Genomic DNA, 111873 nt, shown 5'->3' on the forward strand with positions numbered 1-111873 from the left:
CATCCTTTTTCACGTTTGTGTACCTTCCGCATCGACTTGGTGGCGTATGTCTTGTGCTGGTCTGTCGCTACAGGCACTGACCTGCCGTGTGTCTCGTTGCTCATCCAGGGTCCAATGGGAGGAGGGACGCCGGAACTTCATAGAAGGACGCCTTAGGGACGTCCATGAGGGCGTATAAACGTCCTCATGGACGTCAACGAGCGTCTGCGCGCCGCACTCCTGCGCGCTGGAATCAGCTGCGCCCAATTAGCCGACGCCGCTGGTGTGGACGCCAAGACCGTCGAACGATGGATCAGCACGGGACGAACGCCGCATCGCACCACTGCCCACAAGGCCGCTCGCTCGCTTGGCGAAGACATGGCGTATCTATGGCCCTCGCTGGGGGAGGGGAAGCGAGGGCGCGGACTACACCCCGAGTTGATCGCTCTTCACGCGACTCGCGCAGACGCCCCCTTGGACATGTGGCGGGCGCTTTTCACCCAAGCCAGGGAACGGATCGAGATACTTGTCTATGCCGGGATCTTTCTTCACGAACAGTGGCCAGGCTTCGCTGAAACGCTGGGGCACAAAGCGGGCGCTGGGTGCCGTGTGCGCATCCTCCTGGGAGATCCCGACGCACCCCCGGTCACCGAGCGCGGCGTTGAAGAGAAGTACGGGCATGGCATCGAGACCCGGTGCCGCGTGGCTCTCATGCACTACGGTCCACTGATCGGCATGCCGGGTGTCGAGGTGCGTCAGCACGCGACGACGCTTTGCAACTCGATCTATCGTGGCGATGACCAGATGCTCGTCAACGCCCACGTGTTCGGGATGAACGCGTTCGGCGCGCCGGTCTGGCATCTCCGCAGGGAGTCGGATGGCGGTGTGTTCGACCGCTACGCCGAGAGCTTCGAAGCAGTGTGGGCACTTTCCCACCGAGCCGTGAAGGAGTGAGTGGTGGCGCGGTTTGAGTACTACGACGATCCGGCGGCGCCGGTTCCGAACTCGATGGTCGTGGCGGCCTCGGCTGTCGTTGTCAATGAGCGCGGCGATGTGTTGATGCAGCGGCGGGCCGATTCGAGGCTCTGGGCGTTGCCGGGTGGGGGGATGAACCTGGACGAGTCTCTACCGGGGACGGCCGTCCGGGAGGTCAGGGAAGAGACCGGGTACGACATTGAGGTCATCGGGCTCGTCGGTACTTACACCGATCCGCGCCACATCATCGTGTACTCGGACGGTGAGGTTCGCCGCCAGTTCAACGTGTGCTTCAGGGCCCGTCTGCTCGGAGGCGAACTCCAGGTCAGCGATGAGTCTCTGGAGGTGCGTTGGGTGCCGGTCGCGGAGCTGGACGATCTGCCCATGCACCACACGCAACGTCTGAGGCTGGGGCATTATCGGGAAGACCGAGGCGCTCCCTATCTCGGCTGAGCATTTCGTTCGATGGGGGGCCGGTTTGGTGGGTGAGGGCTCGGGGCGTTGGCTGGTTGGGTTGGGGGAGTGCTGGTCGGGGTGTGGTTAGGGTGGGTTGGTGGGGGTTGATCCTGACGTTGTTAGGCGTGCGCAGCGCGGTGATCTGATGGCGTTGCATGAGGTTCTTGAGGTGCTTGCGCCTTATGTGCGGCGGCTTTGTGGGCCTATCGCCTTGCAGGACGCTCCTGACGCTGCTCAGGAGACGTTGATCGTGGTCATGCGCAACCTGAAGGGGTTGCGTGAACCTGAGGCCCTGTTCGGGTGGGTGCGGGTCATCGCGGTGCGTGAGGCGGTGCGGGTGGCGAAGCAATCGGCTCGTGCTGTTCCCGAGATGTTGGGCGAGGTGCCTGCGCCCGGTGATCCGGTGCTCGCCGCGGATGTTCGTGATGTTCTGGGGCGGTTGTCGCCGGAGCATCGCGCCGTTCTCATGTTGCGTGATCTGGAGCGGCTGGACGAGGAGACGGCGGCGCGGATGTTGCGGGTGCCGACCGGGACCGTTCGGTCGCGGTTGTTTCGGGCGCGGGCGAGTTTTCGGCGGGACTGGCGAGGCGAGGGGGCTGGCGATGACCTGGCCGGTCGGTGAACTGGACGATGTGGGACGGCTCCGTGCCGTTGCGGCGTCCTTTCCCGGCGTCCTGCTGGAGGAGGCTGTTCTGCCGTCTCCCTTTGAGGACGTGTGGGCGGTGTTGGGCGACCCGGAGCGGGGTTTCGCCGGGTTGCTGCCGGACGTTCGGTCCGTGCGCGTCACCGAGCGTCGTGGTGAACGGATGCGCGTGATGGTGCGTGGCCGTTCTGGCCTGCGGGCGCCGTTTGACATGGTCCTTCGCCCTGGCTGGTGCCTGATGCAGAGCCGTTTCCTGGTGTTCGGGATGGGTGTTGTTCCGGAAGGGGACGTCACTCGTTTTGCGTACATGGCGGCGCTTCGGGTGCCGGGTGCGCGTGTCTTGGGGCCGCCGGTTCGGCGTGTGTTGGGGCCGTTGTTCCTGCGTCGGTTTGTCCGGCGCTTCACTCCGGGGGAGTGACGAGGGTCACTGGAGTGGTTTGGGGCGTTCGCGGCCTCTTCCTAGCATGCGAATCCATGAAATCGCGGCCCTTGTGGTTGCCGCCGTTCTCGTTCTCGACGCGCTTCTGCACGTGTACTGGATGACTGGGCGCACCTGGCCCGCGCGTGACGTGTCGACCCTGTCCCGGGGATTGTTGAACGCGGATGTCCCCTTCACTCCGCGTGTCCTGGCCCCGCTCGTTCTGGCCTTGGCGGGTGCTGGTGCGACTGTTCTGGCTCAGGCCGATGTGATCCTTTCGGGGCTTCCGGGCTGGCTTCCCCTGGCCGGGACGTTCGTCGTCGCTGCCGGTGTGGGGGTGCGGGCTCTGGCCGGTGTCGCCTGGGCTCTCGGCATGGGGGCTGAGAGGGGCTCGACGTTCTACCGGCTTAATCTCGTCCTCTATACGCCGCTCTGCCTGGTCTTGGTCGCCGCGACGGCGGTTGTGGCCGTGAACTGAGCCGGCGGGGGCCTCAGTACGATCGGACGGCCGACCTGTGCGGCCGTCCGAACTGAGTCTCGGCAGGGAGTTCTTGTGACCGGTCAGCGCCTCACCGAGGAGCAGCGGGCTGATGCTCTGTCGATCTGGGGTTATCACCAGTTGGGGCATGAGGTGCGGAGTTGTTCGGTGGGCGTTGGCCTTGGTAGCCATGACCTCGGGGTTGCCGCGTATGCCAGCGAGCTTTATCTGGCGGGATTGTTTCCCGTGCTGGTATTCACTGGGGGTAATAGCCCGAGTACTGTGAGCCGGTTTCCGCGTGGGGAGGCCGTGGAGTATGCCGAGCATGCGGTTCGGCTTGGGGTTCCGGAGTCGGCGATTCTCGTTGAGCCACTGGCTGGAAATACTGGTCAGAACATCGAGTTTTCGCGGGGCGTGCTTGCTGAGGTCGGGGTTGAGGTCGACTCGTTGTTGCTGATCTCCAAGCCTTATATGGAGCGTCGGGCCTTCGCTACTGCTCGGAAGGTTTGGCCTGAGGTTGAGCTGGTGTGCGCTTCTGAGCCCTTGTCGTTTGACGAGTACGTGCGGTCGATCGGGGACGAGAAGCTCGTCATTGACATGCTTGTCGGTGATTTGCAGCGAGTTGTTGAGTATCCGGCGCTCGGGTTTTCCGTTGCCCAGGACGTCCCGGATGAGGTTCGGGCCGCGTGTCGGCGGTTGGTAACTGGTGGGTTCGACGGGCATCTCGTGCCGTCGTCAGAGCGTGGGTAGTGGGCTGCTCGATCAGCGGCGAACTCGACCCCAATGGTTACAGCGGCCCCTGCCAGGGCGTCGGCACCAACACCGCTCTCACCGCCCGCTTCGGCGGCTGATCGGTACGGCCGAGAATGTCGGTGCCGTCGCCTAGCCTCGGCGCGAGCCGGAGGGTAGGGGATGGGTGTGGCGACGTTTGTTCTGATCCACGGCGCCGGTGACGTCGGCTGGTACTGGCATCTGGTGGAGGCCGAGCTGCGGGCCCGAGGCCACGTGACCGTCGCGCCCGACCTGCCCTGCGATGACGACTCGGCGGGTCTGCCCGAATACACGGACACCGTGGTCGATGCGATCGGCGACCGGACGGACGTGGTGGTCGTCGCGCAGTCGTTCGGCGGTTTCGTCGCTCCGCTCGTCTGTGAACGGGTGGCTGTGGAGCTGCTCGTCCTGGTCGCGCCCATGATCCCTACGCCGGGCGAGGCGCCCAACGACTACTGGGACCGGACGGGATATGCCGAGGAGGAGCGGGAGGAGTACGACGACACGATCGCGCTCTTCCTCCAGGACGTGCCACCGGAACTGGCCGCCGAGGCGCTGGCCAGGGGACGCGACCAGTCCGACGCCCGGATGGGGGAGCCGTGCCCGCTGCGGGCCTGGCCCGACGTCCCCACGCGTGTCCTGGGCTGCCGGGACGATCGCCTTTTCACCCCCGGTTTCCTGCGTCGCGTCGCCCGGGAGCGCCTGGGGCTCGTCCCGGACGAGATCGACGGTGGGCACACCCCCGCACTGAGCCGCCCGCACGAACTGGCCGACCGCCTTGAGGCCTACGCCGCCGAGATCGGGCCCCGATGATGGGAAACACCGGATACGACGCCGAACTCCAGGGCCACAACGAGATGTTGCGCCGGGCGGCCGACGTCCAGCCTCATGACCACGTCCTCGACATCGGCTGTGGCGCCGGGCAGACGACCCGGCAGGCAGGGCAGGCGGCCCATGCGGGCAGCGCGCTCGGGCTCGACGTCTCCGCGCCCGCGATCGAACGGGCCCGTGAGTTGACCCGGACGGACGGGCCGCGCAACGTCACCTTCGAGCGCGCGGACGCGCAGACCTACTCCTTCCCGCCGGAATGTTTCGACCTGGCGATCAGCAGGTTCGGGACGATGTTCTTCGCCGACCCCGCCGCCGCGTTCACCGAACATCCGCCGGGCGCTGCGCCCGTCAGGACGGCTGGTGATGGTGGTCTGGCAGTTCGCCGAGCGCAACGAATGGGAGGTCGCCATCCGCCGGGCCCTTGAAACGCCGATCACCGACATCTCGGCAGGGCCGGACGCCTTTTCCCTCGCGGACCCGCCCACGGTGCGGAACATCCTGGAGGGCGCGGGGTTCGTGGACGTCGCGTTCACCGACGTCCACGAACCGGTCTACTACGGCCCGGATGTGACCGCCGCCCTCGACTGGGTTCGCGGCTTCACCTGCGCGAACGAAGCCCTGAACGGGATGGATTCCGACGCTGCGGCGCGCGTCCTCGACCGGCTGCGTGCGGTTTTCGCCTCGCACCTGGGCGACGACGGCGTCCGCTTCGACTCCCGCGCCTGGACCGTTTCCGCTCGCCGCTAACTGGTATGTAAACATACGCATCATTCCCTTCATGGGGTAACTTAGGGAGTGATGACGGAAAGAATGTATTCGGTTGAGGAGGTCGCGGACCTCCTCGGGCTGCATGTGCGGACCGTGCGCGGCTACATCCGCACCGGCCGGTTGACGGCGGTGCGGATCGGCAAGCAGTACCGGATCGCGGCCACCGACCTGGAGGCGCTGACCGGGCGTCCGCCCGTGGAGCCCGCGGGCGGCGCGTCGGTCGAGGTGTCGAGCATCGTGCAGATCGACGGCGTCGACCGGCGTGCGGCCGACCGGCTCGGCACGCTCGTGCTGGCCGGAGTGAACACCGGTGAGTCCGGCCGCCAGCTGCGGGTTCAGGTCGTCCACGACGAGGAGCGGAGCCGGATGAAGATCGTGATCCTGGGCGGGGCCGCCGCCACCGCCGACGTGCTGCGCCTGCTCGACTCCGTCATCGACGGAGACCTACTCGCGAGGAAGGACGACGATGGCTGACGCGGTGCGGGAGCTGGGCGGCCTCCAGGTCCTGGTGTGCGACCCGGACGGGCCGCCCGTGGCCACCATGCAGGACGCCCTCGACCTGATCGGCGCGGTGTTCCTCGGCGCCGAGATGGTGGCCGTCCCCGCGAGCCGCTTGGACCCACGGTTCTTCGAGCTGGGCACCCGCTTCGCCGGTGAGGTCATGCAGAAGTTCGTCACCTACCGCCTGCGTCTCGCGATCGTCGGCGACATCTCGGCCCAGATGGAGGCCAGCTCGGCGCTGCGCGCGCTCGTCCAGGAGTCGAACGGCCGCGACCACGTCTGGTTCGTGCCCGACCTCAACGACCTCGACGCCCGCCTGCGCGCGTAACCGAAGCCCGCTGCGGATTCCACCCCGAACCGACCACCAAGGGACCTGCCGGTTTCATCCCGTCCCCACGGGTGAAACCGGCGTGAAGGCGGTTTGAAGCCCACGTCCCGCACGCTTCGGGGCATGAACAGAGAAGCGGTGCAGACGGCCATTCGGGCCATCGGTCTGCGGAAGTCGTTCGGGGACAAGGTCGTCCTCGACGGGATCGACCTCGACGTCCAGCGTGGGACGATCTTCTCCCTGCTGGGGCCGAATGGGGCGGGGAAGACGACGGCCGTCAGGATTCTGTCGACCCTGCTCCCGGCGGACGGTGGCCACGTTCGCGTCGGCGGGTGCGATCTGGCGGAGGATCCCGACGGGGTGCGGCGGGCGATCGGGGTCACGGGGCAGTACTCGGCGGTGGACGGCCTGCTGACCGGTCGCGAGAACCTGATCCTGATGGCCGACCTGCACCATCTCGGCAGGGCCGCCGGGCGGCACGCGGCGGACGAGTTGCTGGAGCGGTTCGACCTGGTGGACGCCGCGAAGAAGACGGCCGCGACCTACTCGGGCGGCATGCGGCGGCGGCTCGACATCGCGATGACGCTGATCGGAAGCCCCCGGATCATCTTCCTGGACGAGCCGACCACCGGCCTGGACCCCCGCAGCCGCCGCACCATGTGGGAGATCATCCGCGGCCTGGCCAGGGACGGCGTGACGATTCTCCTGACGACGCAGTACCTGGAGGAGGCCGACCACCTCGCCGACCGGATCGCGGTGCTGGACGGCGGCCGCCTGGTCGCCGAGGGCACGTCCGAGGAGCTCAAGCGGCTCGTCCCCGGCGGGCATGTCCGGCTCCGGTTCGGTGATCTGGCGCTGCTCGACGCGGCCGCGCGGACGCTCGGCGCGGTGACCCGCGACGACGACGCGCTTTCCCTCCAGGTGCCGAGCGACGGCGGCGTTCGGTCGCTGCGGGCCCTGCTCGGCCGCCTGGCGGACGAGTCGATCGAGGTCGACGAGTTGTCCGTGCACACCCCCGACCTGGACGACGTCTTCCTGGCGCTCACCGGCACCACCGAGAAGGACGAGGTGACCTCGAAATGACCACGCTGACCCACGCGGCGGCCGACTCCGCGACGATGCTGCGCCGCAATCTGCGGCACGCGCTGCGCTACCCGTCCCTGACGATCGCCGGGATGATGACCCCGATCCTGATCATGCTGCTGTTCGTCGGGGTGTTCGGGAACGCCCTCGGCGACGGCGTCGGCGGCGCCGCGTCGGGCGACTACATCAACTACGTGGCGCCCGGGATCATCCTGATGGCGGTGGCGTCCGGCTGCATGACGACGTCGGTGTCGGTGTCGATGGACCTGACCGAGGGCATCGTCGACAGGTTCCGGACGATGCCGATCGCGCGGGCGTCGCTGCTGACCGGGCATGTCGTCGGCAGCATGATCCAGACGATGGTGAGCACGGCCGCGGTCATCGGGGTCGCGGTCGCGATGGGCTTCCGCACGGACGGCGGCCTGCTCGACTGGCTCGCCGCGATCGGCCTGCTGGCGCTGCTCATGTTCGGGCTGACCTGGGTGGCGGTCGCGCTGGGGCTGCTGGCGAAGAACCCGGAGGGCGCGAGCAACACGCCGCTGATCATCCAGTTTCTGCCGTTCCTCGGCAGCGCGATCGTCCCGCCGGAGTCCATGCCCGCCGGGGTGCGGTGGTTCGCCGAGTACCAGCCGTTCACCCCGATCATCGAGACGCTGCGCGGGCTGCTGGTGGGCTCGCCGAGCGGGTCGGACGCGGCGGCCTCCGTGGCGTGGTGCGTCGGGCTCGCGGTCGTCGGCTACGTGTGCTCGAAGGTGCTGTTCAACCGGAAGGCACCCCGCTAGCCGAGACGATCTTCCGCGCGGCGTCCCGCAGAGCGGCGCCCCTCAGGTCGGCGTATTCCGACACCGCGTCGGAGTACGCCGACCTGTCGGCGTCTTCGGCGGTGCGCCGCGCGAACGCCGGGGACATCGTCTGCTGGAACGACCGGACGAAGTGCATGCGCTCCGCCAGCGCGATCATGCGGGCGGCCCGCGTCCGGACGTCCGGCGGGACGTCGCCGCGAGCGAGGTCGGCGACGGCCATGGCGAGGAGCAGGCCGCCGCAGAGAGGCAGGTCCATGAAGAAGGACGGCATCGTCTCCTGCGGCATGGACAGTAGCCCGGACAGCTGGGCGGGCAGCCGGGCCACGATGTCCTCCACGAGGTCGAGCCGGTCGTACCGCGCGTGCGCGACGACGGTGACGCTGTGGGCCTCCAGCGTGAACGGGTAGAGGTCGGGCGCCGACATGGGCTCCTCGCCGTCGGTCAGCCGTCGCACCGCCTCCCGCCAGAGCCGCAGGCCGGTGCCCGGGTCGCCGCGTCCGAACGCGATCTCCGCGCGGGCGCCGAGGTTGAACGCGGCGGTGCCGAACGTCTCGTCCGGGGTGGAGACGACCGCCCGGTCGAGCCGCTGTTCGGCCAGGTCGAACTCGCCGAGACCGGCCTCGGTGGCGGCGAGCGCCCAGTCGAGCCCGAAACTGTCGGGCCAGCCGTAGCGGGTCAGCAGGTCCGCGGACGCCCGCAGATGGTGCGCGGTCCGCTCGCCCTGCCCGAGCTGCATCAGCAGTTCGCTGAGCCGTGAATGGGCGAGCATCGTCAGCCACGGGGTGTGCGGTTCGCCGGACGCCGCCAGCATCGCCTCGGTGGCGGCCAGCGCGCCGGTCACGTCCGCGTCCCGTTCCAGCAGGTAGCCCGCCAGGCAGTTCGCGAGGACGGCGAGGGCCGGTTCGTCGCTCGCGCGCAACCTGTCGAGGAGGGCGGGGCCGCCGTCCGGATCGAGGATCTCCGGCCCGGACGCCGCCAGGATCGCCATGGCCCGGACGGGACCGGTCGGCACCGGCGGCGGCAGGCGGCGCAGCGCCACAAGAACACGCGTCGCCCGCGGACCCTTCAACATGAGGGACGTCAGGACGCCGACCGTGAGCGCCGCCCGGGCCGTCACGACGTCGTCCGGCCCGGGACGGAAGCGCGTCAGCGTCCCGGCGGTCTCCTCCACCAGGGCGAGGATCCGGCTGTACGAGGACTCCAGCGTCCACATGCCGCCGAGGACGGCGACCACCGCCGCGACGGACGGGCCGTCGTCCCGGGCGATCCCGTGGCGGAGCGCCTGAAGCAGGTTGTCCTGCTCGGCCTGGACGCGTGCCAGCGGCGCGGCCGGTTCGGCGCAGAACAGCGCCTCGTGGTGGGCGGCGCCGAACTCCCGGGCCCAGGAGAGCAGCCCGGTAACCGCACGGTCGGTCCCGCCGTCCGCGTCGCGGTGGGCGGCGCTGAACTCGCGGACGCTCTCCAGCATCCGGAACCGGGTGCCGGAGACTCCCTCGGTCGTCTCGAGGAGCGACTGGCCGACGAGGTCGTCCAGGACCTCCAGGACGTCGCCGTCCACGAGATGGCGGGCGGCGTCGGCCGTGAAACCGGCGGAGAAGACCGACAGCGACCGCATCGCGGCCCGTCCGGACGGGCCGAGCAGGTTCCAGCTCCAGTCGACGACGGCGTGCATCGTCCGGTGCCTGGACGGTGCGTCGCGGGCGTTGCCGCGCAGCAGCGCGAACCGGTCGTCCAGGTTGCGGACGATCTCGGGCACCGACATGACGCGGACGCGCGCCGCCGCCAGCTCCACGGCGAGCGGCAGGCCGTCCAACCGCCCGCACAGCTCCTCGACGGCGTCGGCGGGGACGTCGGCGTTCGGCCGCGCCGCGTGCGCGCGCTGCCGGAACAGCTCGACCGCCGCCGACGGGTCGAGCGCGGGCAGCGGATACACCGACTCCGACGACAGGCCGAGCGGCGCGCGGCTCGTGGTGAGGACGCGCAGGTCGCGCGTGCGGGCCACCAGGCCGCCGACCAGGTCGGCGACGCCGTCGACGACATGCTCGCAGTTGTCCAGGACGAGCAGCACCGGGCCGGGCCCGAGCGCCTCCACGATCCCGCCGAGCCGGTCGACGGCGCCGAGGCGGCCGGGCGCGGTGGCCCGGCCAGGTTCGCCGACGCCGAGGACGGACGCCGTCTCGGCCGCCACGTCCTCGTTCCGCGCGACACCGGCGAGCGCGACGACGTGCACGGCGCGCTGCGGCGCCTCGCGCGCCACGGCGTTGGCGAGCCGGGTCTTGCCGAGCCCGCCCGGCCCGACGATCGAGGTGACGCGGGACGAGCGCAGCAGGTCGAGCACGGCGGCGAGGTCGTCGGCGCGTCCGAGCAGCGGGTTCGGCTCGTGTGCGACGCCGCGCCGGACGGCCGGGGCCTCGTCCCGCAACAACTCCCGCTGGACGCCCTGGAGCGCGGCCCCCGGATCGGTGCCGAGTTCGTCGCGCAGCGAACGCCGGTACGACTCGAACCGGGCCAGCGCGGCGGACGGGCCCGCCGTCGCCGCCTCGCAGCGCAGCAGCTCGGCCAGCACCTCCTCGTCGCGCGGGTACTCGCGGGCCGCGCCGGTGAGGGCCTCGAACGCCTCCGCGCGCAGGCCGAGCCGTGCCAGGGCCAGCGCGCGGGCGCGTTTCAGCGTCCAGTACGTCGCGGACCGTTCCGCGCGCAGCACCGACAACGGGTCGTCCGCGTCGTCGAGTTCGGGAGGACCGTCCCACAGGGCGAGGCCCTCTTCCGCGCGGGCCAGCGCGGCGGCGTGGTCTCCGTCTCGGGAGGCGCGGGCGCTCGCCGACGCGGCGAGCAGGACTACGGACGCGTCCACCGCCGACTCCGCCAGCCCCAGCCGGTATCCGGTCGGTGTGCTCGTGACGACGTCCGCGCCGAGCTGTGATCTGGTCCGCGAGACGACGACCTGGAGCGCCTTCGCGGGGTTCTCGGGGCGCTCGTCCGGCCACAGCCCCTCGACCAGGCGGGCGACGGACGCGCCCGCCCTCGGCTCGGCGGCGAGGAGCGCGAGGAGGCCGCGGGTTCGGGGGCTCGTGACGTCCCGTCCACGGCAGCGGACCCGCGCCAGCAACGTCAGCTCGACGGTCACGGGGACAGGCTAGCCCGGCGCGCGACGGCCCCCGCCCTCGTTCGCGACGGCGCCCGCCCATCCCCGCGGCGACGCTCGCTCGTGTTCGCGGCGACGCTCGCTCCTGTTCGCGGCGACGCTCAGCGCAGGTAGTGGTGGCTGCGGTCGAGCAGCCCGCGCGACTTCAGCTCCGAGCGCAGCGGGATCGCGTCGTCCCACACGCCCGACTCCAGCGTGAAGCCGAAATGGCTGGCGGCCTCGTCGCCGTCGCCCAGCAGTTGGCGGCGCAGCGGCGACAGGCCCCGCCACCAGTCGCCGTGCCGGTTGATCGACACGTCGTCCCGCCAGCGGATCCAGCGGTAGGTGTAGCAGAGGAACACCATCTTGCGGGTGACGTCCGACAGGTTCGCCGAGCGGGAGTGCCACAGCCGCCGGTCGAACACGAACGCGTCGCCCGGCTGAGCGGTGATCTCGACGGTGCCCGGCGGGCGGGGGTAGCGGCCGTCCGGTCGCGGCTCGGTGCGCTCCAGGGTGTTTCGGCGCTGGCTGCCCGGCACGACCAGCGTGCCGCCGCGTCCCGGCTCGGACAGGTCGCTGAGGACGTAGGCGACCTTGAGGGAGAACATCGGCCGCGGCTCCATGTCCAGGTCGGCGTTCTGCCGGTAGCCGTCCTGGTGCCACTGCCAGGCGGGCGGTTCGTCCGCCGCGACCGGCGGGTTCACGTCGAGATGGCTGTGGTGGACGTAGATGTTCCACCCCAGTTGCCCCCACACGAACGGGAACGTGGTGGGCAGGTCCAGCAGTTCCGTGAACGCCTCGTCGCGGAACACCCCGCCGAGGACGTGCATCGCGCCGCTCGCACCGAGCCGTCCGGCCCGCTCCTCGCCCGCGTACACCCGGTCCACCGCCTGCTCGACGCGCCGCCGGAGCGGCTCGTCCAACGCGCCCCGGACGAGCAGGTAACCCCGCTCGGCGAAGGTGCGACGATCCTCGACGGTGAGGCTCGCGTACCGGTCGGGGTACGGCCGGGACGCCGGCCCGGCGTCGGGCGCGGCCGCGGTTCGCTGCGACATGGCGTTGGTCCTTCCGGATGAGTGATCAAGCAGGAGATCACTGAAGCCGAGGACCATGAAGAACCCGTGAAGAACTCTCGGAGAAACGATCATGTCGCGGCCGGGGGCGGAACGGGCCAGGTGGCGGGCGCTACGGTCGGGACATGCGCACCGGATCACGCATTCTGGTCGCCGAGGACGATCCCAAGCAAGCACGGCTAATCCAGGTGTATCTAGAACAAGCCGGGCACAGCGTGATCGTCGTCGGCGACGGCAGGCGCGCGCTGGACCAGACCCGCGCCCGGCGGCCCGACCTGCTGGTGCTCGACGTCATGATGCCGAACGTGGACGGCCTGGACGTGTGCCGGATCCTGCGCGCCGAGTCGCGCGTCCCGATCCTGCTGCTGACCGCCCGCTCCCGCGAGGACGATCTGCTGCTCGGCCTGGACCTCGGCGCCGACGACTACATCACCAAGCCGTACAGCCCGCGTGAGCTGACGGCGCGGGTCCGGGCCCTGCTGCGCCGCGCCGGTGCGCTGCCTGGGTCCGGCGGCGGCCAGGCCGACGGCGAGACGGTGCTGCGCGTCGGCGAGCTGGAGATCGACCCGAGCCGGTTCGAGGTGCGGGTCGCGGGACGCCGCGTCGAGCTGACCGCCAAGGAGTTCGGGATCGTCCAGATCCTGGCCGCCGAACCCACCCGCGTCTTCACCCGCGCGCAGATCCTCACCCTGGCCTTCGGGTTCGACCACCACGTCCTGGAACGCACCGTGGACGCGCACGTCCGGAACCTGCGCCGCAAGATCGAGCCCGATCCGGCCGAGCCCGTCTACGTGCAGACGGTGTACGGGCGCGGCTACCGGATCGGCCCCGGTGCGGCGGACTAGCCGCGGCCTGGTCGCCGGGCTGCGCCGCTTCCGGGTCAGGGTGTTCGCCCTCATCGTGCTCGTCGCGCTGGTCGCGACCGGCGCGACGGCCTGGCTGACGGTGCGGGCCACCACCGCGCAGATCACCGAGTCGGTCGGGGTGGAGGAGCGCACGGCCGACATGATCCACCAGAACCTGGTCGACTACGGCACGCTGCACGGCACGTGGGAGGGCGTGGACCACGCGGTCCGGGGCCTCAACGAGCGCACCGGGCAGCGGATCCGGCTCAGCACCATCGACGGGGTCGTCGTCGCCGACACCGACACCCTGAACGGGCGCACGTCGCGGCCACCGTCCAGCCGTCCGGCGACGATCCTGGACACCCGGGAACTGCCGCCGCCCTACAAGACTCCCCTTGACGTCATCGCCCTGACCGACCAGCGCCGGCAGGTCCTGCGCCTGGCCGCCTGCCTGACCCGCAACAGCGTGCCGATCGTCCGGCGGGATCTCGGCGGCGGGCGCTGGACGGTCGTGCCGTCCGGCAGCGGTGACCGGGACGCGTTCGCCCCGTGCATGGAGTCGTCCGGCAGCAGTGCGAGCGAGCGGAGCGCCGACACCGAGGCGCTCAAGAGGTGCATGCGCGGCCCCGCGACACCGCCGCCCGCCACGCCGGACCCCGGCGGCCGGATCAAGGGCCAGGACAGCTGCGGCCAGCGCGCCTACGCGGAGCGGCTGGCGTCGGTCGCGCCCGTCGCGCTCCAGCTCAAGCTCGGATTCAGCGACGAGGGGCGGCGCAAGGTCGACATCGAGCCGCAGCGGGCGCTGGCCGCCGCCGGGCTGGTGGCCGTGTTGATGGACCCTGCACACCGCGCACCTCGCGACCGCCGAGACGGCCGGGGTCACGCTGGAGGTCAGTGCGCCGGATCCCGGGCCGCCGCTGCCACCGGTCGACGCCGACCCCGACCGGCTGCGCCAGGCGATCGGCAACCTGGTGACCAACGCGGTGCGGGCCACGGCGCCGGGCGGCACGGTCACGCTCGGCGCGCACCGTCCGGACGAGCCGGGCCGTGCGGGCGCTCCAGGCCGTGCGGGCGGCCCAGGCAGGGGCGGCACCTCGATCACCGTGACCGACACCGGGCACGGCATCGCCGCCGACGACCTGCCCAAGGTGTTCGACAGGTTCTGGCGCGCCGACAGCGCCAGGGGCCGCGACACCGGCGGCCGGGGGCTCGGGCTGGCCATCGCCCGGGAGATCGTCCTCGCGCACGGCGGGACGCTCACCGCCGAGAGCACTCCCGGCACGGGTTCGACGTTCACCATCTGGTTGCCCGCCTCGGACTGGGCCGCCGAATGAGCCCGCCGGACGGGTCGTCAGCTCGTGCGGTTGTGGCGGCGCAACGCGATCCCGGCGGCGACACCGCCCGCGATGGCGCCCGCGCCCGCCGCCGCGGGCAGGGCGATCATCGTCACCCGGCGGCCGGTACGGAAGTCGTGGACGGGCCAGCCGTTCTCCCTGGCGTGCTCGCGGAGCCCGCCGTCGGGGTTCACCGCGTGCGGATGCCCGACGGCCGTCAGCATCGGCAGGTCGTTCATCGAGTCGCTGTAGGCGGCGCAGCGCGACAGGTCGAGGCCCTCCCGCGCCGCGAGGGCCCGCACGGCCTCCGCCTTCGCGGGTCCGTGCAGCAGGTTCCCGACGAGCCGTCCGGTGTAGACGCCGTCGCTCGTCTCGGCGACGGTGCCGAGCGCGCCGGTGAGGCCGAGACGGTGCGCGATCGTCCGGGCGACCTCGACGGGCGTCGCGGTGACGAGCCAGACCTGCTGGCCCGCGTCGAGATGCTGGAGGGCGAGGGTCCGCGTGCCGTGCCAGATCCGGTCGGCCATCACCTCGTCGTAGATCTCCTCGCTCAGCTTGACGATCCCGGCGACCTTCTGCCCGGCGACGAACGAGAGCGCCGCCTCCTTGGCGCTGCCGATGTGCTCGGAGTTCTCGGTGCCGCGCAGCCGGAACGCGGCCTGACCCCACGCGAACATGGCGAGGTCGCGCATGGTGAACAGGCGGCGCGCCGCGAGCCCGCGCGCGAAGTAGTAGATGGACGCGCCGCGCATCATCGTGTTGTCGACGTCGAAGAACGCCGCGGCGGCGGGGTCGGGCTCGGGCAGCGGCGCGGGATCGGCCGCGGCCTCCGCGGCGGCCTTCCCGGCGCTCACCGGGTCCTCGTCCCTGCCTCGCTGCCAGAACGGACGCTGCCAAAACGAGATCTGCCGCATGGGACGAGACTAGTCAACCGCCTCCCCTCGGCCGTCGCTCCGCCCGTGGTTGCGACGGTCCTCGGCACGGTCGCCCGCCGCCGCGACGAGCCGCTCGCGCAGCACGGCGCGGAACCGCGGGTCGGGCCCCGCGTCGCTCGCCCGCAGCCGGGCGAGCGCGTTCCCCTGTTCGACGATCTTCCCTCGCCTGGTCATCACCGGTCGCTCCCTTGCGGGGTCCAGGCGTCAACGCGCTCTCTTGCCCGCACAAACGAGCGGACGGCACACAGGGTTACGGCCACGATGGGATTCGGCCCTGTTTCCGGACCGGCATATCTCGGCTCGGCGATGTTTCTGGCTTCGGCCGTATTCCGGGCGAGTCGGAATTCCGGGCGAGTCGGGGGTCAGTGGCGCAGGTCGTCCGGCAGCAGGCGCGCCAGCGTCCGGACGGCCCGGTACTGCAACGCCTTGATGGCGCCCGCCTTCTTGCCCATGATCAGCGCGGTCTCGGCGACCGACAGGCCGTGCAGGAACCGCAGGACGACGCATTCCTGCTGCTCCGACCCCAACCGGCGGACGGCCTGAAGGAGGGTCCTGTTGGTCATCGAGTCCAAGACGGCCAGTTCGGGCCCCTCCTGATGGGTGCTCGGCTCGACCAACTCGGCCGTGCAGATCTCCAGCCGGTAGCGACTCGACTTGAAATGGTCGGCGACCAGGTTCCGGGCGATCGTGACCAACCAGGCGCCGAAGTCCTTGCCCTGCCAGTGGAAGTCGCGGATACGGCGCAGGGCCCGCAGGAACGTCTCGCTGGTCAGGTCCTCGGTGAGCGGGTGCGTCCCGACCCGGTAGTAGACGTAGCGGTAGACCAGCTCGACATAGTGGTCGTAGAGGGACCCGAAGGCGTCGGCGTCACCGTCGCGCGCCCGCAGCACGAGCGCCTTGAGCATCTCGGCGCGGTCGGCGTCCTGCGCGGTGGGGCGCTCGGCGGCGCGACGATCCGTGTCACGGCGTTCGGCGGCACGGCGTCCGGCGACGGAACCGGGGGAGCCCCGGGAGGGCCGGGGGAGCGGGAAGGCCCCGGCATCGAGGGACAAGCTGCTCATGCAGTTCTCCTCGGGGCGTACGCGACCTCCGGCGTGATTTGCCACTCTAGATACCGAGGGGTACGCGGGGCAATGGCGCGGGCGGTGCAATGCCCCCGCCTGGCCGTCCATGGCCGTCCGGACGGGCGCGGAGGGCACCCGCGGGCGCCGCCCGGGACACCTTCACATGGAGGCGGGTTACCTTTTCGACCCCGTGATCGGGCACCATGGGGGCGCGATGGTCGATGCTCTGCTCGCGCTCCTTGCGACCCTGGGTGCCTTAACAGCCACCGGGTTGCTGATCTCGCGCGCCAAAAAGGACCGGCTGCTCTACCTGATCGCGTGGTCGTTCACCCAGGTCGGGTTGTCGCTGGCCCTGCTGTCCATGGGAGTCGGCTTCCTGGCCGGGTTCAACGGGCTGCTGTTCCGCGCGTTGGAACTCGGCGCCGCGATGATCGGGCCGGTCTGGCTCATGCTCGGCATGATCGAGCTGATCGCGCGGTACGTGCAGGTGCGGTTCGCGGCCTGGCTGTTCGCGATCTCGTACACGCTCGTCGCGACCGTCATCCTCGTCCTCGACCCGCTCAAGGGGACGCTGTCCAAGAGCCTGCCGAAGCCGGGCTCCACCTACGACGCGCTGCCGCTGCTGCTGATCGACGGCGCGCACGTCGTCGCGGTGATCGCGCTCGTCGGGTGCACCGGGTTCACCGCGTGGCTGGCGAGCAAGCGCGACCAGGAGGCGGCCGAGCTGCTCATCCCGGTCGCGCTGGTGGCGCTGGCCGGTGTCCTGGTCGTCAGCGGCACCCGCGGGTTCCTGCCCGCGCCGCTCGCGGTGATCGCGCTCGGCGGCGCCGCCGGGCTCGTCTGGTACGGCGCGGTGCGCACGATCCCGGTGTACGAAGACGAGGAAGGTTACGAGGAATATGACGACTACGACGGCGGCGACGACTATCGGGAGGAACCCGTGACCGGTTACGAGGAGCAGGGCTACCCGCCGCCCCGACACGACCGGAGCGCGCCGCCGCCGCCTCCCGACCCGAGACGCGGGGAGCTGCGGTTCCCCGACCCCGTCCCGCCGCCCCCGGCCGCCGTCCCCGCACCGGCCGAGGAACTGCGCTTCCCCGCCGACCCCGCCGGGCACCCGGCCGGGCCGACCGCCGTCGACAGCTTCGGCGTCCCCGGCGGTACCGGGGCGTCTCCACTGCCCGAGCAGGGGCGCCGCGCCGCCAGCCCGCGCGGCGAACTGGGGAACGCGTGCGGCCAGATCACCGTCTACACACTTCTCGACGGCCGCGAAGAGGCCTTCGACCGCCTCGCCACCGACCTGGTGAAGGCCGCCCTGGCCGCCGAGCCCGAGACGATGATCTTCGCCTGCCACGAGGTGGTGGGCAGCCCCACGCAGCGGATCTTCTACCAGCTGTTCCGGGACGACGCGGCCTTCGCCTGGCACCGGGAGCAGGCGCATCTGCGGCGGTTCCTGGCCGAGTCCCGCACCCATGTGCTCGCCACCAACGTGATCGAGCTGCGCCTCGGCCCGGCCAAGGTGCCGCTGCCCGCGCCGGAGTTCCCCGGGAGGTGACGCCGATGGGCGCGGTGACGATCACGCTGCTCGGCAAGCCGGGCTGCCATCTGTGCGACGACGCCCGCGCGGTGATCGACCGCGTCGCCCGCGAGCTGGACGTCCCGTGGGAGGAACGCGACATCACGCGCTCCGAGGCGGACACGGAACAGTACTGGGAGCAGATCCCGGTCACGCTGGTCAACGGCGTCCAGCACGATTTCTGGCGCGTCGACGAAGCACGCCTGCGCGCGGCCGTAGCGGAGGCGCGCGACTCCGCCCCGTGACCTGGGTGTCTGGTCGGTCACATCATCGGGGGCCGACTTTGTGCGCGTATTCACAAAGGCTTAACCTGGGAGAAAGCCCCTCCTCACAACGTCGAGCCGAAGAGCAGGCCGTGACATCTCGACAGAACCACAGGGACCGCGCGGGCCGCGGCATTCCCGAAGCCACCGTGGCGCGGCTGCCGGTGTACCTGCGCGCCCTCACGGGGTTGCAGGAACGCGGCGTCGCGACCGTGTCATCGGAGGAGCTGGCCGCCGCCGCCGGGGTCAACTCGGCCAAACTCCGCAAGGACCTCTCCCACCTGGGGTCCTACGGGACGCGCGGCGTCGGGTACGAGGTGGAGTACCTCGTCTACCAGATATCCCGTGAGCTCGGCCTCACCCAGGACTGGGTCGTCGCGATCATCGGGGTGGGTAACCTGGGCCGTGCGTTGGCGGGCTACGGGGGTTTCGCGTCCCGCGGCTTCCGGGTGGCGGGCCTGCTCGACGCGGACGACTCCATCGTCGGCCAGGAGATCGCCGGGATGACGGTGGAGCACACCGACCGGTTGGAGGACATCATCGCGCGCCACGGCGTGTCCATCGCCGTGATCGCGACGCCCGCGGGCGCCGCCCAGGGGGTGTGCGATCGCGTCGTCGCGGCCGGGGTGACGAGCGTCCTGAACTTCGCGCCGGTCGTGCTGTCGGTGCCGGACGGCGTCGACGTCCGCAAGGTCGACCTGTCCATCGAGTTGCAGATCCTCGCGTTCCACGAGCAGCGCAAGGCCGGAGGGCCGGACGGCCTCGCCTCCACGACCGGCGGGGAAGCTCCGCCGGGCACGAAGCATTATGTGGAGACGGTCATCGACGCATGAGCAGAGCGAACCGGGGGGTGTGGGGGGGACGTATCCCCCAGGGAGCAGGCATGATGCGAGTGGACGTGGGGCGAGTGAGCGTTGGGCGCGGCACGGGTGGACACTCGGGACACGAGAGAAACCTGGGAGACGCGGGAGGCGTAGCGTGAGCATTCTGGTCGTGGGCCTCAGCCACCGGAGCGCGCCAGTGGCGATATTGGAGCGCGCCGCGGTGGCGGGAGACGACCTGCTGAAGCTGCTGCACGCGGTGCACGCGTCCCCGAACGTCGCCGAGGCGGCGATCGTCTCGACGTGCAACCGGGTCGAGATCTACGCGGTGGTCGACAAGTTCCACGGCGGCGTCTCGGCGATCTCCGAGCTGCTGTCGCTGCACTCCGGCGTCCCGATGGACGATCTGTCGCCGCACCTGTACGTCCACTATGAGGAGCGGGCCGTCCAGCACGTGTTCGCGGTGGCGTGCGGGCTGGAGTCGATGGTCGTCGGCGAGGGGCAGATCCTCGGGCAGCTCCGGCAGGCGTTCCGCGACGCGCAGGACGAGGGCACGCTCGGCCGTGAGCTGCACGACGTCCTGCAACAGGCGTTGCGGGTCGGCAAGCGCGCCCACCACGAGACGGGCATCGACCAGGCGGGCGCGTCGCTGGTGAGCGTGGGCCTGGACGTGGCCGCGCGGCATCTCGGCCCGCTGGCGGGCGTCCGCGCGCTGGTGGTCGGCGCCGGGTCGATGAGTTCGCTCGCGGCGGCGACGCTGAGCCGGGCCGGTGCCCGCGAGGTCGTGGTGGCGAACCGGACCCCGGAGCGGGCGGAGCGGCTGGTGGAGTCGCTGGACGCGCCGTCCCGCGCGATCGGGCTCCCGGTGCTGGACGACGCGATCCCCGAGGCCGATCTGGTGGTGTCCTGCACGGGCGCGGCCGGTCTGGTGCTGACGGAGGAGCGGCTCACACGACGCGGTGTCGGGTCCGACGGGCGGCGCCGTTTCTTCCTCGATCTGGCGTTGCCGCATGACGTCGAACGGTCCGTCGGTGACCTCCCGGACGTGGAGCTGGCCGGGCTGGACGAGCTGCGCACGGCGGAGGAGACCGCGAACGCCGTCGGTTCGAAGGCGGTCGAGGCGGTCCGCCGGATCGTCTGCGACGAGGTCGAGTCGTTCCTCAGCGCCGCCCGCGCCGCCGCCGTCGCGCCCACGGTCGTCGCGCTGCGCAGCAAGGCCGCCGACGTCGTGGACGCCGAGCTGCACCGGCTGGCCGGGCGGGTCCCGGAGCTGGACGCCAGGGCGCGCGGTGAGATCGAACAGACCGTCCGGCGCGTGGTGGACAAGCTGCTGCACGCGCCGACCGTCCGGGTCAAGGAGCTGGCGGCGGCGCCAGGGGGCGACTCGTACGCCGACGCGCTGCGCGAGCTGTTCGACCTGGACCCGAAGACCCCCGACGCGGTGGCCCGCGCCGACCTGGACGAGGTGGTCTTCGCGTCGAGCCCGGAATGCGCCGAGGCCGACTGCGTGAGCACCGTGCCGCCGGGTCCGGGGGGCACGGGGCAGGGCGTGACCGTACACGAGGTGAACGCGCGCGCCGCGAACGTCCGGGCCGTGAGCGCCAGGGACGCCGTGGGGGCGCGCGAAGGAGACGAGGGATGAGCGGAGAAGCGAGCCGCGACGGGGACGCGGGCATCGCGAGCGGGCGCCCGCTGCGCCTCGGGACGCGGCGGAGCCTGATGGCGATGACGCAGTCTCGGCAGGTCGCGGACGCCTTGACGGCGCGGACCGGGCATGCGGTGGAGCTTGTCGGGGTAACCACGCAGGGTGATGTCTCCAAGGCCCTGCTCGCCCAGATCGGCGGTACGGGGGTCTTCGTCAACGCCCTCCGCGACAGGGTGCTGTCCGGTGAGGTGGACTTCGCCGTGCATTCGTTGAAGGATCTGCCGACGTCCCCGGCGCCGGATATCGTGCTCGCCGCGACCCCGCTCCGCGACGACCCGCGCGACGCCTTGTGCGGCCCGGCGAAGCTCGCCGATCTGCCGCGCGGCGCCCGCATCGGCACCGGTTCGGCGCGCCGGGCGGCGCAGCTGCGCGCGATCCGCGCCGACCTGGACGTCGTCCCGATCCGCGGCAACGCCGACACCCGGCTCCGCAAGGTGACCGACGGCGAGGTGGACGCCGTCGTCCTCGCCTACGCGGGCCTGCGCCGGATCCGCCGTCTCGACGCGGTCTCCGAGATCTTCGAGCCGGACCAGATGCTGCCCTCGCCCGGGCAGGGCGCGCTCGCGCTCGAATGCCGGGACGGCCGCGATGACCTGCGTGAACTGCTTGGAACGGTCGACGATCTCGCGACCCGGCGGGCCGTCACCGCGGAGCGGACGGTGCTGGCCGTCCTGGAGGCGGGTTGCTCCGCGCCCGTGGGGACGTACGCTGCCGAAGTAGATGAAAAACTGCATCTGACGGCCTCCGTCGTGTCGTACGACGGGAGCCGCCAGATAAGGCTGTCCACAAGCGGCAACCCCAATGACGCCGAGCGGCTCGGACGCGATCTCGCGGAACGACTGCTCGCCCAGGGTGCCGACCAGTTGATGGGGGAGCGCGATTGAGCCCCGCCGCGAAGAGCACAATTTCAGAAGGCACGGCGAGTCCGGAGGGCGCGCGGAGCACGGGCCGCGTCGTGATCGTCGGGATGGGGCCCGGCGACCCGGGCCTGCTGACGCTGCGCGCCGCCGCCGAGTTGGCGCGCGCCGACACGGTCGTGGTGAGCCGGGCGCACTGTCCGGACGAGGTCCTGGCGCACTGCCGTCCCGGCGTGGAGATCGTCGATTCGGCCGAGGGCGATCCGGCGCGGTTCGCCGAGCACGCCGCGAAGGCCGGGCGGCGGGTCGTTCGGCTGCTCCGGGGTGATCCGGGGCTCGCGTGCGGGCTGGCCGAGGAGGGCGGGGCGCTGGCGAAGGCCGGTGTCCCGTTCGAGGTCGTGCCGGGTGTGTCCGCCGTGACCGGGGTGCCGGGGTACGCGGGCATTCCGCTGACCGACGCCGGGCACCGCGAGGTCAGGGTCGTGGACGCCACGCACGGCGACGTCGACTGGGACCGGTTCGCCGACCAGGGGGCCACCCTGGTGATCCTCGGTGCGGAGCATTCGGTCGCGGAGGTCTGCAAGAACCTCGTCGCGGCGGGACGTCCCGACTCGACCCCGGCCGCGATGACCAGCCTCGGCACGACCACCGAGCAGGAGACCGTCGTGTCGACCCTGCAACGGCTGGCGCCCGACACCAAGGGCATGGAGGCGCCCGCGCTGATCATCGTCGGGGACGTGGTCGGCTGGCGCGACACGCTGTCCTGGTTCGAGACGAAACCGCTGTTCGGCTGGCGCGTCCTGGTGCCGCGCACGAAGGAGCAGGCGGCGTCGCTGTCGGACCAGCTGCGCGGGTACGGGGCCGTCCCCGACGAGGTCCCGACGATCTCCGTCGAGCCGCCGCGCACCCCGCAGCAGATGGAGCGGGCCGTCAAGGGCCTGGTCACCGGACGGTACGAGTGGGTGGTGTTCACCTCCACCAACGCGGTCCGGGCCGTCCGGGAGAAGCTCACCGACTACGGCCTGGACGCCCGCGCGTTCGCCGGGCTGAAGGTCGCCGCCGTGGGCGAGCAGACCGCCGCCGCGCTCGTCGAGTTCGGCGTCCAGCCGGACCTGACGCCGTCCGGGGAGCAGTCCGGCGAGGGCCTCGCGCGGGACTGGCCGCCCTACGACGAGGACCTCGACCCCATCAACCGGGTGCTGCTGCCCCGCGCCGACATCGCGACGGACGTGCTCATCGCCCGTCTCACCGAACTCGGCTGGGAGTGCGACGACGTGACCGCGTACAGGACGGTCCGCGCCGCGCCGCCGCCCGAGCCGATCCGCAACGCGATCAAGGGCGGCGGGTTCGACGCCGTGCTGTTCACCTCGTCGTCCACGGTGAAGAACCTGATCGGCATCGCGGGCAAGCCGCACAAGGTGACGGTCATCGCGGTGATCGGCCCGCAGACGGCCAAGACGGCCGAGGAGTACGGGCTGCGCGTCGACGTCATGGCCGACCAGCCGTCGGCCGCCGCGCTCGCGGCGGCCCTCGCCGAGTACGGCACCCGGTGGCGGACGAGCCGCGCCGACGCGGGGGAGCCGCCCCGCAAGCCCAGCCAGATGCGCCGAGGAGCCCGCCGCCGCAGGTAGGGCGACCACCGCTAGGGAGAGAGACGATGTCCGCTCAGTTTCCGGTCGCGCGCCCCCGGCGCCTCCGGCGCACCCCCGCCCTGCGCGCGCTGGTCGCCGAGACCCGGCTCGACCCGGCCGGTCTCGTGCTGCCGATGTTCGTCAAGGAGGGCATCGCCGCGCCGCTGCCCGTGGCGTCGATGCCGGGCGTCGTCCAGCACACCCGCGACAGCCTGCGCAAGGCCGCGCACGAGGCGGCCGAGGCGGGCGTCGGCGGGATCATCCTGTTCGGCGTCCCGGAGGTGAAGGACGGCGTCGGCTCCGGCGCCGACGACCCGGACGGGATCGTCCAGCTCGCCCTGCGCGACCTGGCGTCCGACCTCGGCGACGCCGCCGTGATCATGGCGGACCTGTGCCTGGACGAGTACACCGACCACGGGCACTGCGGCGTCCTGACCGCGTCCGGCGAGATCGACAACGACGTGACGCTGGAGCGGTACGCGTCCATCGCCGAGGCGCAGGCGGACGCGGGCGCGGCGGTCGTCGCCCCGAGCGGCATGATGGACGGCCAGGTCGCCGCGATCCGCGCGGCCCTCGACGGCGCCGGGCACAAGGACGTCGCGATCCTGGGCTACTCGGCGAAGTACGCCTCGGCGTACTACGGGCCGTTCCGCGAGGCCGCCGAGTGCGCGCCGCAGTTCGGTGACCGCTCCGCCTACCAGCAGGACCCGGCCAACGCCGACGAGGCCCTGCGCGAGGTGTTCCTCGATCTCGACGAGGGCGCCGACATGGTCATGGTGAAGCCCGCCGGTGCCTACCTCGACATCATCCGCCGCGTCCGCGACGCCGTGGACGTCCCCGTCGTCGCCTACCAGGTGAGCGGCGAGTACGCGATGATCGAGGCCGCCGCCGAGAAGGGCTGGATCGACCGCGACCGCGCGATCACGGAGTCCCTCCTGTCGATCCGCCGCGCGGGCGCCGACATCACCCTCACCTACTGGGCCACCGAGGTCGCGCGCGGCCTGGTCTAGGTGGTCCTGAAGGCGGGCGCCTAGTCACTTGGGGCCGTTTTCCGGGGGTTGCCGTGTCCGTGGTTCCGCGCGCCCGGCATCATCGGTATTCAAGGACGCACGTTCGACCTTGGGTATTGGGGGCGGAGATGCTGGCGGTCTCGGGGAGCAAGCGGTTGAAAGCGGCGCGCGACCGGCTGGCCCCGGCCGCGCGCGACTACGCCGAACTCGGCTGGCCCTGCTTTCCCGGCGCGCACCCCCCGAACGTGAGCGGCCGCAAGGGTCGCGGCAGGGCGTGTTCGTGCGACCGGCTCGGTTGTCCCGACCCGGCCGCGCATCCGGTGTCGGCGGCGTGGGCCCACCAGGCCACCGTGGACACCGCCGTGATCGAGCGCTGGTGGTCCGAACGCCCGCAGGCCAACATCATCCTGCCGACCGGCCGGGTCTTCGACGTGTTCGACGTCCCCGCCGGGGCGGGCGCCGCCGCCCTCGACCGCATCGACCGCGACGACCTGCCCGTCGGGCCCGTGGCCTCCGTCGGCGGCGAACGGCACCTGTTCTTCGTCGCGACCCGAGGCGCCCCCGTCGACGAGGACGAATGGTGGTCCTGCCACCTCGACTGCTCCCCGGAGGACGTCGCCGAGACGCCCGGGATGCGCTGGCACTGCCGCGACAGTTACGTCGTCGCGCCGCCGTCGCTGCTGCCGTCCGGCCGCGAGGTCACGTGGCTGAGGCCGCCCGCCACCGGTCCGCTCCCCGACCCGCTCCGCCTTCTGGAAGTACTGTCCGACAGCTGCGACCTGGCTGGCTAGGACGCGCTCGCGGGCACCTGCACGGCCGGTTTGCGACCCCACCGGGTGTAGGAGCCGCGCAGCAGCTGGTTACGCCCCTTCTCCGCCCCCGCCCGGACCCAGAACTTGACGGGACGGTGCCCGGCGTCGAGCTTGATGGCGAACGTGATCTCGTTGACGCCGGTGTCCTGCGCCATCCGCGCGTACATGGGTCCGACACCGGGCGCCCGCGACAGCGTCCTGACCGGCGCGGACCCCTCGTAGATCGCCCCGGTCCTGGTCTTGAGGACGGTCGCCGACCGCAGCAGCAGCGTCAGGTTCGTCACCGAGCTGCCCTGGCGCACCTGGTCGGCCGCCGCCGGGTAGCCGCGCCCGCCGAGCGGCGACGACTTCCACCTCTTCCCGGCCCGCACGTACAACCGGTTCTGGACGATCAACGCCCGGACCGGCTTGCGCGTCGACCCCGCCCCCGCCAAGGTCAACGAGAACGACGACTCGCCACCAGGGCCCAGGCTCAACGTCCCCTTGCCACTCGCCGGAAACCCGCAACAACCCGACTGCCGGTAGTTGAAGACGGCACCGGGGGAGGCCGCCACGGCCCGGTCGATCTTCGCCACGAGCGGACCGGGATCGACACCGCCCGCGGGCGGCGTCGGCCGTGGCGTGCTGCTCTGCGCCGTCGTCGGCTCGGCCGGTTGCTTCTTGTCGTCCTTCAGCAGCGTCGCGGCGCCCGCCCCGGCGACCGCGACGATGAGCACGGTGACGGCGGCGACGATCCAGGGCGCCCGAGAGCCGCGCTGTTCGGCGGCGCGCCTGGCCGCCACGACCGGGTTCAGGCCGCTGCTGCGCGACGACCTCGGCTTCGGCGGCTCGGGCTGCCGCGCGGCCTGCGCGGCGAGTTCGGTGAGGCGCCCACGGCCCTGCGCCTCCCACGACGGCCCGTACGCGGACACGGCCGCGTCCTCCAGGGCCGCGAGATAGTCGGCCGCCGACGCCGGACGCCACGCGGCCTCCTTCGCCAGGCCCCGGTGGATCAGGTCGCGCAGCGGACCCGGCACCTCCTCGGCGGGGATCGGCGCCTCCCGGTGCAGCCGCGCCATGTTCCGTCCGGCGTACGGGGGCCGCCCGGTGAGGCACTCGTAGAACACCGCCGTGGCGGCGTACAGGTCGCTGGCGACGGTGGCGGGCGCGCCGTCCCACAACTCGGGCGCCGCGTACGCCGGACCGAACTGCGCCTCCGTCCCGGGCCGCGCCGTCGCGAAGTCGGTGAGTCGCGCGTTGCCCTCACCGTCGATCATGATGTTCGCCGGCCGCAACGCCCCATGCACGATCGGATCGTGCTCGTGGACGGCCGCGAGCCCGAGCAGCGTCCCGCCGAGCATCGACAGGGCCGCGAGCGGACCGGTCGGGCCCTGCGCGGCAAGCATCCGCCGCAGGCTGACGCCCTCCACGAACTGCATCACGACCGCCGCGCCGTCCGCCGTCTCCACGAAGTCGTACAGATCGACCACGTTGGGATCTTCGAGCTGGGACAGCCCGCGCGCGACCGCGCGGAACCGCGTCAGAAAGCCCTCGTCGACGCGCAGCGCCCCGTCGAGATACTTGATCGCGACCTTGGTGCTGGTCAGGTCGTCGACCGCGAGCACCACCCGGCCCGCGACGCCGTCACCCAGTTCCCGTTCGTGGGTGAAGCCCGGGACCGTCCAGCCGTTGACCACGGTGAAAGCCATCCCTCCGATACGCCCGTCCCGGTGTGCACCGCCGGTGAGGTCGGGGCGCCGTGAGACCGCAGGCTGCGACAAGGCGCCAATGTCGTACTTGGTGGAATATCGGCCCGTACCGCCCCAGGTCAAGGCAAGTCGCCGAACTGCAACTGAGAGACTGAACCGGTGACTGGTATCGATCTTTCTCAGCAGTGGTTCGAGCGGGCGGTCGAGGTCGTGCCGGGGGGTGTGAACTCGCCGGTTCGGGCGTTCGGGGCCGTTGGGGGGACGCCGCGGTTCATGGCGTCGGCGCGGGGGCCCTATCTGACGGACGCGGACGGGAACGAGTACGTCGATCTGGTGTGCTCGTGGGGGCCGATGATCCTGGGGCACGCGCATCCGGCCGTCGTGGAGGCGGTGCGGGACGCGGCAGGGCGCGGCACGTCCTATGGGGCGCCGACGCCTGGGGAGGTCGAGCTGGCGGAGGAGATCATCGCGCGGACGCCGGTGGATCGGGTGCGGCTCGTCAACTCGGGGACCGAGGCGACGATGTCGGCGATCCGGCTGGCGCGTGGGTTCACCGGGCGCAGCAAGGTCGTGAAGTTCGCGGGCTGCTACCACGGGCATGTGGACTCGCTGCTCGTGGCGGCGGGGTCGGGGGTCGCGACGTTCGGGCTGCCTGACACGCCTGGTGTTACTGGGGCGACGACCGGGGACACGCTGATCCTTACGTACAACGACGTCGCTGCGGTGGAGACCGTGTTCGATGAGCACGGGACTGACATCGCGTGTGTCATTACCGAGGCCGTGCCTTGCAATATGGGTGTGGTGCCGCCGTTGGAGGGGTTCAACGCGCTGCTTAAGCGGTTGTGTGAGCGGTATGGGGCGTTGTTGGTGGTGGACGAGGTGCTCACCGGGTTTCGGGCGTCCAGGTCTGGGTGGTTCGGGATCGAGGGTGTGGCCGGTGACCTGATGACCTTTGGGAAGGTGATGGGGGGAGGGTTGCCCGCTGCGGCGTTCGGGGGGCGGGCCGACATCATGGGTCAGCTTGCTCCGGCTGGGCCCGTGTATCAGGCGGGGACGCTGTCGGGGAATCCGCTCGCTACGGCTGCTGGGCTCGCGACGCTGCGGAACGCAACCCCTGAGGTCTACGCGGCCATTGATCGGTCGGCGGAGCTTGTGGCGAAGGCGGCGTCGGACGAGTTGGCGCGTGCGGGCGTCCCGCACCTGGCGCAGAACGCTGGGAACCTGTTCTCGGTCTTCTTCACCGATGGGCCGGTGGGGGATTTCGCGGCGGCGCAGCGGCAAAACGTCCAGGCGTATGCGGCGTTCTTCCATGCCGCGTTGGAGCGTGGTGTGTATCTGCCGCCGTCCGCGTATGAGGTGTGGTTCCTGTCGGCGGCGCATGATGAGGAGGCTCTGGGGCGTGTTCTGGAGGCCCTTCCGCATGCTGCCCAGGCCGCTGCCCGGGCGGTCGCTTAGAGGACGTTTTGGAGGGCGCTGAACGCCTTCAGGGCTGTTGCGGTTGAGCCAGGGTGCGGTGCGTGGAGTGGGGCGCGCACTGTCGGGTCGTCGATCAGGCCCTCCTCGGCCAGGCATGCCTTGAGGACGCTTGGGGCCGGTTCTGCGAAGAGGGCCTCCGCCAGCGGGAGTAGCGCGTTGTGGAGGGCCAGGGCGCGGGGTGCGTTGCCGTCGCGGGTCGCGGTCGAAAGGGTGGCGTAGGCGGTGGGTGCCAGGCAGGCCGATGCGGCGACGCCTCCTGCTGCACCCAGTTGGAGCATCGGGTAGATGTACGCGTCGTCTCCGCACAGGATCGCCTTGGCTGGGGCGGCGGCCAGGACGGCCAGGGCGTCGTGGTCGAGGGTGCCGGGGCAGTACTTCATTCCGGTGACGCAGTCGAGCGCGAGGATCTTGAGGAGGGTGTCGGCGGGGAGGTGCTTTCCCGTCCGGTACGGGATCGCGTACGGGATGAGCGGGACGTCCACCGCCGCGCCGATGGCCGCGAAGTGGTCGACGACCCCCTCATCGGAAGGACGCAGGTAGTACGGCACGACGACCAGCAGCGCGTCCGCCAAAGGGGCGCGTTCGCGGGCCTGCCGGATCGAGTCCTCGGTGCCCATCGTCCCGGCGCCCACGATCAGTGGTGTTCCGCGTTCGATGGAGACGGCGCGGCACACCTCCAGCACCGTGCGCTGCTCGGCGGGGGTCAGGAGGGCCGCTTCGCCAGTCGTGCCCAGCGCGACCAGGCCGTCCACGCCGCCGTCCAGGCAGTGGGTGGCCAGACGTTCGAGCGACTTGGTGTCCACCTCGCCGGAGTGGGTGAACGGTGTGACGAGTGAAGCGTGCATTCCGCGCATGGGTGTCACCTTGTCTCGACGGGTTCCGGTTCGGGCGTGGGGACGATCTCGTGCCGTTTCCGTGGACGGACGCTCCCCGCCGCGACCCCGGCGATGATCAGCACCGCCCCGACGACCCGGACGGCGTCCACGTGCTCGTCCAACAGCAGCCCCGCCGACAGGAGCCCGAACGGCGGGACGAGCAGCGAGTACATCGCGACGGTGCTGGCCTCGTAGCGACGCATCAGCCAGCCCCACACGCCGAACCCGAACAGTGTGGAGACGTAGGCGATGAATGCCAGGGACGCGAACCCCGCCACGGATATATGGCGCGCAGCGTCCGGAATGGCTCCCGGCCCCTCGAAGATCAGGGAGAGGGTGAGCAGGGGGAGCGGCGGCACCAGCGACACCCAGACCATGAGGCCCAGGGGGTCGATGGGGCCGGTGGCCGCCTGGTTCATCCGCCGCATGGCGACGTTGGCCAGGCCCCAGCTCGCGGCGGCGAGCAGGCAGACGAGGAACGCGCCGACGGGGCTCCCGCCCTCGGCCTGGGCCACGCCGAGCAGCGTCACGCCGCCGAAGGCGACCGCCATGCCCGTGACCTGCCGGACGTCGAGCCTTTCGCGCAGCAGCACGCCCGCGAACAGCGCCGTGAAGATCGCCTGGATCTGGAGCACGACCGACGCCAGGCCGGCGGGCATCCCCATGTCCATGGCGATGAACAGCAGGCCGAACTGCCCCACGCCGAGCGGCACGCCGACGAGGACGAGCCAGCGCGCCGGGACGGGCGGCCGCCGGACGAGGAACACCGCGGGCACCGCCGCCAGCACGAACCGCAGGGCGGCGGTCAGCAGCGGCGAGACGTCCTCCAGCACCCGGTGGATGGGGACGAAGTTGAAGCCCCACAGCGCGGCGACCAGGGTGGCCAGCAGGACGTGGCGGGATCTCATAGACCGATCGTCAAGTAAACCCTCACTTTAGGGCAAGCGAGAAATTCTTGACATATCGATTTAGAATCGCTTCATGCTAGATCTGGAACGGCTGCGCGCCCTGCACTCGGTCGCGACCTATGGCTCGGTCAGCGCCGCCGCCGACGTGCTGCACGTGACGACGTCCGCCGTGTCGCAGCAGCTCGCGAAGCTGGAGCGGGAGACCGGCCAGAAGCTCCTGGAACGCAACGGGCGCGGCGTCCGGCTCACCGACGCCGCCGAACTCCTCGTCACGCACGCCGAGCGGATCCTGTCGCTCGTCGAGCAGGCGCAGGCCGACCTGGAGGCGCACCGCGGGTCCGTCGTCGGGCAGCTCGCCGTCGCGGCGTTCCCCACGGCGGCCCGCGGGCTGCTGCCCGGCGCGCTGTGCGCCCTGCGCGCCGACCATCCCGACCTGCACGTCCAGCTCGTCGAGGAGGACCCGCTGCGCAGCCTGCCGCTCGTCCTGCGCGGCGACTATGACCTGGCCGTCGTCCAGGACTGGAACAACGAGCCGCTGCCGCTGCCCGACGGCCTGCACAAGGGCGTGATCTGCGACGACGTCGCCGACGTCGCGCTGCCGGAGGCTCACCCGCTCGCCGGGCGCGACTCGGTCGACCTGAAGGAGCTGGCGGGCGACGCGTGGATCAGCTCCTCGCCCGACAGCATCTGCTGCGGCTGGCTCCTGCGGACCCTGCGCTCCGTCGACGCCGAACCGAAGATGGCCCACATGGCCTACGAGTTCGCCACGCAGCTCTCCCTCGTCGCGGCCGGGCTCGGCAACGCGATCCTGCCGCGGCTCGGACGCTGCGACGTCCCGCCGGGCGTGGCGGTCGTCCCGCTGGCGGCGCCGCTGTCGCGCCGCGTGTACGCGATCTGGCGTGAGGAGGCGGCCCGCCGTCCCGCCATCCGCGCCGCCATCAGGGCCCTGCGCGGCGCCGTCCCCGCCGACGTGCCCGCCGTGACGCTCGTCCCAAGTTGACACCTCCTGCCACAAGGGCACGGGCGGTGGACGGAGCGAGGTAGGGGCATAGGTAATCTGGCGTGTGATGACCGAGACAACGATCGTTCACCTGCTGCGGCACGGTGAGGTGCACAATCCCGACGGGGTCCTCTACGGGCGGCTGCCCGGCTACCGCCTCAGCGAGGACGGCGCCCTCATGGCGAAGGCCGCCGCGAAATGGTTCTCCGAGCGGGACGTGACCGTCATCCTGTCCTCGCCGATGCAGCGGGCGCTGGAGACGGCCGCGCCGCTGGCCGACACGTTCGACCTTCCGGTGACGGTGGACGACCGGTTGATCGAGGCCGAGAACCATTTCGAGGGCCTGACGTTCGGGGCGGGGGCGGGGTCGCTGCGCCGTCCCGAGCACTGGCGGCACCTGGTCAACCCGCTGCGGCCGTCCTGGGGCGAGCCCTACAAGGAGCTCGCCGCCCGGATGCGCGCCGCCGTGATCAGGGCGCGGAACGCGGCGCGGGGCCACGAGGCCGTGTGCGTCAGCCACCAGCTGCCGATCTGGGTGCTGCGGCTGCACGCCCAGCACCGCCGTCTCTGGCATCACCCGAAGCGGCGCGAGTGCGGACTGGCGAGCCTGACGTCCCTCACGTTCGAGGGCGACCGGCTGACCGACGTCGCCTACTGCGAGCCCGCCTCCGATATCGCGAAGGGCCCCAGTGTCGCGGGTGCCTGACCGCACCACTAGGTTTGTGTACTACGTCTCGTAGTAGCACTTGTTCCGCAAAGTAGGAGGGACCGTTGAGCCCCCGAGTCTCCCCGCGGCGCGCCCCGCTGGCCGTCGGGGTCGCCGTCGCGCTCTGCGGGGTGCTGGCCGGGTGCGCCGGGACCAGCGCCTCCGAGAACGGGCAGGGCGACGACACGCGGTACATCTCCGGCGACGGCAACGTGACGGAGTACAAGCCCGCCGACCGCAAGGCGCTCAAGGACGTCCACGGCGACGGTCTGGACGGCAGGCCGCTCACGCTGGCGGGCTACAAGGGCAAGGTCGTCGTCGTCAACTTCTGGGCGTCGTGGTGCCCGCCCTGCCGCGGCGAGACGCCGTCCCTCCTGCACGTGTACGACCAGAACAAGGCCAAGGGCGTCGAGTTCCTCGGCGTCAACTTCAAGGACTCCAAGGCGAACGCGCAGGCCTTCGAGCGCAAGTCCAAGGTCACCTACCCGAGCATGTTCGACGCGAACGGGCAGGTCACGCTGGCGTTCCGGGAGGTGCCGCCGAGCGCGATCCCGAGCACGCTCATCCTGGACCGGCAGGGTCGCGTCGCCGCCCGGATCATCGGCGCGACGACGTTCTCCACGCTGAACCCGCTGGTCGCCAAGGTCAGCTCCGAGAAATGAGCCGGTGGGCACACGCATGAGAACAGACGTATGAGCACAGGCGTATGAGCACGGTCACCGAGACGGTGGTCAGCGGGTCGCTCGTGGCGGCGGCGCCGCTGGCGGCGCTCGCCGGGCTCGTCTCGTTCGCCTCGCCGTGCGTCCTGCCGCTGGTGCCGGGCTACCTGTCGTACGTGACGGGCATGACCGGCGTCGACCTCGCTCAGCAGCGGCGCGGACGGCTCCTGGCGGGCGCCGTGCTGTTCGTCGCCGGGTTCAGCGTCGTGTTCGTCAGCTACGGCGTGATCTTCGGCGGGCTCGGCCGTTGGCTGCTGGAGTACCAGGACCCGATCACCCGGACCCTGGGCGTCATCACGATCGTGTTCGGCCTCGCGTTCATGGGCTTCATCCCCGGGTTGCAGCGGACGATGAAGTCGGGGCGGCTGCCCGCCGCGGGCCTCGCGGGCGCGCCGCTGCTCGGCGTCCTGTTCGGGCTCGGCTGGACGCCGTGCATCGGGCCGACCCTCGGCGCGGTGCAGGGCCTCGCGGTCACCGAGGCCAGCGCCGGACGCGGCGCGCTGCTTTCGCTCGCGTACTGCGCGGGGCTCGGGCTGCCCTTCGTGGCGGCGGCGGTCGGCTACCGGCACGCGCTCGGCGCGTTCGGCGCCGTGAAACGCCACTATCCCCTGGTCATGCGGATCGGCGGTGGCATGCTCGTCCTCATCGGCGTGCTGCTGGCGAGCGGGCTGTGGGACGACCTGACCATCGAGCTGAGGTCGTGGATCAGCGGCTTCGAACCGGTGATTTGAGATGACTGAGACCAGGCACGACGCCACGGAATCGGGCGCCGACGCGGCGACCCTGACCCCCGCCGCGCGGCAGGCGCCGAAGGAGGTGCCGCGCCCGAAGGGCATCGGCCCCATCGGCTGGCTGCGGTGGGGCTGGCGGCAGCTCACCACGATGCGCACCGCGCTGATCCTGCTGTTCCTGGTGGCGCTCGGCGCGGTGCCCGGGTCAGTGCTGCCGCAGGAGGGGCAGGCGCCGGAGAAGGTCGCCGCCTACCTGGCCGACCACAGGACCATCGGGCCGTGGCTCGACAAGTTCTCCATGTTCGACGTGTTCGCCGCGCCGTGGTTCGCGGCGATCTACATCCTGCTGTTCGTCTCGCTGGCCGGGTGCGTCATCCCGCGCGGGGTGCAGCACTACAAGTCGATGCGGGCCCGCCCTCCGGCGGCGCCCCGCAACCTGGGTCGGCTGCCGCAGTCCGCGAAGTTCGAGACGGACACGTCCCCGGACGACGTCCTCGCCGAGGCCCGCAAGGTCCTGCGCGGGCGGCGGTTCCGGGTGGACGTGTCGGGCGGCGCCGCGGCCGCCGAGAAGGGCTACCTCGGCGAGACCGGCAACCTGCTGTTCCACCTGGCGCTGCTCGCGCTGCTGTTCGCGCTCGGCTTCGGCAACCTGTTCGGGTACCGGGGCAACGTGCTGCTGACCGAGGGCAAGACGTTCGCGAACTCGCTCAGCCAGTACGACCAGTTCACCCCGGGACGCGCGTTCAACGACGGCGAGCTGGCCCCGTTCACCGTCAGCCTCGACGACTTCAAGGCCGAGTACGAGACCAAGGGCGACAAGCGCGGGCAGGCCACCGAGTTCAACGCCGCCCTCCGCTACCGGGCCACGCCGAACGGCAAGGACACCCGGTACGACCTCCAGATCAACCATCCGCTGAAGGTCGGCGGCGCGAAGGTGTACCTGCTCGGCCACGGGTACGCGCCGGTGTTCACCGTCCGGGACGCCAAGGGCAACGTCGCCTTCCACGACTCGGTGCCGTTCCTGGAGATGGAGCCGCGCAACCTGACGTCCGAGGGCGTCATCAAGGTCCCCGACGCCGAACCCGACCAGCTCGCCTTCTACGCGATCCTCTGGCCGACCGCGATGGCCAGCCAGGACGGCAAGCAGATCGTGTCGGCGTTCCCGGCACCGCTGCGTCCCGTCATCACGATCACGTCGTTCAAGGGCGACATCGGCATCGACTCCGGCACCCCGCAGTCGGTGTACAAGCTGGAGGGCATCGGCAAGACGCTCCAGCCCGTCAAGAACGGCCAGAAACTGCTGGAGCCGGGCGAGACGTTCACGCTGCCCGGCGGCACTGGTTCGATCACGTTCGACGGGCTCAAGGAGTACGCGACCCTGTCGGTGAACCATGACCCCGGACGGTTCCCCGCGCTCGTCGCGGCCATCCTCGCGGTGGCGGGCGTGGCGGCCTCGTTCATGGTGCGACGGCGCAGGGTGTGGGTCCGTGCGAGCGCCGCAGAGGGCGGGCGTACGGTTGTCGAGGTCGGCGGTCTCACGCTGGGGAATCCGACCTCGGAGTTCGACGACATCGTGACCGCGTTGCGCGGTCCGGAGCCCGAACCCCGTGAGGAGCCCGGCGAGGGCGAATCCGCCGCCGACCCGGAGTCCGGGCCGGCGACCGAATCGAAGGAGTGACGAGGTGAGCAACCGGTGAGCAGCGCCGACCTCGCGAACCTGAGCGACAAGCTCATGCTGACGACCGTGGTGATGTACATCGTCGCGCTTGTCGCCTACGCCGCCGACATGGGCTTCGGCCGCCGGGGCGTCGCCACGGCAGCCGTCGCCAAGGCGTCCGTCGAAGAGAAGGCGGTACTGGAGAAGGCGGAGGCCAAGGTCCTGGTCGGCGCCGGTGGCGCCGCGGACGTCGACGCCGCGTCCACCGCCGAAGCCTCCGAGGCCGACGCGGGCGAGGAAGCCGACGAGGAGCGGCCCCAGGTCGACTGGGCGCGTCTCGCGGTGTTCCTGAACGTGCTGGGCCTCGGCGCGCACCTCGGCGTCCTGGTGACCCGCGGGCTGTCCGCCGATCGGTGGCCGTGGGGCAACATGTACGAGTTCCTCACCGCGATCTCGTTCGCCGCCGTCGCCGCCTTCATGGTCGTGATGATCCGGTACAAGGCGCGCTTCCTCGGCGCGCCCGTCATGTTCGCCGCCGTCATCGCACTGGGCGTCGCCAACATCTGGCTGTACGACTCGGTGGGCCCGGTCTCCCCGGCGCTGAACTCGTACTGGATCGCCATCCACGTGACCGCCGCGATCACCGCGACGGGCTCGTTCACCGTCGCGGGCGCCGCCACGATCCTCTACCTCCTGAAGGCCCGCGAGGAGTCCAAGGGCGCCGTCCGTTTCAGCGGCATGCTGGAGCGCGTCCCGTCGGCGGAGAACCTCGACCGGCTCGCGATGCGCGTCACGATGTTCGCGTTCCCGATCTGGACGGCCGCGATCATCATGGGCGCGATCTGGGCCGACCAGGCGTGGGGCCGCTACTGGGGCTGGGACCCCAAGGAGGTCTGGTCCTTCGTCACCTGGATCATCTACGCCGCCTACCTGCACGCGCGCGCCACGGCGGGCTGGAAGGGCCGCAAGGCCGCGATCCTGTCGCTGGTGGCGTTCGCCGCGCTGATGTTCAACTTCTTCGGCGTCAACTACATGTTCTCGGGGCTGCACTCCTACGCCTGAGATTTTCCGTTTTCGTGACTTCCCTGGATGACGGAATGTCGGGTTCCGGCTTACGCTTCCGTCCGGGACCCGATCCTGCGGCGGTCGCCGCTCGAACCCCCGCGGGTCCCGTTGACAGAGGAGCCCGATGCGCTTCAAAGGCGTTCATCGCAAGCCCCGGGAGCTGTGGAACCGGGAGTCGCTCCGCGGCGCGCGGTTCCGCGGGGACGGCCCGATCCGCGACGATCCCGCGGCGTACTCCCCGTCGCCGCCCGACTCGGGGCAGGTCCGCCCGCGCAGCAACCAGCCGCGCGACCGGTTCGGCCGGTTCCGCAAGGCGGGACGCGACGACGACTTCGCGCTCGGCCCCGGCGGGGTGGACGGCGTTGACGGCGCCGCCGGTGACGGCGGCGACGCGGCGGGCGTCCTCTCCAGCAGGTTCGGGCGGCGCAGGCGGGCCAGGCCGCGGCCGGGCGACTACTCGTGGAGCGACTTCGAGCTGGAGGACGACCGTCTCCGCGTCGAGCCGTACCCGCCGGGCGTCCCGCACGTCGCCGACGGCCGCCGCAACTGCGGTGTGCTGGAGAGCGTCCTGTACCGGCAGTGGGACGTCCGCGACGGCCCGCCGAGCGCCGAGGTCATCGCGGCCGTCGACAGCCTGGCGGCGCTCCCGTCGGGGCTGAAGGAGAAGCTCGCGTCCGGTCTCGACGGCATCTATGTCGGGCCCGGCGGCGTCCCGCAGTTGGACGACATGGGCCATCTGCGCGACCGGCCGCTGCCGTCGGGCCGCGCCACCTGGGACATCTGCGCCGGGGCCTACGGCGACCACAAGATCGTCGTCGGGGACCGGCCGTCGCCGACCCCGGACGTGATGCTGCACGAGGTCGGGCACGCGCTCGACGACATCGACGGCGACGACGGCGAGTGGACGTCCGACAGCCCCGCCTTCGAGCGGCTCTACGCCGAATGCCTGCCGCATCTCGCGAGCGCCTTCCACCGCCAGCCCGGTACGCTCGGCCGCCGCGAGTTCTTCGCGGACGCGTTCGCCGCCATTTCGTCCCGGCAGCGTCCGGCCCTCGTCGATATGCTCGCCGGCAACATTCGGATGGCCTTGGAGGTCATGCTCTTCTTCAACCGCAGGTACGGGATCTAGGACGCCGTGATGGCAGTGAATCGCGAGGGTGATCGACGATGTACGTGATCCGGCTTCCCGACGGCACGCTCCGGGTACCGCACAGCGTCCTCGACGAAGACGGGGACTCCACGGCGCCCAGGACCCGGATCATCGCCGACGCCTACGTGGAGATCAAGCCCGGCGACCCCGACTACGACCGGCTGCTGCGGGAGTCCCTGACCGAGGAGGAACTGGCGGACCGGCGGCGGGAATGGCGGGAGGGCGACGCGGACCTGCTCCGCCGGTTCGAGGAGTGGCGGGCGGACGGCGCCGGGGAGAACGCCGACTGAGCCCGAAACGGCGAGCCCGGAAAATGATCTCGAAAATGGAAGCGGCCCCGGCCGCCCGGGCGAGGAACTTCCCCCGAAGGACTACCTCACGCGGCGGTCCGGGCGGCAGGGCCGGATATGCGGAACCGGATCAGCGCGCCGAATGTTCGGCGATCGGCTCCTCGCCGCGCAGCAGCGCGTGCACCTCTGACTCGCGAAAGCGCCGGTGGCCACCCGGTGTGCGGATGCTGCTGATCCGACCCGCGGCGGCCCACCTGGTCACCGTCTTCGGGTCGACCCTGAAGAGGGCGGCGACCTCTCCCGGGGTCAGCAGGCGCTCGCTCGTGCTTTCCACGTTTTCTCTCCCCCTTTGTCCCGCTCTCGGCGCGGGTGGACTGTTTAACAGTGTGGCGGGTCACGACCGATTTCTCCCTATGTTTGGAAAAAGATCACACAGCGTAATCGAGACATCAGGTCGAATCACACTCGGTGCGCGGAGCATGCGGAGCGAGCCTCCCTTTGATCCCAATATGACCCGACGGGTCGGGTTCGGAGCGCGTCCGGATCGGCCCGGGATTGGGCTTGGATCGGGCTTGGATCGGGCCTTCGCCGGGGCCGGTCCACGTCTCGGCCACGGCTGGTCCGGGGCCCCAGTAGTCTCGTGATCATGTCCGATCTTGTGTCGCTCCCGGAGATCGAGCGGGCCGCCGAACGCGTCGCGGGCGTCGCCGTCCGGACGCCCCTCGTCCCCTTCCGCCGCGACCCCGCGGCCACGCCGACCGACCGCGAGCCCGCGCTGTTCGTGAAGGCCGAGTCGTTGCAGCCGATCGGCGCCTTCAAGATCCGCGGCGCCTACTCGACGATCTCGTCCCTCGAACCCGAGGAGCGCGAGCGCGGCGTCGTCACCCACTCCAGCGGCAACCACGCGCAGGCCGTCGCCTACGCGGCCCGCGCCCTCGGCATCAAGGCCGTGCTGGTCATGCCGCACACCGCCCCGAAGGTGAAGGTGGACGCCTGCACCGCGCTCGGCGCCGAGGTCGTGTACGTGGAGCCGACCTCGCAGGCGCGCGCCGAGACGGCCGACCGGCTCGCCGCCGCGCACGGCTTCACGCTGGTGCCGCCCTACGACGACGCCCGCGTCATCGCGGGGCAGGGCACGGCGGGGCTGGAGATCGTCCAGGATCGCCCGGACGTGGACGTCGTCCTCGTCCCGGTCGGCGGCGGCGGCCTCATCTCGGGGGTCGCGGCGGCCGTCAAGGCGCTGCGCCCCGAGGTCCTGGTGGTCGGCGTCGAACCGGAGCTGGCCGCCGACGCCCGCGAATCGCTGAGCGCCGGACGTCCCGTCGCCTGGGACGCCGACCAGACGGGCCGCACCATCGCCGACGCGCTGCGCGTCCAGCGGGTCGGCGACCTCCCGTTCGAGCACATGCGCGCGCACGTCGACCGGGTCGTCACCGTCTCCGAGGACCAGATCCGTCTCGCCATGCGCCGCCTCGCCCGCGAGACCCGCCTCATCGCCGAGCCCGCCGGGGCCGTCGCCACCGCCGCCTTCCTGTACCGCCGCGCCGAACTCCCCGAGGCCCGCACCTACGTCTCGATCCTGTCCGGCGGCAACGTCGACCCGACCCTCCTCCAGGACGTGCTCAGGTAGGCATTACCCTCGAAGAGTCATGCGTTCCATCGTTCTTTACACCGGCGCGCGGCTCACGATCTTCGTGGTGACCGCGGGCGTGCTGGCACTGTTCGGGGCCCGCGGGTTCCTGCTCCTGCTGCTGGCGCTGCTGATCAGCGGCGTCGTCAGCTACGTCCTGCTGTCCGGCCAGCGCGACCGGATGTCCAGCGCCGTCGCCCACGGCGCCCGCGCCGGGCGCGAGCGGTTCGAGAAGTCCGTCACCAAAGAGGACGGGGCGCGACCCCGAGCCGACTAGCGCCCTGTCTAGGCTGGGGCCATGAGCCGCGCGTCACTGGAGAAGAAGCCCGCCGAGGTCGCGGCGATGTTCGACGGCACCGCCGAGCGGTACGACCTGCTGAACACGCTGATGACCGGCGGGCAGGACCGGCGGTGGCGGCGGGAGGTCGTCCGGGCGCTCGCGGCGCGGCCGGGCGAGCGCGTGCTCGATCTCGCGGCCGGGACGGGCACGTCGTCGGTGCCGTTCGCCGAGGCGGGCGCCGAGACCGTGGCGTGCGACTTCTCCCTCGGCATGCTGCGCGTCGGGACGCGGCGGCAGGCGGGCGTTCACGGGTTGAGCTTCGTCGCGGGCGACGCGCTGCGACTGCCCTTCGCCGACGGCTCGTTCGACGCGGTGACGATCTCGTTCGGGCTCCGCAACGTCGCCGACACCGGACGCGCCCTGCGCGAACTGCGGCGCGTCGCAAAGCCCGGCGGGCGGCTGGTCATCTGCGAGGTGAGCCATCCGCCGAACGCGGTGCTGGCGCTCGGGCACCGGACGCACCTACGGTATGGGCTGCCCTTGCTGGGACGGGTGAGTTCCAATCCCGGCTCGTATCACTATCTCGCCGAGTCGACACTTGCCTGGCCGGATCAGGCGGCCCTGGCGCGGCTCGTCCAGGACGCGGGGTGGAGCGCCGTACGCTGGCGCGACCTGACGTTCGGTGTGGCCGCGCTGCATCACGCCGTCAATCCGGGGTGATCCCCGGGGCTGGTGATCGGGATCGGTCCAAACCCGGGTCGGCCCCGAAGTACGCACCAGTCGTGATAAAGGAATAGACTCCCCGTCGGACCCTTGTGAAGTACTTCACAAGCGAACGAGCTGAATGAGGAAACGCCGTGACCGACTCCGCCCGGCACGCAGATGTGATCGTCGTCGGGGCAGGCCCCGCCGGTGCGTCGACCGCCTACTGGTTGGCGCAGACCGGCCTTGAGGTGTTCCTGCTGGAGAAGGCCACCTTCCCGCGCGACAAGATCTGCGGCGACGGCCTCACCCCGCGCGCCGTCCGCGCGCTCATCGGGATGGGCGTCGACGTCACCGACCCGGGCTGGGGACGCAACAGGGGCCTGCGGATCTACGGCGGCGGCGTCAAGGTCGAGCTGCCCTGGCCGGAGCTCGCGAGCTTCCCCGACTTCGGGCTCGTCCGCAAGCGCACCGGCCTCGACCAGCTCCTCGCCGAGCACGCCGCGAAGGCGGGCGCCCGGCTGCTCCAGGGCTGCGCCGTCACCGGCCCGATCCTGGACGAGCGCACCGACCGCATCGTCGGCGTCACCGCCGTCCACGAGGGCGAGGAGGTCGAGTTCCACGCCCCGCTGGTCGTCGCGGCCGACGGCAACTCGTCCCGGCTGTCCCTCGCCATGGGGCTGCGTCGGCGGGAAGACCGTCCGATGGGCGTCGCGGTCCGCCGCTACTTCCAGACCCCGCGCCACGACGACGACTACATGGAGGCGTGGCTGGAGCTGTGGGACGGCGAGCGCCTCCTGCCCGGCTACGGCTGGGTCTTCGGCGTCGGCGACGGGACGTCCAACGTCGGGCTCGGGCTTCTCAACACCAGCAAGGCGTTCCAGAACGTCGACTACCGGGGGATGCTCAAGCGCTGGTGCGCGCAGATGCCCGCCGACTGGCAGTTCGACGAGGACCACGCCACCTCCAAGATCCGTGGCGCGGCGCTGCCGATGGGCTTCAACCGGCAGCCGCACTACACCCGCGGGATGCTGCTCGTCGGCGACGCGGGCGGCATGATCAATCCGTTCAACGGGGAGGGCATCGACTACGCGCTGGAGTCCGGGCGGCTGGCCGCCGACGTCATGGTGCAGGCGCTCGCGCGCCGCACCCCCGGGCAGCGCGAACGCACGCTCTACGAGTACCCGCGCATCCTGAAGGACGAGCACGGCGGCTACTTCACGCTGGCGCGCGTGTTCGTCCAGGCCATCGGCGACCCGCGGATCATGAAGTTCCTCACCGCGCACGGACTGCCGCACCCGACGCTGATGCGGTTCACGCTCAAGCTCCTCGCCAACCTGACCGATCCCAAGGGCGGGGACGCGATGGACCGCGTCATCAACGCGATGCAGAAGGTGGCTCCCGCGGCATGAAATGCAAGCTTCCGCAGGTGAGCGGACTACAGTGCAATATCCGACCCCCTGGAGGGGAGTGCTATTGATCGCCTTGGCTAGGGTGGCGGCGGCTCGCGGCAGGGCGACCTCCCACGCCCCCCGGACCTACGTGTATATCGCCGCACATCGCGAGGAGAGGCTGTAGAGACATGGATCTCTATATTCCGGTCATCGCACTGGGGGTGCTCGCCTTCGGTTTCGCCGGGTTCTCGGTGGTGATGGCCTCGTTCACCGGCCCGAAGCGCTGGAACCGCGCGCGTCTGGACGCCTACGAATGCGGGATCGAGCCGACTCCGCAGCCGGTGGGCGGCGGACGTTTTCCGGTGAAGTACTACCTGACGGCGATGTTGTTCATCGTCTTCGACATTGAGATCATCTTCCTTTACCCCTGGGCGGTCGCATTCGACCGGATGGGCATGTTCGGCCTTGTCGAGATGGTCCTTTTCATCGTCACCGTGCTCGTGGCGTACGCCTACATCTGGCGGCGCGGCGGTCTGGAGTGGGACTAAATGGGTCTTGAGGAGAAACTTCCCAGCGGCTTCCTGCTGACCACGGTCGAGCAGGTCGCCGGATGGGCGCGCAAGAGCTCGGTGTGGCCGGCGACGTTCGGCCTGGCGTGTTGCGCGATCGAGATGATGGCGACCGGCGACCCCCGGCACGACTTCTCCCGGTGGGGCATGGAGCGCGCCTCGGCGACGCCCCGGCAGGCCGACCTGATGATCGTGGCCGGCCGGGTCAGCCAGAAGATGGCGCCCGTGCTGCGGCAGATCTACGACCAGATGACCGAGCCGAAGTGGGTCATCGCGATGGGCGTGTGCGCGTCGTCCGGCGGGATGTTCAACAACTACGCGATCGTGCAGGGCGTGGACCACATCGTCCCGGTGGACGTCTACCTGCCCGGCTGTCCGCCGCGGCCCGAGATGCTCCTGGACGCGATCCTGAAGCTGCACGACAAGATCCAGAACACCAAGCTCGGCCCGCAGCGCGCCAAGCAGATCACCGAGCTGGAAGTGGCCAAGCGTCGCCAGCTCCCGCTGCTCGGACAGGGGGCCTGAGATGACGTCCGAGCATCCGGAGCAGAAGGCCGAGCAGGCCGCGGACCAGTTGCCCGCGCACACCGAGGAGGAGCGCCGCGAGCAGCCGATCGTCCGCAAGGGCATGTTCGGCGCGAAGACGACCGGCGACACGTCCGGCTACGGCGGGCTCCTCATCCGGCAGAGCCCGAAGGTGTCGGCGTCGCGGCCCTACGGCGGGCCCGGCGGCGCCGCCGACCCCGGCGAGTTCGACGAGATCGCCGACGAGCTTGAGCGCACCTACCCGGGTTTCGGTGACGCGATAGAGCGGGTCGTGGTCGACCGGGGCGAGCTGACGTTCTTCGTCAAGCGCGAGCACCTGCTTGAGGTCGCCCGGACGATGCGGGACGAGCCGTCCCTCCGCTTCGAGCTGTGCTCGGGCACGTCGGGCGTGCACTACCCGAAGGACGAGGGCGCCGAGCTGCACTCGGTCACGCACCTGCTGTCGATCACGCACAACCGGCGCGTCCGGCTGGAGACGACCTGCCCGGACGCCGACCCGCACGTCCCGTCGCTGGTGCCCGTCTACCCGACGAGCGACTGGCACGAACGGGAGACCTACGACTTCTTCGGGATCGTCTACGACGGGCACCCCGCGCTCACGCGCATCGAGATGCCCGACGACTGGGTCGGCCATCCGCAGCGCAAGGACTACCCGCTTGGCGGGATCCCCGTGGAATACCGAGGTGCGGAGATCCCGCCACCAGATGAGCGGAGGTCGTACACTTGACATCCTCCACCGGCCCGAAGGCGGTGGACTCTCCGGGTCGCCCCAGAGACCTTCCTGCTTCGTCGCGGATCGCCCCCAAGACGAATCCCAGAGGTCTTACGCCCGCTCCACAGGCTCTGCCCGCCAGCCCGGCGGTGAAACTGGCGGCTTGGGTATCGCCGCCCGATGCCTGGAACTCTTTCACATGCGTGAGGGGAGGGAGGGGCAGTTTCTTCGAAAGTAAGTTCGAAGTGGCTGTTCCGCCAGCTCGATGAGCAGCACGAAGTACACCGAATACGACGCCTATGCGGCCGACGAGGCCGCCGAGGGCAAGGTGTTCGACGTCGGCGGGCAGGACTGGGACAAGGTCGTGTCCGGCGCCGAGGACCTCGGCGACGAGCGGCTCGTCGTCAACATGGGGCCGCAGCACCCGTCCACGCACGGCGTGCTCCGGCTGATCCTCACGCTCGACGGTGAGACGGTGAACGAGGCCCGGGTGGGCATCGGCTACCTGCACACCGGCATCGAGAAGAACATGGAGTACCGCACCTGGACGCAGGGCACCACGTTCTGCACCCGGATGGACTACCTGGCGCCGATCTTCAACGAGACGGCGTACTGCCTGAGCGTGGAGAAGCTGCTCGGCATCACCGACCAGGTGCCCGAGCGGGCCCAGATCATCCGCGTGATGATGATGGAGCTGAACCGGATCTCCTCGCACCTGGTCGCGATCGCCACGTTCGGCCTCGAACTCGGCGCGACGACCGTGATGCTGAACGGGTTCATCGAGCGCGAGTACACGCTCGACCTGTTCGAGGAGATCACCGGCCTGCGGATGAACATGGCCTACGTCCGGCCGGGCGGGGTCGCGCAGGACCTGCCGAGCGGCGCCACCAGCAAGATCCGCGACTATCTGGACCGGATGCCGAAGCGGATCCAGGCGCTGCGCAAGCTGATGGACGCCAACCCGGTGTTCCTGGCCCGCACGAAGGACATCGCCTACCTCGACCTCACCGGCTGCATGGCGCTCGGCGTCACCGGCCCGGTGCTGCGCTCGACCGGCCTGCCGTGGGACCTGCGCAAGTCGCAGCCCTACTGCGGTTACGAGACCTACGACTTCGACGTCGCGACGCAGGACACCTGCGACGTGTACGGCCGCTACCTCGTCCGGATGGACGAGATGGAGGAGTCGCTCAAGATCGTCGAGCAGTGCCTGGACCGGTTGCGGACCGCCAAGGGCCCGGTGATGATCGAGGACAAGAAGATCGGCTGGCCGGCGCAGCTCGCGATCGGCGCGGACGGCATGGGCAACTCGCCCCGGCACATCGCGCACATCATGGGCACGTCGATGGAGGCGCTGATCCACCACTTCAAGCTGGTCACCGAGGGCTTCCGGGTCCCGGCGGGCCAGGCGTACGCGCCGATCGAGTCGCCGCGCGGCGAACTCGGCGCGCATGTGGTCAGCGACGGCGGCACCCGCCCGTACCGCGTGCACTTCCGCGAGCCGTCCTTTGTGAACCTACAGGCCGCGCCCGCGATGTCGGAGGGCGGCATGATCGCCGACATCATCGCGGCCGTCGCCAGCATCGACCCGGTCATGGGGGGAGTGGACCGATGACGTACGAACCCGACGTTCGCGAACGCCTGGAGCGGGACGCGAAAGAGATCATCGGCCGGTACCCGCGGCCGAGGTCGGCGCTGCTGCCGCTGCTGCACCTCGTGCAGTCGGCGGAGGGCCACGTCACGCAGGACGGCATCGAGTTCTGCGCCGAACTGCTCGGGATCACGCCCGCGCAGGTGACGGGCGTCGTGACGTTCTACACGCAGTACAAGCAGCGGCCCGTCGGCGAGTACCACGTCGGCGTGTGCATCAACACGCTGTGCGCGGTGATGGGCGGCGACCAGATCTGGAACGAGCTGTCCGAGCACACCGGTGTCGGCCACGACGAGGCCACTCCGGACGGCAGGGTCAGCCTGGAGCGCATCGAGTGCAACGCGGCGTGCGACTTCGCGCCGGTGATGATGGTCAACTGGGAGTTCTTCGACAACATGACTCCCGAGAAGGCCAAGAAGCTCGTCGACGACCTCCGCTCGGGTGAGCGGGTGCTCCCCTCGCGCGGCCCGGAAAGCCTGGCCACGTGGAAGGAGGCGTCGCGGGTGCTCGCCGGGTTCCCGGACGGGCGCGCCCGCGAGGGCGTCCAGGCCGGGCCCGAGTCGCTGCGCGGCCTGAAGCTCGCCAAGGAACGCGGTTGGACGGCGCCCCGCACCGACGTCGACCGGACGCGGCCGGAGGAGCCGGTGAAGCCGGAGGAGATCAGCGAGCCGCCGCACGAGCCCGGCAAGCCCATTCCCGGTGACGCGAAGCCCGGCAGCCAGGAGGGACGGAACAAGTGACCACGCTCACCCCCGTCCTCACCCAGAACTGGGACCAGGCCGACTCGTTCACCCGCGCGGGCTACGAGCGCGACGGCGGCTACAAGGCGCTGCGGACGGCGCTGCGGATGGAGCCGGACGCGATCGTCCAGACGGTCAAGGACTCCGGCCTGCGCGGCCGCGGCGGCGCGGGCTTCCCCACCGGAATGAAGTGGGGCTTCCTGCCGCCGTCCAGCCCGAACCCGCGCTACCTCGTCGTCAACGCCGACGAGTCGGAGCCGGGGACGTGCAAGGACATCCCGCTGATGATGGCCAACCCGCACGTGCTGGTCGAGGGCGTCATCATCAGCTCGTACGCGATCAGGTCGAACACCGCGTTCATCTATGTGCGCGGCGAGGTGCTGCACGTGATCCGGCGGCTGCACCAGGCGGTCGCCGAGGCGTACGAGGCCGGATATCTCGGCAAGGACATCCTCGGGTCCGGGTACGACCTGGACGTCGTCGTCCACAGCGGCGCCGGGGCCTATATCTGCGGCGAGGAGACGGCGCTGCTGGACTCCCTCGAAGGGTTCCGTGGCCAGCCCAGGTTGAAGCCCCCCTTCCCCGCGGTCGCGGGCCTGTACGGCGGGCCCACTGTCATCAACAACGTCGAGTCGATCGCGTCGGTTCCCTCGATCGTCGGGAACGGCGCCGACTGGTTCGCCTCGATGGGCACGGAGAAGTCGCAGGGCTTCGGGATCTTCTCGCTGTCCGGGCACGTGACGCGGCCAGGCCAGTACGAGGCGCCGCTCGGCATCACGCTGCGGGAGCTGCTCGACATGTCGGGCGGCATCCGCGAGGGGCACCGGCTGAAGTTCTGGACGCCCGGCGGCTCGTCCACGCCGATCTTCACCGAGGAGCATCTGGACGTCCCGCTGGACTTCGAGTCCGTCGGCGCCGCCGGGTCGATGCTCGGCACCCGCGCCCTCCAGATCTTCGACGAGACGACCTGCGTCGTCCGGGCGGTGCTGCGCTGGTCGGAGTTCTACGCGCACGAGTCGTGCGGCAAGTGCACGCCGTGCCGCGAGGGCACCTACTGGTACAAGCTGATGCTGAAGCGGCTGGAGGCCGGTCAGGGCACCGAGGAGGATCTGGAGACGCTCCTCGACATCTCCGACAACATCCTCGGCCGCGCGTTCTGCGCCCTCGGCGACGGTGCGACGAGCCCGGTCGTGTCGTCCATCAAGCTGTTCAGGGCCGAGTACCTCCAGCACTTCGAGCAGGGCGGCTGCCCGTTCGACCCGGCCAAGTCCACCCTCTGGGGAGGTGCCAAGTGACCGTCACCGACGACAAGTCGGCGGTGGAGAAGATCGAGATGATCGCCTGCACCATCGACGGCTTCGAGATCGAGGTGCCCAAGGGCACGCTGATCATCCGGGCCGCCGAGCTGCTCGGCATCCAGATCCCCCGGTTCTGCGAGCACCCGCTGCTCGACCCGATCGGCGCCTGTCGCCAGTGCCTGGTGGAGATCCCCGACGCCGGGAACGGCCGGGGGATGCCGAAGCCGCAGGCGTCCTGTACCACCGCCGTGATGCCGGGCATGGTCGTCAAGACCCAGCTCACCTCGCCGGTGGCCGACAAGGCCCAGCACGGCATCATGGAGTTCCTCCTCATCAACCACCCGCTGGACTGTCCGGTCTGCGACAAGGGCGGCGAGTGCCCCCTCCAGAACCAGGCGATGTCCCACGGGCGCGGCGAGACCCGGTTCGTCGAGACGAAGCGGACGTGGCCGAAGCCGATCCCGCTGTCCAGCCAGGTGCTGCTCGACCGCGAGCGCTGCATCCAGTGCACCCGCTGCACCCGGTTCTCCGAGCAGATCGCGGGCGACGCCTTCATCGACCTGTTCGAGCGGGGCGCGAAGGAGGAGGTCGGCATCGCGGGCGACCGCCCGTTCCAGTCGTACTTCTCCGGCAACACGGTGCAAATCTGCCCGGTCGGCGCGCTGACCGGCAGCGCGTACCGGTTCCGGTCGCGGCCGTTCGACCTGGTGTCGACGCCGAGCGTGTGCGAGCACTGCGCGTCCGGCTGCGCGCTGCGGACCGACCACCGGCGCGGCAAGGTGACGCGGCGGCTGGCCGGGGACGACCCGCACGTCAACGAGGAGTGGAACTGCGACAAGGGCCGCTGGGCGTTCACCTACGCCACGCGGCCCGAGCGGCTCACGCACCCGCTGGTCCGGAACGAGGACGGCGTCCTCGAACCGGCGTCGTGGCCGGAGGCGCTCACCATCGCGGCGGAGGGCCTCGCGGCGGCGCGCGGCTCGGCGGCCGTGCTGACCGGCGGCCGGGTCACCCTTGAGGACGCCTACGCCTACGCCAAGTTCGCGCGGATCGCGCTCGGCACCAACGACGTCGACTTCCGGGCCCGCCCGCTGTCGGACGAGGAGACGCGGTTCCTCGCCTCGTCCGTCGCGGGACGCTCCATCGAGGTGTCCTACACCGACCTGGAGAAGGCGCCCGCCGTCCTGCTGGCCGGGTTCGAGCCGGAGGAGGAGTCGCCGATCGTCTTCCTGCGGCTCCGCAAGGCGTTCCGCAAGAAGGCGCTGAAGGTGTACGGCGTCGCGCCGTTCGCGACGCGCGGGCTCGGCAAGGTCGGCGGGACGCTGCTGCCGACGGCCCCCGGCGCGGAGGCCGAGACGCTCAACGCCCTCGTCGGGGACGCGGCCCGCGCCGATGTCCGGACGAACCTGGAGGCGCCCGGCGCAGTGATCCTGCTCGGCGAGCGGCTCGCGACCAGCGCGGGAGCGCTGACGGCGGCCGTGCGGCTCGCGCAGGTGACGGGCGCGAGGCTGGCGTGGGTGCCGCGCCGGGCCGGGGAACGCGGCGCGGTCGAGGCCGGGGCGCTGCCCGGGCTGCTGCCGATCGGCCGTCCGGTGACCGACCCGGAGGCGCGCGCCGAGGTGGCCCGCCGCTGGGGCGTCGCCGAGCTGCCCGCCACCCCCGGCGAGGACACCGACGGCATCGTCGCGGCCGCGGCGGCGGGACGGCGCGGCGCGCTGCTCGTCGGCGGCGTCGACCCGGGCGACCTGGCCGACCCGGAGGCGATGCTGCGGGCCCTGGACGCCACCCCGTTCGTGGTGAGCCTGGAGCAGCGGCCGAGCGCGGTCACCGACCGCGCCGACGTCGTGTTCCCGGTCGCGGCCGTGGCGGAGAAGTCCGGCACGTTCGTCGACTGGGAGGGCCGTGGCCGCCAGTTCGACATCGTGTTGAAGGCGGCCGGGAAGATGTCCGACCTGCGGGTGCTGGACGCCCTCGCCGACGAGCTGGACGTCCATCTCGGCCTGCCGGGCCCGGACGCGGCCCGCAGTGAGCTGACCGCACTCGGCGCCCACCGTGGCGAGCGTCCGGAGGCCCCGAACGTGGCGCCGCCGCTGCCGCCGCGCCCCGAACAGGGTGAGGCGCTGCTCGCGACGTGGCGCATGCTGCTCGACCAGGGCCGCATGCAGGACGGCGAGCCGTTCCTCGCGGGCACGGCCAAGACCGCGGTCGCCCGGCTGTCGCCCGCGACGGCGGCCGAGATCGGCGCGACCGGCGCGGTGACCGTGTCGGCGGCGCGCGGCGAGGTCACCCTCCCGCTGGAGATCACCGAAGACCTGCCCGACCGGGTGGTGTGGCTCCCGACCAACTCGGTGGGCTGCGCGGTGCACCGCGACCTGGGCGCGACCGCCGGGGGCGTCGTGAAGATAGCGAGCGGTGTGCTCGTGCGCGCGACCGAGAACGCTGGAGGCGTGAAATGAATACGACGGCGCCCGCTCCGGCGCCGCTGGAGGGCTTCGGCGACGACCCGTGGTGGCTGATCGGCGGCAAGGTGATCGCCGTCTTCGCGTTCCTCGTCGTGACCGTGCTGATGACGATGTGGATCGAACGGCGCGTCATCGGCCGGATGCAGCTGCGCGTCGGCCCCAACAGGACGGGCCCGTTCGGCCTGCTCCAGGGCCTCGCCGACGGTGTGAAGCTGGCGCTGAAGGAGGACATCGTCCCCCGCCAGGTCGACAAGGTCGTGTTCGTCCTGGCGCCGGTCATGTCGGCGGTCCCGGCGTTCATCTCGTTCGCGATCATCCCGTTCGGGCCGCGCGTGTCGATCTTCGGGCATGAGACGGCCCTCCAGCTCACCGACCTGCCCGTGGCGGTGCTCCTCGTCCTCGCGATGTCGTCGATGGGCATCTACGGCGTGGTGCTGGCCGGCTGGTCGTCGATGTCGCCGTACTCGCTGCTCGGCGGGCTGCGCTCGTCCGCGCAGATGATCTCCTACGAGATCGCGATGGGGCTGTCGTTCGTCGCGGTGTTCATGTTCGCGGGCTCGATGTCCACGTCCGACATCGTCGCGGCGCAGGACGACAAGTGGTTCGTGATCCTGCTGCTGCCGTCCTTCATCGTCTACGTGGTGACGATGATGGGTGAGTCGAACCGCATCCCGTTCGACCTGCCCGAGGGCGAGGGCGAGCTGGTCGGCGGCTTCCACACCGAGTACTCGTCGCTGAAGTTCGCGATGTTCTTCCTCGCGGAGTACATCAACCTGACGACGCTGTCGGCGCTCGCCACCACGCTGTTCCTCGGCGGCTGGCGGGCCCCGTGGCCGATCTCCACGGTGTGGGAGGGCTCCAACTCCGGCTGGTGGCCGATCCTGTGGTTCCTGGTCAAGGTCTTCCTGTTCATCTTCTTCTTCATCTGGCTGCGCGGTACGCTCCCGCGCGTCCGCTACGACCAGCTGATGAAGCTCGGCTGGAAGGTGCTGATGCCCTTCTCGCTCGGCTGGATCCTGCTGGTCGCCACCATCCGCGCGCTGCGCAACGACGGCTACGACATGCGGCAGATCGTGATCGTCGCCGCCGTGGCCGCCGCGGTGGTGCTGGTCGCCACGCTGGTCTGGGAGATGGCGCGCGGCGGCGAGGACGACAAGGAGATCGTGCCCGGCGCGACGGACCCGGGCGGCAGGCCCGATCCGGCGGCCGGCGGGTTCCCCGTACCGCCCATGGACGCCCCCCACTACCACGGAACAGGCGGGAAGCCGTCCGGGGCGTCCACGTTGAGAACCCCTCCCGAGGAGGTCACCAGTGGGACTCACTGATTTCCTGAACCCGGTCAAGGGGTTCGGGGTCTCGTTCCACCAGATGTTCACCAAGAGCGAGACCGTTCAGTACCCCGAGGTGAAGAAGCCCACCGCCCCGCGCTTCCACGGGCGGCACCAGCTCAACCGGTGGCCGGACGGTCTGGAGAAGTGCATCGGCTGCGAGCTGTGCGCCTGGGCGTGTCCCGCCGACGCCATCTTCGTCGAGGGCGCCGACAACACCGCCGACGAGCGGTACTCGCCCGGCGAGCGGTACGGCCGCATCTACCAGATCAACTATCTGCGCTGCATCCTCTGCGGGCTGTGCATCGAGGCGTGCCCGACGCGGGCGCTCACGATGACCAACGAGTACGAGCTCGCCGACGACAGCCGCGAGAGCCTGATCTACACCAAGGAGATGCTGCTGGCGCCGCTGCGCGAGGGCATGGAGACGCCGCCGCACGAGATGCGGCTCGGCGACACCGAGGAGGACTACTACCGCCTCGGACTCCAGCCGCAGGACGAGGCGCCCACCGCGCAGTCCGAGGGGGGACGACCCCCCACGCCCCCCGGAGCGCCTTCGGCTCCCACGGTGCCGTCCGAAGAGGGCGGCAGGACCGGCGTCGACCAGGCCGTCAAGCGCGAGAAGGCGAAGCGCAGGGGCGGTGAGAAGAAGTGACCTCCGCTCACGTGCTCGCGTCCCCGGTTCTCGCCGAGGTGGCCGACAAGCAGTCCGGCGAGCCGTTCTTCTTCTGGCTGCTCGCCGTGGTCTCCGTCTGCGCCGCGCTCGGCATGATCTTCGTGCGGAAGGCGGTGCACTCGGCGCTGCTGCTGGCGACCGTGATGCTGTCGCTGGCCGCGTTGTACGCGATCCAGAACGCGCCGTTCCTGGCGTTCGTCCAGGTCATCGTGTACACCGGCGCGGTGCTGATGCTGTTCCTGTTCGTGCTGATGCTCGTCGGGGTCAGCTCCACCGACTCGCTGGTGGAGACGATCCGGGGCCAGCGCTTCTGGGCGGTCGTCGCCGCGATCGGGTTCGTCGTCCTGCTGACGATCGGGCTCGGGAACGCCGCGCTCGACGACTCGGCCGGCCTGGACCAGGCGAACTCCGAGGGCAACGTCATCGGCCTGGCCCGGCTGCTGTTCTCCAAGTACGTGTTCGCGTTCGAGGCGACCAGCGCCCTGCTGATCACCGCGGCGCTGGGCGCGATGGTGCTGGCGCACCGGGAGCGGACGGAGCCGAAGCCGACGCAGAAGGACCTGTCCAAGGGACGGTTCCTGTCCGGCGACCACCCGGGGCCGCTGCCCGGACCCGGCACCTACGCCCGGCACAACGCCGTCGACATGCCGGCGCTGCTGCCCGACGGGACGCCGTCCGAGCTGTCGGTCAACCCGGTCATCGCCGCCCGCACCGACACGGCGGAGCGGCACGCCGACCTGTACGGCGGCACCGAGGAGGAGGCGGTCGCCCGCGACGTGCGCGCGGTCAGGGCCGCGACCGAGGAGGCGAAGGACGCCGACGCCGAGGCACGCGTCGTCAAGTCCGGGACGCTCTCGGGTGGGGGGACGACCCCCCACACCCCCCGGGGCCAAGCAGGGGGCTCCTCTCCCCAGCGTGAAGGCGAGGCTGGTCAATGAGTCCGGGTCACTACCTGGCGCTCTCGGCGATCCTGTTCACCATCGGAGCGCTCGGCGTCCTTGTGCGGCGCAACGCGATCGTGGTGTTCATGTGCGTCGAGCTGATGCTGAACGCGACGAACCTGGCGTTCGTGTCGTTCTCCCGCATGCACGGCAACCTCGACGGCCAGATCATCGCGTTCTTCGTGATGGTGGTGGCCGCGGCGGAGGTCGTGGTGGGCCTGGCGATCATCATGACCGTCTTCCGGACCCGCAGGTCGTCGTCGGTGGACGACGTGAACCTGCTGAAGTACTGAGAGGCGGAAATGAAAGCGGAAGGCATCCAGGCGGCGTCCTGGCTCCTCATCGCGCTCCCGCTAGCGGGCGCCGCGATCCTCCTGCTGGGAGGTAGGCGCACCGACCGGTGGGGGCATCTGCTCGGCGTCACCATGTCGATCGCGTCGTTCGCGGTCGGCGCGGCGATGTTCGTCCAGATGCTCGGGTACGAGGCCGAGGAACGGCGCCGCACCCTGCACCTGTGGGACTTCATCGACGTCGGCTCGTTCAAGGTCGGCATGGACCTGCTGGTGGACCCGCTGTCCATCAGCTTCGTCCTGCTGATCACCGGGGTCGGGTCGCTGATCCACATCTACTCCATCGGCTACATGGCCGAGGACCCCGAGCGGCGCAAGTTCTTCGCCTACCTGAACCTGTTCGTCGCGGCGATGCTGCTGCTGGTGCTCGGCGACAACTTCCTGGTCATGTTCCTCGGCTGGGAGGGCGTGGGCCTCGCCTCGTACCTGCTGATCGGGTTCTGGCAGTACAAGCCGACGGCGGCGACCGCCGCGAAGAAGGCGTTCGTCGTCAACCGCGTCGGCGACATGGGGCTGATCATCGCGATCGCGCTCATGTTCTCCACGTTCGGGACGGTCGGCTACGACCAGATCCTCGGCACGGGCGCCGAGCACGTGGGCCTCGCGGCCCAGCTCAGCACCGGCACCGCCACCGCGATCGGGCTGCTGCTCCTGCTCGGTGCGTGCGGCAAGTCGGCGCAGCTCCCGCTCCAGTCGTGGCTGCTGGACGCGATGGAGGGCCCGACCCCCGTGTCGGCGCTCATCCACGCCGCGACCATGGTGACGGCCGGGGTGTACCTGATCGTCCGGGCCGGGCCGATCTTCGAGATGTCCGACACCGCGCAGCTGGTGGTGACGATCGTCGGCGCGGCCACGCTGCTGTTCGGCGCGATCATCGGGTGCGGCAAGGACGACATCAAGAAGGCCCTCGCCGGGTCGACGATGTCGCAGATCGGCTACATGCACCTCGCCGCCGGTCTCGGCAAACCCGGGTACGTGTTCGCCATCGCGCACCTCATCGCGCACGGCTTCTTCAAGGCGGGCCTGTTCCTCGGCGCCGGTTCCGTCATGCACGGGATGAAGGACGACGTGAACATGCGCCACTACGGCGCGCTGCGCACGGTCATGTTCATCACGTACGCGACGTTCGGGCTCGGGTATCTCGCCATCATCGGGTTCCCGGGGCTGTCCGGCTGGTTCACCAAGGACGGCATCATCGAGGCCGCCTACGACAAGGGCGGCACGTCCGGCGCGATCCTCGGCTCCTGCGCCCTGATCGGCGCCGGGATCACCGCGTACTACATGTCGCGCGTCATGTTCATGACGTTCTTCGGTGAGAAGCGCTGGGCGGACAGCGGCGATGACGCGGTCCACCCGCACGAGTCCCCGGCCGTCATGACGTGGCCGCTGATGCTGCTGGCCGTCGGGTCGGTGTTCGCGGGCGGGTTCCTCATCCTCGGAGGGTTCTCCGACTTCCTCGAACCGGTCGTCGGGGCGCCCGCGCACGAACACGAGTTCAAACCGCTCGGCATGGCGGGCATCGCCACGTTCGTGCTGATGGTCATCGGGGTGGCGATCGCGTGGCGGCAGTACGGCGCCCGGAAGGTGCCGCGTGAGGCGCCGAAGGGCTCGTTCGTCACCGTCGCGGCCCGCAAGGACCTGTACGGCGACGCGATCAACGAGTCGCTGCTGATGCGTCCCGGGCAGTGGCTGACCCGCCTCGCCGTCTGGTTCGACGGCCGGGGCGTGGACGGCGCCGTCAACGGCACCGCCGCCGGGATCGGCGGGACGTCCGGCCGGTTCCGCCGCGTCCAGACGGGCTTCGCCCGCTCCTACGCCCTCTCAATGTTCTGCGGCGCCGCCCTCGTGGTCGCGACGCTCCTGGTGGTGAACGTTTCATGAGCGACTTTCCCTGGCTGAGCGTCCTCATCGCGCTGCCACTGGTGGGCGCGGTGCTGCTCAGCGTCATCCCGCGCGAGCGGGAGGCCGCCGTCAAGTGGTTCGCGCTCGGCGTCTCCCTCGTCGTCGCGGTCCTCGCCTGCGTCATGGCGGCCGGGTTCGACGCGGAGGCAGGTTCGGGCGGTGGAATGGGCACAGCCCGCTTCCAGTACGACGAGAAGTACTGGTGGATCAAGGAGTTCGGGGTCCACTGGGCGGTCGGCGTCGACGGTGTCGCGCTGGTGCTGATCCTGCTGTCGGTGATCCTCGTCCCGCTGGTCATGCTGGCGTCCTGGACGGAGGCCGACCGCTCCGGCGGCGTCGACGTCCCGGCGAAGCGGTCGGTGAAGACGTACTTCGCGCTGCTGCTGTCGCTCGAAGCCGCGATGATCGGCGTGTTCGCCGCGACGGACGTGTTCCTGTTCTACGTCTTCTTCGAGGCGATGCTGATCCCGGTGTACTTCATCATCGGGTACTACGGCGGCCCGCAGCGCTCCTACGCCGCGGTGAAGTTCCTGCTGTACTCGCTGTTCGGCGGGCTGCTGATGCTCGTCGCGGTGATCTGGCTGTACCCGCTGTCGGCCAAGTCGGTCGACGACGGCGGACTCGGCCACGGCACGTTCATGTTCGACGAGCTGTCGAAGATGAACATCGACCCGACGACCGCGAAGTGGCTGTTCCTCGGCTTCTTCGTCGCGTTCGCGATCAAGGCGCCGATGGTGCCGGTGCACACCTGGCTGCCGGACGCGGCGCAGCAGTCCCCGCCCGGGGCGCTGGTGCTGATCGTCGGCGTCCTGGACAAGGTCGGCACGTACGGCATGCTGCGGTTCTGCCTGGAGCTGTTCCCCGGCGCGGCGAAGTGGGCGACTCCGGTCGTGCTCGCGTTCGCGGTGCTCAGCATCATCTACGGCGCGATCCTCGCGATCGGGCAGGTCGACCTGAAGCGGCTCGTCGCCTACACGTCGGTGTCGCACTTCGGGTTCATCGTGCTCGGCATCTTCGCGATGACGTCGCAGGGCCAGTCCGGCGCGACGCTGTACATGGTGAACCACGGGTTCTCCACCGGCGCGCTGTTCCTGATCATCGGCTTCATGATCGTCCGGCGGAAGTCGGCGAAGATCTCCGACTTCGGCGGGGTGCAGAAGGCGGCGCCCGTCCTCGCCGGACTGTTCCTCGTCGCGGGCCTGTCCGGGCTGTCACTGCCCGGCCTGTCCACATTCGTCTCGGAGTTCCTCGTGATCGTCGGGACGTTCGAGCGCTACGAGTGGGCGGGCGCGCTCGCCGTCAGCGGCGTCGTCCTCGCCGCGATCTACATCCTGTGGATGTACCAGCGGACCATGGGCGGCCCGAAGGCACCGGCCGTCGAGGGCATGAAGGACCTCAGCGCCCGGGAGAAGTGGGCCGTCGCCCCGATCATCGCGATCATCGTGGCGATGGGCGTCTTCCCGCAGCCGGTGCTGCACGTGATCAACCCTTCGGTGAAGGAGACCCTCGCCCGGGTCGACAAGCACGACCCGGCGCCGGACATCACCGGTGAAGTCGCCGAGAACGGAGCTCGTCCATGAACACCGGCGGTCAAGCGAGCGCCCAGGTAGGCGCCGTTCTCGCGCAGGGGGGTGACATCCCCGCGCCGCACATCGAGTACGGGCAGATCGCGCCGATGCTCGTGGTCTTCGGCGTCGCCGTGGCGGGAGTGCTGGTCGAGGCGTTCGTCGGTCGCAGGGCGCGCTACTACCTCCAGGTTCCGCTGGCGTTCCTCGGCCTCGCCGGGGCGTTCGCCTGGACGGTCGCCCTGGCGTGGCGCGACGACCCGCACCATGTCGCCGCCGAGGGCGCCCTCGGCGTGGACGGTCCGACCCTGTTCCTCCAGGGCACCATCCTGTTGCTGGCGTTGCTGAGCCTGCTGCTGATCTCCGAGCGCGGCGACGGCCGGGGCGCGGTCGGCGGGCATTTCGCCGCCCAGGCGTCCGCGCTGCCGGGCAGCGAGGCGGAGCAGCGCACCACCGAGGCGGGGATCACCCAGACCGAGGTGTTCCCGCTGATGATGTTCGCGGTCGGCGGCATGCTGATGTTCCCCGCCGCGAACGACCTGCTCACGATGTTCGTGGCGCTGGAGGTCCTGTCGCTGCCGCTGTACCTGCTGTGCGGGCTGGCCCGCCGTAGGCGGCTGCTGTCGCAGGAGGCCGCGGTCAAGTACTTCCTGCTCGGCGCGTTCTCCTCGGCGTTCTTCCTGTACGGCGCGGCGCTGCTGTACGGGTACTCCGGGTCGGTGCGGCTGTCGGACATCTCCACCCAGATCGGCAAGGACGCGGGCAACGAGACGCTGCTGCTCGCGGGTGTCGCGCTGCTGTCGGTCGGGCTGCTGTTCAAGCTCGGCGGCGTCCCGTTCCACATGTGGAAGCCGGACGTGTACCAGGGCGCCCCCACGCCGATCACGGCGCTGATGGCGTCCTGCACGGTCGTGTCCGCGTTCGGCGCGATCCTGCGCGTCTACTACGTCGTGTTCGAGACCCTCGAATGGGACTGGCGGCCGTTCATGTGGGGCGTCGCCATCCTCACCATGGCGATCGGGTCGATCATCGCGATCACCCAGACCGACATCAAGCGGATGCTGGCCTACTCGTCGATCGCGCACGCGGGCTTCCTGCTCATGGGCGTGATCGCCGCGTCCCCCGACGGCCTGTCCAGCACGCTGTTCTACCTGCTCGCCTACGGGTTCACCTCCGTCGGCGCGTTCGCCGTCGTCACGATGGTGCGGGACGCGGGCGGCGAGGCGGGCCACCTGTCGCGGTGGGCGGGGCTCGGCAAGCGCTCCCCGGTCGTCGCGGGCGCGTTCGCCTTCTTCCTGCTGGCGTTCGCCGGTATCCCGCTGACCAGCGGGTTCACCGGGAAGTTCGCGGTGTTCAAGGCCGCCGTCGAGGAGGGCGCGACGCCGCTGGTGATCGTCGCGGTCATCTCGTCCGCGGTCGCCGCGTTCTTCTACGTCCGTGTGATCGTCGTCATGTTCTTCAGCGAGCCGGACGCGGACGGCCCCGTCGTCGTGGCGGGCCCGGCGACCGCGGTCGCCGTCGCGCTCGGCGTGACGGCTACTGTGGTACTCGGCGTGCTCCCACAGCCCGTGCTGGATCTGGCGGGGCAGGCCACGACTCACATGTTCGTGCGGTAGGGAGACCTGGGTGAGCAACCCGTCCAAGGAGAAGCCCGGCGGGCCGGCGGAGACCGGCCCGGTCTCCGGAACGGAGCGCCGGCGGAGTGGCGGGGGCCGGGACGGTCGACCCACTCGGGGGGGACGGGGTGTCGCCCCCCCGCAGGAGGCGGGCCCGTTCGGCCTTTCCCTCGACGCGGGCCTCGCGGCGGATGCCAGGGAGCGCCTGGCCGAGGTCGAGGCCCTCCTGCTCGACTGCGTGCGCGGTGAGGACCCGCTGCTCTCGGATGCCTCCAAGCATCTGGTGGAGGCGGGCGGCAAGCGGTTCCGGCCGATGCTGGTGTTGCTGGCCTCGCACTTCGGCGACCCGTCCGCCCCGGGCATCGTGCCCGCGGCGGTCGTCGTCGAGCTGACGCACCTCGGCACCCTGTACCACGACGACGTGATGGACGAGGCGACCGTCCGGCGCGGCCAGCAGTCCGCGAACTCGCGCTGGACGAACACCGTCGCGATCCTCACCGGCGACTACCTGTTCGCGCGGGCGTCCGACCTGCTCGCCGATCTCGGGCCTGACGCCGTCCGGATCCAGGCGCGGGCGTTCGGGCGTCTCGTCCGCGGCCAGATCCAGGAGACGGTCGGGCCTCGTCCGGGCGCCGACCAGCTGGAGCACTACCTCCAGGTCGTCGCCGACAAGACCGGCTCGCTGATCGCCGTCTCCGGCCATTTCGGCGCGCTCCTCGCGGGTGCCTCGCCGCAGACGGTGCGGACGGTCACGTCCGCGTGCGAGAAGATCGGGGTCGCGTTCCAGCTGTCGGACGACATCCTCGACATCGCGTCCGAGGCGGAGGAGTCGGGCAAGACCCCCGGCACCGACCTCCGTGAGGGCATCCGCACCCTCCCCATGCACCACGTTCTGGCGGGTGTCGGCTCGGGTGACGCGGACGACGTCCGGCTCCGTGGGCTGCTCGTCCAGGACCTGACCGACGACGCGCTGCACGCCGAGGCCCTGGCCCTCCTGCGCGCCCACCCGGCCATGGACCGGGCCCGCGCCGACCTGCACCGCTGGTCCGACGAGGCCCGCCGCGAACTGCTCACCCTCCCCGAGATCCCGGCGCGCGAGGCCCTCACCCACCTCTGCGACTACGTGATCACCCGGACCGGCTAGCGTCACCGGCCCGCGCTACTGGCGCGAGACGCAGTCGCCATCGGTGACGCCGGACGGCCGGGACATCCCGTCCGGCCCCACCGTCAGCACGATCCAGGAGGCCATGGTCATGGCCATGGTCGCCGCCGGGCGGGGCGCGATGCCGCTGTGCGTCCCGACCGCCCGCCGCCACGCCCGCGGCGACGTGGTCTTCGTCTAGGCGTTCTGGGTTTGGGGTTCGCCGGTTAGGCCGCGGTACTTCATGGCGTGCAGGACGAGGTCGATGAGCACCTGCTTGCAGGAGTCCAGCTCGCGGGCGTCGCAGAGCATCACCGGGACCCTCGGGCCCAGGTTCAGGGCCATCTCGATCTCCGTGAGGTCGTACTGCTTGGCGCCCTCGAAACAGTTGACGGCCACGACGAACGGCGTCTTGCGGCGCTCGAAGTAGTCGACCGAGGGGAAGCAGTCCGACAGGCGGCGCGTGTCGGCGAGGACGACGCCGCCGAGCGCGCCGATGGCGACCTCGTCCCACATGAACCAGAAGCGCTGCTGCCCGGGGGTGCCGAACAGGTAGAGGACGTACTCGTCCCGCATCGTGATGCGCCCGAAGTCCATCGCGACGGTGGTGGTGTCCTTGCGTTCCACCCCGGCGACGTCGTCGACGCCGACGCTCTGGTCGGTGAGGAGTTCCTCGGTGCGCAGCGGCCGCGTCTCGGAGACCGTCCCCACCATCGTGGTCTTGCCGACGCCGAAGCCGCCCGCGATCACGATCTTCACCGCGGTGGGAAGCCGCCGCGCGCGCGGACCGCGGGCCGGTGCGTCGCGCCTAGAGGGCCCGGAGACCATCGATCACCGCCTTGTAGAGCCTGATGTCGTGCATGTCCGCCTCAGGTTCGGGTTCCTGGAGGGAGACGAACCCCTTGTCGAGCAGGTCCCCGAGCATCACCCGCACCGTCGCGACGGGAAGATCGAGATGGCCGGTCACCTCGGCGACCGACATCACGTTCTGGCACAGCCGGATGATCGCCAGATGCTCCGGCCCCAGCCCGACCGAACCCTCGGGTTCGGGGCCGACCGCCGCCACGAGCGTGATGAGGTCGAACTTGCCCCGGGTGGGTTCGATGCGGCCACTGGTCATCACGTAGGGCCGCACCATCGGACCGGCGTGCTCGTCGAGATACCGGTCATGTCCCGGACGCGGGGCCGAGGGATCCTCCCGCGGATACCCGAGCGCCGGATCCTCGGGAGGCATCATGCCGGGTGCCCCTCGGGGGCCGACTCCGACCGCGACGGTGAGGTGAGATGGTGGCCGAGCGCGGTGACGAGCATCGCCATCTCGTAGGCGGCCAGGCCCACGTCGGCGTCCTCCTCGGCCAGCACCGCGAGGCAGGCGCCCTTCCCGGCGACCGTCACCAGCAGGTAGGCCGACTGCATCTCCACGATCGTCTGCCGGACGGGCCCGCCGCCGAAGCGGGTGCCCGCGCCCTTGGCGAGGCTCTGGATCCCGGCGGCGACGGCGGCGAGGTGCTCGCCGTCGTCCTGCGTCACACCCTCGGACGACGCCATGAGCAGCCCGTCCGCCGACAGCACGACCGCGCTGCGGGCGTGCGGGAGCCGGTGGACGAGGTCGTCCAGCAGCCAGCCCAGATCGGAGGTGGTACCGGTCTTCTGCGTCACTGCTCTTCCTCGCCTTCCGCCGCACCGGTGCCGGGCCCGTCCCCGCGCGGCAGCGCCGCGTCGGAGCGGCCCTGCCGGGTGCCGCGCTGGTAGGAGCCCATGATCCGCTTGATCTCCGCGGGGGAGCGGACGGTGTCGTCCCGTTCTCGCGGTTCCTCGGTGGCGGCCGGCTCGTCGGTGCGCAGGGGTTCCGCGAGGTTCGCCTGCGGCACGCGGACGGGCAGCCCGGACGGGGTGGTCGGGGTGTCGGGCACGGGCGGCACGTCCTCCGGCTGAGGGGATTCGGGAAGCTCGCCGCTCGCGGGGGGCTCGTCCACGGGCCCGTCGTGCGGCCCCTCATACGACTTGCGCGGCGAAGGCGGCGCGGGCGGCGTGGGCAGCTCCGCCTCGCCGGGCGCGTCGCCGACCTCGTGGAGGTCTCCGGTGTGCGGCGGCACTGCCACCAGCGCAGGTCCACCCAGTTCCGCGCTCGGAGACGGCGGACGCGACGGAAGCGTCGCCGTGGGCCCGGTCGGTGCCGAGGCGGGTGCCCCGGGGCCGAGCGACAGCGGACCGGACGCCCCGGAACGGCCGTTCGCGGGGGCGGCGCCGACCGCGGCGGGACGGCGCACCTCCAGCCCGTTGCGGGTCGTGGTGGTGGCGACGGGCTCCGGCGTCCCCTCGGTGATCAGGTCCCGGGGGACGACGATGACGGCCGTGGTCCCGCCGTAGGCGGAGCGCTTCAGCGAGATCTGCACGTTGTAGCGTTCCGCGAGCTTGCTGACGACGAACAGGCCGAGCTGGACGGAGCTCTGTAGGTTGAAGTCGGGCGGGTCGGCGATCCGCCCGTTGATCTCGACGAGTTTCTCGTCGGTCATGCCGAGCCCGCGGTCCTCGACGTCGATGGCGAAGCCGCTGGCGACCATGTGCCCGCCGACCTGCACGATGGTGTCGGGCGGGGAGAACGACACGGCGTTCTCGATCAGCTCGGCGAGCAGGTGGGTGAGGTCGCCGACCGCGCGTCCGGCCAGCTCGACCGGCCCGAACGGCAGGACGGTGACGCGGGTGTAGTCCTCGACCTCGCCGACGGCGGCGCGGACGACGTCCACCATCGGGACGGAGTTGCGCCAGCCACGGGCGGGCAGCGCCCCGGACAGCACGATCAGGTTCTCGGCGTTGCGCCGCATCCGGGTCGCGAGGTGGTCGAGCCGGAACAGCTCCTCCAGCTCCTTGACCTCGATGTCGCGGCGGCGCTCCATCGTGTCGAGCATGGTCAGCTGCCGGTGCACGAGGGTCTGGGTGCGGCGGGCCAGGCTGAGCAGGACGTCGCGGATGCCGCGGCGCAGCTCGGCCTGCTCGACGGCGGTGCGGACCGCGGTCTCCTGGACGGCGTTGAACGCCCGTCCCACCTGCCCGATCTCGTCGGAGCCGAACTCCAGCGGCGGCGCCTCGACCGCGACGTCCACCTTCTCACCGTGCCCGAGCCGTTCGACGACGCCGGGCAGCCGCTGCTCGGCCAGCTCCCAGGCCGCGTTGCGCAGCCGTTCGAGCTGCCGCACCAGCGCGCGGGCGGTGGTGATCGACACGATGATCGAGGTGATGACCGCGAGCAGCCCGAGCCCACCGGCGAGCAGCAGCCGGAGGATGACGCCCATGGCGATGGGCTTGGCCCGATCCACGAGCCGGTCACCGGACGCCTGGATCTGGGTGCGCATCTCGGACAGCCCGAGTTCGGCCGCCGCGTTCCACTCGTCGGCGGTCACCGGAGGCCGCGCCGCCGCGCGGACCCGCTGGGTCGTCTTCGCGGGCCGCCGATTCTCCATGATCTTGTCTTCGAGCGCCTGGATCTGCGTGAACTTGGCGTTTTTCGTCAGATCCCGATACAGCGCCGGATCGGAGCCCTGAATGTCGATGAGCGCCTGCGCGGTGTTGTGGCGCCTGCTGCCGACCGTCTGGGTGAAGGTGATCAACTCCGCCGGGGTGACGCGACCGGCGGTGAGGACACCCGCCATCAATGCGTCTTCCTGGGAGAGCAGTTCCCACATGCGGTTGAGTTCGAGAAGCGTCCGGGTGTCGCGGGCGAAATCCTTGTCGTCCAGCGTCGCGAGCGAATCGTAGACCCGGAAAATGGACTCCACGACCTCGGAATATCTGCCCGCGACACGGCTACGGTCGACGGACCTGGTGTCGACCGCGCGACGGGTCGCGTCGACCAGTGCCAACTGGTCGAGCATCTGGTCGACGCGTCGTTCGAGGACGTCCCCGCCGAACCGGTGGACGCTGCTTCCACGGGCGCGTCGGACCGCTTCGTCGCGTGTCTCGTTCGTCCTGGCGCGCTGCGCGTTCAACGCGGAACTCGCGGCGGCGCTGGGCCTGGTCATCTGGACCATGGACAGTCTGCGCTCGCGCTGAAGCTCCGCGAGCAGCGGGTCGGTGGGTTGTGCCAGGGCCCTGTCCAGCGCGCTGACGCCGAGCAGATTGACCCCTTCTCGCAGGGTCACCCATGCGGCGAAGACCCAGAGGGCAATGAGGGAAAGCAACAGTGCCGTGATCTTGGTTCTCAGGCGCGTGTTGCGGAAGCGCATTACAATCGCCCCAACAATACGTGAATTGGCTGGCAACCCGCTCTGTCTGGATAAGCCGATGCGGACCGCGCGAGGTGGTGGGTGCAGGGCGACGGATAGCCGCCTTCCGTACGGCGTAGAAGACTAGCAACATGAACATAACCCCTCAAGGTGAATCGTCAACGGGGAGCGTTAACGTCGCTTTTGAGGCGGGTGTCGGGTTCCTTGGATGTGGTGCAATTCACTTTGCCGGATCTCTTAGAAGATCATCTGGCGGAGCCGAGCGCCATGCCGCCGCCCATGCCCCTGCCGCGGCCGTCCGCGTCGGCGCCGTCCGGCATCGTCCGGACGAGGTGCAGGGCGCACAGGACCGCCGCCCGGACGATCGCCGAGGGCCGGTACAGATCCTTGTCGTGCCACAGCGGGGGCTCGTCGCGCGTCCCGTCCTCCGGTTCGGCCAGCGAACGTTCCAGGTGCGGGACGGCGCGCGAGACGGCGGCCCGGACCTCGGCGTCCGGCGCGTTGTCGGTGAGCAGGAGCGTCTGCACCGCGTAGGCCGTCTCCTCCGAGGTTCCCTCCCAGTGCCCCCACGACCCGTCCTGCCGCTGCGAGTCGAGGAGCCAGCGCCGGGCGGCGGCGACCGCCGTAGCCGAGTAGGCCCCGCCGAACCCGGCCAGCGCGATCGCGCTGCACGCCGTCGCGTAGTACGGGGAAGCGTGCCACCGGTCCGACCAGCTTCCGTCCGCCGCCTGTTGTGCCATCAGCCACCTGGCGACCTTCGCCACGGTCGCGGCATAGCGGCCGGTTGCGATGTGGTTGCCGGTCTCCGCCCGGAGGTACTGCCCGAACGCCTCCAGGACGTGCGCGTTCGTCGTGACCGACGCGCCGTCCTCGCCCTGCCAGGTGCAGAAGTGATCGTCCATCTCATAGCGGTAGAGCGGGTCCGGCGGACGGGGCGCGCCGAGCAGCGCCAGCGCGTACATCGTTCCCGCGGTGGTGTCGGCGTCGGCGGGCAGGCCGTCCGCGGCCGGGGTGCCCGCCGGGCCGATCGGCGCGGTCAGGCTGAGGACGAGCTGCGGCGGCACGGTGACCGGCACGCCCGCGCGCATCAGCCACGCCAGAACCCAGCCCCGCTCGAACATCGTCAGCGGGAAACCGCACGGCACCGGACCGCCGTGCTGTTCCACCACGGTCTCCAGGTACCAGCGGGCGGGATCGCCCCGGTCGCTCGCGCCCCGCGCGCCCAGCCACGCGGCCGTCGCGGCGGGGGAGGCCCCGATCGTGCCGGTCCGCTCGGGGCTGAGCCACGGCGCCCCCGCGGCGTCGTCCCCGGCGATCTCCAGCGCGTGCGTCAGCTTCTTCGGCACGTCCGCGCCGGAGGTGAGCAGGGCCCGCACGGCCTCCAGCTTCACGCCGCCCAGCCCGCCCGGGGGGCCCAGCTCGCGGTCCGCCCAGTCGGTGAGCCCCGGCACGGGACGCTCGCGCATGCGCGCCAGCGAGGCGTTGATCCGCCCGGCCAGGTCGGGCGCGATGAGCTCGATGGCGGGCAGGTCGGGGACGTCCAGGTCGGGCGCCGACGGGCCGCACATCCGCGCCATGAGCGCGTCCAGGCCGAGATGCGTCGACTGGACGAGGTGCGTCGACTGGACGAGGGGCGCCGACTGGACGGACCGTCCGTCCCGGTCGGCTCCCGCGAGTTCGGAGAGCAGGGCCTCGACCGCGCTGAGCGTGGGGACGAGCGCGTACCCGTCGTCGGGGCCGCCCCACGTGCCGTCCGCGCGCTGCGTTTCGAGCAGGAACGAGACGCGGCGCTCGTGGCCGCTGAGCCACGGCGCGAACGTCACCAGCCTGCCCGTCTCGTACACCGACGGGGAGACCTGCCCCCAGGGCCGCAGGACCATCCCGGTGATCAGGTCGGCGACGGCCTCGGCGAGTTCGTCGGGACGGTGCTCCTCGGCCGGTGGACGTCGACTCGACGGCACGGCGGCGCCCACCGGACAACGGTCGTCGATGCTCACAGACTGCCCCAGAAGTCGGTCACTCCGTAGAAACCCGTGCAGAAGTCCATCTGCCGTTCCATGTAGTTCGCCAGCCGTGGTGCGCTGGCGGCGGCGTCTTGGAGTAGCGCTCGCGCTTCCTCTGTCAGGTTCTCGATCCGCGTCCGGACGTCGGCGCGCGTCGCGTCGAGCAGCAGGCCGTTCAGGTCGCCCCACCGCAGATCGCGTTCATAGGTGCCGAGGTCGTTCAGCAGGCGGATCACCCGCTGCACGGCCCGGCTCGCCGCAAGGACGGCGGACACGTCCCCGCCGCCCCCGCTGGTGATCCAGTGCGAGACGAACACGACCGAGAACCCGAGGTTGTCGGCGTTGGCCAGATACTCCTCGAAGGACGGGCCGCTCTCGCCCGCCTTCCGCGCGGCCTTCCAGTCCCATTCGAGGGCCATCGCGTCGAGCATGCGCTGGAACTCGTCCCGCCAGACGTCCCGGAGGCGGGGGAAGGCGGGTTCGGCGGCCAGTTCGGCTCGGATGTCGGTGAGGAAACGGGCCAGTTCGTCCTCGGCGACCGACCCGGCCGGGCCCGCGGGTGCGCCGTCGACGACAGCGGCGCAACCGCGAACGAGTCCCTCCACCTCGGCGCGCGACGACGCGACGTAGTCGATCAGCCAGTCGAGACCGAAGCACCACAGGCACATCCGGTTGGCCATGCGCAGCGCGTCCGCGTCCAGCCCCGGACCGCTGAACGCCGCCGCCAGCGCGAGCGTGCTGAACAGCGCCGGGTCGAACGCCTTCCCGCTGTACAGGGCGGGATGGTCGGCGGCCCAGTCGCGCATCTGCCGTTGCGACTGGCCCGCGACGGCGCAGATCGTTCCAGAAAGCAGTGAGGAGACGTGGCGATGGCCCGGATCAGGAGGCTCCGTGTGCTCGTTCAGAGCGGTCTCGGTCATCGGGGCGCGCCCGCCGGACGAAGGGTCAGGTGCAGGGGTTGGTTGGGACGGAGCGTCGCGCCGATCCGCGCCTCCACCGGGCTGTCGGTCGGCACCAGCGACGGGCGGAACCGGCTCAGGATGGCCGTGAGGATCAACTCGGCCTCCATGTTGAACACGTGCCGTCCGATGCACTGGTGCGGGCCGCCGCCGAAGGGGTAGTAGGCGTAGCGGTGCCGCGTGCGGTTCCGTTCCGGCGTGAACCGTTCCGGGTCGAACTCCAGCGGCCGTTCCCATACCGATTCGAGGCGATGCGTGAGGAACGGGCTGACCAGTACGGTCTGCCCCGCCTTCACCGGGACGCCGCCGATGTTCGTCTCGCCGAGCGAGATCCGGGGGAAGATCCAGCCCACCGGATACAGGCGCAGGAGTTCCTGGACGACCTGCCGCACGTACGGCAGCTTCCACAGATGGTCGGGCCGGACGGGCTCGTCGCCCACGACCTCTCGAACCTCCGCCGTCAGCCGTTCGGTGACGTCGGGCCGCGCGTCGAGCATCGGCCACAGCCAGGTCAGCGCCACGGTCGTCGTCTCCGTGCTGGTGGCCCACATGGCGAGCAGGTTGTCGCGAACCCACTCGTCGCCGAGGCCGCTGCCCTCGGTCATCCGGGCCTTGCACAGCGCGGTGAAGATGTCGTAGCCCTCGCCCGCGTCGTAACGGAACCGTTCGACCAGTTCGTAGAGGGTCTCGTCCATGACCCGCAGCCCCTCGGCGAACGCGCGGTCGCCCGGCAGCGGGATCGACTTCGGGACGAACGGCAGCAGGAACCGGAACGCGATCGAGGTCGCCAGCCGCTCCATCGCGGGGATGAGCCGGTCGGCCTCCGCCTGCCGGATCTTGTCGCCGAACAGCACCTTGATCACGGTGTCGTGGACGATCCGTCCCATCGCGGGCATGACCTCGATCGGGCGGCCCTCGCGCGCGGGGGCCTCCAGCTCCCGGACGGCGTCGTTGATCGCAAGCGCCATGTGGTCGCTGAGGGACCTGATCGTCTTGGTGGAGAAGACCGGTTGCAGGATCCGCTTGCTGAGCTCCCACTCGTCGTACTCGGACATGATGCTGTCGCCGAACAGGCCGTGCAGGGGGCGCCAGAACGTGCCGTCCCGGACGAAGTTCTGCGATTCCTTGCGCAGGACCTGCTGCACATGATCGGGATGGGTCACCACATACGGGCGGGACGCGCCGAGGTCGAGTCGCGCCACCTCCCCGTCGGCGACGGTGCTGATGCGGAGGATCTCCCGAAGTGGATCACGGACGAACCGGGAGATAGTGCGGTAAAGAGGGAAGTTTCTGGCTCTCCGGATGGGCACGGCACCAGCGTCAACGGACATTTTCCGGCTGCCCCCCACGAAGTTGGAAAGCGCCTGTCGCCGCCGTGACCGCCGCCGTCCGCCGGGCAGGCGTAAGCGACATGGGCGAAAAGCGGTTTCTGTCAACGTCTGTGATTCTTGGGCGATTTGTATATTTCGCTGGAAGTATCACATGATCAATTAACGCGAGCAAGGGGAGTGAAGTAAGAAATATCAGCCCGCTCCGGGTGACGTCCATCACTTGCTGGACGGGTTGTCTCCCTGTCGAGAAGCCTGACAATGTCGCCCCAGGTGGGGCGGTCGACCACCGATTCGACTACTTTCAGTCGCGGTGATCAGAAGGGAGGATGCCCGGCCACACGAGTCGTCCCGCGACCCGAACCTCGCCGGTCACCTGTCGCGAGCCGCAGCGCGCCACCACCGGGTACGTATGGGGTTTCACGCGGCGCTTGACGGTCGCCTCGCCGTCCACGGCCCCTCCGGTGAACGCCTCCGACACCACCGACCACGGGCCCGCGCATCCCGGAACGGACACCGCGACCCGCTCACCGGGCCGCGCCACATCGGGCTTTACCGCGACGCCGTGCCCCGTCGCCGTCGCCTCTCCCGTTCCCGGCGCCAGCAACCCCACCGTGACGAGTGCCGTCCCCCACACGGCGACGCTGACCAGACGCAACGAGAACTCCCTCCGGGCGAACGACGTCCGGCACTTTAGCGCTCTCTAGGCGGTTTCGGGCGCGGTTTCCCTACGTGCGGCCAACCCGTCCCACGTCAGCATCACCAGCGCCCCCCACACCAGCAGGAAGCCGACCCACCGGCTCGGCGGCATCTCCTCATGCTGGACGCCCACCCCGATGACGAACTGCAACACGGGCGCCAGATACTGCAACATCCCGATGACCGTCAGCGGCAGTCGCGTCGCCGCCGCGTTGAACAGCAGCAGCGGCACAGCCGTAACGACACCGGCCCCCGCGAGCAACACCGCATGCCACACCCCGTGATGCCCGAACGCCGCGTCCCCCCGTCCCTCCAACACCAACACGAACACCAGCGTGGGCAGGAACAACACAGCCGTCTCCACCGCGAGCCCTTCCGCGGAGGGCATGTCGGCGAACTTCTTGAGCAGCCCATAGATCGCGAACGCGAAAGCAAGCACCAGAGCGATCCAAGGAGGCCGCCCGTAGTCAACGGTCAGCACGAGCACCGCCAGCGCCCCCACTCCCACCGCACACCACTGCCACGCCCGCAGCCGCTCCCGAAAGATCACCACACCGAACACCACACTGATCAACGGGTTGATGAAGTACCCCAGGGCGGACTCGATCGTCTGCCCGCTGTTGACGGCGTAGATATAGGTGCCCCAGTTGAGACTGATCACCACCGCCGCCAGCCCCAACAACACGGCCTGCCGCGCGTTCAACCTGACCCGGCTCCGCCGCACCGCGAGCACCACGCCCACGGCCACCAGCGACCAGATGATCCGGTGCGCCAGGATCTCGACGGCCCCCGCCGGCTTCAGCAGCGGCCAGTAAAGCGGGAACAACCCCCACAACACGTACGCCGCGGCCCCGAACGCCACCCCCCGCTTCGCCACGAAGGCAACTTACCAGGAGGTAATCACCCAAAAAGATCCACGCTCATGACCCGACCCGCGAGCTACGCTGAAGACATGTTCGGCTTCGCGAAGACCCAGCTGGTGACCCCGGAGAAGGCCCTCCCCGGCAGGGACGAGCCGCTCCCGGTCCCGTCCCGCCACGAGGTCCTCGACGCCCCGCTGGCCCCACCCTTCCCGGACGGCGCCGAGATCGCCGAGTTCGCCCTCGGCTGCTTCTGGGGCGCCGAACGCAAGTTCTGGGAGACCCCCGGCGTGATCTCCACCGCCGCGGGCTACGAGGGCGGCTACACCCCGAACCCCACCTACGAAGAGGTGTGCAGCGGCCAGACCGCCCACGCCGAAGCCGTCCGCGTCGTCTACGACCCCACCAAGATCACCTACACCGACCTCCTCCGCGTCTTCTGGGAAGCCCACGACCCCACCCAGGGCATGCGCCAGGGCAACGACGTAGGCACCCAGTACCGCTCAGCCATCTTCTACCGCACCGAAACCCAACAAAAAGAAGCCGAAGCCTCCCGAGCCGCCTACCAACAGGTCCTCACCAGATCCACCTACGGCCCCATAACCACCGAAATAACCGCGGCCACCCCCTTCTACTACGCCGAGCACTACCACCAGCAGTACCTCTCGGCCAATAAAAACCCCGGAGGATATTGCGGCCTCGGCGGCACTGGGCTGAGCTGCCCCGTGGGCGTCGCTCCGGCCGAATAGGGTCTGACCTGCTGGAACGACCGTTAGGCGGCGTGACCGTCGAGCACTTCGCGCACTTCGGGGATGTCCCGGTACGGCTCCAGCTTCGAGAGGACGATCCGGGCTCGCTTGGCCGTTCGGTCGCTCGCGAAGTCGGCTGTGAGGTCGAGCATCCGCCGCGCCGCCTGGGCGGCCTCCTCCGGCTCGTTGGCGTCCACGAGTGCGACGGCCAGCCACGAGAGGTAGAGGGCCAGCTCACGGGTGTGAGTCGAGTCGTAACGGCTGAGCACCTCTTGCAGGAGCGGGACGGCGCGCAAAGGTCTCCGAAGCTCGGTGTAGACGCGGGCGTCCATCACGTCGAGTTCCTCGGGCGAGACCCAGTAAGCCCAATCGGGGGCCTCTTGCGAGTCTTCAGCGACCATGGCCTCGTGGGCCTCGCCGAGAGCCCGCATCGCCGGACCCGCTTCGCCCGCTTTGGTATGGGCCCAAGCGACACGGTCAAGGTAGAGCGCGCGGGCCTTGGCTGGGGCGCTTGACCCTGCTTCGTCCAGCGCGGCACGGGCGAGACCTAGCCCGGCGTCTTCGCGACCGGTGTTGGAGAGCTGGTAGGCGAGACTCCCCGCAAGGTTGCCAACCAGGGCGAGATCTTCGGCTTCTCTAGCGGCCGAGATGCCGAGTCTGTAGGCGCGTTCGGCCTGGTCGTGCTCGCCCGCGTCGCTGGCGATCCATCCGGCGATCTGCGCTATTTCTCCGATGCTGCTGAGAAGCGAACGGCCGGTCTCTTCCGAATGCGTCGACTCCCGATAGAGCCGGACGGCTCCGTCCAACTCCCTGAGCGCGGGGACGAGGAGATCACCCCCGGCAATGAAGTCGTCGGCGAGCCGTAGGCCGTGCGCCCGGTCGGTCAGCGCGGCCGCGGTGGAGGCTCCTACCCGGCGGCCCGCGTTGCTCGCCAACGGTCCGGGGTCCACCCGGTCGGGCAAGAAGTAGGCAAGCGCCTCGGCCGGACTGGGCCGATCGGTACCGGTATCCGTGCCTCGCGCGTGGGCGGCTCCACGCTCAAGGGTGCGAAGCGAAACGCTTAAAGCCGTCGAAAGGGCGGGAAGCCATCCATCGGGAACGCGCTCGCCTCGCTCCCACCTACTCACCTCGTTCCGTGTCACAGACGCGGTCCCGGAAGCCCGACACAGCGCCTCCGCGAGTTGCCTCTGACTCTTGCCCGCGTCCCGGCGCAACTGTGCGAGGTACGCGCCGAACCGCTTCCGTTTCGCATCGCCCACGCTGGCCCCCTCCTTCCTCTCCAGTCTGGCCCCTCCTCGGCTCCCTGGTCGGTGCCTCCGGGAGATCCGGTGAGAAGACAGGCTCGAAGTCATGGAACGGTGGCGCCTGGTGCCGCTTCCGTTCAGCCACTCACCCGACGGAAGTGCATCTCATGGCAGCGAACATCTCGCAGACGGCAGAGGCTCAGCGGTTGCGGCTCTGGGCGTTGACGCAGGCGCTCAAGTCGCACGGGTACGCGGTGGAGGTCGCCGAATCTGACCCGCTGCTAGCGGTCCCGGACGCGCTCGGGTCGCCGGTGCTGGTGCGTTGCGATTCGCGGCCCGACTGCGACGGTGAACTGTGGTTCACCTTCCCCGGAGGTACCGCGATCGCTCCAGCCGACGATGACCACATCCCTGATGTGGTGGTGGCAATCAAGGGCCAACTTGCCGCTCAGGCCGATGGGTGAGCACTCCGCGCCCGGCGCGGTCACCTGGTACGGGCGGGCTGCAGGAGCGTGGTGGGCGCTGGTGCCGTTGGTGGATGGCGCACGGCTAATCGAAGCGTCCAGCCCGAGCGAACTGCGGGACGCGCTAAAGAACCCGGCGGCCTGGCCGTGGCCCCAACGCAAGTTCCTGGCTCGTCCGCCCAGCCGGTAACCGCGCGGGGCTGCCCCGGCTTACGCGACGCGGTACGTGCGGGCCGTCCACAGCGTTACCGGGGGCTGTGGGCGGCCGCCGGGCTGCGAACGGCGCCCCAGCGCCGCACGCGCAAAGCGCGTGCGGCCGTCCACCGGCCCCGGTCGGCTGTGGTCGGGCCCAACCACGCACCCGGCCCCGCGCTCTGCCTGGCGTATGACCTTGTAAGCGTCAATGACCTGCGCGTTGAAGCTGGACGGTTCCGGACTTGCGCGGGGGCGGGGGCAGCTAGCCTGATCGGCGAACGGGTTGGCTCCTTGCCTGCCCGCAATGGCCCGATGGCGGCCCCCGCGAGGGGTCCCCGCGCAAGTACGGAACCGACCAGCGGCACCGACCCCGGCCCCTGCCTGCGGCCCGTAGGGCGGCCTTGATTCCAAAGAGTTGAATTCAGTAACGCTTCTCTCCGTTACGCGGTCAGCACAGCATGTGACGGTGGACACTCGGTCCCATGGTTATTCCTCCTTTCCCCGTGACGCCGCTGACGCTCCTGCTCCTCAGCCTGGCGGGCCTCGCAGGGGGCGGCTTGTACCTGCTCACCCTCATTTCCGAGCACGAAGGTGGCAGCGGTGCGCTGCTCGGCCGCGGGATCGTAGTGCTCCTAGCAGGCGTGTTCGCGCTCGTGGGGTTCGTCGTGGCCCGCCGGAAGGGATACGGGTGGTTGGAGCGGATCGAATGACCTGACCGAGCGGCACCGGCGACGTGGACGTTTTCGGACATGCTCGTCCGGCTGGTCCTCGTCGCGGCGCGCCCTCTTCGCTCAACCTCACGGCCTTTCGACGACCCGGTTACTGTGCTCCTGGCCGCGCTCGGCGCGGCCCTTGACCCTGTAGAGAAAGTCCTCGACGCCGGGAGGTCCTGGCTAGCTCGCCTTGCGCTCCTTGTCACGTTCTGTGTGCTGGTTGCGGATGGCTCGGGCTTGTTGGATGCGGTTGCGGGCTTGCTCGGCCCAGAAGTGTTCGCCGTGTAGGAGTCCGCTGCCGAGGTACTTCCATTGCCCGGTGGTCACGGTGGTGCGGTTCGGGTCGGGTTCGGGTTGTCCTGCGGTCTGGTGGGCGGCGTGGTCGGCTCGGGCTTGGCGTAGTTTGGTGAGAGTGACCGAGTAGCGGCGGGACTTGGAGGAGAAGTGTCCGCCGTATCCGAGCATGTGTGCCCACCCTCGTAGCCGTAGGTCGTGATAGGTGGGTAGGTCGGCCAGTGCGAAGCACGTCCAGATCATGCGGCGGGCGTGCTCGGACACCTTCAACGCGCTGATCTGGCTCGTGTACCTGATCGGCCGGTCAACCGTTCCCGAATCCTCGGCGCCCTTGGTGGCGTACTTGGCGATGTAGCGGGCGACGTGCTTGTCGGCGATGCCGTCCAGCTCGGCGGCTACTCCGATGGGCTGGGTGTCGAGTTGGCGGCCCCACCGCAGGATGAGCGGCGGGCTCGTCCCGTCCGGGTGCGGGGCTGGTACCTCGACCTGAGCGGCGGCGTTGTGAAGGGGGTGCGCTCTAGGAGTTCGGCGGTGGCCCATGTGGGCGGGGGCTGGTCGGGGCCGTCCGGGCCGTCCAGGCGCACGACGGCGTGGAAGTGGATGAGGCCGCGTCGTTGGTACTCGATGACGCGGGCGTATGACAGGCGGGCTTGCTCGCGTAGGGCCTTGTGGGTGATGCCCAACTCGGCCGTGATCAGCCTCGGGACGGCGAGACTGAGGCGTCGCCAAAGCTCGGGGGCGTGGGCGTTCCACAGGACGGCGGCGCGGGAGTCGTAGCAGTCGACGCAGATCGGCTGCCCGGCCTGCTTGTCGTCGGGCTGGTGGCGGGCTCGGCATCCTTCGGGGCGGCCGTGCGGACACACGGGGTCGTCTCGTCGGGGGCGGCATGGCTGGGGTTTCCCAGCCTTGGCGCGGTGGGCGTGGACGGCACCGAACGAGGGCGCAGTGAGGGTGAGGAACACGCGCGGGTGCTGGCTGACCTGCTCGGGTACGCCCTTCCCTCCGGTCAAGCCGGAGATGATCAGGTGATAGGTGTCGTCTCGGTAGACCTCGGCGCACGCGGCGCAGCGGGACGCGCGGCGGTTCCCGCACGCGATGATCAGATACCCGGTCGGCTCCTACGGCGCCCCCGACAGCACCCACAAAGGGCCCAAGAGCTAATACGGTCCAGGAACCCGAGCGATAACGATCAGTGACGGCTCCGATTTCAAGATTCGGACCCTCGCAGGAGCACTGAGGACGTGAAGAAAGACCAGGCGCAACTGATGGCGGTTGAGTGTTGTGAACCCTCGTAGGGCGTCAAGATTCGTCATCAAGTCCAGGGATGACGGCGAAAGAAGTGAGCTTTCGAAGCGATCGCCTGGTGCCTCTAATGTCCAAGTCGCCGGTGGCGCTAACCTGTAGCCCATTGGTGTGTGCCCTTACCGCCTCACTGTAATCAGGCTCGCTCAGTTCGATCCGGTGTCTACGGGCCTCACCGGAATCGTCGGCCACCCCCTGAATGACCGCCTCGCCTGGGCCATAGCTACCCTCTCGGAACAGGCGGACAATCAGGCCGGCAACTGTGACTCCAGTCCTCGGTTGCTTGGTTCGCAGGTAATCTGCGGCCTCGCCGAGAATTCGCTGCTGTCCGGGGGTGATTCTTAGGAGTGCGGGTTCGAAATTTCCGCCGGCCAGTGGCGATTTGGCAAATCGTATTTGATAGATGCCGTGGTCCGACCCGCCCAAAGAACTTAGCGACGCCAGTTCTGTGGCGTTGGGAGCGTCCGGTACGAACTCTCCGAATGAGGAGACTCGCGAACTTCCCTCACTGACTGCCTGGGCCAACTGCTGGGCTTTGCGGGTGGTGGCCAACATCCGGTTCGTGACTCTGCGGCCGAAGGGCTGAGGCGGTACTTGGACCAGCGCTTCCTGGCCCGGCGGAGTTGGACGATCGGGCTCATCGGAGTATATGTCTGCCAGCGGGAGTGCCAGCGACAGGATAAAGCTTCCTGGCTGAGTGGAGAGTCGCGCTTGAGATGCGTACGCTTCAGCGCGATGTGGCCGTCTTGGCGGTAGAACGAGCGTGTTGAAATCCAAGGCAGCGGCAGAAGCCACTACGAAGTTCTTCAAGGCAGAAAGCGCCGAGTATGCCAGGAGTAGTGGCGCTTCACCCGTCGGGGCATCCGGCGTAAGGTGGACGGCGACGTTGTCCGCCCCACCAAAATTGATATCATCCAGTATTTCTCTGGGGAGTCGTTGCTCGACGAAAGCAAGCGCCTTAAGCGCATCGTCCACATGTTCTAGGTAGTCTCGAACACGCTGACTCACTGGCAGAACAATACGAATCTTTTCATGGCTGTCAGTGCGCTGTGGACGCCACAAACTAGTGCGGCTATCGGAATCTTCGAGAATCCAGCCGGAATTTGCAAGGTAACTTGAGAACGCTACAAGGTCTGGAGCCTTCCAGGTCCCATTCTCATTGACGAAATTGCCTTGATTCACGACTGCCCCCATATATTGACCGGGGGCACCGGAGTCGATCGCCGGGTTCCGTGTGTTTTGAGCATTCTGGACAACCCTGCCCGATCCAGGGTATTTTCGGTGGGGAGATGTACCGTCTGGCTTGTCATATTCTTCGAAGGCTTCATGCCTTCAAGTGACACCCATGCTCCGCGACCGCACAGGAGCGTCCCTTCGCTATGAAGGCGCACGTTCTCACCTTCCTCAGGAACGCCGATTACGGCGAGTACCCTACCAACGGCGTGATCGGTGCGCCTGAGTGCGTCGTACGTCTCTAGGTCAAGGTCATAACTGAAGTCGCCAGACGCGAGCTGCTTCAGGTTGATTGTGGTCTTGACCTGAACGTTCACAGTTGGGTAGTACGTCCCCAGTTCCGTCCCTTGATACACAAGGTGTGAAGGTCCACGGTGGTGGGCCGACCATGGAGGAGGCCGCACCCGGCAGCGACCGCCTCTAGCCAGGCTTCGCCGAAGTCGCCTTGCAGCGTGTTCTGGTCCTGGTCCCGCACGAGGGTGATTGTGCCGCATTGCAGGATGGAGCGCGGCGAGTTGGGTTTCTTAGCGTCATGGGCCCCCAACGTCCGGTACTCACGCTAAGTCCCCGCACCGCGCACGCCGCCTGCTGAGCGGCGGGTGTACTCTTCGGCGCCGCGGAGCCCGGACGGCCGGGTGGCTGCTGGCCGACCGAGACGGCGCGGATGCCCGATCTTGGGGCCTTGAGGGGAGACCGTCTGCCTGGGGGAGGCAAGCCAAGGTTGCTGCGGGTTCTCGGATGGCGCTCAGTTAGCAGCGGCACCGGTCCAGACTCCGTTGCCGTCTTTCCCTGATCGCAACCCATTGGTCAGGACGCCGTCGCGAGCAGGACGATCACCACCGCTATGGCTACGAAACCGGCGATCGCCAACGGGATCCGGTAGGGGTGCCGTTCGACCCGCGAGACCAGGCCCGGATAGGTCTTGTCGAATTCTTTGGCACTGGCGAAATAGTTAGGCCCGTCGCATGGAACGCCGAGCGCCTCGACCAGCCGGTCGACGTCCTCGCGCTTGTAGCCGCCGACGTTCACTCTGATGAGCGACTGGCCGTGTGCGTCGAGGAGGAACAGGCTTTCGCTGCCCACTCCGTTCGGTAGGTGAATCGTCGCACGCACCACTCTTACGACACCCGAGCGCGACCGGCGCTGGCGGATGAACAGCCCCCGTACGACGACCTCGTGCGGGGTCAGGGTGACGCTGGAGGTCAGGAAGGCCACCGTCCCCAGGGCGATCAACACAGCCCAGACGCCACCCACGATCGGAGCGAACACGGTGGGCGCGTCGCCGACCAGTATGGCGGCGACGATGCCCACGCCGCTCACCGCGGCAGCCGTCAGCATGATCAGCCCGGTCCTGGAACCCGGCCGCAGTTCGAGGCTCCCCTGAACATCACGCACGCTGACCTCGCCCTTTCCAACCAACCCGCCGCCAGAGTGCCACAATCAACGAGGCCAGCGAACACGCGGGTAGGGCTTGACGGGCGAGAACCCCGTTGGGCCGACCCGAAAGCCCTGCTCCGCATGGTGGAGCTGCTGTAGGCCTCGCACGCGCCGCGCCGCCGATATTGTGCGTTAGTGAACGAGGTGTCGCTCGTCCGGGAACTACTGGGCCCGCTGGAGTTCGACCGAGGTTTCTACCCGAATATCTATGTGAGGGTGGGCGACGAACCGAGGTGTCCGCCCGCTGAACTGCTCCATCCGATGCTCTTCGACCCGTCGTTCGACCGTGGAGAACACCTCGGTCCTGGTAGGGGCATACCCGAAACGGTGGACGAGTTGACCGAGGTTCTCCAGGTCCTGCCGGTGACCGCGACTCAGATGATCCCGTTTCTGGTGCACACCTGCACGCGAGACCTCGCGTTCGAGGCGCTCGGCGGGCCCTGGTCTCCGCAGGTCGCAGGGCATGTCATGGAGCGGGTAATGGAACTCATAGGACCCGGGACGCAATGGTGGAGCAACGTCAGCTACCCCGAATGAGCATGGGAACATGGCGACTTCTCAGATGGCCAGACATGGTCTCCGGTCACTGGCCACACATTTGACCGCGCCGTAATTGGCATCGGACGAGGCGTCACCGTTGCCCTGTTGGCCATAGCGAACCCGTAAGCGCTGGTCTCGTAGGTCGACGACGTCCGTGAACGTCAGGTAGATGCGCGCCAGGGTCAGGACTTCACCGGCGATGCCGATCAGCAGGGCCAGTCCGGCGATCCAGAAGGAGGGGTGCGAGCGAGTGAAGCCCTCGCCCACGGAGCCGACCATCACCGCCAGCGCCCACGTGCCGAAGGTGGTCAGGCAAAGAACCTTGGCGAGGCTGTCACCCTGCCACCGCCAGCGGTAGAACATCACCATCATGCCGCCGGCGCCCAGGAAGAAAGCGATTCCCTGCGAGGCTTCGTACAGGGACCCACCAGAGATCCAGATGACCTGCGCCAACGCAACGACGATCACCGTTCCGATCACGGGAAGCGGCGGCGCGGTCGGTCGACCTCTGGACATACCCACCTCGCAAGATCAGCACAAGTATGCCAGACAGCGATCATTCGCCAGATGTACGCACATCGTCCGACCTCGCCAAACTGGAGCCGTATCGGACCGTTTTCAGGTACCCGAGGTGCTGGATCATCTGGACCGACAAGGGTCGGTGGTGGGCTACCCGAGGGCCCCTGGCCAGCGAGGATCTCAACCGGGAGGCGTGTGTTGACGCCGACACGGCCGAGGACTCGCGGCGAAAATCCGGGCGGTGAACGGTGTGGATGACTGGTTACCTGATGACACTGCGCGCATTGACCCCGTTCCGATCCGCGTCGCGGAGGCGCATTTTGATTCTTAGGGGGCGGGTGGGGGGAATTTTGTTAGGTAGTGGAGGGCTCGGGGCCAGGGGTCGTAGGCGAAGAGGTGGCGGGGGCGGTGGTTGTGGCGGGTGCAGAAGGTTTCTAGGTTTATGTGGATTTGGGCCGGGGTGAATTCTGAGTTTGGGGTGGCGGCCAGTAGTTCTGGGTGGGGCGTCCAGCCGTCGTGGTCGAATGCCCAGGTGTTGTTGGTTACGTAGATGTGGGCTGGGTCACGAGCTCCGCGGGGCCAGAGGCCTACGGGGTGGAAACCGGCGTCTGGGTATGTTTCCAAGAAGGCGTACGCGAGGATGTGGCAGGCTCCGGCGGCGAAGAACGCCTTGTCGGGACGGTTCCATGAGAGGTGTTGGTCTCGTCGTTCTTCGGGGGTGCGTTTGTACTGGGTGCTTGGGTGATACATGATTTGGGGCTGTACGTTTTGGGGGCTGCGTGTCAGGATGGGGGTGGTCCGGAGACGTCGGTGGGACGCTTCGAGATGTGTCGCATTGGAGTTTTGGTATGGCTGGTATTTTGCCGGACGGGGCGCGTCGGCGGGTTACGGTGCGGGATATCGCGGCGGCCAAGGGGCGTGAGCGGTGGGCGATGCTCACCGCGTATGATGCTATGACCGCGTCTGCGTTTGATGAGGCTGGTATTCCGGTGATCTTGGTCGGGGACACCATGGGGGATAATCATTTGGGATATGAGTCCACCGTTCCTGTTACGTTGGATGAGGTGGCTATTCTCGCGGCGGCTGTGGTGCGGGGGACGGAGCGTGCGCTGGTTATTGGTGACTTGCCGTTTGGTAGTTATCAGGAGGGGGCGACGCAGGCTTTGCGTAGTGCGGTGCGCCTTGTTAAGGAGGCGGGGGTTGGTGCGGTCAAGTTGGAAGGGGGAGAGCGGAGTGCGGCCCAGATCGGTGCGCTTGTGGCTGCTGGGATTCCTGTGATGGGGCATGTGGGGTTGACACCGCAGTCGGTGAACGCGTTCGGGGGTTATCGGGTTCAGGGGCGTGGGGAGACGGCGGCGCGGCAGTTGGTTCAGGATGCTTTGGCCGTGCAGGACGCTGGTGCGTTTGGGGTTGTTTTGGAGGCGGTTCCAGGGGAGTTGGCTTCGCGTGTTACCGAGTCGCTGGACATTCCTACTGTTGGGATTGGTGCTGGTCCGGGGTGTGATGCGCAGGTTCTCGTGTGGACGGATGCGGCTGGTATGAGGTCGGGGCGTCCGGCGCGGTTTGTGAAGCAGTATGCCGGGGTTCGCGACACATTGGTGGAGGCCGCTCGTGCTTATGCCGAGGATGTGGCTAATGGCTCCTTTCCTGCGGAGGAGCATGTTTATCGTTGAGGTTGGTTGAAGTTGTAGGTGGTGTGGGTGAAGGTGCCCTTGCCGAAGGCAAGGATTTTGGCCGGGCGGACTTGGAAGACCAGGGCGGTGCCGCCGTTGTGGGAGAAGCCGGTTTCGGTTGGTTGAAACTGCCACTGGCCCTCCCACTTGGTGGCCCAGGCGGTGGCTAGGCGTTCCAGGGTCGGGCGGTCGGTGACGCGGTGGGCCTCGCCCTCGACCATCACGTCCAGGCCCTGTGTCCATTGGTTGCAGCCGGTGGTCAGGACGACATGAGGGTTGGCGGTGAGGTTGCGCGCTTTCTGCTCGTCGGGGCCGGTGCAGAAGTGCAGGGCGTCGTCGAGCCATACCGTCACCAGCGGTGTGACGTGGGGGCGGCCATCCGCTCGGACTGTGGTGACCCAGGCTAGTTGTGCTGTTTCGAGGGTTTCGCGTGCGGTTGCCCAGGGGGTGGCCTGGGTGTTGGGGTCGCTGAATCGTTCGTCCAGGTGGGTGGATGGGTCGCTCATGGTTGCTCTCCGGTGTCGACGTTGGGTCTTACGTTTCCCTGGTCGGGGATCGGAGGGCAACGGACACGCCGGGGGACGGGGAGGTACGGTCGGGGGCATGGGGTTTGAGGTGGTGTGCGAAGTGGAGCCGCCCACGCGGCCGGATTTGACGCGGGTGCGGCATCAGATCGGGGTGTTGAGTCCGGTGGCGGACTCGTTTCTCATTCCCGACAACCACATCGGCCGGGCGACCGTGTCGAGTGTGGCGGTGGCCAATGAGGTGCAGGCGATGGGCGCGCGGGGCATCGCGTGTCTGAACTCCCGTGACCGTAATCTGCTGGGTTTCCGCCGGGACCTGTTGACGGCCGCCGCGTATGGTGTCGACCGGTTCCTGTTCGTTTATGGGGACAAGCCGTCGGTGGGTGGACGGACGAGTGAACTGACCGTCCGCGCGATGATGGACGAGACGCGCGCCGCGGCGGAGGACGCTGTTTTCACCGGTTGCGCGCCGTTCCAGGTCGGGGTGACGTCGGGGCTGCGGAGCGTCCCGGAGTGGAAGCGGTCGGCCGACTTCACGTTCGTCCAGGTCAGCTATTCGGTGGAGCGGCTGGTGCGCTGGCGGGAGACCGTCGAGCTGGACGGTCCCGTCTACGCGGGCGTGATGGTGCTGGCGAGCGCCGGAATGGCCCGAAACCTGGCGGCCGCCATTCCGGACATTCAGATTCCGGACGAACTCGTCGACGCCGTCGAACGAGACCGGGCGGCGGGTGTCGCGGCGGCGTGCGAGCAGGTGCTCGCGCTCCGGGACAGCGGCGCGTTCGACGGGGTGCATCTGGTGCCGGTCAGCCGGTACCGGGAGGTTGCCGCGCGGCTCGAACGCGAACTGTGACCGTGGAGCCGGGGGTGCGGGCGACGACGTCCATCCTGGTCGGGGACGCGGACACGGCGTCGAGTGTCGGCAGCGGTGATGTGCCTGTTCTGGCGACGCCCAGGTTGCTCGCGGTTGCGGAGGCCGCGACGGTCGAGGCCGTCCGGAAACATCTGGGCGAGGGACGGACGTCGGTCGGGACGCGGGTGGAGCTGAAACACCTCGCGCCGAGCCCGGTGGGCGCGCGGGTGACGATTGAGGCGGAACTGCGCGAAGTGGACGGGCCCCGCCTCGTCTTCGCGTTCAGCGCCGTGGACGACGGCGGGACGATCGTGGGCTCCGGCGTCGTCCACCGGACGATCGTCGATCGGGCGAGGTTCCTCGCGCGCCTGACGGCGAGCGGTCAGTAGGGCAAGAGGCGGCCGGAAGGAGTCCGCAGGTCGGGCGGGCTCGGTTGACGCGGGGGCCTGGGGCGCTTGATGAGCTGCTGCCGTGCCATGTTGATCATCTCCCCTCGCCGGGCCCGGATGTAACCCGGCGATCGAGCTGATGTCGCCGCCGCACTAAGTAGGACGCCCTCGCGGTGTGCGAGGTTCGCCGAGACTATGCGACAAAGTCGTCCGGTTCGACCGATTTTCGAGCTGCGATCACCGCGATGTGTGCCTGACCGGACACGATGGGTCCCGCTTCCGGGTTTTGCGCTTTGTGGAAAATTGCCATCGTCGGAGGCCGCTGACCGTCCGTTCAGTCGGGGTGGACGGTCGGGGCGCTGCGATAATGACCGCCGTGAGCAACGTGCGGAACGGCCGGGACGGGAAGGCGAACCGGCGCGGGCGGCCCGGGTACGACCGGGAGTCCCTGCTGCGCGTCGCCGTCAAGGTGTTCAACGAGCGCGGCTACGACGGCACCAGCATGGACGAGTTGTCGAAGCGGCTCGGCATCAGCAAGTCCGCGATCTACCACCATGTGTCCGGGAAGGACGAGCTTCTGCAACTCGCGGTCGACCGCGCGCTCGACGGGCTGTTCGCCGCCGCCGACGAGGCCGGGGCGTTGGACGGGTCCGCGATCGACCGGCTGGAACATCTCGTCCGCGCCAGCGTCGCCGTTCTGGTGGCGGAGCAGCCGTTCGTCACGCTGTTGCTGCGGGTCCGTGGAAACACCGCCGTGGAGAAGCGGGCGCTGGCCCGCCGCCGGGAGTTCGACCGTCTGGTGTCGGGGCTGGTCGAGCAGGCCGAGGCGGACGGCGACATCCGCCCCGACATCGACCCGGCGATCACGGCCCGGCTGCTGTTCGGCCTGGTCAACTCGTTGATCGAGTGGTACCGGCCGGGGGCCGGAGCGGGGGCGGACGAGATCGCCGACGCGGTGCGCAAGGTCGCGTTCGACGGGCTGCGCCGCCGTCCCGCTACAGGTGGGTGACGAGCGCTTCGGGGTGCTCCACGCAGTCGGCGACGAAACGCAGGAAACCTCCGGCGACCCCGCCGTCGCAGACCCGGTGGTCGAACGTGAACGACAGCTGTGTGACCTGCCGGGATCGGACCTTCCCCTTGTGTATCCAGGGTTTCTCTGAGACCCGGCCGACGCCGAGCATGGCGGCCTCGGGGTGGTTGATGATCGGGGTGGAGCCGTCCACGCCGAAGACGCCGTAGTTGTTGAGCGTGAACGTGCCGCCGGTGAGGTCGGCGGGGGAGAGCCGTCCCGCGCGCGCCTCGTCCGTCAGCCGCGCGAGTTCGGTGGCGAGTTCGGCCAGCGTCAGGCGGTGCGCGTCGCGGACGACCGGCACCACCAGGCCACGGTCGGTCTGCGCGGCGAAACCGAGGTGGACGCCCTTCACCTGGACGATCTCGTGCCGCTCGGCGTCCACGTGGGCGTTCAGTTCGGGGAAGCGCCGGAGCCCGGCGACGCAGATCCGGGCGAACAGGGCGAGCATCCCGACGCGGGCGTCCGGGTCGGTGTTCCGGATGTTTCGCTTGAGCTTGACCAGGCGGGTCGCGTCCGCGTCGACCCAGGTGGTCGCGTCGGGGATCTCGCGGCGGCTGCGCGACACCCGGTCCGCCATCGTCCGGCGCACGCCGGTGAGTGGAACACGCACCTCGTCGACGGTTTCCGGTGGGCGTGCCGCCGCGGCGATGGCCTCTTCGACGTCCTTGCGCAGGACGATCGCCCCTGGGCCGCTCGGGGTGAGGGCGGCGACGTCGATGCCGTGCTCCTTGGCCAGGCGGCGCACCATGGGTGAGATGACGCGCGGCACCCGGCCGTGCGGGGGCGGTGCCGTTGGACGAGCCCGGCGACGAGAACGGTGGGCCGTGCTCGTCCCGTAGCCGACGAGCACGTTGCCGGATCCCGCTTGTTCTTCCTCCCGGTAGCGGGCTGTTTCGCTGTTTTCGGCGACGCCGACCGCGATGAGCGGCTCGCCCACGCTCACAACCGATCCAGCCTGCGCGCACAGTTCCGTGACGACCCCGGCGATCGGGACGGGCACCTCGACGGCCGCTTTCGCTGTTTCCACCTCGACGACGGCCTGGTCGACGGTCACGACGTCGCCGACCGCCACCTTCCACTCAAGGATCTCCGCCTCGGTGAGACCCTCGCCCAGGTCGGGCAGCCGGAAGACGGTCATGCGGCACCGCCCACGGCGACGTAACGCGGGTCGGGACGATCATCGCGCTGGAGCCGGTCGAGCGTGTCCAGAATGCGGTCGACGTCCGGTAGATGGTGGTGCTCCAGCATCGGCGGCGGATACGGGACGTCGAACCCCGTCACCCGCAGCACCGGCGCGAGCAAACTGTGAAAACAGCGTTCCTGGACGCGGGCCGCGATCTCCGCCCCGACCCCGGCGAAACCGGCGGCCTCGGCGACCACGACGCAGCGTCCGGTCTTGCGCACCGACGCGGCCACGGTGGCGTCGTCGAACGGGACGATCGTGCGCAGGTCGATGACCTCCAAGTCCCAACCCTCCGCCGCCGCGGCCGTGGCGGCCTCCAGGGCGACCGGCACGCCGGGACCGTAGGCGACGACGGTCGCGTCCCCACCGGGACGCCGGACCGCCGCGTGCCCGAACGGTTCCGTGTGTTCCAGCCGCTCGATGTCGGCCTTCGACCAGTACAGCTTCTTCGGCTCCATGAACACGACCGGATCGGGGTCGTCGATGGCCTCCATCAGCAGCGAATAGGCGTCCTGAACCGTCGCGGGAGTGACGACCTTCAGCCCCGGAGTGTGGGCGTAATAGGCCTCGCTGGAGTCGCTGTGGTGCTCGACGCCGCCGATCCCGCCCGCGTAGGGAATGCGGATGACGAGCGGCAGCCCGACCCGTCCCCGGGTGCGGTTGCGCATCTTGGCGACGTGCGAGGCGATCTGCTCGAAGGCCGGGTAGGCGAAGGCGTCGAACTGCATCTCGACGACGGGCCGGAAACCGCCCATCGCCATTCCGACGGCGAAGCCGACGATGCCCGACTCGGCGAGCGGGGTGTCGAAGCAGCGGTCGTCGCCGAATTTCGCGGCGAGCCCGTCGGTGATACGGAACACGCCGCCGAGCGCGCCGACGTCCTCGCCGAACACGACGACCCGTTCGTCGCCGTCGAGGGAGTCATGGAGCGCCGCGTTGAGGGCCCGCGCCATCGTGATCATGACAGTGCCTCCCGGGCGTCGAGTTCGGTGCGCAGCAGCTCTCTCTGCTCGTCGAGCTGCGGCGTCGGGGTGCCGTAGACGTGGTCGAACAGGTCCATGGGGGCGAGTTCGGGATCGGCGTTCATGCGGGCCCTGAGGCGTTCGGCGAACTCCTCGGCCTCCGCCGCGAACGCGGTGACATCGGCGTCGGAAAGGTGCCCGCGCCGCCGCAGATAGGCCTCCAACCGCGCGATCGGATCGCGCCGCCGCCATTCCTCGGCCTCCGCCTCCGTCCGGTAGCGGGACGCGTCGTCGGCGTTCGTGTGAGCCTCCAGCCGGTAGGTGTGCGCCTCGACGAGGAACGGCCCCTTGCCTTCCCGGGCGTGCTCGACGGCCGCGCCCAGAACGGCGAGCACGGCGACTGGATCGTTCCCGTCCACCCGTTCGGAACGCACCCCGAACCCGACTCCCTTGTACGCCAGGGAGGGCGCGGCGGTCTGGCGCTCCAACGGCACCGAAATGGCGTACCGGTTGTTCTGGACGAGGAACACCACCGGCGCCTTGAAGACCGCCGCGAAGTTGAGCGCCTCGTGGAAATCGCCCTCGCTGGTGCCGCCGTCGCCGACGCATACGAGCGCGACCTGTCCCGTCCCCTTGCGCAGTTCCGCGTAGGCGAGGCCCGCCGCGTGGAGGGCCTGCGTCGCCAGCGGCGTGCACTGCGGCGCCGTCCGATGCGCCCGGGGGTCGTATCCGCAATGCGAGTCGCCCCGGAGCAGGGACAGCACCTCGACCGGGTCGATGCCGCGCGCCACCAGCGCCATGGATTCCCGATATGTCGGAAAGAGCCAGTCGTCCTCGTCCAGCACGAGCGCGGACCCGATCTGGCACGCCTCCTGCCCATGGCTGGACGGATAGACGGCGAGGCGCCCCTGTTTCGTGAGCGCGGTCGCCTGCGTGTCGAACCGGCGTCCGACGACCATCGCCCGATAGGCCCGGCGCAGCAGCTCCGGATCGGGCGTCGGGTAGCCGGTCCGTCCGCGCGCCGCCGCCCCGCTGTCGGTCAGGAACCGCACGGGTTCCGGCGAGGGAAGCAGTGCTTCCGCCCGTTCCGCCATGGACGCCACCTCCGCGCTCAGCTGATGTTAGAAATATGGACCGAGCGGGACATTAGTCTCAAGACACCGGCCGAACTCGGGACGCTTGGCCAGAATCAAGGAGCTTTCATGGACCAACTGTCCTCCGAGGGGCCACCGCCGCCCGGCCCCGCCGGACGAACGCCGCCGCCCCTCGACGACATCGACCGCGCGATCCTCCGCGAGCTCGCCGCCGACGGCCGGCTGTCCATGCGGGCGCTCGCCGAGCGGGTCAACGTGTCGCGCTCCAACGCCTACACGCGCGTCGAACGGCTGATCGCCGATGATGTGATCACCGGTTTCACCGCCCGGGTGAACCCCGTCCGAGCGGGCCTCGGCACCGCCGCCTACGTCCTGATCAACATCGAGCAGAACTCGTGGCGCAAGGTGTCGGCGCAGCTCGGCAAGGTCCCCGGCATCGAGCACATGGCGTTCGTCGGCGGCGACGTCGACCTGATCATGCTCGTGCGCACGCCCGACAACGTCTCGCTGCGCGAGATCGTCCTGTCCCGCATCCACACGATCGAGGGCGTCCGCTCCACCCGCACCTGGTTGATCTTCGATGAGACCCCGCCACGACCTGCGAGAACACCGTCCGCCTGAACAAATTTTCGATGGGGCGATGAGTTTTCGCGGCACCGCTGGTCCAACCGAGCATGACGACCACAGCCGAGCCCGTGGCCCCCGAGCCCCCGACCGCCGCCGCGCCCCCGATCGCCGAGCCGAGCCGCCGGACACCCGCCGTGGTCCGCCTGCTGGTGCTGGCGACGTTCGTGGTGATCCTCAACGAGACCATCATGATCAACGCGATCCCCCGGTTGATGACCGACCTGGACATCACCGAGCAGGCCGCGCAGTGGCTGTCGACGGCGTTCATGTTGACCATGGCCGCGGTGATCCCGGTGACCGGCTGGTTCCTGCAACGGGTCACCACCCGCCGCGCGTACGCCATCGCCATGAGCGTCTTCCTCTGCGGGACGGCGCTGGCGACGGTCGCGCCGGTCTTCGAGGTGCTGCTGGTGGCGCGGGTCGTCCAGGCGTCCGGCACGGCCGTGATGATGCCGTTGCTGATGACGACGCTGATGACCGTCGTCCCGGCGGAGGATCGCGGCCGCGTGATGGGCAACGTGACCATGGCGATCTCCGTCGCGCCCGCCATGGGCCCGGCTGTTTCAGGGCTGATCCTGCAACTCGGCTCGTGGCGGCTGCTGTTCGCGGCGGTCCTGCCGATCGCCGGGCTGATCACCTGGCGCGGCCTGGGCCAGCTGGAGAACGTCGGCGAGCCGCGGTCCAGCGCCATCGACTGGTTCAGCGTCGCCGCCGCGGCGTTCGGCTTCGGCTCCCTCGTCTACGGCCTGAGCCGCTTCGGCGACGGCGGGACGACGACGCCCGCCGCGATCGTCCTGATCGGCGTCGTCACCATCGCGATCTTCGTGGCCCGGCAGCTCCGGCTCCAGCGGCGCGGCACGCCCCTGCTCGACCTGCGGATTCTTCGCCGTCCCACCTACAGCCTGTCGCTGCTGCTGATGTCCCTGGGGTTCATGGGGATGCTGGGCGCGATGATCCTGCTGCCGATCTACCTCCAGAACCTGCGCGGCCTGAGCCCGCTGGAGACCGGCCTGCTCGTGATGCCCGGCGGTCTCGCGATGGGGCTGATCGGCCCGTCGGTGGGCAAGCTGTTCGACCGTTTCGGCGCCCGGACGCTGATCATCCCCGGCTCCGTCGGCATCGTGCTCGCCCTGGCCGGGCTCACCCAGATCTCGCTGGCCATGCCGTACTGGCAGATCCTCGGCCTGCACGCGCTGCTCATGATCTCGCTGGCCACGACGTTCACCCCGGTGTTCACCCTCGGCATGGGCGCGCTCCCGGCCGACCTGTACTCGCACGGCAGCTCGATGCTCGGCACCCTCCAGCAGGTCGCCTCGGCCGTCGGCACCGCCCTGGTCGTGACGGTGATGGCGGGCCGCGCCGAGTCCCGCGTGGCGGACGGCGTCAGCACCGCCGTCGCCCAGCTCGACGGAATGCGGCTCGCCTTTGTCATCACCGCCGCGCTGTCCGCCGCGATGGTGGGGATCGCCTTCCTGCTCCCGAAGCGCCCCGCCCCTGCCCCTGACCCCGCTCCCGCCTCCGAGTCGCAGGGGCCGGACGCCGTCAGTTTGGAAAAGGAACTCGAACCCGCCTGCTGACAAATCTCGCACCCCGCGCCCGCTGCCACGGCCTAGGCAGCGGGCGTTTCCGTCGATCACGCTGGACATATCGCGGGACGGTTGTAGCGTTGTTCGTACCCGCTGTGGAAAGGGCTCCCGGAGGTCGACGATGGGACAGGAGCGCTTCGTTCGTCGCGAGACCGCAGAGGTATTTGAGACGTCCGAAACGTCCACTATCTGGGCCGCTACCGTTCCGATCGCCGCGTATCTTCGCAGCAAATTCACTCGACGATGGGTGCGGCGACGGCTGAACAACGAAGTCGATGAGCTCCTGTCGCACACGCGGAGCCTGCAACGGCTGGCCATGTCCCCCGACCCTCTGGTGGCGTCGCTGCATACGGCCCGATCTGCCGTTCGGAGCCTGCGCACCGAGTTGGACGTGTGGGGGCTTCTGGAGGTCAGGCCGGGGCGAGGAGACGCGGCCGTCGAAGTGCTGCTCGAAGTCGACATCACCGAAGAACTGCGAAAGCACGGGCTCGTTCTGGAGCCCGCGATGGCCGTCCGTCTGGCGAGCCTGCGGCGGGGCCTCCTGGACGAAAAAGGCCATTACGTCCAGGGCAGGGACCGAAACCGCGACCGACCCGACCCGCCGAGCGGTGACGACGGACTACCGGGCCTGCTCGACCTGGCGCTGAAGGTGATCGACGATGTGCTGCGGGACGCCGACCCGGACGACGCCCGGTGGCAGAAACGGGCGAAGACCGTCCTGAAGCTGATCAGTGACCTGTTGTCCAATCTCGTTCTGGCCATTGTCGCGGTCGGTTTGTCCATGCTCGCCGTCGACGACACCTTCGGAAAGGAAATCACGAAGAAGGTCATCGAGATCCTCACCGCGATGGTCGGGTTGGAAGCAGTCAGGGCGGTGCGGGAGAAGACGAGACCGCCCGACATCGCCGAGGTTCTGGCCCCCGCCGACCGTGGAATCCGCGCTCAGTCCCGCGATCTGCTCGCGGCCATGCAGAACATCGCGTCCAACGAGGGGCGCCCCGCTGGGGAGAGGGTGAACGCCAGGCGCGCGTTGACCTGCCTGCACGGTCATGTCTACACCGCGCGACGGCTGCTGGAACTCGCGGACACGAGCGAATGGCCGCAGTTCGAGGGCTATCTGGAGACGTGCGGGGAACTGCTCGATCTGGGAGAGGAGGCCGTCGAAGCGGCGCGGGAGACCTCGCTCCTCAACCGGTGGCGAATGCGACGAGGAATCGTGAGGCGACTCGACCACGCGGTCGTCACGCTGGCCACCTTCGACATCCCCGACACCCTTCCCCTCCAGCTCGGCGACTAGCCGCCGTCTGCCTCCCCGAACCCCGCGCGCTGCACGGCCGACTGCCCGCGCGTACCTGTCCCTAGGGCCATCGGTCGCGTAGATACGAACTGTCTACGTTCCCTTGAGGAGATGGCCTTGCGCGACCATGTGGACCCCACAACGACCAACAAGGTCGAGAAGAAGCCGGACGCCGCCGGTGCCGCGAAACACGAAACGTCGTCCCAGGGTCTTCTCGCATTACAGGCGAAGGCGGGGAACGCCGCGGTCAGCCGGATGCTTCGCCGTGGCGGAGGGGCGCCGGTTCAGCGTTCGGCCGTCCCGTCCGTCCTGCGCGGGCGGGGCCGTCCCATCGACGAGCGGACTCGCACGGACATGGAGGCCCGGCTGGGCGCCGACTTCTCCGATGTCCGCGTCCACGACGACGCCGTCGCCCGCACCTCCGCCGCCGAGGTCGGCGCCCGCGCCTACACGTCCGGCAACCACGTGGTCATCGGCAGGGGAGGCGCCGGCCGGCACACGCTCGCCCACGAGCTGGTCCATGTGATCCAGCAGCGGTCGGGCCCGGTCGCGGGCACCGACCAGGGCGACGGGCTGCGCGTCTCGGACCCCGGCGACCGCTTCGAACGCGACGCCGAGACCCGCGCCACCCGCGCCCTTCGCGGCAGCGCCCCGGCCGCCCCCACCGTGCCCCCGCCGACCGGGGCACCGCACGCCGAAGCGACAATTCAGCGAGCGACCATTCCCGGGACCGCGCAGCAACAACTGGCCCAGTACACGCAATTGGACAATCTTCCGGCGATGTGGGTGCCGCCCGAAGAGTTCGACGAGAACGGAAGGCTCGAGCAGACACCGACCCGGGCCTCCGTCGTTCAGCGTCCCGAATGGGTGAACGCGCCGCGCATGGAGCGTGAGATGAGCCTGCCCAGGCGGGAGGCATCGCGAAGGGGCGGTGTTCTCCAGACCAGCTGGAAGTTCTCCTACCAGACCTCGTTCCACATCTACGATGTGGAGGCGATCAACAACCCGCAGGGGCCCAGTCCCATTCTGATCGACAGGACCGGGTGGTTCAGAATCCTGGCGGTCAGGCCCAAGGGGTCGAAGGGCCGGTCGATGGGACGGACCTACCGGTTCGGCGACTACTGGGACATCAACCTGGACTTCCTGACCTGGATCCGGAACGAGGTCCCGGATACCGACGAAAGGACAATCGAGCAACTGGCCGAGAGACGGGGCCTGAAGCAGGACGATCGCGTTCCCGCCAACCGGGATGCGTTCGTCAGGCTGCCCAGCGAGCAGACCCAGCCTTTCGTCTTCTACACCAACAACGTTCTCGACGAAGCCTTCACACACGGGGACGGGACGCGCAAGGACGATCGCCGCTTCAAGAGCGTGGAGGATTTCTCCGCCCAGTTGGACGCGGTGACGGCGGCCAACAAGGTGCGCGAGCAGGTGGGGCTGTCCCATGCGCCGGTAACGGACAGGCAAACCGGCGGGCGCAATCCCATCGCCGCGATGAGCGGCTTTCCTGCGCACAGCCTGATGTCACAGAGCGGCCGTGGGGGCCGTTCGGGGCGCCCGGCCTCCCACGAATGGTGTCACCTCATCGGCGACAACGACGGCGGCCCCACCATCTTCCAGAACCTGGTGGTCGGAACCAACGCGGTCAACACCGAACAGTTGGCCATGGAGTCCGCCCTCCGCGATTTCCGGGCGAGCATGGACGGCCTCGGTCTCGCGATCCGGTTGAAGGTCACCGCGCTCGTCGAAAGGACCGAGGCGGAGAACCCGGTCGTCCCCGGCAACCCGTACAACAAGGCGGACTGGATCAGGTTCGTCGTCGATATCGTCAAGAAGGACGGCGGTCCCGACGTGTCCGCCAGGCAGTCGTTGCGTCCCGTCCATCGGCAGATCATGGACGCCAAACGCGGCACCATCACCGAGTCGGAGTTCACCAGCCTGCACCACCAGGTGCGCAACGCAATGAGGAAAGCGCACGAAAAGCTGCTGGAAAGGCAGAGGGAAGAGGAGGAGCGCGAACGCTCCGGATCCCCCATGTCCGTCGACGCCTAGCGGTCGCCCCGCGGAGGGGGTGGCGTGCGGTCGGCTCTCGCGCCATAGAGCCGACCGCACGGTCTGGGGTGTCAGGGTGACGAACGGTCCCCGCCGGGGCATGCCCCGCCGGCGTCGGACGTACGAACCAGATTCGCGAAGTGAAGCTCGAACGTCCGTGGCCCGAACGGCGGGGACCGAGTCCATTCACCCGGTGCGGCGGCGGCCGGTCACGAGATCGAAGCAGCGCCCGCCGGGTCGGCGTCCGGAGGCCGCGTCGGCGTGGCCCGGATGCCTTTCGCCATGGCCGCATCCGCGGGTCGTCACGGTCGGTGCGGGGCCGTCTCTTTCGCTGATGCCGTAACGCCCTCTGCCAGATCGGCAATTCGTGGTGCTCATCCGCTCCCCGTGCTCGTGGGGCTTTCCCGACACCAGGATCCTTACCGGTGTCAGCCGCCTTGGCAATCTTTTCAACGCTCCCTAAAAGGAAGGCGAGAGTCCCGGTGAATCGGACGTGAGCGGGTCAGGTCTGGCGTGGCAGGTCGCCGGAGAGGAGCGCGTCGCCGGTCGTCGTGGTGGTGTGCAGGACGGCCTTTCCGGTTCGCCGGGTGGCGATGAGTCCCGCGTCCCGGAGCACGCCTGCCTGCTGGCTGGCGACGGAGATCGAGACGCCGGCCCGGCTGGCCAGGCCGCCCGTCGTGACGGGCCCGGCGGCGACGGCGCGCAGCACTGTCGCCCTGGTCCGGCCCAGCAGTGTGGCGAGCGCGCGTCCGTCCGCGACCTGATCCGTGGGCAGCTCGGAGGACGCGGCGGGGACGTCGGCGGCGGGGACGAAAAGCCACAACTCCGGAGACTCGTCCTCGCCCTCGTTGTAATCGAGCATCGGGGTCGGCAGCGGACGGCAGAAGACCGACGGGATCACGACCATTCCGCGTCCGCCCAAACGGAATTCGCGATCCCAGCTGCTCGGAATTTCCAGCACCGGGGGACGCCACCGGACCGCGGGGTGCAGGTTCGCCAGCAGATGCGCGGCGCCGAAGTCCGCGAGGGCCCGGCCGTGCCTGCCGCGTTCGGTGCTCAGACGGGCCCGGATCTGCGGCCAGTAGGGAGCCACCGTCGCCTGATGGGCCCCGTGAATGGCGACTCCGAGCTGGTCCATCCATTCCCGGTCGGCCTCGGCGATGTGCCGTATCCAACTGGGCAGCGCGTTCACCACACCGGCATGGGCGACCTCGGCTGCCAGACGTTCGGTCGGACGGCCGCGCAGGTTCTCCACAGCGTCATCGACCGACCCGGTGAGCCCGCACAGAGTGAACAGGTCGAAAACTATTGTCCGCGGGGACAATAAGGGTGCGAGCATGGCCGTGCTCGGGGAATCTGAAATCCGGGCGCGGACGTCGGAGCGCCACTCCCGGAACATTCCACGCTCGCCGCGCTGCTGAAGAAAACGGAACGCGAACAGCGCTTCCGTAACCGGATCCGGCGCAGCGACCCGGACTCGCGCAAGGTCTTCAAATGTAAAATGGAAACGCGTCGTCCCCACAACTCTCACCCCGGCCGATCGTGGAAGCGCTCACACGCTACAACACCCTGATCGACTCCGACCGACCACCCGGCGAGACCGGCCCGATGACCGATCCGACCGACCTGCTGAAGACCCACGTCACCGACGGCTCGCCCCCAGGCGCTCGCGGCCTTGGTGGCGCAGGGTGAGGAGGCGGAGGTCGTCCGCGCCTCGCGAGCCCGGTGAAGGTCGTCGCGTCCGCTTCACTCAGCGTTCAGAGAAAGGATGGCTTGGCGCCATCCGTGCCGGGCTTGTCCACGCCCAGATTCGAGCGCGACCACAGGTCCGGTGAAATGACGATGTCGGTGACGACGGCGGCCACGCTCTTGCGGGAGACCTCCGTCCCCCTGAATGGTTCGTCCCTCCGCGTGACCTCGTAGTCGATCTCGTCGACGTCGGTGAGCCAGGCGGGACGCAGGATCGTGTAGTCGAGGGCGGACGCCTCGATGGCGTCGGCGGCGGCTCTATAGGGCGGGAGCATTCCGCCGATCTGCCGCCGGTTCCATTCGCCGAAGGCGCCTGGAACCTCGTCATAGATGCCCAAGGACGTGATGAAGATCAGGCGGGAGACGCCCTGCTCCTCCATCGCTTCGACCACGCGCTCGGCCTGAAGGTCGAGATCGCCCGCGAGGTTGGCGTAGACGATGTCCTGTCCACGCACGGCGTCGGCGAGACGATCCCGGTCCAGCACGTCGCCCTCGATGATCCGGGCCGATGCGGGCGCGCCGGTGAGGCGTTTCGCCTCGCGCAGAAACAGGGTCAGAGTGGCGTCGTTGTCGGCGAGCATGCCGGTCGCCCACCGCGCGATTCGTCCACCGGCGCCCAGTACGAGCACGTTCGGCATATCAGCGTCTCCCGATCAGCTGGTCGTCCGCGAGCCGTTGCCAGCTCGGGCAGCGGTCCAGCGGACTCGTCACAGCCCTGCCCGCGATCGCGCCGGGCACGCGCGTGAGGGACAACCGAGATGAGCGTGGCCGAGCCGGTGGGGCTCCGCCGCGCGGTGTTCCCGCTGGAGTTGTTCTTCGACCTGCGTCCACCGCCGGACTTGCTGGCGTTCGCCCAGCACACCGGCCTGCCCGAGCAACCAGACGACAGCGAAGCCGATCCGCTCAACGCGTCGGGCGCATGCACATCCGTTATCGTCGGGCCGCACGACCGGACGGCCGTCACCGTCCACGCGGGAATCCAGCACGGAATTCAGATCCGTCTCGATCCATTCGGCGCGTACTCGCTGCTCCGAATGCCCCTGCACCTGATCAGCAACCAACTGCTGGACTTCGACACCGTCCTCGACATCCGGCTGTCGGAGCGCACCGCCGCCGCCCGGACCTGGACGCGGCGCGCCGCCGTCCTCGACACCGTCCTGGCGCGGCGCATCGCACGCGGCCCCCAACCCGACCGGGCGGTCGAGTGGGCCTGGCACCGGCTCCGCGCGACGTCCGGCCGGGCCCGGGTGGCCGCGCTCGCCGACCGGATCGGGTGGACGCCCCGGCGCCTGACCCGCAGGTTCCGCGACCAGGTCGGCCTGCCGCCCAAGACCGTCGCCCGTATCTTCCGCTTTGAACGCGCCGCCGCCCTCCTCGCCAGCATGCGCCCCCTGTCCGACATTGCCGTCGAATCGGGATACAGCGACCAGGCGCACCTCACCCGCGAGCTGCGCGCCCTCACGGGACGCACGCCGTCCGACCTGAGGTCGCATTCGTTCAAGCCGGGACTGCGTCCGTCTGCCTAACGTGCGGCGCATGCACCTGCGTGATCACTATCGTTCCGGCACGCCGTTCATCGCGGTCCACGACGCGCTCGCCGCGCTCGACTTCTACCGGACGGCCTTCGACGCCGACGTCCTCGCCCGCCTGGCCGCCCCGACGGCCGCGCGATGCACGCCGCCACCCTCATCCACGGCTCCCTGATCGTCGTGATGGACGAGATGCCCGAGGTCGGCCTGCACTCGCCCGACTACTACGGCGGCGCCGCGTTCTCGATCCTCCTGAACTGCGACGACGCCTCAGCCGCCACCGCCCGCGCGGTCGAGGCGGGCGCCGAGCGGCTCGCCCCCGTCCAGGACACCTTCAGCGGCGACCGGCACGCCCTCGTCCGCTGCCCTTACGGGCACCGCTGGATCCTCTCAACCCGCACCGAAGGCCTGACGTTCGCCGAAACCCAATTCCGCTTCACCACCTGGCTGGCGTCCGGCGCCCCCACCGAAACCACCAACTGAAACGGGTTGCGTTGACACCGCGCACCCATGTTGCCTTGGCGCGATGGCTGAACTACGCACCGACCGCCTAATCCTCCGCCGATGGCAGGACTCCGATCTCGAACCGTGGGCGGCGATGAACGCCGACCCCGAGGTCCGCGAGCACCTGGGCGAGTTGCTGACCCGAGAACAGAGCGACGCGTCCGTGACACGTTTCCAGTCCGCGTTCGACGAGCGAGGCTACGGCTGGTGGGCGGTCGAAGTACTGACTACTGGCGAGTTCATCGGCTTCGCCGGTTTGGACCAGGTGGACGACGGCGTCCGTCCTCTTGCGGATGATGCGGGGAAGGTCGTCTTCGCGGTGATCGATCCCGGCGTTTAGTTCTGGGGGCGATATGTTTGGGGTGGCATAACTGATGCGGGGTGCCCCTGTGTGGGGAGAATCGGGAAGCCGGTGGAAAACCGGCACGGGCCCGCCGCGGTAACCGGGGAGCCTTCGTCCATGCGCGATTCGCGCGGCCACTGACCGGCAGGTTGGGAAGGCGGACGATTCGGCGTCGATCCGGGAGTCCGAAGACCGGCCTCGCTACGGCGGCCACCTTTGATGGTGGCCCGAGCGGCGGGAGCCTGCCTTGGATGTTTACGACGTGATCCACCGTCGGCGTGACGTGCGTGCGGAGTTCACTGGGGTGCCAGTCCCGGAGGACGTGCTCGGACGGGTTCTGGCGGCCGCACATGCCGCGCCCAGTGTCGGGCTTTCGCAGCCCTGGGATTTCGTGTTGGTGAGGGACGCCGGGATTCGGCGGGATTTCTACGACCATGTTCAGGTCGAGCGAGCGGTTTTCGCGGCGAGTTTGGCGGGGGTCGCAGCGGAGCGGTTCGCGCGGATCAAGGTTGACGGGGTTCTGGAGTCGAGCCTCTCGATCGTCGTTACCTACGACCCTGAGCGTGGTGGTCCGGCCGTTCTGGGACGGCATGCCATCGCGGACGCGGGCCTCTACTCGGTGTGTCTGGCCATTCAGAATCTGTGGCTGGCCGCTACGGCGGAGGGGCTCGGGGTGGGGTGGGTCTCGTTTTATCGGGAGGCTTTTCTGCGGGAATTGCTTGGGGTTCCGGAGGGGCTTCGGCCGGTGGCTTGGTTGTGTGTGGGGCCCGTCGGTCATCTTGAGGACGTGCCGGATCTTGAGCGGCACGGGTGGCGGAGTCGCCGGGCGCTGGAGGAGGTTGTGCATCACGATCGGTGGTGAGTGACATCGTTGTCGCTCTTTGTCGCGGCCCTTGACGTTCCCAGCGAGGTCAACCGATACTCGGGCGGCGATGGGGTGACAACGATGTCAGTCGCTTACCGACCAGTCGATGGAGTGCTGATGCGCGACGACCATGACCACGGCACGGCTCTGTCCAGGCGGGGCTTTCTCGTCACGGGTTCCACGCTGCTCGCGAGTGTCGGGCTGGCTGGAGTGACTCAAGGGCGGGCGTCCGCCGCACCGGCCCAGCCGGGGAAGACCGATCTCGCGCTCTACCGGCCGGTGCACGTCTCGTCGACCGCGTATGCGCCCACACCGGGGCATTTCGTTGTCGATCGGATGGCGCGTCGGAACGTCCAGGGAAGTGGGTGGCGGGCCGCGGTCGGTGGCACGCAGTGGGTCGCCGTCGATCTTCAGGGGTCCTGCCGGGTCGAGTCGGTCGTGCTCGTGTTCGAGGCGGCGGAGGGCGATGTCGTCTTCAAACCGGGCGAGGACACCAACAATCCGCGTCGCGACACGACCGGGTGGGAGGTTCTGTCCAGTTACGCCACCGAGTTCCGGGTGGAGGTGTCGGACGACGGGCGTAGCTGGAAGTCCGTGCATGACGGGTCTACCAAGACGGGTGGTGTTGTCGAGGTCGTCCTCGATGAGGCGGTGACAACGCGGTGGGTTCGGCTGGTTGGGACGAAGCAGTCGAATCCCAATCCGCTGGGACTCAACTCGTTCCAGGTGTACGGGACGGCGCGGGGGCGGCGGGCCGACGTCACCGGGTGGACTGACTGGACGAGCGGCGCCCGCCGCGTCCCGGCGCTGCGGGTCGAACGTGATGGGACCGTGCCCGTCGAGTCGGGCTGGAACGTCACGTTGCAGGAGTTCGCGGGCACGGGAGATGGTGCCGTGGTCTCGGCAGATGGGGTCGATACCTCGCGTTGGTTGCGGGCGCGGGTGCCTGGAACGATCCTCGCTTCGCTGGTTGAGGAAGGGCATCTTCCGGATCCGGTGGAGGGATTCAACAACCTGCGGGCTCCGGAGGCGCTTGGGAAGAACTCGTGGTGGTATCGGCGAGTTTTCCGGTTGCCGCATCGGTTTCCGGAGCGCGGGCACGATCGCGTCTGGCTGGAGCTGGACGGCATCAACCATCGCGCCGAGATCTGGCTCGACGGGGTGAAGGTCGGGGAGCTGGAGCATCCGTCCGCGCGGGGTGCCTTTGATGTGTCCGCGCAGTTGGGGCGGGGCGGTGAGCATGTTCTCGCCGTCCGGATCGACCCGATGCCCTTCCCCGGGAGTCCGGGCGACCGGGGGGACGACGGGCAGCCCTACCACGACGCGGGCTCGTTCATGATCATGCGCAATGCGCCCACGTATCTGGCCGTGACCGGGTGGGACTGGATGCCCGCGGTTCGGGACCGTGTGATGGGGATCTGGAACCACGTCCGGCTGCGGTCGACCCGCGCGGCGGTTGTGGGGGACCCGCTGGTTGAGACGTCCCTACCGAATCTGCCTGATGTGTCTCGGGCGGACGTCACCGTCACCGTGCCGGTGCGGAACGCGGCGTCTTCGCAGCAGAAGGTGAGAGTCAGGGCGGCGCTTGGGCGCGTTCGTGTTGAGAAGGACGTGGACGTTGACGGTGGCAAGACCGTGGACGTGGTCTTCTCGCCGAAGGAGTTCTCCGAGCTGCGCCTGACCGACCCCGAGCTGTGGTGGCCCAACGGGTACGGCGAGCCTACGCTGCATGACCTGGACGTAGTCGCAGAGGTCGACGGTGCGCGCAGCGACCGCCGCACACTACGGGTTGGGTTGCGGCAGACGAAGTACGAGTCGGAGAACCCCATCAAGTTCGAGCCCGGTGCCAACAGGGTGCAGCAGGTCGTCGAGCTGGAGCGGCAGCAGGCGCGGTTCGTCCGGATCCAGGCGGGGCGTCGCGCGACGGGCTACGGGGTGTCGTTGTGGACGCTGTCCATCGTCGACAAGCAGAACCCGACCGTTGACCTGGCGCGCGGGGCCCAGGCATCGGCGTCGTCGGTGGACAGTCCTGATCGGTCGCCGGAGAAGGCCGTCGACGGCGACCCGAACACGCGGTGGTCGTCGTCGTACAACGATGACCAGTACATCCAGGTCGATCTCGGCAAGGCCGCGAGCTTCGACCAGATCACCCTTGTGTGGGAGGTCGCCTACGCCAAGACCTTCAAGGTTCAAGTCTCGGCCGACGGCGACAAGTGGACCGACGTCAAAGCGGTGAACAACGCGCCCACGCAACTGAAGATAAGCGTGAACGGCGTTCCGGTGATGTGTCGCGGCGGCAACTGGGGCTGGGACGAGCTCCTGCGCAGAATGCTGGACGGCCGCATGGACGCCGTCGTCGAATACCACCGCGACATGAACTTCACGATGATCCGGAACTGGCTCGGCAGCAGTAACCGGGAGGAGTTCTACGCCCGCTGCGACGAGAACGGGCTGTTGGTGTGGAACGACTTCTGGAACGCCTGGTTCCTCGACCCACCGGACCATGCGCTGTACCTGCGGCACGTCCGGGACACCATCCTTCGGTACCGGTCGCACCCGTCCATCGTGGTCTGGTGCGGCGCCAATGAGGGGACGCCGTCCGGGGAGGTCGACAAGGGCGCGCGGCAGGCCGTCGCTGAGGTGCATCCGGACGTCCTGTACGTCAGCAACTCGGCCGCCGACATCGTCAGCGGCAGCGGCCCGTACGCCTGGATCGACCCGGCGTTGTACTTCTCCGCCGAGACCTACGCGCAGGACACGTTCGGCTTCCACACCGAAATCGGTATCCCAACCGTCCCGGTCGCGGAGAGCATGCGCAATCTCGTCGGTGACGAGAAGGGTTGGCCTATCGACACGGTCTGGGCCTACCACGACTGGGCTACGCGCGGAGGCCAGTACCCACAGAGCTACAAGGCGGCGATAGACGAAAGGCTGGGTGAGTCACATTCGCTGGAGGAGTTCTGTACCAAGGCGCAGCTAGTGAACTTCGAGAGCATGCGTGCCATGTTCGAGGCGTGGAACGCGAACCTCTGGCAGGACGCGACGGGTCTGCTGCTCTGGATGTCGAACCCGGCCTGGCACAGCGTGGTGTGGCAGACCTACGACTACGACCTCGACGTCAACGGCACCTACTACGGCGCGAAGACGGGATGCGAACCGCACCATGTCCAGGCCGATCCGCGTAACTGGAACGTCATCGCCGTCAACCACACACGGGACGCGCTACGCGGTGCCGTTGTCGAAGCCGACGTACTCGACCTGAAGGGGCGTCCACTGGCCGACAAGCGGTGGAAGACAGTCGATCTGATGGCGTCGTCTACCGCAGCGGCGTTCACGGTCGATCCGCTGGCCGGTACGGAACATCCTCTGCATCTGGTGCGGCTTCGTCTTGCGAATGCCGACGGGGACACGTTGTCGGAGAACACGTACTGGCGTCACACCCAGCCGAAGGATCTGCAAGCGCTGAACGAGCTGTCCGGCGCGTCGTTGCGGCTGACCGGTAGCCGCGTCACCGACTGGCATGGGCGGTTGAGCCTCACCGTGACCGTCCACAACAGGGGGAACGTGGTCGCCCCGATGGTGCGGCTTGCGCTTCGTCATCGCAGGTCAAAAGACCGGGTTCTGCCTGCCACGTACTCCGACAACTATCTGTGGCTGCTACCCGGAGAGCGGCGCAGGGTCACGATCTCCTGTCCGCGTCAGGGCGGCCACCCGTCCGACCTGGAGGTCACCGCCCAGGGGTACAGGACGTCGCTCGTCTCCAACCACGGGCACGGCTGAGCGCCGCGCGGCGTCAGGACTTCAGGAGTTCGATGCCGCGCCGGACGAGTCGTGTCGGGATCATGAGCTCGGACGGCCAGGACGTGTCGCCGCCGATCCGCTCGAAGAGGCGGTCGGCGGCGGCGCGGCCCAGTTCCTGCACGTCGTAGGCGATCACCGTCAGCGGGCGCGGCATCAGCGCGGACAGCTCGAAGTCGTCGAAGCCCATCAGCGCGGCGCCGTCGTCGCGCCGGTACAGCTCCTGCATGGCGCCGATCGCGATCCGGTTGTTGCCCGCGAAGAACGCCGTGGGCGGGTCGTCGCCGTCCAGCATGGCGGCGACGGCGTCGGCGGCCTCGCCGGGGTCCGCGACACCGACCCTGACCAGGGAGTCGTCGTAGGGGACCGCCGCGTCGGCCAGCGCCGTCCGCACCCCGGCGAGGCGCTCGCGCGCGGTGTAGATGGCGGGGGAGTCGACGATGACGCCGATGCGGCGGTGCCCGGAGTCCAGCAGATCCACGATTCCGGCGCGGGCGCCCGCCGCGTTGTCGATGACGACGCTGTCGGCCAGGATCCCGGACGGCGGGCGGTCCAGGAACACCACCCGCATGCCCATCTCGACCTCGGTGCGAGCGAAGGAGTGGTCGGAGCCCGCGGGGACGATGATCAGCCCGTCCACCCGGCGCTGGCACAGGTCGAGGAACTGGCGCTGCTCCAGCTCGGGGTCCTCCTCCGAGCTGACGGTGATCAGGTGGGTGTCGTGGGCGCGGGCGACCCTGGCCACCGCCGCCGCGATCGTGGAGTAGAACGGGTTCGCCAGGTCCTCGATGATCAGACCGATCGTCGCGGTCTGCCGTCCCGAGCGCAGCGTGCTCGCCATGTCGTTGCGGCGGAACCCGAGTTCGCCGATCGCCGCGAGCACCTGTTCGACCAGTTCCGCGCGGACGTTCGGCTCGTGGTTGATCACCCGGGACACCGTCTTCGGGCTCACCCCGGCCGCGGCCGCCACGTCCGAGATCGTCGGCCTGCGCCGCCTGTCCTGCCTGTCCACCGAAGCCCTTCTACCTGAGATGTTCATGACCAACGTAGCGTCCCCATGCTTTCCGACAACGTTATCAATAACCTCGCTGGCTCTTGTTGGCCAGGGGTGCCTGGCCGAAGTGTCACGCCAGCGAAGACGAGTCTTGTTTTCCCAGCTGGGCGCCCATCCGGTGGTCTGGTACGGCGCGAAGATCGAGTCACGAAGAGGTCACGGCGGTCGGCGAAATCTTGACAACGATGTCTCAGAGCGGCGACCTTGAGGCGCAACGTGCGGTGCGCCGCAGCCGACCATCCCCCTCGGCGAGGACGATGTCTGAACACCACCTCATCCCCCTGACCGCGAACCAGCCCCGGCACTTCTACCGAGGCGGCGCGAACATCGGCCGCTTCCGGGGCGGCCCGCCACCCGACGACCACCGTCCCGAGGACTGGGTCGGGTCGACCACCAGCCGGTTCGGCGGCGGCGACGCGGGGCTCACCGTCCTGCCGGACGGGCGGCCCCTGCGCGCCGCGGTCGCCGCGGATCCGGACGGATGGCTCGGGCCCGAGCACGTGCGCTCCTGGGGCGACACCCCGGCCCTGCTGGTCAAGCTGCTCGACGCCGGGCAGCGGCTGCCGGTGCACGTCCACCCGAGCCGCGAGTTCGCCCGCGCCCATCTCGGCAGCGCGTTCGGCAAGACCGAGGCGTGGCTGGTCATGGGCGTCCCGGACGGCGGCGAGGGCCGGGTCCACCTCGGCTTCCGGGAGGACGTCGGGCGGAGCCGCCTGCGCGAATGGGTCCGCGTTCAGAACGGCGCGGCGATGCTCGCGACGATGAACCCGGTGACAGTCCGTCCCGGCGACTCCGTGCTGGTCCCCGCCGGGCTCCCGCACGCGGTCGGCGCCGGGGTGTTCCTCGTCGAGGTCCAGGAGCCGACCGACTTCAGCGTCATGCTCGAATGGGCGAACTTCTCGCCGGACGGCGCCGACTCCGACCTGCGGCTCGGCTGGGACACGGCGGTGACCTGCGTGGACGTCCGCGCGCACTCCGCCGAGGAGATGGCCGGGCTCGTTCGGCGGCCCGCCGAGCTGCCCGAGTGCGAGCCGGGCGTGCGACGGGTGTGGGCCGAGGACGCCGACGCCTTCTTCCGCGCCGAACTGGTCGCGGGCGGCGCCGAACTGGCGGCGAGCTTCGCGGTGCTGATCGTCCTGCGCGGGGCCGGTGAGCTGCGCGGATTCGGTGAGACGACGCCGCTGACGAAGGGGCAGACCGTCCTCGTCCCGTACGGGGCGGGCCCGCTGGAGGTGCGCGGCGACGTCGAGATCCTGCGTTGCCTGCCCCCGGTGCCGGACGGAGTCCAGGCGAACGGAGGCGCGCCATGACGGAGCCGCTGCTCGAAGCGCACGGCATCACGAAGAGCTACGGGCACGTGGACGCGCTGCGCGGCGCCGACTTCACGCTCCCGGCGGGCGAGGTCGTCGCGCTGATCGGCGACAACGGCGCGGGCAAGTCGACGCTCGTGAAGATCCTGTCCGGGGTGGAGGCCCCGGACGGCGGACGCATCCTGGTCGACGGAGAGCCGCACCGGTTCGAGTCGGTCGAGCAGGCCAGGGCGGCGGGCATCGAGACCGTCCACCAGGACCTCGCGTTGTGCGCCGACCTCACCCCCGCCGCCAACTTCTTCCTCGGCCGCGAGGTGCTGCGGCCCGGGCTGCTCGGACGGCTCGGCTTCCTCGACAACGCCGCCATGCGCGCCCGGGCGCGGGAGGAGTGCGAGCGCCTCGGCGTGCGGCTGAAGTCGGACGCGGTGTCGGTGTCGACGCTGTCCGGCGGGCAGCGGCAGGGCGTCGCGGTGGCGCGCGCCGTGACCTGGGCCCGCCGCGTGGTGTTCATGGACGAGCCCACCGCCGCGCTCGGCGTCGTGCAGACCGCGCGGGTGCTGGACCTGATCCGCACCGTCCGCGACTCGGGCGTGGCGGTCGTGCTGATCACCCACAACATGCAGGACGTCAAGGCCGTCGCCGACCGGATCGAGGTGCTGCGCCTCGGCCGCCGGGTCGCGCGGTTCACCGGCGCGGACGTGTCCATGGAGGAGCTGGTCGGGGCCATGACCGGAGCGCTTGAGCAGGAGTTGGAGAAACCGTCCGACACCGGTTCCGCGGAGGGGGAGAAGCGATGAGGGCGCCCAGCCGTCCGACGAGCCCGAAGAACGCCGGGGCCGACGTCGTGGAGTCCTCGGGTTCGGGTTCGTCGGTGCTCGGCGGCGTCTTCGGGAGGTTGGCGTCGGCGCAGGAGGTGTGGATCGGGTTGGTCCTCGCCGCGCTGCTCGCCGGGTTCTCGATCCTCGACCCGGACAGCTTCGCCAGCTCCTTCAACCTGCTGAACCTCGTCGCGGACGCCGCGATCCTGCTGCTCCTCGCGATCGGGATGACGTACGTCATCATCACGGCGGGCATCGACCTGTCGGTCGGCGGGATCCTGGTGTTCTCCGGCGTCACCGCCACCAAGACGATGGAGGCCACCGGCGCGACGTCCACCGGGTCTCTGCTGCTCGGCGCCCTTGTCGCCGTCCTGACCGGGCTCGCGTGGGGTGTTCTGAACGGGGCGCTCGTCGCGTACGGGAAGATCCCGCCGCTGATCGTCACGCTCGGGACGCTCGGCATGTCGCTCGGCGGGGCGCTGCTCCTCACCGGCGGCGTGGACATGCGGGCGCCGAGCCGTCTCAACCTCGGGCTGGGGCTCGACAAGTTCGCCGGGGTGCCGCTGATCGTCTGGATCGCCGTCGCGGTCACGATCGTGCTCGGGATCGTCCTCGCGCAGTGCCGGTTCGGACGCCACACGTACGCGATCGGCTCCAACGAGAAGGCGGCGCGCAACTCGGGCGTCCAGGTCAACCGGCACCTGGTCAAGGTGTACGGGCTGGCCGGGCTGCTCGCCGGGCTCGCGGGCTACCTGTCGCTCGCCAAGTACGGCATCACCGGCGTCTCCGCGCATTCCACCGACAACTTGCAGGCGATCGCGGCCGTGGTGATCGGCGGCACCAGCCTGTTCGGCGGCGTCGGGACCGTCACCGGCACGGTCATCGGCGTGTTCATCCCCGCCGTCCTGCAGAACGGCTTCCAGATCCTCGGCGTCAAGCCGTTCTGGCAGCAGGTCGTGGTGGGGGCGGTGCTCATCGCCGCCGTCTACCTCGACCAGTGGCGCCGCAAGGCGCGAGATCACTGACGGCCGAGCCGCGGGACCGACCCGGCGGCACGACGAAAGGCACAACGATGCGCAGAGCGATAGGGCTGGCCCTGGCGGCGGTGGTCGCGGCCGGTGGCGTCACCGCGTGCGGCGACGACGGCGGCTCCGGCGGGTCCGGCGGCAAGATCGAGGTGACGCTCGTGCAGGGCATGGCGGGCGAGGAGTTCTACGAGACGATGGCGTGCGGGGCGAAGGCGGAGGCCGCCAGGCTCGGCGTCAAGCTCTCGGTGCAGGGCCCGCAGAAGTTCGACCCGACCCTCCAGACCCCCATCGTGAACTCGGTGGTGGCCGACAAACCGGACGCGATGCTGATCGCGCCGACCGACACAAAGGCGCTGATCGCGCCGCTCACCCAGGCCAAGTCCGCCGGGATCAAGATCATTCTGGTGGACACCGAGGTGGAGGACCCCGGCATCGGGCTGTCGCGGATCAGCACCGACAACACCAAGGGCGGCGAGGCCGCGGCGGCAGCGCTGACCAAGCAGATCGGCGACAAGGGCAAGGTGCTCGTCGTGTCGACCGACCCGGGCGTCAGCACCGTGGACGCGCGGGTCAAGGGCTTCGAGCAGGCGATCAAGGCGTCGCATCCGAACGTCCAGTACGTGGGCGTGCAGTACTCGCACAACGACGTCGGCAGCGCGAGCAAGATTCTGAACTCGGCGCTGGCGAAGGATCCTGATCTGGCGGGCGTCTTCGCCACGAACCTCAACTCCGCGACCGGCGCGGGCTCGGCGCTCCAGCAGGCGGGCAAGCTCGGCAAGGTGAAGATGATCGGGTTCGACGCGGGCCCGGCGCAGGTCAAGCAGCTGCGGGACGGCGTCGTCCAGGGCCTGATCGCCCAGCTGCCCGGCGAGATCGGCGCGAAGGGCGTCGACCAGGCCGTCGCGGCGGTGAAGGGGCAGCCGGTGACCAAGTCGATCCCGACCGAGGCCACCGTCGTCACGAAGGACAATGTGGACACGCCCGAAGGGCAGAAGGTGCTCTACAAGGCGGGTTGCTGACCATTGTCAGAGGGGGACGCGATGGCCCGGATCGTGGTGTTCGGCGAGGCCCTGGTCGATCTGGTCGGGGACCCCGGCGGACGGCGCTTCCGAGCCGATCCCGGTGGCGGCCCGGCCAACGTCGCGGTCGGGCTCGGACGGCTCGGCGACGCGGTGACGCTGGTGACCGGCCTCGGCGACGACGCCTTCGGGCGCCTGGTCACCGGGCATCTGGCCAGGTCGGGGGTGACGACCGAGCTGTGGGACGCGCCGTTCACCCCGCTCGCCGTCGTGTCGGTCGACGAGCTGGGCGTGCCGTCCTACGACTTCGCGATCTCTTGGGAGCCCGCCGGGGCCGGGGTGTCGCCGGACGCGGCCGTCCTCCACACCGGGTCGCTGGCGGCGGCGCTGGCGCCCGGGGCGGTCGAGAAGGCGATGACGGCGGCGCCGACCGTCTGCTACGACCCGAACATCCGTCCGCCGCTGCTCGGTGCCCGGGAGGTCGAGCGGCGGCGGGTCGAGCGGCAGGTGTCGCTCGGCGACGTGGTCAAGGCCAGCGACGAGGACCTCGCCTGGCTGTATCCGGGGGCCGACCCCGTGGAGATCGCCCACCGGTGGCTCCGGCTCGGCCCCGCGCTCGTCGTCGTCACCCGGGGGCCCGGCGGCTGCGTCGCCGTGACCGCGTCCGGGCAGGTCGAGCGGCCCGCCCCGGTCGTGGAGGTCGTCGACACCGTGGGGGCGGGGGACGCCTTCATGTCGGGGCTGCTGTCCGGCCTGCTGGCGGCCGGGCTGCTCGACCCCGCGCGCCGGGACGACCTGACCCGGGCGGACGCGACATCGTTGTCCGCACCGTTGGCGTCGGCGCTGGCGTGCGCGGCGATCACGTGCGCTCGGCCCGGGGCCGATCCGCCTACCGCTGAGGAGCTCGACGCGGTGCTTTAGACGAGCGGTGTTGTAGAAGAGACGAACGGGCCGTCCTCGCTAAGCGGGGACGGCCCGTTGTTGTGTGCGCTCTATCTGGCGAAACGTATGCGGAGGTAGCGGGCCCGGTTGTTGTTGATGTCGGCGTACAGGTCTTCGATCTTCGCGCTGTTCACGTTGTAGGAGATGACGAGTTCACCGCGGCGGCTCAGCTCCGGGTGCGCGGCGATGTTGTACGGCGCGAAGATGTTCCCGCCGCCCTCAGGCGCGGTGTAGACGGCCTTGCGGTTCGTGAACGGGCCGGTGGGCGACGGCGAGGTCGCGACGTACACCTCGTGGCCCAGGGTCGCGTTGCTCGTCGTGAGAACGAAATAGCCGTTCATCGGGGTGACGCTGTAGGACGAGCCGATGTCGTCCATGACGCGCGCGGACGCCGTCGGGTCGGTCGACCAACCCGAACCGGTGTAGAACTCCCAGGAACGCTCCACCAGGTGTCCGACGCGGGCGCGCGCGATGTGCATGTACTTGTTGAAGGGGACGCCTTCGACGCCGTAGATGTAGATGTAGCCGTGGTGGCGTATCAGCTCGACGCCCCACTGGACGTTGCCCTCGTCGTAGCTGTGCGTCACTTTGGCGGAGCGCAGGTCGTGCGAGAACGACGCGATGTCAGTGCCGACCCACTTGAAGTTGAACGGTGGTGGGTCGTCTGACGGGCCCTGCTCCAGCTCGAACAGGCGGAGCTTGCCGCCGTCGACGATCCCGTCGGCGTTCCAGTACCAGTGGTCGTTCGTGCCTCCCGGATCCCACGGCGGCTTCGACGGCGTCGGGCCGACGAGCGACTCCGGCTTCTCGTGCGTTCCTCTTGTCAACGTTGTCTGCGGAAGCCCGTCGCGGCCCGCCAGGACGATCGAGTTGTGCACGAAACCGGCACCGCGGGGGAGGCTCTCGTCGGGGTTGACGGGGCCGAGGAAGGTGTCGTTGAAGAGCCAGGCGATGCGTCCGCCCGGCAGCCGCGTGGAGTACGTGCCGTCCGCCGCGGCCCAGCCGCCCTGGTTCCGCCAGCCTCCGCCACCGTTGCCGAACCGGCGCCAGGCGCTGTCGAGCCGCTGGTCAGGGGTGGCGCTCACGACGACGGGGGCATGCCGCCCACCGCCGCCGCGCTGCGCCGGACTCGCCAGCGCGCCCGGCGCGAGGACGCCCGCGCCGAGGCTCACGGCGGCGAGCGCCACCGCCGCCAGCGCGATACGTGGACCTCTGCTGCTCACTGTTCAGTCGCCTCCTGCACATCGAGGGGGTGTGACAACGTTGTCAGCCAGCGATGTGATTAGACCAAGGTCGGACAAACCCGGTCAAGAGGCGCGCGGTCAGGGATGAGACCGATCGTGGACGCGAAGCGCGATCCACAGGTCGTACCGCACCGAGGGGGCGCCGAGCAGCGAGCGCTCGGTCAGCTCCTCGACGCGCAGGAGACGCTTGCGCACGCCCGGCACGGAAATGCCCAGTCGCGTCGCCGCCGCCTTGAGGCTCGCGTTGTTGTCCAGCCAGCAACGGAGCGTGTCCAGGAGCAGGAGCGACTCACGCTGGAAGAACGGGCGGAGCTGGTCGTCCGCCCACTCCCGGACGTGGTCGTGGTCGAGGAGGCCGTTCAGGGTGATGTCGGTCGGACGTTCCTGCTCGTCGGAGGTTCCCAGCAGTTGCATGGCGAGGTTCAGCTCTGTCTGCGTCACCAGGTCGGCCAGCTCGCAGCCGAGGAGGCTCTCGATCCGGCGGAGGCGGGAGGACAGCGTGTTTCGGTGGATCTTGAGAAGTCGCGCCGCGCTGCTGGAGAAGGTGAGCCACGAGCGCAGTGTTTCGGTGAGTTCCCCGGCGTCGGGGTCCTGCGGACGGTCGGGGCGGTAGTGCAGGAGCGGGCGGAGTTTCGCGCGCGCCCACTGGTCGCCGTCCGGGCCCAGCAGGTCGGCGATCGACGCCTGCGGGTTGAACCGCGCGAACCGCTCGGCGCTGTTCCGGGCGACGGCCAGCGCGTGATACGCCTGCCCCCATCCGACGGGCGTGTCGGCGAGCGAGACCGGCAGGCTCGCGCCCACGGAGACGTCGTCGTGGAGGGGGACGAGTTCCCGAAGCGCCCGGCTCAGCCGGTCCAGCGGCATTCCGTCCTTGTCGTCGTGGTACGGCGGCGGGAGCAGGACCGGCGCGAGGACGATCACGTGATTGGAGTACAGCGGGCATCTGATGATCCACGCCTGGTCGTCGGTCGCCTCGACGCAGCGGGAGACGAGCTGGTCCCTGGTCTCCTTGGGGCCCTCCACCAGGTGGACGCGGATGACGTCGGCGAGTTCCGGCCGCAGCGCGCTCGCCGCGCGCCGGGCGGCTGGGAGATGGCCGGTCATGAGGAGGTGGAGGACGACCTCCCGGTTCTGGAGGTCCACCTCGCCGACGCGCTGTTGGGTGCGGGCCAGCTCGTCCAGGCGCCTGCGCATCCCGATCAGCCTGGCCGCGTCGGCGACCAGACGCCGTTCCGCCGGGGTGAACGAGCTTCTCCTGCCGACGACCAAGACCACCGGCGGGTCGACGGAGTCGATCGGCAGGACGTGCACGGCGGCGCCGCGGAGGCTGACCGACGCCGAGCTGATCCGCCCGGCCGCGACCCGCCGGATGTCGTCGGCGACCTGGGTGAGGAGGCCGTCGGGTACCCGCGAGTGGTCCGATTCCGGGTGGCCGGACCGGTCGACCAGTACGGCGTATCCGCCCACGAGTTTCGCCACCAGTTCGAGCAGGCGCGCGAGGCCCTCCGGCCGCGCCGCCTCCCGTTGCAGGTCGCGCAGGAAATGCGAGGTGTGGTGGTCTTCGTGTCGGCGCTCGTCCAGGATCGCGACGTTGATGGCCGCGGACGCCCAGATCCCGTCGTCGGGCATGACCAGCAGGGGCAGCCCGTGCCGTCGCGCGGCGGCCGCCCATGGGGCCGGTGGCGGATCGCCCGACTTCCAGTTCGAGCGCAGCACGACACCGGCGACACCGAGATCGGCCAGAAGGCCGAGGAATTCGTCCTCAATGGCGGGGGACAGGAGGACGAGAAAGGCTCGGAGCGGGCCGTTGTCGGAGACGAGTTCGCTGCGTCGGCACAACTCGTCCAGTGGCAGATCCGGCTGGACGGCGCCGTTCACCTGCCGGTCTCCGTACCGTTGTTCGTCAGCCGCGGTGAGGAAGCGCAGATTGAGGTCGGCACGGCCCACCAGCGCCCTCAGGGTGGTCATCGGCTCTTCCCTTCACCTCAGCCGTCCCGTTGGATGCGGGCGGCCCGAAACGGGTCTGAGTCAGTTTCGCACTATGGCGCCTATGCTTTGTGCTCCTTTTCGCCCCGCCGGAGCGGGATCCGTCCGACACCGGCATAGAACCACGCCTCTCCGCCGGGCAAGGGTGCGAGGTCGGGCTGCCAGCCGGACACGGGCACGACACCCGGCGGCTCCAACGCGAGACCACGAAAGAGGGCCGTCATCTGTTCTCGCGCGAGCGGCGGCTGTGACCCTCCCAGATGTTCACGGAACAGGTCGGAGATGAGCAGTGTCTCCGGTCGCGTCGCCGGATGCGTCAGCACCAGGTAACTGCCGGGCGGCAGGGCGCCGCACATCTGGAAAACGGCTTCGCAGGGATTGGCGGTGGACGGGACGAACTGGAGGCTACCGGCGAGCACGACCGCGACCGGACGGGTGAAGTCGATCAGCTCACGAGTGTTCTGGTGGTTCAGGAATCCGTACGGGTCGTGCGCCTGCCCTTCGACGACTTTCACCCGATCGTTGGTCGCGAGAAGGGCTCGCGCGTGCGACAGCACGACCGGGTCGGTGTCGACGTAGACGACGCGGGCGTCCGGGTCGATGCCTTGCGCCACCTGATGCAGGTTTCGCTGCACCGGGAAGCCCATGCCGACCTCGATGAGCTGCCGGACACCGCGCCGCGCCACGAGATGGCGCGCCGCGCGTGTGACGAACGCGCGGTTGGCGTGGAGCGTCCGCTTGTGGCGGGGGGCGAGTTCGAGAATTTTGTGGGCGAAAAGGCGGTCGTCCGCGAAATAGTCCTTTCCTCCGAGGAAGTAATTGTGCACGCGAGCGATGTTGGGGCGTTCTCCGAGGTCGGCGACGGTGGGCCGATCGGCCGCCTCCGACGACCCCGTGAGCGAGTCATGGTGGGGAGGGGCGACCGAATGGATGCGGTCTGGGAAGAGTTCCCGGCAACGTGCGGTCGGTCGCTGGTTCACGTCTGTCTCTCAGGCAGCGGTTCGCAGCAGGACGTGGACCCTTCAGGGCCCCATACGGCTCGACCCTAAGTCCATGATCCCGCCGCCTGCCAGGTTCACGCTGCACAGTGAGCCCGGCATTCGGTACAAATCTGCTGAATCAGACGTGGCGTCGATCCGGGATTGTGGTTACTTGTGCGGCTTAAATGGACGTATCCGGGGGTGCCCAGTATGGTGTGGCCCGCCCCGGAGAACTCGCCTTCCACCAAGGACGCCTATGCCTGAGTCTCCCCTGTCTTCCTCCGTTCCCGAACGTCGAGACGAAGATCATGATGCTCAGTCGGGTCGTGGTGGACGTCGGCGTCCGCCGACCGGTTTCGGCGCCTTCTATCTCGGCATTTCCGTCCTTCCCGCCGCCCTTATATCGTGCCTCGGATTGCTCGCGGCCGCATTACTGCTCGCCGAGGGCTCCGGGTCGCGAACGGTTCGGCTGATTCTGGTCGCCTGCGCGGCGGGGACGGTGGCGGTCCTCGGCGCCGCGATGGTCGGGGCGCACCAGGCGACCCGGCGGGAGCGCCGGATCATCGAGCGTCAGGCGTTCCACTTCGAGGACGCGCGACGGCGGCTGGCCGCGCTCGAATTCTCGCTCGCGCAGGGGCGACGGGAACTCCAGGAACTGGTCGGCCGCGTCGCGGCGGGGAAGGTGCCTCCGGCACGGGAAGGCGTCGCGCCGCGTCCGGCGCCCGGCGACGCCATCGCGCATCTCGCGCACAGCGTCCACCAGGCGCACACCGAAGCCTGGAACGCGGTGGTGGGCGCGGCGAGTGTGAGACCCCCTGTGTCGCCGGTGTCCGAGTCGCCGCCCGGGCGGCAGGTGGGGGTCTTCGTCAGCCTCGCCCGGCGGATCCAGTCGCTCTCCCATCGCGTGATCCAGGGGCTCGACGAGCTGGAGGACGAGGTCGAGGACCCCGATCCAATGGCGACGGCGGCGAGGAACATCAGCGCCGGGGCCACATATCGCTGGGAGAGAAGGAATCCGGCCAGGGTGTAGCGGTAGAGCCCGAACACGGTGCGGTGCCGTCCTCTCACTTCTCGTTCACGACGGTGTTGATCGACCAGCCGTTCTGCAATGCGGCCCAGAGAATGTCCTCGCGATGCTCATGGAGTACATGAAGGACCACTTGGTCTTCGTCCTGCTGAGTCCGCACCACACCGCGCATGTTCGCCCAGTCGAGTTCGTGCGCGGTTTCCGGCCCCTTGGGGGTGACCTCAACGCGGACGATTTTCCGAGAACGCTCGCTCTCCGCAAACGGATCCGCCGCTTTGAGGGCACCTTCGTTCAGTGTGCAGATCCGGGTGGCGTTCTCCCGGACGAAAGCCGCGTTATGTTCGGTGAAGACCACGGCGCCGCCCGACGACGCCTCCCGCATGAGGTCGGCCAGCGCCTCGTGCACCGACTCGGCCAGGCCGGACGCCGGTTCGTCGAGAACCAGCAACCGGGGCGGAACCAGCATGGCCTGGGCCAACGCGACCCGCTGGGCGTTCCCCTTCGACAGCCGTCGCAGGGGCGTGCGGCTCCCGCCGACCAGCGACAGCCGTTCGAGCAGCTCGTCGGCCCGGCGCCGCGCGTCACCGGTGCTCAGCCCACGGATGCGTCCGAGATGCCGCAGATAGGACGCCGCCGACATCCGGTCATGGCAGGGGAATCGCTCGGGAACGTAGCCGATCGCGCCGTCCGGCACCCGGACCGTTCCCGACGAAGGACGCGACAGCCCGACGATCACCCTGAGCAGGCTGGATTTACC

The 111873-nt window shown here is 69.6% G+C and carries 113 protein-coding genes, 2 pseudogenes and 1 riboswitch (2 of these 116 cut by a window edge); of the genes and pseudogenes, 77 read left to right on the forward strand and 38 right to left on the reverse strand.

Features of this window, described 5'->3' with window-relative positions; all coding sequences use genetic code 11:
• Positions 1 to 13, reverse strand: the beginning of a protein-coding gene (locus ABD808_RS38405) for an albusnodin family lasso peptide (protein ID WP_425548867.1). The gene continues 128 nt to the left of window position 1, outside the view; only the first 13 of its 141 coding nucleotides appear in the window; it begins with the start codon at positions 11 to 13; its stop codon lies beyond the left edge, outside the window.
• A gap of 173 nt (positions 14 to 186) precedes the next feature.
• On the opposite strand from ABD808_RS38405, the gene ABD808_RS00525 reads away from it, so the two are divergent.
• From ABD808_RS00525 to ABD808_RS00585, 13 genes are all read left to right on the forward strand, one after another.
• Positions 187 to 933 (forward strand): helix-turn-helix domain-containing protein, encoded by a 747-nt coding sequence (locus ABD808_RS00525; RefSeq protein ID WP_344887735.1) that lies wholly within the window; start codon positions 187 to 189, stop codon positions 931 to 933.
• A gap of 3 nt (positions 934 to 936) precedes the next feature.
• Positions 937 to 1407, forward strand: coding sequence for an NUDIX hydrolase (locus ABD808_RS00530; RefSeq protein ID WP_344887738.1), 471 nt, complete (start codon positions 937 to 939; stop codon positions 1405 to 1407).
• A gap of 148 nt (positions 1408 to 1555) precedes the next feature.
• A complete protein-coding gene (locus ABD808_RS00535; RefSeq protein WP_344887741.1) occupies positions 1556 to 2032 on the forward strand; it encodes an RNA polymerase sigma factor in 477 nt (158 codons plus the stop codon).
• A complete protein-coding gene (locus tag ABD808_RS00540) occupies positions 2013 to 2471 on the forward strand; it encodes a hypothetical protein (protein WP_344887744.1) in 459 nt (152 codons plus the stop codon). The genes ABD808_RS00535 and ABD808_RS00540 overlap by 20 nt, the downstream gene beginning before the upstream one ends.
• A 46-nt stretch (positions 2472 to 2517) precedes the next feature.
• Positions 2518 to 2949: a DUF3995 domain-containing protein gene (locus tag ABD808_RS00545; protein ID WP_344887747.1), complete on the forward strand. Its 432-nt coding sequence runs from the start codon at positions 2518 to 2520 to the stop codon at positions 2947 to 2949.
• A gap of 75 nt (positions 2950 to 3024) precedes the next feature.
• On the forward strand, positions 3025 to 3699 hold the full coding sequence (locus ABD808_RS00550; protein ID WP_344887750.1) for a YdcF family protein: 675 nt from the start codon (positions 3025 to 3027) through the stop codon (positions 3697 to 3699).
• Positions 3700 to 3867: 168 nt separating this feature from the next.
• Positions 3868 to 4533: an alpha/beta hydrolase gene (locus ABD808_RS00555; protein ID WP_344887753.1), complete on the forward strand. Its 666-nt coding sequence runs from the start codon at positions 3868 to 3870 to the stop codon at positions 4531 to 4533.
• Positions 4530 to 4976: a class I SAM-dependent methyltransferase gene (locus tag ABD808_RS00560; RefSeq protein WP_344887756.1), complete on the forward strand. Its 447-nt coding sequence runs from the start codon at positions 4530 to 4532 to the stop codon at positions 4974 to 4976. Before ABD808_RS00555 ends, ABD808_RS00560 begins: the two co-directional genes overlap by 4 nt.
• A complete protein-coding gene (locus ABD808_RS00565) occupies positions 4915 to 5298 on the forward strand; it encodes a hypothetical protein (protein ID WP_344887759.1) in 384 nt (127 codons plus the stop codon). Before ABD808_RS00560 ends, ABD808_RS00565 begins: the two co-directional genes overlap by 62 nt.
• A gap of 51 nt (positions 5299 to 5349) precedes the next feature.
• Complete coding sequence (locus ABD808_RS00570; RefSeq protein WP_344887762.1) at positions 5350 to 5793, forward strand: helix-turn-helix domain-containing protein; 444 nt, start codon at positions 5350 to 5352, stop codon at positions 5791 to 5793.
• Positions 5786 to 6148, forward strand: a complete 363-nt coding sequence (locus tag ABD808_RS00575; protein ID WP_344887765.1) for a DUF4180 domain-containing protein — start codon at positions 5786 to 5788, stop codon at positions 6146 to 6148. Before ABD808_RS00570 ends, ABD808_RS00575 begins: the two co-directional genes overlap by 8 nt.
• A 123-nt stretch (positions 6149 to 6271) precedes the next feature.
• Complete coding sequence (locus tag ABD808_RS00580) at positions 6272 to 7231, forward strand: ATP-binding cassette domain-containing protein (protein ID WP_344887768.1); 960 nt, start codon at positions 6272 to 6274, stop codon at positions 7229 to 7231.
• Positions 7228 to 8013 carry an ABC transporter permease gene (locus ABD808_RS00585; RefSeq protein WP_344887771.1) on the forward strand — a complete coding sequence of 262 codons (786 nt, stop codon included), beginning with the start codon at positions 7228 to 7230 and terminating at the stop codon, positions 8011 to 8013. The genes ABD808_RS00580 and ABD808_RS00585 overlap by 4 nt, the downstream gene beginning before the upstream one ends.
• On the opposite strand, the gene ABD808_RS00590 is transcribed toward ABD808_RS00585, so the two are convergent.
• Both ABD808_RS00590 and ABD808_RS00595 read right to left on the reverse strand, forming a co-directional pair.
• Positions 7991 to 11161 carry an AfsR/SARP family transcriptional regulator gene (locus tag ABD808_RS00590; protein WP_344887774.1) on the reverse strand — a complete coding sequence of 1057 codons (3171 nt, stop codon included), beginning with the start codon at positions 11159 to 11161 and terminating at the stop codon, positions 7991 to 7993. The genes ABD808_RS00585 and ABD808_RS00590 overlap by 23 nt on opposite strands.
• Positions 11162 to 11280: 119 nt before the next feature.
• Complete coding sequence (locus ABD808_RS00595) at positions 11281 to 12213, reverse strand: phytanoyl-CoA dioxygenase family protein (RefSeq protein ID WP_344887777.1); 933 nt, start codon at positions 12211 to 12213, stop codon at positions 11281 to 11283.
• 143 nt (positions 12214 to 12356) lie between these two features.
• Here ABD808_RS00595 and ABD808_RS00600 point away from each other — a divergent pair, with 143 nt between their 5' ends.
• Positions 12357 to 13076, forward strand: a complete 720-nt coding sequence (locus ABD808_RS00600) for a response regulator transcription factor (protein WP_344887780.1) — start codon at positions 12357 to 12359, stop codon at positions 13074 to 13076.
• Between the two features lie 183 nt (positions 13077 to 13259).
• Here ABD808_RS00600 and ABD808_RS00605 read toward each other — a convergent pair whose 3' ends face one another.
• Together ABD808_RS00605 and ABD808_RS00610 are read right to left on the reverse strand one after the other, a co-directional pair.
• A complete protein-coding gene (locus tag ABD808_RS00605; protein ID WP_344887783.1) occupies positions 13260 to 13439 on the reverse strand; it encodes a hypothetical protein in 180 nt (59 codons plus the stop codon).
• Positions 13440 to 13457: 18 nt separating this feature from the next.
• Positions 13458 to 13694 carry a hypothetical protein gene (locus tag ABD808_RS00610; RefSeq protein ID WP_344887786.1) on the reverse strand — a complete coding sequence of 79 codons (237 nt, stop codon included), beginning with the start codon at positions 13692 to 13694 and terminating at the stop codon, positions 13458 to 13460.
• Between the two features lie 329 nt (positions 13695 to 14023).
• On the opposite strand from ABD808_RS00610, the gene ABD808_RS00615 reads away from it, so the two are divergent.
• Positions 14024 to 14410 (forward strand): sensor histidine kinase, encoded by a 387-nt coding sequence (locus ABD808_RS00615; protein ID WP_425548871.1) that lies wholly within the window; start codon positions 14024 to 14026, stop codon positions 14408 to 14410.
• 17 nt (positions 14411 to 14427) lie between these two features.
• Here ABD808_RS00615 and ABD808_RS00620 read toward each other — a convergent pair whose 3' ends face one another.
• From ABD808_RS00620 to ABD808_RS00630, 3 genes are all read right to left on the reverse strand, one after another.
• Positions 14428 to 15324: an HAD family hydrolase gene (locus ABD808_RS00620; RefSeq protein ID WP_344887792.1), complete on the reverse strand. Its 897-nt coding sequence runs from the start codon at positions 15322 to 15324 to the stop codon at positions 14428 to 14430.
• A gap of 9 nt (positions 15325 to 15333) precedes the next feature.
• On the reverse strand, positions 15334 to 15519 hold the full coding sequence (locus tag ABD808_RS00625) for a hypothetical protein (RefSeq protein ID WP_344887795.1): 186 nt from the start codon (positions 15517 to 15519) through the stop codon (positions 15334 to 15336).
• A gap of 188 nt (positions 15520 to 15707) precedes the next feature.
• Entirely contained in the window at positions 15708 to 16406 is a 699-nt protein-coding gene (locus ABD808_RS00630) for a sigma-70 family RNA polymerase sigma factor (RefSeq protein ID WP_344887798.1), read from the reverse strand.
• A gap of 166 nt (positions 16407 to 16572) precedes the next feature.
• Here ABD808_RS00630 and ABD808_RS00635 point away from each other — a divergent pair, with 166 nt between their 5' ends.
• From ABD808_RS00635 to ABD808_RS00670, 8 genes are all read left to right on the forward strand, one after another.
• Positions 16573 to 17964, forward strand: coding sequence for a putative quinol monooxygenase (locus ABD808_RS00635; protein WP_344887801.1), 1392 nt, complete (start codon positions 16573 to 16575; stop codon positions 17962 to 17964).
• A gap of 5 nt (positions 17965 to 17969) precedes the next feature.
• Entirely contained in the window at positions 17970 to 18230 is a 261-nt protein-coding gene (locus ABD808_RS00640) for a glutaredoxin family protein (protein ID WP_344887804.1), read from the forward strand.
• 110 nt (positions 18231 to 18340) lie between these two features.
• Positions 18341 to 19081, forward strand: a complete 741-nt coding sequence (locus tag ABD808_RS00645; RefSeq protein ID WP_344887807.1) for a redox-sensing transcriptional repressor Rex — start codon at positions 18341 to 18343, stop codon at positions 19079 to 19081.
• 145 nt (positions 19082 to 19226) lie between these two features.
• Positions 19227 to 20711 (forward strand): glutamyl-tRNA reductase, encoded by a 1485-nt coding sequence (locus ABD808_RS00650; protein WP_344887810.1) that lies wholly within the window; start codon positions 19227 to 19229, stop codon positions 20709 to 20711.
• On the forward strand, positions 20708 to 21658 hold the full coding sequence (gene hemC / locus ABD808_RS00655; RefSeq protein ID WP_344887813.1) for a hydroxymethylbilane synthase: 951 nt from the start codon (positions 20708 to 20710) through the stop codon (positions 21656 to 21658). The genes ABD808_RS00650 and hemC overlap by 4 nt, the downstream gene beginning before the upstream one ends.
• A gap of 20 nt (positions 21659 to 21678) precedes the next feature.
• A complete protein-coding gene (locus ABD808_RS00660; protein WP_344888321.1) occupies positions 21679 to 23262 on the forward strand; it encodes a bifunctional uroporphyrinogen-III C-methyltransferase/uroporphyrinogen-III synthase in 1584 nt (527 codons plus the stop codon).
• A 26-nt stretch (positions 23263 to 23288) separates the two neighbouring features.
• Complete coding sequence (gene hemB, locus ABD808_RS00665; RefSeq protein ID WP_344887816.1) at positions 23289 to 24272, forward strand: porphobilinogen synthase; 984 nt, start codon at positions 23289 to 23291, stop codon at positions 24270 to 24272.
• Between the two features lie 128 nt (positions 24273 to 24400).
• Positions 24401 to 25063, forward strand: coding sequence for a bifunctional DNA primase/polymerase (locus ABD808_RS00670; RefSeq protein ID WP_344887819.1), 663 nt, complete (start codon positions 24401 to 24403; stop codon positions 25061 to 25063).
• Here ABD808_RS00670 and ABD808_RS00675 read toward each other — a convergent pair.
• Entirely contained in the window at positions 25060 to 26772 is a 1713-nt protein-coding gene (locus ABD808_RS00675; RefSeq protein WP_344887822.1) for a protein kinase domain-containing protein, read from the reverse strand. The two genes, ABD808_RS00670 and ABD808_RS00675, sit on opposite strands and share 4 nt — an antisense overlap.
• A 159-nt stretch (positions 26773 to 26931) precedes the next feature.
• Here ABD808_RS00675 and hemL point away from each other — a divergent pair, with 159 nt between their 5' ends.
• Entirely contained in the window at positions 26932 to 28227 is a 1296-nt protein-coding gene (gene hemL, locus ABD808_RS00680; RefSeq protein WP_344887825.1) for a glutamate-1-semialdehyde 2,1-aminomutase, read from the forward strand.
• Here hemL and ABD808_RS00685 read toward each other — a convergent pair.
• Positions 28224 to 29102, reverse strand: a complete 879-nt coding sequence (locus tag ABD808_RS00685) for a dihydrodipicolinate synthase family protein (protein WP_344887828.1) — start codon at positions 29100 to 29102, stop codon at positions 28224 to 28226. The genes hemL and ABD808_RS00685 overlap by 4 nt on opposite strands.
• Before the next feature lie 5 nt (positions 29103 to 29107).
• Positions 29108 to 30031 (reverse strand): EamA family transporter, encoded by a 924-nt coding sequence (locus ABD808_RS00690; RefSeq protein ID WP_344887831.1) that lies wholly within the window; start codon positions 30029 to 30031, stop codon positions 29108 to 29110.
• A gap of 73 nt (positions 30032 to 30104) precedes the next feature.
• Between ABD808_RS00690 and ABD808_RS00695 the strand changes: the two genes are divergently transcribed.
• The 8 genes from ABD808_RS00695 (at position 30105) to ABD808_RS00730 (ending at position 37349) form a co-directional block, all read left to right on the forward strand.
• Positions 30105 to 31031, forward strand: coding sequence for a LysR family transcriptional regulator (locus tag ABD808_RS00695; RefSeq protein ID WP_344887834.1), 927 nt, complete (start codon positions 30105 to 30107; stop codon positions 31029 to 31031).
• A 67-nt stretch (positions 31032 to 31098) separates the two neighbouring features.
• On the forward strand, positions 31099 to 31737 hold the full coding sequence (locus tag ABD808_RS00700; protein WP_344887836.1) for a histidine phosphatase family protein: 639 nt from the start codon (positions 31099 to 31101) through the stop codon (positions 31735 to 31737).
• Between the two features lie 65 nt (positions 31738 to 31802).
• On the forward strand, positions 31803 to 32399 hold the full coding sequence (locus tag ABD808_RS00705) for a redoxin family protein (RefSeq protein ID WP_344887839.1): 597 nt from the start codon (positions 31803 to 31805) through the stop codon (positions 32397 to 32399).
• Positions 32400 to 32443: 44 nt separating this feature from the next.
• A complete protein-coding gene (locus tag ABD808_RS00710) occupies positions 32444 to 33187 on the forward strand; it encodes a cytochrome c biogenesis CcdA family protein (RefSeq protein WP_344887843.1) in 744 nt (247 codons plus the stop codon).
• Position 33188: 1 nt separating this feature from the next.
• Positions 33189 to 34865 carry a cytochrome c biogenesis protein ResB gene (gene resB / locus ABD808_RS00715; RefSeq protein WP_344887847.1) on the forward strand — a complete coding sequence of 559 codons (1677 nt, stop codon included), beginning with the start codon at positions 33189 to 33191 and terminating at the stop codon, positions 34863 to 34865.
• 15 nt (positions 34866 to 34880) lie between these two features.
• Positions 34881 to 35906, forward strand: coding sequence for a c-type cytochrome biogenesis protein CcsB (gene ccsB / locus ABD808_RS00720; RefSeq protein ID WP_344887850.1), 1026 nt, complete (start codon positions 34881 to 34883; stop codon positions 35904 to 35906).
• A gap of 127 nt (positions 35907 to 36033) precedes the next feature.
• Entirely contained in the window at positions 36034 to 37038 is a 1005-nt protein-coding gene (locus tag ABD808_RS00725) for a hypothetical protein (RefSeq protein ID WP_344887853.1), read from the forward strand.
• A 38-nt stretch (positions 37039 to 37076) separates the two neighbouring features.
• Positions 37077 to 37349 (forward strand): hypothetical protein, encoded by a 273-nt coding sequence (locus ABD808_RS00730; RefSeq protein WP_344887856.1) that lies wholly within the window; start codon positions 37077 to 37079, stop codon positions 37347 to 37349.
• Between the two features lie 130 nt (positions 37350 to 37479).
• Here the strand turns inward: ABD808_RS00730 and ABD808_RS00735 are convergent, their stop codons facing one another.
• Positions 37480 to 37683 (reverse strand): BldC family transcriptional regulator, encoded by a 204-nt coding sequence (locus ABD808_RS00735; protein WP_344887859.1) that lies wholly within the window; start codon positions 37681 to 37683, stop codon positions 37480 to 37482.
• 312 nt (positions 37684 to 37995) lie between these two features.
• Here ABD808_RS00735 and ABD808_RS00740 point away from each other — a divergent pair, with 312 nt between their 5' ends.
• From ABD808_RS00740 to ABD808_RS00835, 20 genes and pseudogenes are all read left to right on the forward strand, one after another.
• Complete coding sequence (locus tag ABD808_RS00740; RefSeq protein ID WP_344887862.1) at positions 37996 to 38979, forward strand: threonine ammonia-lyase; 984 nt, start codon at positions 37996 to 37998, stop codon at positions 38977 to 38979.
• Between the two features lie 19 nt (positions 38980 to 38998).
• Positions 38999 to 39256, forward strand: a complete 258-nt coding sequence (locus tag ABD808_RS00745; protein WP_344887865.1) for a DUF4229 domain-containing protein — start codon at positions 38999 to 39001, stop codon at positions 39254 to 39256.
• Positions 39257 to 39277: 21 nt separating this feature from the next.
• Entirely contained in the window at positions 39278 to 39979 is a 702-nt protein-coding gene (locus tag ABD808_RS00750; protein ID WP_344887868.1) for a demethylmenaquinone methyltransferase, read from the forward strand.
• A gap of 137 nt (positions 39980 to 40116) precedes the next feature.
• On the forward strand, positions 40117 to 41373 hold the full coding sequence (locus ABD808_RS00755) for a geranylgeranyl reductase family protein (RefSeq protein WP_344887871.1): 1257 nt from the start codon (positions 40117 to 40119) through the stop codon (positions 41371 to 41373).
• A gap of 170 nt (positions 41374 to 41543) precedes the next feature.
• Positions 41544 to 41903: an NADH-quinone oxidoreductase subunit A gene (locus tag ABD808_RS00760; protein WP_344887874.1), complete on the forward strand. Its 360-nt coding sequence runs from the start codon at positions 41544 to 41546 to the stop codon at positions 41901 to 41903.
• On the forward strand, positions 41904 to 42449 hold the full coding sequence (locus ABD808_RS00765; RefSeq protein ID WP_344887877.1) for a NuoB/complex I 20 kDa subunit family protein: 546 nt from the start codon (positions 41904 to 41906) through the stop codon (positions 42447 to 42449).
• 1 nt (position 42450) lies between these two features.
• Positions 42451 to 43197 (forward strand): NADH-quinone oxidoreductase subunit C, encoded by a 747-nt coding sequence (locus ABD808_RS00770; protein WP_344887880.1) that lies wholly within the window; start codon positions 42451 to 42453, stop codon positions 43195 to 43197.
• A gap of 250 nt (positions 43198 to 43447) precedes the next feature.
• Complete coding sequence (locus ABD808_RS00775; protein WP_344887883.1) at positions 43448 to 44794, forward strand: NADH-quinone oxidoreductase subunit D; 1347 nt, start codon at positions 43448 to 43450, stop codon at positions 44792 to 44794.
• On the forward strand, positions 44791 to 45570 hold the full coding sequence (nuoE, locus tag ABD808_RS00780; protein WP_344887886.1) for an NADH-quinone oxidoreductase subunit NuoE: 780 nt from the start codon (positions 44791 to 44793) through the stop codon (positions 45568 to 45570). Before ABD808_RS00775 ends, nuoE begins: the two co-directional genes overlap by 4 nt.
• Positions 45567 to 46865 carry an NADH-quinone oxidoreductase subunit NuoF gene (nuoF, locus tag ABD808_RS00785; RefSeq protein WP_344887889.1) on the forward strand — a complete coding sequence of 433 codons (1299 nt, stop codon included), beginning with the start codon at positions 45567 to 45569 and terminating at the stop codon, positions 46863 to 46865. The genes nuoE and nuoF overlap by 4 nt, the downstream gene beginning before the upstream one ends.
• Positions 46862 to 49324, forward strand: coding sequence for an NADH-quinone oxidoreductase subunit G (locus ABD808_RS00790; RefSeq protein ID WP_344887892.1), 2463 nt, complete (start codon positions 46862 to 46864; stop codon positions 49322 to 49324). The genes nuoF and ABD808_RS00790 overlap by 4 nt, the downstream gene beginning before the upstream one ends.
• Positions 49321 to 50655, forward strand: a complete 1335-nt coding sequence (gene nuoH, locus ABD808_RS00795) for an NADH-quinone oxidoreductase subunit NuoH (protein ID WP_344887895.1) — start codon at positions 49321 to 49323, stop codon at positions 50653 to 50655. Before ABD808_RS00790 ends, nuoH begins: the two co-directional genes overlap by 4 nt.
• Positions 50642 to 51142: pseudogene (nuoI, locus tag ABD808_RS00800) on the forward strand (NADH-quinone oxidoreductase subunit NuoI); the annotation flags it as partial. The gene nuoH and the pseudogene nuoI, both read left to right, overlap by 14 nt.
• Positions 51143 to 51309: 167 nt before the next feature.
• Positions 51310 to 52272 (forward strand): NADH-quinone oxidoreductase subunit J, encoded by a 963-nt coding sequence (locus ABD808_RS00805; RefSeq protein WP_344887898.1) that lies wholly within the window; start codon positions 51310 to 51312, stop codon positions 52270 to 52272.
• On the forward strand, positions 52269 to 52568 hold the full coding sequence (gene nuoK / locus ABD808_RS00810) for an NADH-quinone oxidoreductase subunit NuoK (protein WP_117401203.1): 300 nt from the start codon (positions 52269 to 52271) through the stop codon (positions 52566 to 52568). The genes ABD808_RS00805 and nuoK overlap by 4 nt, the downstream gene beginning before the upstream one ends.
• Before the next feature lie 9 nt (positions 52569 to 52577).
• Positions 52578 to 54506 (forward strand): NADH-quinone oxidoreductase subunit L, encoded by a 1929-nt coding sequence (gene nuoL / locus ABD808_RS00815; protein ID WP_344887905.1) that lies wholly within the window; start codon positions 52578 to 52580, stop codon positions 54504 to 54506.
• Complete coding sequence (locus tag ABD808_RS00820) at positions 54503 to 56107, forward strand: NADH-quinone oxidoreductase subunit M (protein ID WP_344887908.1); 1605 nt, start codon at positions 54503 to 54505, stop codon at positions 56105 to 56107. Before nuoL ends, ABD808_RS00820 begins: the two co-directional genes overlap by 4 nt.
• Positions 56104 to 57708: an NADH-quinone oxidoreductase subunit NuoN gene (gene nuoN / locus ABD808_RS00825; RefSeq protein ID WP_344887912.1), complete on the forward strand. Its 1605-nt coding sequence runs from the start codon at positions 56104 to 56106 to the stop codon at positions 57706 to 57708. The genes ABD808_RS00820 and nuoN overlap by 4 nt, the downstream gene beginning before the upstream one ends.
• Before the next feature lie 205 nt (positions 57709 to 57913).
• Positions 57914 to 58852, forward strand: coding sequence for a polyprenyl synthetase family protein (locus ABD808_RS00830; RefSeq protein WP_344888324.1), 939 nt, complete (start codon positions 57914 to 57916; stop codon positions 58850 to 58852).
• 43 nt (positions 58853 to 58895) lie between these two features.
• A complete protein-coding gene (locus tag ABD808_RS00835) occupies positions 58896 to 59051 on the forward strand; it encodes a hypothetical protein (RefSeq protein ID WP_344887915.1) in 156 nt (51 codons plus the stop codon).
• Here the strand turns inward: ABD808_RS00835 and ABD808_RS00840 are convergent.
• The 9 genes from ABD808_RS00840 to rarD all read right to left on the reverse strand — a co-directional run bounded on the left by ABD808_RS00840 (position 59048) and on the right by rarD (position 68938).
• On the reverse strand, positions 59048 to 59677 hold the full coding sequence (locus tag ABD808_RS00840) for a GTP-binding protein (RefSeq protein WP_344887918.1): 630 nt from the start codon (positions 59675 to 59677) through the stop codon (positions 59048 to 59050). The genes ABD808_RS00835 and ABD808_RS00840 overlap by 4 nt on opposite strands.
• Positions 59658 to 60086 (reverse strand): DUF742 domain-containing protein, encoded by a 429-nt coding sequence (locus ABD808_RS00845; RefSeq protein WP_344887921.1) that lies wholly within the window; start codon positions 60084 to 60086, stop codon positions 59658 to 59660. The genes ABD808_RS00840 and ABD808_RS00845 overlap by 20 nt, the downstream gene beginning before the upstream one ends.
• Positions 60083 to 60508, reverse strand: coding sequence for a roadblock/LC7 domain-containing protein (locus tag ABD808_RS00850; protein WP_344887924.1), 426 nt, complete (start codon positions 60506 to 60508; stop codon positions 60083 to 60085). The genes ABD808_RS00845 and ABD808_RS00850 overlap by 4 nt, the downstream gene beginning before the upstream one ends.
• Complete coding sequence (locus ABD808_RS00855) at positions 60505 to 62988, reverse strand: sensor histidine kinase (protein ID WP_344887926.1); 2484 nt, start codon at positions 62986 to 62988, stop codon at positions 60505 to 60507. The genes ABD808_RS00850 and ABD808_RS00855 overlap by 4 nt, the downstream gene beginning before the upstream one ends.
• Before the next feature lie 329 nt (positions 62989 to 63317).
• Positions 63318 to 65069 carry a prenyltransferase/squalene oxidase repeat-containing protein gene (locus tag ABD808_RS00860; RefSeq protein ID WP_344887929.1) on the reverse strand — a complete coding sequence of 584 codons (1752 nt, stop codon included), beginning with the start codon at positions 65067 to 65069 and terminating at the stop codon, positions 63318 to 63320.
• Positions 65066 to 65995 carry a terpene synthase family protein gene (locus ABD808_RS00865; protein ID WP_344887932.1) on the reverse strand — a complete coding sequence of 310 codons (930 nt, stop codon included), beginning with the start codon at positions 65993 to 65995 and terminating at the stop codon, positions 65066 to 65068. Before ABD808_RS00865 ends, ABD808_RS00860 begins: the two co-directional genes overlap by 4 nt.
• A complete protein-coding gene (locus ABD808_RS00870) occupies positions 65992 to 67344 on the reverse strand; it encodes a cytochrome P450 (protein ID WP_344887935.1) in 1353 nt (450 codons plus the stop codon). Before ABD808_RS00870 ends, ABD808_RS00865 begins: the two co-directional genes overlap by 4 nt.
• Before the next feature lie 322 nt (positions 67345 to 67666).
• Positions 67667 to 68020 carry a hypothetical protein gene (locus ABD808_RS00875; protein WP_344887938.1) on the reverse strand — a complete coding sequence of 118 codons (354 nt, stop codon included), beginning with the start codon at positions 68018 to 68020 and terminating at the stop codon, positions 67667 to 67669.
• Positions 68021 to 68065: 45 nt separating this feature from the next.
• Positions 68066 to 68938 (reverse strand): EamA family transporter RarD, encoded by an 873-nt coding sequence (rarD, locus tag ABD808_RS00880; protein WP_344887941.1) that lies wholly within the window; start codon positions 68936 to 68938, stop codon positions 68066 to 68068.
• A gap of 75 nt (positions 68939 to 69013) precedes the next feature.
• Between rarD and msrA the strand changes: the two genes are divergently transcribed.
• Positions 69014 to 69670, forward strand: coding sequence for a peptide-methionine (S)-S-oxide reductase MsrA (msrA, locus tag ABD808_RS00885; RefSeq protein ID WP_344887943.1), 657 nt, complete (start codon positions 69014 to 69016; stop codon positions 69668 to 69670).
• A 23-nt stretch (positions 69671 to 69693) separates the two neighbouring features.
• On the opposite strand, the gene ABD808_RS00890 is transcribed toward msrA, so the two are convergent.
• Positions 69694 to 71022: a helix-turn-helix domain-containing protein gene (locus tag ABD808_RS00890; protein WP_486303651.1), complete on the reverse strand. Its 1329-nt coding sequence runs from the start codon at positions 71020 to 71022 to the stop codon at positions 69694 to 69696.
• Positions 71023 to 71081: 59 nt separating this feature from the next.
• On the opposite strand from ABD808_RS00890, the gene ABD808_RS00900 reads away from it, so the two are divergent.
• Complete coding sequence (locus ABD808_RS00900) at positions 71082 to 71378, forward strand: hypothetical protein (RefSeq protein ID WP_344887945.1); 297 nt, start codon at positions 71082 to 71084, stop codon at positions 71376 to 71378.
• 677 nt (positions 71379 to 72055) lie between these two features.
• Positions 72056 to 72283: a hypothetical protein gene (locus ABD808_RS00905; protein WP_344887948.1), complete on the forward strand. Its 228-nt coding sequence runs from the start codon at positions 72056 to 72058 to the stop codon at positions 72281 to 72283.
• A gap of 183 nt (positions 72284 to 72466) precedes the next feature.
• On the opposite strand, the pseudogene ABD808_RS38410 reads toward ABD808_RS00905, so the two are convergent.
• The 4 genes and pseudogenes from ABD808_RS38410 to ABD808_RS00930 all read right to left on the reverse strand — a co-directional run bounded on the left by ABD808_RS38410 (position 72467) and on the right by ABD808_RS00930 (position 76453).
• Positions 72467 to 73683, reverse strand: a pseudogene (locus tag ABD808_RS38410) (replication initiator).
• Positions 73684 to 73879: 196 nt separating this feature from the next.
• Entirely contained in the window at positions 73880 to 74857 is a 978-nt protein-coding gene (locus ABD808_RS00920; protein ID WP_344887953.1) for a hypothetical protein, read from the reverse strand.
• Between the two features lie 203 nt (positions 74858 to 75060).
• Positions 75061 to 75609, reverse strand: coding sequence for a DUF4365 domain-containing protein (locus ABD808_RS00925; RefSeq protein WP_344887956.1), 549 nt, complete (start codon positions 75607 to 75609; stop codon positions 75061 to 75063).
• 313 nt (positions 75610 to 75922) lie between these two features.
• Entirely contained in the window at positions 75923 to 76453 is a 531-nt protein-coding gene (locus tag ABD808_RS00930; protein WP_344887959.1) for a hypothetical protein, read from the reverse strand.
• Between the two features lie 234 nt (positions 76454 to 76687).
• On the opposite strand from ABD808_RS00930, the gene ABD808_RS00935 reads away from it, so the two are divergent.
• Positions 76688 to 77089 (forward strand): hypothetical protein, encoded by a 402-nt coding sequence (locus ABD808_RS00935; protein ID WP_344887961.1) that lies wholly within the window; start codon positions 76688 to 76690, stop codon positions 77087 to 77089.
• Positions 77090 to 77110: 21 nt separating this feature from the next.
• Here ABD808_RS00935 and ABD808_RS00940 read toward each other — a convergent pair whose 3' ends face one another.
• A complete protein-coding gene (locus ABD808_RS00940) occupies positions 77111 to 77545 on the reverse strand; it encodes a hypothetical protein (protein ID WP_344887964.1) in 435 nt (144 codons plus the stop codon).
• Positions 77546 to 78459: 914 nt separating this feature from the next.
• Here ABD808_RS00940 and panB point away from each other — a divergent pair.
• Complete coding sequence (panB, locus tag ABD808_RS00945) at positions 78460 to 79284, forward strand: 3-methyl-2-oxobutanoate hydroxymethyltransferase (protein WP_344887967.1); 825 nt, start codon at positions 78460 to 78462, stop codon at positions 79282 to 79284.
• Here the strand turns inward: panB and ABD808_RS00950 are convergent.
• Positions 79275 to 79790, reverse strand: coding sequence for a pyridoxamine 5'-phosphate oxidase family protein (locus ABD808_RS00950; RefSeq protein ID WP_344887970.1), 516 nt, complete (start codon positions 79788 to 79790; stop codon positions 79275 to 79277). The two genes, panB and ABD808_RS00950, sit on opposite strands and share 10 nt — an antisense overlap.
• A 97-nt stretch (positions 79791 to 79887) precedes the next feature.
• Here ABD808_RS00950 and ABD808_RS00955 point away from each other — a divergent pair, with 97 nt between their 5' ends.
• The 3 genes from ABD808_RS00955 (at position 79888) to ABD808_RS00965 (ending at position 82056) form a co-directional block, all read left to right on the forward strand.
• Positions 79888 to 80658, forward strand: a complete 771-nt coding sequence (locus tag ABD808_RS00955; protein WP_344887973.1) for a methylenetetrahydrofolate reductase — start codon at positions 79888 to 79890, stop codon at positions 80656 to 80658.
• Positions 80655 to 81047, forward strand: coding sequence for a thioesterase family protein (locus ABD808_RS00960; RefSeq protein WP_344887976.1), 393 nt, complete (start codon positions 80655 to 80657; stop codon positions 81045 to 81047). Before ABD808_RS00955 ends, ABD808_RS00960 begins: the two co-directional genes overlap by 4 nt.
• A gap of 367 nt (positions 81048 to 81414) precedes the next feature.
• Positions 81415 to 82056, forward strand: a complete 642-nt coding sequence (locus tag ABD808_RS00965; protein ID WP_425548868.1) for a TetR/AcrR family transcriptional regulator — start codon at positions 81415 to 81417, stop codon at positions 82054 to 82056.
• Here the strand turns inward: ABD808_RS00965 and ABD808_RS00970 are convergent.
• Genes ABD808_RS00970 through pdhA form a run of 3 tightly spaced genes read right to left on the reverse strand, consistent with a single transcriptional unit; the run spans position 82043 to position 85358 of the window.
• Positions 82043 to 83257, reverse strand: coding sequence for a dihydrolipoamide acetyltransferase family protein (locus ABD808_RS00970; RefSeq protein WP_344887982.1), 1215 nt, complete (start codon positions 83255 to 83257; stop codon positions 82043 to 82045). The two genes, ABD808_RS00965 and ABD808_RS00970, sit on opposite strands and share 14 nt — an antisense overlap.
• Positions 83254 to 84264, reverse strand: a complete 1011-nt coding sequence (locus ABD808_RS00975; RefSeq protein WP_344887985.1) for an alpha-ketoacid dehydrogenase subunit beta — start codon at positions 84262 to 84264, stop codon at positions 83254 to 83256. Before ABD808_RS00975 ends, ABD808_RS00970 begins: the two co-directional genes overlap by 4 nt.
• Positions 84261 to 85358, reverse strand: a complete 1098-nt coding sequence (gene pdhA, locus ABD808_RS00980) for a pyruvate dehydrogenase (acetyl-transferring) E1 component subunit alpha (RefSeq protein ID WP_344887988.1) — start codon at positions 85356 to 85358, stop codon at positions 84261 to 84263. The genes ABD808_RS00975 and pdhA overlap by 4 nt, the downstream gene beginning before the upstream one ends.
• Before the next feature lie 108 nt (positions 85359 to 85466).
• On the opposite strand from pdhA, the gene ABD808_RS00985 reads away from it, so the two are divergent.
• From ABD808_RS00985 to ABD808_RS01000, 4 genes are all read left to right on the forward strand, one after another.
• Entirely contained in the window at positions 85467 to 85979 is a 513-nt protein-coding gene (locus tag ABD808_RS00985; protein WP_344887991.1) for an Lrp/AsnC family transcriptional regulator, read from the forward strand.
• Positions 85980 to 86032: 53 nt separating this feature from the next.
• Positions 86033 to 87562 carry an MDR family MFS transporter gene (locus ABD808_RS00990; RefSeq protein ID WP_344887994.1) on the forward strand — a complete coding sequence of 510 codons (1530 nt, stop codon included), beginning with the start codon at positions 86033 to 86035 and terminating at the stop codon, positions 87560 to 87562.
• Positions 87563 to 87818: 256 nt separating this feature from the next.
• On the forward strand, positions 87819 to 88868 hold the full coding sequence (locus ABD808_RS00995; RefSeq protein ID WP_344887997.1) for a hypothetical protein: 1050 nt from the start codon (positions 87819 to 87821) through the stop codon (positions 88866 to 88868).
• Between the two features lie 117 nt (positions 88869 to 88985).
• Positions 88986 to 90920: an eCIS core domain-containing protein gene (locus tag ABD808_RS01000; protein WP_344888000.1), complete on the forward strand. Its 1935-nt coding sequence runs from the start codon at positions 88986 to 88988 to the stop codon at positions 90918 to 90920.
• 502 nt (positions 90921 to 91422) lie between these two features.
• Here the strand turns inward: ABD808_RS01000 and ABD808_RS01005 are convergent.
• Positions 91423 to 92244, reverse strand: coding sequence for an ArsR/SmtB family transcription factor (locus ABD808_RS01005; protein ID WP_344888003.1), 822 nt, complete (start codon positions 92242 to 92244; stop codon positions 91423 to 91425).
• Between the two features lie 218 nt (positions 92245 to 92462).
• Here ABD808_RS01005 and ABD808_RS01010 point away from each other — a divergent pair, with 218 nt between their 5' ends.
• Positions 92463 to 92612: a hypothetical protein gene (locus ABD808_RS01010; protein WP_344888006.1), complete on the forward strand. Its 150-nt coding sequence runs from the start codon at positions 92463 to 92465 to the stop codon at positions 92610 to 92612.
• A 65-nt stretch (positions 92613 to 92677) separates the two neighbouring features.
• Here ABD808_RS01010 and ABD808_RS01015 read toward each other — a convergent pair whose 3' ends face one another.
• Positions 92678 to 93307, reverse strand: a complete 630-nt coding sequence (locus ABD808_RS01015) for an SDR family oxidoreductase (RefSeq protein WP_344888009.1) — start codon at positions 93305 to 93307, stop codon at positions 92678 to 92680.
• Between the two features lie 120 nt (positions 93308 to 93427).
• Between ABD808_RS01015 and ABD808_RS01020 the strand changes: the two genes are divergently transcribed.
• The 6 genes from ABD808_RS01020 to ABD808_RS01045 all read left to right on the forward strand — a co-directional run bounded on the left by ABD808_RS01020 (position 93428) and on the right by ABD808_RS01045 (position 99690).
• Positions 93428 to 94195 carry a helix-turn-helix domain-containing protein gene (locus tag ABD808_RS01020; protein WP_344888012.1) on the forward strand — a complete coding sequence of 256 codons (768 nt, stop codon included), beginning with the start codon at positions 93428 to 93430 and terminating at the stop codon, positions 94193 to 94195.
• A gap of 10 nt (positions 94196 to 94205) precedes the next feature.
• Positions 94206 to 94373 carry a hypothetical protein gene (locus ABD808_RS01025; protein WP_344888015.1) on the forward strand — a complete coding sequence of 56 codons (168 nt, stop codon included), beginning with the start codon at positions 94206 to 94208 and terminating at the stop codon, positions 94371 to 94373.
• The gene (locus ABD808_RS01030; RefSeq protein WP_344888018.1) at positions 94340 to 94681 is read left to right on the forward strand and encodes a VOC family protein; all 342 of its coding nucleotides are present in this window, start codon (positions 94340 to 94342) and stop codon (positions 94679 to 94681) included. Before ABD808_RS01025 ends, ABD808_RS01030 begins: the two co-directional genes overlap by 34 nt.
• Positions 94682 to 94724: 43 nt before the next feature.
• On the forward strand, positions 94725 to 95042 hold the full coding sequence (locus tag ABD808_RS01035) for a GNAT family N-acetyltransferase (RefSeq protein WP_344888021.1): 318 nt from the start codon (positions 94725 to 94727) through the stop codon (positions 95040 to 95042).
• 22 nt (positions 95043 to 95064) lie between these two features.
• Positions 95065 to 95260: riboswitch (cobalamin riboswitch) on the forward strand.
• Positions 95261 to 95292: 32 nt separating this feature from the next.
• Positions 95293 to 95907, forward strand: a complete 615-nt coding sequence (gene bluB, locus ABD808_RS01040) for a 5,6-dimethylbenzimidazole synthase (protein ID WP_344888024.1) — start codon at positions 95293 to 95295, stop codon at positions 95905 to 95907.
• A 120-nt stretch (positions 95908 to 96027) separates the two neighbouring features.
• Positions 96028 to 99690 (forward strand): discoidin domain-containing protein, encoded by a 3663-nt coding sequence (locus tag ABD808_RS01045; RefSeq protein ID WP_344888027.1) that lies wholly within the window; start codon positions 96028 to 96030, stop codon positions 99688 to 99690.
• A gap of 13 nt (positions 99691 to 99703) precedes the next feature.
• Here ABD808_RS01045 and ABD808_RS01050 read toward each other — a convergent pair whose 3' ends face one another.
• Positions 99704 to 100720 (reverse strand): LacI family DNA-binding transcriptional regulator, encoded by a 1017-nt coding sequence (locus ABD808_RS01050; RefSeq protein WP_344888030.1) that lies wholly within the window; start codon positions 100718 to 100720, stop codon positions 99704 to 99706.
• Between the two features lie 299 nt (positions 100721 to 101019).
• On the opposite strand from ABD808_RS01050, the gene ABD808_RS01055 reads away from it, so the two are divergent.
• From ABD808_RS01055 to ABD808_RS01075, 5 genes are read left to right on the forward strand one after another with little or no spacing between them, the layout of a single operon-like run.
• Positions 101020 to 102072, forward strand: coding sequence for a class I mannose-6-phosphate isomerase (locus ABD808_RS01055; RefSeq protein WP_344888033.1), 1053 nt, complete (start codon positions 101020 to 101022; stop codon positions 102070 to 102072).
• Positions 102069 to 102869, forward strand: coding sequence for an ATP-binding cassette domain-containing protein (locus ABD808_RS01060; RefSeq protein WP_344888036.1), 801 nt, complete (start codon positions 102069 to 102071; stop codon positions 102867 to 102869). Before ABD808_RS01055 ends, ABD808_RS01060 begins: the two co-directional genes overlap by 4 nt.
• Positions 102866 to 103915, forward strand: coding sequence for an ABC transporter permease (locus ABD808_RS01065; RefSeq protein WP_344888039.1), 1050 nt, complete (start codon positions 102866 to 102868; stop codon positions 103913 to 103915). The genes ABD808_RS01060 and ABD808_RS01065 overlap by 4 nt, the downstream gene beginning before the upstream one ends.
• Positions 103916 to 103962: 47 nt before the next feature.
• Complete coding sequence (locus tag ABD808_RS01070; protein WP_344888042.1) at positions 103963 to 104937, forward strand: ABC transporter substrate-binding protein; 975 nt, start codon at positions 103963 to 103965, stop codon at positions 104935 to 104937.
• Between the two features lie 21 nt (positions 104938 to 104958).
• Positions 104959 to 105858: a carbohydrate kinase family protein gene (locus ABD808_RS01075; RefSeq protein WP_344888045.1), complete on the forward strand. Its 900-nt coding sequence runs from the start codon at positions 104959 to 104961 to the stop codon at positions 105856 to 105858.
• A 71-nt stretch (positions 105859 to 105929) separates the two neighbouring features.
• Here the strand turns inward: ABD808_RS01075 and ABD808_RS01080 are convergent, their stop codons facing one another.
• From ABD808_RS01080 to ABD808_RS01090, 3 genes are all read right to left on the reverse strand, one after another.
• Positions 105930 to 107102 (reverse strand): glycoside hydrolase family 183 protein, encoded by a 1173-nt coding sequence (locus ABD808_RS01080; protein ID WP_344888049.1) that lies wholly within the window; start codon positions 107100 to 107102, stop codon positions 105930 to 105932.
• 99 nt (positions 107103 to 107201) lie between these two features.
• Positions 107202 to 109091: a helix-turn-helix domain-containing protein gene (locus tag ABD808_RS01085; protein ID WP_344888052.1), complete on the reverse strand. Its 1890-nt coding sequence runs from the start codon at positions 109089 to 109091 to the stop codon at positions 107202 to 107204.
• A gap of 80 nt (positions 109092 to 109171) precedes the next feature.
• The gene (locus tag ABD808_RS01090; RefSeq protein WP_344888055.1) at positions 109172 to 110089 is read right to left on the reverse strand and encodes an SAM-dependent methyltransferase; all 918 of its coding nucleotides are present in this window, start codon (positions 110087 to 110089) and stop codon (positions 109172 to 109174) included.
• A gap of 415 nt (positions 110090 to 110504) precedes the next feature.
• Here ABD808_RS01090 and ABD808_RS01095 point away from each other — a divergent pair, with 415 nt between their 5' ends.
• Positions 110505 to 111119 carry a hypothetical protein gene (locus ABD808_RS01095; protein ID WP_344888058.1) on the forward strand — a complete coding sequence of 205 codons (615 nt, stop codon included), beginning with the start codon at positions 110505 to 110507 and terminating at the stop codon, positions 111117 to 111119.
• 34 nt (positions 111120 to 111153) lie between these two features.
• On the opposite strand, the gene ABD808_RS01100 is transcribed toward ABD808_RS01095, so the two are convergent.
• Positions 111154 to 111873, reverse strand: the 3' portion of a protein-coding gene (locus tag ABD808_RS01100) for an ABC transporter ATP-binding protein (RefSeq protein ID WP_344888061.1). 243 nt of this gene lie beyond the right edge of the window; the window shows 720 of its 963 coding nt (coding positions 244-963); its start codon lies beyond the right edge, outside the window; the stop codon is at positions 111154 to 111156.

It is taken from the genome of Actinomadura meridiana, from assembly GCF_039537545.1.
In the GTDB taxonomy this organism is placed as follows: Bacteria; Actinomycetota; Actinomycetes; order Streptosporangiales; family Streptosporangiaceae; genus Spirillospora; species Spirillospora meridiana.

Bases quoted from the DNA above. Each gene is read 5' to 3' on its own strand.
- ABD808_RS00525 (WP_344887735.1), top strand. From the start codon at position 187: ATGGACGTCAACGAGCGTCTGCGCGCCGCACTCCTGCGCGCTGGAATC.
- ABD808_RS00535 (WP_344887741.1), top strand. From the start codon at position 1,556: ATGGCGTTGCATGAGGTTCTTGAGGTGCTTGCGCCTTATGTGCGGCGG.
- ABD808_RS00540 (WP_344887744.1), top strand. From the start codon at position 2,013: ATGACCTGGCCGGTCGGTGAACTGGACGATGTGGGACGGCTCCGTGCC.
- ABD808_RS00545 (WP_344887747.1), top strand. From the start codon at position 2,518: ATGCGAATCCATGAAATCGCGGCCCTTGTGGTTGCCGCCGTTCTCGTT.
- ABD808_RS00560 (WP_344887756.1), top strand. From the start codon at position 4,530: ATGATGGGAAACACCGGATACGACGCCGAACTCCAGGGCCACAACGAG.
- ABD808_RS00565 (WP_344887759.1), top strand. From the start codon at position 4,915: ATGGTGGTCTGGCAGTTCGCCGAGCGCAACGAATGGGAGGTCGCCATC.
- ABD808_RS00570 (WP_344887762.1), top strand. From the start codon at position 5,350: ATGACGGAAAGAATGTATTCGGTTGAGGAGGTCGCGGACCTCCTCGGG.
- ABD808_RS00575 (WP_344887765.1), top strand. From the start codon at position 5,786: ATGGCTGACGCGGTGCGGGAGCTGGGCGGCCTCCAGGTCCTGGTGTGC.
- ABD808_RS00580 (WP_344887768.1), top strand. From the start codon at position 6,272: ATGAACAGAGAAGCGGTGCAGACGGCCATTCGGGCCATCGGTCTGCGG.
- ABD808_RS00585 (WP_344887771.1), top strand. From the start codon at position 7,228: ATGACCACGCTGACCCACGCGGCGGCCGACTCCGCGACGATGCTGCGC.
- ABD808_RS00595 (WP_344887777.1), bottom strand. From the start codon at position 12,213: ATGTCGCAGCGAACCGCGGCCGCGCCCGACGCCGGGCCGGCGTCCCGG.
- ABD808_RS00600 (WP_344887780.1), top strand. From the start codon at position 12,357: ATGCGCACCGGATCACGCATTCTGGTCGCCGAGGACGATCCCAAGCAA.
- ABD808_RS00610 (WP_344887786.1), bottom strand. From the start codon at position 13,694: ATGCACCTCTTGAGCGCCTCGGTGTCGGCGCTCCGCTCGCTCGCACTG.
- ABD808_RS00620 (WP_344887792.1), bottom strand. From the start codon at position 15,324: ATGCGGCAGATCTCGTTTTGGCAGCGTCCGTTCTGGCAGCGAGGCAGG.
- ABD808_RS00625 (WP_344887795.1), bottom strand. From the start codon at position 15,519: ATGACCAGGCGAGGGAAGATCGTCGAACAGGGGAACGCGCTCGCCCGG.
- ABD808_RS00630 (WP_344887798.1), bottom strand. From the start codon at position 16,406: ATGAGCAGCTTGTCCCTCGATGCCGGGGCCTTCCCGCTCCCCCGGCCC.
- ABD808_RS00635 (WP_344887801.1), top strand. From the start codon at position 16,573: ATGGAGGCGGGTTACCTTTTCGACCCCGTGATCGGGCACCATGGGGGC.
- ABD808_RS00640 (WP_344887804.1), top strand. From the start codon at position 17,970: ATGGGCGCGGTGACGATCACGCTGCTCGGCAAGCCGGGCTGCCATCTG.
- hemC (WP_344887813.1), top strand. From the start codon at position 20,708: ATGAGCGGAGAAGCGAGCCGCGACGGGGACGCGGGCATCGCGAGCGGG.
- hemB (WP_344887816.1), top strand. From the start codon at position 23,289: ATGTCCGCTCAGTTTCCGGTCGCGCGCCCCCGGCGCCTCCGGCGCACC.
- ABD808_RS00670 (WP_344887819.1), top strand. From the start codon at position 24,401: ATGCTGGCGGTCTCGGGGAGCAAGCGGTTGAAAGCGGCGCGCGACCGG.
- ABD808_RS00675 (WP_344887822.1), bottom strand. From the start codon at position 26,772: ATGGCTTTCACCGTGGTCAACGGCTGGACGGTCCCGGGCTTCACCCAC.
- ABD808_RS00685 (WP_344887828.1), bottom strand. From the start codon at position 29,102: ATGCGCGGAATGCACGCTTCACTCGTCACACCGTTCACCCACTCCGGC.
- ABD808_RS00690 (WP_344887831.1), bottom strand. From the start codon at position 30,031: ATGAGATCCCGCCACGTCCTGCTGGCCACCCTGGTCGCCGCGCTGTGG.
- ABD808_RS00695 (WP_344887834.1), top strand. From the start codon at position 30,105: ATGCTAGATCTGGAACGGCTGCGCGCCCTGCACTCGGTCGCGACCTAT.
- ABD808_RS00700 (WP_344887836.1), top strand. From the start codon at position 31,099: ATGACCGAGACAACGATCGTTCACCTGCTGCGGCACGGTGAGGTGCAC.
- ABD808_RS00710 (WP_344887843.1), top strand. From the start codon at position 32,444: ATGAGCACGGTCACCGAGACGGTGGTCAGCGGGTCGCTCGTGGCGGCG.
- resB (WP_344887847.1), top strand. From the start codon at position 33,189: ATGACTGAGACCAGGCACGACGCCACGGAATCGGGCGCCGACGCGGCG.
- ABD808_RS00725 (WP_344887853.1), top strand. From the start codon at position 36,034: ATGCGCTTCAAAGGCGTTCATCGCAAGCCCCGGGAGCTGTGGAACCGG.
- ABD808_RS00730 (WP_344887856.1), top strand. From the start codon at position 37,077: ATGTACGTGATCCGGCTTCCCGACGGCACGCTCCGGGTACCGCACAGC.
- ABD808_RS00740 (WP_344887862.1), top strand. From the start codon at position 37,996: ATGTCCGATCTTGTGTCGCTCCCGGAGATCGAGCGGGCCGCCGAACGC.
- ABD808_RS00745 (WP_344887865.1), top strand. From the start codon at position 38,999: ATGCGTTCCATCGTTCTTTACACCGGCGCGCGGCTCACGATCTTCGTG.
- ABD808_RS00750 (WP_344887868.1), top strand. From the start codon at position 39,278: ATGAGCCGCGCGTCACTGGAGAAGAAGCCCGCCGAGGTCGCGGCGATG.
- ABD808_RS00760 (WP_344887874.1), top strand. From the start codon at position 41,544: ATGGATCTCTATATTCCGGTCATCGCACTGGGGGTGCTCGCCTTCGGT.
- ABD808_RS00765 (WP_344887877.1), top strand. From the start codon at position 41,904: ATGGGTCTTGAGGAGAAACTTCCCAGCGGCTTCCTGCTGACCACGGTC.
- ABD808_RS00770 (WP_344887880.1), top strand. From the start codon at position 42,451: ATGACGTCCGAGCATCCGGAGCAGAAGGCCGAGCAGGCCGCGGACCAG.
- ABD808_RS00775 (WP_344887883.1), top strand. From the start codon at position 43,448: ATGAGCAGCACGAAGTACACCGAATACGACGCCTATGCGGCCGACGAG.
- nuoE (WP_344887886.1), top strand. From the start codon at position 44,791: ATGACGTACGAACCCGACGTTCGCGAACGCCTGGAGCGGGACGCGAAA.
- nuoH (WP_344887895.1), top strand. From the start codon at position 49,321: ATGAATACGACGGCGCCCGCTCCGGCGCCGCTGGAGGGCTTCGGCGAC.
- nuoK (WP_117401203.1), top strand. From the start codon at position 52,269: ATGAGTCCGGGTCACTACCTGGCGCTCTCGGCGATCCTGTTCACCATC.
- nuoL (WP_344887905.1), top strand. From the start codon at position 52,578: ATGAAAGCGGAAGGCATCCAGGCGGCGTCCTGGCTCCTCATCGCGCTC.
- ABD808_RS00820 (WP_344887908.1), top strand. From the start codon at position 54,503: ATGAGCGACTTTCCCTGGCTGAGCGTCCTCATCGCGCTGCCACTGGTG.
- nuoN (WP_344887912.1), top strand. From the start codon at position 56,104: ATGAACACCGGCGGTCAAGCGAGCGCCCAGGTAGGCGCCGTTCTCGCG.
- ABD808_RS00840 (WP_344887918.1), bottom strand. From the start codon at position 59,677: ATGGTCTCCGGGCCCTCTAGGCGCGACGCACCGGCCCGCGGTCCGCGC.
- ABD808_RS00845 (WP_344887921.1), bottom strand. From the start codon at position 60,086: ATGATGCCTCCCGAGGATCCGGCGCTCGGGTATCCGCGGGAGGATCCC.
- ABD808_RS00865 (WP_344887932.1), bottom strand. From the start codon at position 65,995: ATGACCGAGACCGCTCTGAACGAGCACACGGAGCCTCCTGATCCGGGC.
- msrA (WP_344887943.1), top strand. From the start codon at position 69,014: ATGTTCGGCTTCGCGAAGACCCAGCTGGTGACCCCGGAGAAGGCCCTC.
- ABD808_RS00890 (WP_486303651.1), bottom strand. From the start codon at position 71,022: ATGACTTCGAGCCTGTCTTCTCACCGGATCTCCCGGAGGCACCGACCA.
- ABD808_RS00900 (WP_344887945.1), top strand. From the start codon at position 71,082: ATGGCAGCGAACATCTCGCAGACGGCAGAGGCTCAGCGGTTGCGGCTC.
- ABD808_RS00905 (WP_344887948.1), top strand. From the start codon at position 72,056: ATGGTTATTCCTCCTTTCCCCGTGACGCCGCTGACGCTCCTGCTCCTC.
- ABD808_RS00925 (WP_344887956.1), bottom strand. From the start codon at position 75,609: ATGCGGCACAATCACCCTCGTGCGGGACCAGGACCAGAACACGCTGCA.
- ABD808_RS00930 (WP_344887959.1), bottom strand. From the start codon at position 76,453: ATGCTGACGGCTGCCGCGGTGAGCGGCGTGGGCATCGTCGCCGCCATA.
- panB (WP_344887967.1), top strand. From the start codon at position 78,460: ATGGCTGGTATTTTGCCGGACGGGGCGCGTCGGCGGGTTACGGTGCGG.
- ABD808_RS00950 (WP_344887970.1), bottom strand. From the start codon at position 79,790: ATGAGCGACCCATCCACCCACCTGGACGAACGATTCAGCGACCCCAAC.
- ABD808_RS00955 (WP_344887973.1), top strand. From the start codon at position 79,888: ATGGGGTTTGAGGTGGTGTGCGAAGTGGAGCCGCCCACGCGGCCGGAT.
- ABD808_RS00965 (WP_425548868.1), top strand. From the start codon at position 81,415: ATGACCGCCGTGAGCAACGTGCGGAACGGCCGGGACGGGAAGGCGAAC.
- ABD808_RS00970 (WP_344887982.1), bottom strand. From the start codon at position 83,257: ATGACCGTCTTCCGGCTGCCCGACCTGGGCGAGGGTCTCACCGAGGCG.
- ABD808_RS00975 (WP_344887985.1), bottom strand. From the start codon at position 84,264: ATGATCACGATGGCGCGGGCCCTCAACGCGGCGCTCCATGACTCCCTC.
- pdhA (WP_344887988.1), bottom strand. From the start codon at position 85,358: ATGGCGGAACGGGCGGAAGCACTGCTTCCCTCGCCGGAACCCGTGCGG.
- ABD808_RS00985 (WP_344887991.1), top strand. From the start codon at position 85,467: ATGGACCAACTGTCCTCCGAGGGGCCACCGCCGCCCGGCCCCGCCGGA.
- ABD808_RS00990 (WP_344887994.1), top strand. From the start codon at position 86,033: ATGACGACCACAGCCGAGCCCGTGGCCCCCGAGCCCCCGACCGCCGCC.
- ABD808_RS01015 (WP_344888009.1), bottom strand. From the start codon at position 93,307: ATGCCGAACGTGCTCGTACTGGGCGCCGGTGGACGAATCGCGCGGTGG.
- ABD808_RS01020 (WP_344888012.1), top strand. From the start codon at position 93,428: ATGAGCGTGGCCGAGCCGGTGGGGCTCCGCCGCGCGGTGTTCCCGCTG.
- ABD808_RS01025 (WP_344888015.1), top strand. From the start codon at position 94,206: ATGCACCTGCGTGATCACTATCGTTCCGGCACGCCGTTCATCGCGGTC.
- ABD808_RS01030 (WP_344888018.1), top strand. From the start codon at position 94,340: ATGCACGCCGCCACCCTCATCCACGGCTCCCTGATCGTCGTGATGGAC.
- ABD808_RS01035 (WP_344888021.1), top strand. From the start codon at position 94,725: ATGGCTGAACTACGCACCGACCGCCTAATCCTCCGCCGATGGCAGGAC.
- ABD808_RS01045 (WP_344888027.1), top strand. From the start codon at position 96,028: ATGCGCGACGACCATGACCACGGCACGGCTCTGTCCAGGCGGGGCTTT.
- ABD808_RS01055 (WP_344888033.1), top strand. From the start codon at position 101,020: ATGTCTGAACACCACCTCATCCCCCTGACCGCGAACCAGCCCCGGCAC.
- ABD808_RS01060 (WP_344888036.1), top strand. From the start codon at position 102,069: ATGACGGAGCCGCTGCTCGAAGCGCACGGCATCACGAAGAGCTACGGG.
- ABD808_RS01065 (WP_344888039.1), top strand. From the start codon at position 102,866: ATGAGGGCGCCCAGCCGTCCGACGAGCCCGAAGAACGCCGGGGCCGAC.
- ABD808_RS01070 (WP_344888042.1), top strand. From the start codon at position 103,963: ATGCGCAGAGCGATAGGGCTGGCCCTGGCGGCGGTGGTCGCGGCCGGT.
- ABD808_RS01075 (WP_344888045.1), top strand. From the start codon at position 104,959: ATGGCCCGGATCGTGGTGTTCGGCGAGGCCCTGGTCGATCTGGTCGGG.
- ABD808_RS01085 (WP_344888052.1), bottom strand. From the start codon at position 109,091: ATGACCACCCTGAGGGCGCTGGTGGGCCGTGCCGACCTCAATCTGCGC.